General features: G+C 37.6%; 108 protein-coding genes (2 of these 108 cut by a window edge). 44 read left to right on the plus strand and 64 right to left on the minus strand.

The genetic code is table 11. The features are described 5' to 3' along the window. The 6 genes from WKT11_RS07160 to WKT11_RS07185 all read right to left on the minus strand — a co-directional run. A protein-coding gene (locus tag WKT11_RS07160) for a dihydroxyacetone kinase subunit DhaK (RefSeq protein WP_340283472.1) crosses the window boundary here: on the minus strand, positions 1 to 868 show its 5' portion. Its footprint begins 125 nt before the window's first position; only the first 868 of its 993 coding nucleotides appear in the window; it begins with the start codon at positions 866 to 868; its stop codon lies beyond the left edge, outside the window. Between the two features lie 23 nt (positions 869 to 891). Then, the gene (locus WKT11_RS07165; protein ID WP_340283474.1) at positions 892 to 1,866 is read right to left on the minus strand and encodes an ABC transporter permease; all 975 of its coding nucleotides are present in this window, start codon (positions 1,864 to 1,866) and stop codon (positions 892 to 894) included. Position 1,867: 1 nt separating this feature from the next. Beyond that, on the minus strand, positions 1,868 to 2,884 hold the full coding sequence (locus WKT11_RS07170) for an ABC transporter permease (protein ID WP_340283476.1): 1,017 nt from the start codon (positions 2,882 to 2,884) through the stop codon (positions 1,868 to 1,870). A gap of 41 nt (positions 2,885 to 2,925) precedes the next feature. Continuing rightward, on the minus strand, positions 2,926 to 4,389 hold the full coding sequence (locus WKT11_RS07175) for a sugar ABC transporter ATP-binding protein (protein WP_340283478.1): 1,464 nt from the start codon (positions 4,387 to 4,389) through the stop codon (positions 2,926 to 2,928). Between the two features lie 102 nt (positions 4,390 to 4,491). Beyond that, positions 4,492 to 5,484, minus strand: coding sequence for a substrate-binding domain-containing protein (locus tag WKT11_RS07180; RefSeq protein ID WP_340283480.1), 993 nt, complete (start codon positions 5,482 to 5,484; stop codon positions 4,492 to 4,494). A 267-nt stretch (positions 5,485 to 5,751) separates the two neighbouring features. Continuing rightward, positions 5,752 to 6,762, minus strand: a complete 1,011-nt coding sequence (locus WKT11_RS07185; RefSeq protein ID WP_340283482.1) for a LacI family DNA-binding transcriptional regulator — start codon at positions 6,760 to 6,762, stop codon at positions 5,752 to 5,754. Positions 6,763 to 6,960: 198 nt separating this feature from the next. Between WKT11_RS07185 and WKT11_RS07190 the strand changes: the two genes are divergently transcribed. Beyond that, positions 6,961 to 8,193 carry a 6-phosphofructokinase gene (locus WKT11_RS07190; RefSeq protein WP_118247732.1) on the plus strand — a complete coding sequence of 411 codons (1,233 nt, stop codon included), beginning with the start codon at positions 6,961 to 6,963 and terminating at the stop codon, positions 8,191 to 8,193. A 241-nt stretch (positions 8,194 to 8,434) separates the two neighbouring features. Here WKT11_RS07190 and WKT11_RS07195 read toward each other — a convergent pair whose 3' ends face one another. From WKT11_RS07195 to WKT11_RS07215, 5 genes are all read right to left on the minus strand, one after another. Beyond that, complete coding sequence (locus WKT11_RS07195) at positions 8,435 to 9,826, minus strand: uracil-xanthine permease family protein (RefSeq protein ID WP_117843984.1); 1,392 nt, start codon at positions 9,824 to 9,826, stop codon at positions 8,435 to 8,437. A gap of 579 nt (positions 9,827 to 10,405) precedes the next feature. Then, on the minus strand, positions 10,406 to 12,151 hold the full coding sequence (locus WKT11_RS07200) for a S8 family peptidase (protein WP_118247731.1): 1,746 nt from the start codon (positions 12,149 to 12,151) through the stop codon (positions 10,406 to 10,408). Between the two features lie 43 nt (positions 12,152 to 12,194). Next, a complete protein-coding gene (locus WKT11_RS07205; RefSeq protein ID WP_117843982.1) occupies positions 12,195 to 12,968 on the minus strand; it encodes a prolipoprotein diacylglyceryl transferase in 774 nt (257 codons plus the stop codon). Between the two features lie 162 nt (positions 12,969 to 13,130). Next, positions 13,131 to 13,901: an arginase family protein gene (locus WKT11_RS07210; protein WP_117677101.1), complete on the minus strand. Its 771-nt coding sequence runs from the start codon at positions 13,899 to 13,901 to the stop codon at positions 13,131 to 13,133. 7 nt (positions 13,902 to 13,908) lie between these two features. Next, positions 13,909 to 14,880 carry an HdeD family acid-resistance protein gene (locus WKT11_RS07215; RefSeq protein WP_178761849.1) on the minus strand — a complete coding sequence of 324 codons (972 nt, stop codon included), beginning with the start codon at positions 14,878 to 14,880 and terminating at the stop codon, positions 13,909 to 13,911. A 252-nt stretch (positions 14,881 to 15,132) separates the two neighbouring features. Here WKT11_RS07215 and WKT11_RS07220 point away from each other — a divergent pair, with 252 nt between their 5' ends. The 4 genes from WKT11_RS07220 to WKT11_RS07235 are packed head-to-tail and all read left to right on the plus strand — an operon-like array spanning position 15,133 to position 19,178. Beyond that, complete coding sequence (locus WKT11_RS07220; protein ID WP_118247730.1) at positions 15,133 to 15,930, plus strand: GDSL-type esterase/lipase family protein; 798 nt, start codon at positions 15,133 to 15,135, stop codon at positions 15,928 to 15,930. Next, complete coding sequence (locus WKT11_RS07225; protein ID WP_117843980.1) at positions 15,927 to 16,403, plus strand: DUF4358 domain-containing protein; 477 nt, start codon at positions 15,927 to 15,929, stop codon at positions 16,401 to 16,403. The genes WKT11_RS07220 and WKT11_RS07225 overlap by 4 nt, the downstream gene beginning before the upstream one ends. A gap of 24 nt (positions 16,404 to 16,427) precedes the next feature. Continuing rightward, positions 16,428 to 17,816: an MBOAT family O-acyltransferase gene (locus WKT11_RS07230; RefSeq protein ID WP_118247729.1), complete on the plus strand. Its 1,389-nt coding sequence runs from the start codon at positions 16,428 to 16,430 to the stop codon at positions 17,814 to 17,816. A 12-nt stretch (positions 17,817 to 17,828) separates the two neighbouring features. Continuing rightward, positions 17,829 to 19,178, plus strand: coding sequence for a DHHW family protein (locus WKT11_RS07235; RefSeq protein ID WP_243098873.1), 1,350 nt, complete (start codon positions 17,829 to 17,831; stop codon positions 19,176 to 19,178). 352 nt (positions 19,179 to 19,530) lie between these two features. Here WKT11_RS07235 and WKT11_RS07240 read toward each other — a convergent pair whose 3' ends face one another. Beyond that, on the minus strand, positions 19,531 to 20,250 hold the full coding sequence (locus WKT11_RS07240; RefSeq protein ID WP_117677106.1) for a LytR/AlgR family response regulator transcription factor: 720 nt from the start codon (positions 20,248 to 20,250) through the stop codon (positions 19,531 to 19,533). Between the two features lie 466 nt (positions 20,251 to 20,716). Here WKT11_RS07240 and WKT11_RS07245 point away from each other — a divergent pair, with 466 nt between their 5' ends. The 4 genes from WKT11_RS07245 to WKT11_RS07260 all read left to right on the plus strand — a co-directional run bounded on the left by WKT11_RS07245 (position 20,717) and on the right by WKT11_RS07260 (position 24,377). Next, positions 20,717 to 20,947 (plus strand): hypothetical protein, encoded by a 231-nt coding sequence (locus WKT11_RS07245; RefSeq protein WP_117677107.1) that lies wholly within the window; start codon positions 20,717 to 20,719, stop codon positions 20,945 to 20,947. A gap of 507 nt (positions 20,948 to 21,454) precedes the next feature. Further along, a complete protein-coding gene (locus tag WKT11_RS07250; protein ID WP_117843978.1) occupies positions 21,455 to 22,027 on the plus strand; it encodes a GNAT family N-acetyltransferase in 573 nt (190 codons plus the stop codon). Positions 22,028 to 22,626: 599 nt separating this feature from the next. Then, on the plus strand, positions 22,627 to 23,844 hold the full coding sequence (locus WKT11_RS07255) for a MarR family transcriptional regulator (protein ID WP_055154206.1): 1,218 nt from the start codon (positions 22,627 to 22,629) through the stop codon (positions 23,842 to 23,844). Continuing rightward, positions 23,844 to 24,377, plus strand: a complete 534-nt coding sequence (locus WKT11_RS07260) for a hypothetical protein (RefSeq protein ID WP_015526878.1) — start codon at positions 23,844 to 23,846, stop codon at positions 24,375 to 24,377. Before WKT11_RS07255 ends, WKT11_RS07260 begins: the two co-directional genes overlap by 1 nt. A 315-nt stretch (positions 24,378 to 24,692) precedes the next feature. Here WKT11_RS07260 and WKT11_RS07265 read toward each other — a convergent pair whose 3' ends face one another. The 7 genes from WKT11_RS07265 to WKT11_RS07295 all read right to left on the minus strand — a co-directional run bounded on the left by WKT11_RS07265 (position 24,693) and on the right by WKT11_RS07295 (position 31,020). After that, positions 24,693 to 25,211, minus strand: a complete 519-nt coding sequence (locus WKT11_RS07265; protein ID WP_054338129.1) for a ClbS/DfsB family four-helix bundle protein — start codon at positions 25,209 to 25,211, stop codon at positions 24,693 to 24,695. A 53-nt stretch (positions 25,212 to 25,264) separates the two neighbouring features. Continuing rightward, positions 25,265 to 25,681, minus strand: a complete 417-nt coding sequence (locus WKT11_RS07270) for a DUF3788 domain-containing protein (protein WP_054338130.1) — start codon at positions 25,679 to 25,681, stop codon at positions 25,265 to 25,267. Between the two features lie 50 nt (positions 25,682 to 25,731). Further along, on the minus strand, positions 25,732 to 26,061 hold the full coding sequence (locus WKT11_RS07275; protein WP_054338147.1) for a DUF1648 domain-containing protein: 330 nt from the start codon (positions 26,059 to 26,061) through the stop codon (positions 25,732 to 25,734). 181 nt (positions 26,062 to 26,242) lie between these two features. After that, positions 26,243 to 27,010, minus strand: a complete 768-nt coding sequence (locus WKT11_RS07280) for a hypothetical protein (protein ID WP_114002467.1) — start codon at positions 27,008 to 27,010, stop codon at positions 26,243 to 26,245. A gap of 148 nt (positions 27,011 to 27,158) precedes the next feature. Continuing rightward, positions 27,159 to 27,701, minus strand: coding sequence for a hypothetical protein (locus tag WKT11_RS07285; protein WP_054338131.1), 543 nt, complete (start codon positions 27,699 to 27,701; stop codon positions 27,159 to 27,161). Continuing rightward, positions 27,682 to 30,792: a type 2 lanthipeptide synthetase LanM family protein gene (locus WKT11_RS07290; RefSeq protein ID WP_118062079.1), complete on the minus strand. Its 3,111-nt coding sequence runs from the start codon at positions 30,790 to 30,792 to the stop codon at positions 27,682 to 27,684. The genes WKT11_RS07285 and WKT11_RS07290 overlap by 20 nt, the downstream gene beginning before the upstream one ends. 54 nt (positions 30,793 to 30,846) lie before the next feature. Further along, complete coding sequence (locus tag WKT11_RS07295) at positions 30,847 to 31,020, minus strand: plantaricin C family lantibiotic (RefSeq protein WP_114002469.1); 174 nt, start codon at positions 31,018 to 31,020, stop codon at positions 30,847 to 30,849. A gap of 400 nt (positions 31,021 to 31,420) precedes the next feature. Here WKT11_RS07295 and WKT11_RS07300 point away from each other — a divergent pair, with 400 nt between their 5' ends. From WKT11_RS07300 to WKT11_RS07320, 5 genes are all read left to right on the plus strand, one after another. Then, positions 31,421 to 31,951 carry a DUF5697 family protein gene (locus WKT11_RS07300; protein WP_054338136.1) on the plus strand — a complete coding sequence of 177 codons (531 nt, stop codon included), beginning with the start codon at positions 31,421 to 31,423 and terminating at the stop codon, positions 31,949 to 31,951. 7 nt (positions 31,952 to 31,958) lie between these two features. Then, on the plus strand, positions 31,959 to 32,624 hold the full coding sequence (locus WKT11_RS07305) for a DUF6100 family protein (RefSeq protein WP_025579351.1): 666 nt from the start codon (positions 31,959 to 31,961) through the stop codon (positions 32,622 to 32,624). Between the two features lie 253 nt (positions 32,625 to 32,877). Next, positions 32,878 to 33,870, plus strand: a complete 993-nt coding sequence (locus tag WKT11_RS07310) for a hypothetical protein (protein ID WP_226824572.1) — start codon at positions 32,878 to 32,880, stop codon at positions 33,868 to 33,870. Next, the gene (locus tag WKT11_RS07315; RefSeq protein ID WP_118062078.1) at positions 33,860 to 35,866 is read left to right on the plus strand and encodes a VirD4-like conjugal transfer protein, CD1115 family; all 2,007 of its coding nucleotides are present in this window, start codon (positions 33,860 to 33,862) and stop codon (positions 35,864 to 35,866) included. Before WKT11_RS07310 ends, WKT11_RS07315 begins: the two co-directional genes overlap by 11 nt. A gap of 25 nt (positions 35,867 to 35,891) precedes the next feature. Beyond that, the gene (locus WKT11_RS07320; RefSeq protein ID WP_117942325.1) at positions 35,892 to 36,821 is read left to right on the plus strand and encodes an RNA-binding protein; all 930 of its coding nucleotides are present in this window, start codon (positions 35,892 to 35,894) and stop codon (positions 36,819 to 36,821) included. A 424-nt stretch (positions 36,822 to 37,245) separates the two neighbouring features. On the opposite strand, the gene WKT11_RS07325 is transcribed toward WKT11_RS07320, so the two are convergent. The 7 genes from WKT11_RS07325 to WKT11_RS07355 form a co-directional block, all read right to left on the minus strand. Beyond that, positions 37,246 to 38,625, minus strand: coding sequence for a B12-binding domain-containing radical SAM protein (locus WKT11_RS07325; RefSeq protein ID WP_118064627.1), 1,380 nt, complete (start codon positions 38,623 to 38,625; stop codon positions 37,246 to 37,248). Positions 38,626 to 38,641: 16 nt separating this feature from the next. Next, on the minus strand, positions 38,642 to 40,054 hold the full coding sequence (locus tag WKT11_RS07330; RefSeq protein ID WP_173819807.1) for a methyltransferase: 1,413 nt from the start codon (positions 40,052 to 40,054) through the stop codon (positions 38,642 to 38,644). Between the two features lie 151 nt (positions 40,055 to 40,205). Further along, complete coding sequence (locus tag WKT11_RS07335; RefSeq protein WP_117942321.1) at positions 40,206 to 40,544, minus strand: SdpI family protein; 339 nt, start codon at positions 40,542 to 40,544, stop codon at positions 40,206 to 40,208. 87 nt (positions 40,545 to 40,631) lie between these two features. Next, a complete protein-coding gene (locus WKT11_RS07340) occupies positions 40,632 to 40,826 on the minus strand; it encodes a hypothetical protein (RefSeq protein ID WP_117942320.1) in 195 nt (64 codons plus the stop codon). A gap of 96 nt (positions 40,827 to 40,922) precedes the next feature. Then, positions 40,923 to 41,762, minus strand: coding sequence for a PqqD family protein (locus tag WKT11_RS07345; RefSeq protein ID WP_117942319.1), 840 nt, complete (start codon positions 41,760 to 41,762; stop codon positions 40,923 to 40,925). A 9-nt stretch (positions 41,763 to 41,771) separates the two neighbouring features. After that, a complete protein-coding gene (locus WKT11_RS07350) occupies positions 41,772 to 42,872 on the minus strand; it encodes a radical SAM/SPASM domain-containing protein (RefSeq protein ID WP_117942318.1) in 1,101 nt (366 codons plus the stop codon). A gap of 137 nt (positions 42,873 to 43,009) precedes the next feature. Beyond that, positions 43,010 to 44,632, minus strand: coding sequence for an ATP-binding cassette domain-containing protein (locus tag WKT11_RS07355; RefSeq protein WP_117942317.1), 1,623 nt, complete (start codon positions 44,630 to 44,632; stop codon positions 43,010 to 43,012). Positions 44,633 to 45,643: 1,011 nt separating this feature from the next. On the opposite strand from WKT11_RS07355, the gene WKT11_RS07360 reads away from it, so the two are divergent. The 11 genes from WKT11_RS07360 to WKT11_RS07410 all read left to right on the plus strand — a co-directional run bounded on the left by WKT11_RS07360 (position 45,644) and on the right by WKT11_RS07410 (position 60,389). Beyond that, positions 45,644 to 46,024: a fimbrial protein gene (locus WKT11_RS07360; protein WP_330415505.1), complete on the plus strand. Its 381-nt coding sequence runs from the start codon at positions 45,644 to 45,646 to the stop codon at positions 46,022 to 46,024. Positions 46,025 to 46,048: 24 nt separating this feature from the next. After that, complete coding sequence (locus tag WKT11_RS07365; RefSeq protein ID WP_004223652.1) at positions 46,049 to 46,759, plus strand: conjugal transfer protein TrbL family protein; 711 nt, start codon at positions 46,049 to 46,051, stop codon at positions 46,757 to 46,759. A 13-nt stretch (positions 46,760 to 46,772) separates the two neighbouring features. After that, positions 46,773 to 47,696, plus strand: coding sequence for a hypothetical protein (locus tag WKT11_RS07370; protein WP_025580265.1), 924 nt, complete (start codon positions 46,773 to 46,775; stop codon positions 47,694 to 47,696). A gap of 2 nt (positions 47,697 to 47,698) precedes the next feature. Continuing rightward, positions 47,699 to 49,522, plus strand: coding sequence for a lysozyme family protein (locus WKT11_RS07375; protein WP_340283526.1), 1,824 nt, complete (start codon positions 47,699 to 47,701; stop codon positions 49,520 to 49,522). Positions 49,523 to 49,533: 11 nt separating this feature from the next. Continuing rightward, positions 49,534 to 50,157, plus strand: a complete 624-nt coding sequence (locus tag WKT11_RS07380) for a DUF5038 domain-containing protein (RefSeq protein WP_118064631.1) — start codon at positions 49,534 to 49,536, stop codon at positions 50,155 to 50,157. Beyond that, complete coding sequence (locus tag WKT11_RS07385) at positions 50,154 to 53,333, plus strand: TraG/VirB4 family ATPase (RefSeq protein ID WP_138270784.1); 3,180 nt, start codon at positions 50,154 to 50,156, stop codon at positions 53,331 to 53,333. Before WKT11_RS07380 ends, WKT11_RS07385 begins: the two co-directional genes overlap by 4 nt. A gap of 54 nt (positions 53,334 to 53,387) precedes the next feature. After that, on the plus strand, positions 53,388 to 57,371 hold the full coding sequence (locus WKT11_RS07390) for a VaFE repeat-containing surface-anchored protein (RefSeq protein WP_118064635.1): 3,984 nt from the start codon (positions 53,388 to 53,390) through the stop codon (positions 57,369 to 57,371). Between the two features lie 869 nt (positions 57,372 to 58,240). Next, positions 58,241 to 58,651 carry a zinc-finger-containing protein gene (locus tag WKT11_RS07395; RefSeq protein ID WP_004223692.1) on the plus strand — a complete coding sequence of 137 codons (411 nt, stop codon included), beginning with the start codon at positions 58,241 to 58,243 and terminating at the stop codon, positions 58,649 to 58,651. Positions 58,652 to 58,677: 26 nt separating this feature from the next. Beyond that, positions 58,678 to 59,235, plus strand: coding sequence for a sigma-70 family RNA polymerase sigma factor (locus tag WKT11_RS07400; RefSeq protein ID WP_226824570.1), 558 nt, complete (start codon positions 58,678 to 58,680; stop codon positions 59,233 to 59,235). A 13-nt stretch (positions 59,236 to 59,248) separates the two neighbouring features. Next, a complete protein-coding gene (locus WKT11_RS07405) occupies positions 59,249 to 59,935 on the plus strand; it encodes a hypothetical protein (protein WP_004223695.1) in 687 nt (228 codons plus the stop codon). Between the two features lie 13 nt (positions 59,936 to 59,948). Further along, positions 59,949 to 60,389, plus strand: a complete 441-nt coding sequence (locus tag WKT11_RS07410) for a hypothetical protein (RefSeq protein ID WP_025580278.1) — start codon at positions 59,949 to 59,951, stop codon at positions 60,387 to 60,389. A 277-nt stretch (positions 60,390 to 60,666) separates the two neighbouring features. Here WKT11_RS07410 and WKT11_RS07415 read toward each other — a convergent pair whose 3' ends face one another. The 5 genes from WKT11_RS07415 to WKT11_RS07435 all read right to left on the minus strand — a co-directional run bounded on the left by WKT11_RS07415 (position 60,667) and on the right by WKT11_RS07435 (position 66,439). Then, positions 60,667 to 61,548, minus strand: coding sequence for a sensor histidine kinase (locus WKT11_RS07415; RefSeq protein WP_227190351.1), 882 nt, complete (start codon positions 61,546 to 61,548; stop codon positions 60,667 to 60,669). A gap of 13 nt (positions 61,549 to 61,561) precedes the next feature. Then, complete coding sequence (locus tag WKT11_RS07420) at positions 61,562 to 63,163, minus strand: ATP-binding cassette domain-containing protein (protein WP_117457428.1); 1,602 nt, start codon at positions 63,161 to 63,163, stop codon at positions 61,562 to 61,564. Positions 63,164 to 63,182: 19 nt separating this feature from the next. Next, positions 63,183 to 64,433 carry a radical SAM/SPASM domain-containing protein gene (locus WKT11_RS07425; RefSeq protein WP_025580532.1) on the minus strand — a complete coding sequence of 417 codons (1,251 nt, stop codon included), beginning with the start codon at positions 64,431 to 64,433 and terminating at the stop codon, positions 63,183 to 63,185. Positions 64,434 to 64,713: 280 nt separating this feature from the next. Beyond that, positions 64,714 to 65,523 (minus strand): ABC transporter permease subunit, encoded by an 810-nt coding sequence (locus WKT11_RS07430; RefSeq protein ID WP_054337552.1) that lies wholly within the window; start codon positions 65,521 to 65,523, stop codon positions 64,714 to 64,716. After that, complete coding sequence (locus WKT11_RS07435; RefSeq protein WP_015526838.1) at positions 65,510 to 66,439, minus strand: ABC transporter ATP-binding protein; 930 nt, start codon at positions 66,437 to 66,439, stop codon at positions 65,510 to 65,512. Before WKT11_RS07435 ends, WKT11_RS07430 begins: the two co-directional genes overlap by 14 nt. Before the next feature lie 221 nt (positions 66,440 to 66,660). Here WKT11_RS07435 and WKT11_RS07440 point away from each other — a divergent pair, with 221 nt between their 5' ends. After that, positions 66,661 to 67,335: a response regulator transcription factor gene (locus WKT11_RS07440; protein WP_243003948.1), complete on the plus strand. Its 675-nt coding sequence runs from the start codon at positions 66,661 to 66,663 to the stop codon at positions 67,333 to 67,335. A gap of 374 nt (positions 67,336 to 67,709) precedes the next feature. On the opposite strand, the gene WKT11_RS07445 is transcribed toward WKT11_RS07440, so the two are convergent. Beyond that, entirely contained in the window at positions 67,710 to 67,949 is a 240-nt protein-coding gene (locus tag WKT11_RS07445) for a flagellar export protein FliJ (RefSeq protein ID WP_118064356.1), read from the minus strand. 390 nt (positions 67,950 to 68,339) lie between these two features. Between WKT11_RS07445 and WKT11_RS07450 the strand changes: the two genes are divergently transcribed. The 10 genes from WKT11_RS07450 (at position 68,340) to WKT11_RS07495 (ending at position 77,363) form a co-directional block, all read left to right on the plus strand. Continuing rightward, positions 68,340 to 68,978 (plus strand): single-stranded DNA-binding protein, encoded by a 639-nt coding sequence (locus tag WKT11_RS07450; RefSeq protein WP_054337550.1) that lies wholly within the window; start codon positions 68,340 to 68,342, stop codon positions 68,976 to 68,978. Between the two features lie 99 nt (positions 68,979 to 69,077). Continuing rightward, positions 69,078 to 69,863 (plus strand): hypothetical protein, encoded by a 786-nt coding sequence (locus tag WKT11_RS07455; RefSeq protein ID WP_055151549.1) that lies wholly within the window; start codon positions 69,078 to 69,080, stop codon positions 69,861 to 69,863. Between the two features lie 13 nt (positions 69,864 to 69,876). Beyond that, entirely contained in the window at positions 69,877 to 71,694 is a 1,818-nt protein-coding gene (locus WKT11_RS07460) for an AAA family ATPase (RefSeq protein WP_118064354.1), read from the plus strand. Then, entirely contained in the window at positions 71,582 to 71,959 is a 378-nt protein-coding gene (locus WKT11_RS07465; RefSeq protein ID WP_225084396.1) for a helix-turn-helix domain-containing protein, read from the plus strand. The genes WKT11_RS07460 and WKT11_RS07465 overlap by 113 nt, the downstream gene beginning before the upstream one ends. Then, positions 71,956 to 74,085, plus strand: coding sequence for a vWA domain-containing protein (locus WKT11_RS07470; RefSeq protein WP_118064352.1), 2,130 nt, complete (start codon positions 71,956 to 71,958; stop codon positions 74,083 to 74,085). Before WKT11_RS07465 ends, WKT11_RS07470 begins: the two co-directional genes overlap by 4 nt. A gap of 17 nt (positions 74,086 to 74,102) precedes the next feature. After that, the gene (locus tag WKT11_RS07475; RefSeq protein WP_054337547.1) at positions 74,103 to 74,840 is read left to right on the plus strand and encodes a hypothetical protein; all 738 of its coding nucleotides are present in this window, start codon (positions 74,103 to 74,105) and stop codon (positions 74,838 to 74,840) included. 62 nt (positions 74,841 to 74,902) lie between these two features. Continuing rightward, a complete protein-coding gene (locus tag WKT11_RS07480) occupies positions 74,903 to 75,451 on the plus strand; it encodes an AbrB/MazE/SpoVT family DNA-binding domain-containing protein (protein WP_055151554.1) in 549 nt (182 codons plus the stop codon). Position 75,452: 1 nt separating this feature from the next. Beyond that, positions 75,453 to 76,508: an SAM-dependent methyltransferase gene (locus tag WKT11_RS07485; RefSeq protein ID WP_118064350.1), complete on the plus strand. Its 1,056-nt coding sequence runs from the start codon at positions 75,453 to 75,455 to the stop codon at positions 76,506 to 76,508. Positions 76,509 to 76,563: 55 nt separating this feature from the next. Further along, positions 76,564 to 76,806, plus strand: coding sequence for a hypothetical protein (locus tag WKT11_RS07490; protein WP_054337546.1), 243 nt, complete (start codon positions 76,564 to 76,566; stop codon positions 76,804 to 76,806). Then, on the plus strand, positions 76,797 to 77,363 hold the full coding sequence (locus WKT11_RS07495; RefSeq protein WP_225084398.1) for a hypothetical protein: 567 nt from the start codon (positions 76,797 to 76,799) through the stop codon (positions 77,361 to 77,363). Before WKT11_RS07490 ends, WKT11_RS07495 begins: the two co-directional genes overlap by 10 nt. Before the next feature lie 49 nt (positions 77,364 to 77,412). On the opposite strand, the gene WKT11_RS07500 is transcribed toward WKT11_RS07495, so the two are convergent. Genes WKT11_RS07500 through WKT11_RS07510 form a run of 3 tightly spaced genes read right to left on the minus strand, consistent with a single transcriptional unit; the run spans position 77,413 to position 79,639 of the window. Further along, the gene (locus WKT11_RS07500) at positions 77,413 to 78,000 is read right to left on the minus strand and encodes an SOS response-associated peptidase (RefSeq protein WP_054337544.1); all 588 of its coding nucleotides are present in this window, start codon (positions 77,998 to 78,000) and stop codon (positions 77,413 to 77,415) included. A gap of 42 nt (positions 78,001 to 78,042) precedes the next feature. Further along, on the minus strand, positions 78,043 to 78,351 hold the full coding sequence (locus WKT11_RS07505) for a hypothetical protein (RefSeq protein WP_054337543.1): 309 nt from the start codon (positions 78,349 to 78,351) through the stop codon (positions 78,043 to 78,045). Between the two features lie 19 nt (positions 78,352 to 78,370). Beyond that, on the minus strand, positions 78,371 to 79,639 hold the full coding sequence (locus tag WKT11_RS07510) for a Y-family DNA polymerase (protein WP_118064348.1): 1,269 nt from the start codon (positions 79,637 to 79,639) through the stop codon (positions 78,371 to 78,373). 421 nt (positions 79,640 to 80,060) lie between these two features. On the opposite strand from WKT11_RS07510, the gene ligA reads away from it, so the two are divergent. The 7 genes from ligA to WKT11_RS07545 all read left to right on the plus strand — a co-directional run bounded on the left by ligA (position 80,061) and on the right by WKT11_RS07545 (position 86,338). Beyond that, positions 80,061 to 82,079 (plus strand): NAD-dependent DNA ligase LigA, encoded by a 2,019-nt coding sequence (ligA, locus tag WKT11_RS07515; protein WP_118064346.1) that lies wholly within the window; start codon positions 80,061 to 80,063, stop codon positions 82,077 to 82,079. Between the two features lie 10 nt (positions 82,080 to 82,089). Continuing rightward, positions 82,090 to 82,506 (plus strand): hypothetical protein, encoded by a 417-nt coding sequence (locus tag WKT11_RS07520; RefSeq protein ID WP_118064344.1) that lies wholly within the window; start codon positions 82,090 to 82,092, stop codon positions 82,504 to 82,506. A 119-nt stretch (positions 82,507 to 82,625) separates the two neighbouring features. Further along, the gene (locus WKT11_RS07525; protein WP_118064342.1) at positions 82,626 to 83,312 is read left to right on the plus strand and encodes a DUF3990 domain-containing protein; all 687 of its coding nucleotides are present in this window, start codon (positions 82,626 to 82,628) and stop codon (positions 83,310 to 83,312) included. Between the two features lie 3 nt (positions 83,313 to 83,315). Continuing rightward, on the plus strand, positions 83,316 to 83,561 hold the full coding sequence (locus WKT11_RS07530; RefSeq protein WP_054350800.1) for a hypothetical protein: 246 nt from the start codon (positions 83,316 to 83,318) through the stop codon (positions 83,559 to 83,561). 76 nt (positions 83,562 to 83,637) lie between these two features. Continuing rightward, positions 83,638 to 84,099: an NADAR family protein gene (locus tag WKT11_RS07535; protein WP_117851406.1), complete on the plus strand. Its 462-nt coding sequence runs from the start codon at positions 83,638 to 83,640 to the stop codon at positions 84,097 to 84,099. 86 nt (positions 84,100 to 84,185) lie between these two features. After that, on the plus strand, positions 84,186 to 85,544 hold the full coding sequence (locus WKT11_RS07540; protein ID WP_117851403.1) for an ATP-binding protein: 1,359 nt from the start codon (positions 84,186 to 84,188) through the stop codon (positions 85,542 to 85,544). Between the two features lie 62 nt (positions 85,545 to 85,606). Continuing rightward, complete coding sequence (locus WKT11_RS07545; protein WP_118064340.1) at positions 85,607 to 86,338, plus strand: YkgJ family cysteine cluster protein; 732 nt, start codon at positions 85,607 to 85,609, stop codon at positions 86,336 to 86,338. A 164-nt stretch (positions 86,339 to 86,502) separates the two neighbouring features. On the opposite strand, the gene WKT11_RS07550 is transcribed toward WKT11_RS07545, so the two are convergent. From WKT11_RS07550 to WKT11_RS07615, 14 genes are all read right to left on the minus strand, one after another. Further along, positions 86,503 to 89,100: an ABC transporter permease gene (locus WKT11_RS07550; protein WP_117851398.1), complete on the minus strand. Its 2,598-nt coding sequence runs from the start codon at positions 89,098 to 89,100 to the stop codon at positions 86,503 to 86,505. A 42-nt stretch (positions 89,101 to 89,142) separates the two neighbouring features. After that, on the minus strand, positions 89,143 to 89,802 hold the full coding sequence (locus WKT11_RS07555; protein WP_117851396.1) for a hypothetical protein: 660 nt from the start codon (positions 89,800 to 89,802) through the stop codon (positions 89,143 to 89,145). Next, positions 89,803 to 91,983, minus strand: a complete 2,181-nt coding sequence (locus WKT11_RS07560; protein ID WP_117851393.1) for a peptidase domain-containing ABC transporter — start codon at positions 91,981 to 91,983, stop codon at positions 89,803 to 89,805. It abuts the gene before it with no gap. A 73-nt stretch (positions 91,984 to 92,056) separates the two neighbouring features. Further along, complete coding sequence (locus tag WKT11_RS07565) at positions 92,057 to 92,257, minus strand: hypothetical protein (RefSeq protein ID WP_117851391.1); 201 nt, start codon at positions 92,255 to 92,257, stop codon at positions 92,057 to 92,059. A 132-nt stretch (positions 92,258 to 92,389) separates the two neighbouring features. Continuing rightward, positions 92,390 to 93,085 carry a hypothetical protein gene (locus tag WKT11_RS07570; RefSeq protein ID WP_118064338.1) on the minus strand — a complete coding sequence of 232 codons (696 nt, stop codon included), beginning with the start codon at positions 93,083 to 93,085 and terminating at the stop codon, positions 92,390 to 92,392. Then, complete coding sequence (locus WKT11_RS07575; RefSeq protein WP_117942296.1) at positions 93,075 to 93,368, minus strand: hypothetical protein; 294 nt, start codon at positions 93,366 to 93,368, stop codon at positions 93,075 to 93,077. The genes WKT11_RS07570 and WKT11_RS07575 overlap by 11 nt, the downstream gene beginning before the upstream one ends. Positions 93,369 to 93,385: 17 nt before the next feature. Beyond that, complete coding sequence (locus WKT11_RS07580) at positions 93,386 to 93,607, minus strand: DUF5348 domain-containing protein (protein ID WP_025579070.1); 222 nt, start codon at positions 93,605 to 93,607, stop codon at positions 93,386 to 93,388. A gap of 48 nt (positions 93,608 to 93,655) precedes the next feature. Further along, positions 93,656 to 94,312, minus strand: coding sequence for a recombinase family protein (locus WKT11_RS07585; RefSeq protein WP_005340281.1), 657 nt, complete (start codon positions 94,310 to 94,312; stop codon positions 93,656 to 93,658). Between the two features lie 222 nt (positions 94,313 to 94,534). Beyond that, positions 94,535 to 94,936, minus strand: a complete 402-nt coding sequence (locus WKT11_RS07590) for a winged helix-turn-helix domain-containing protein (protein WP_025579072.1) — start codon at positions 94,934 to 94,936, stop codon at positions 94,535 to 94,537. Between the two features lie 55 nt (positions 94,937 to 94,991). Continuing rightward, complete coding sequence (locus WKT11_RS07595) at positions 94,992 to 96,011, minus strand: alpha/beta fold hydrolase (protein WP_117942295.1); 1,020 nt, start codon at positions 96,009 to 96,011, stop codon at positions 94,992 to 94,994. 18 nt (positions 96,012 to 96,029) lie between these two features. Continuing rightward, positions 96,030 to 97,220, minus strand: a complete 1,191-nt coding sequence (gene metK / locus WKT11_RS07600; RefSeq protein WP_117942294.1) for a methionine adenosyltransferase — start codon at positions 97,218 to 97,220, stop codon at positions 96,030 to 96,032. A gap of 134 nt (positions 97,221 to 97,354) precedes the next feature. Next, positions 97,355 to 98,128, minus strand: coding sequence for a response regulator (locus tag WKT11_RS07605; protein WP_118064336.1), 774 nt, complete (start codon positions 98,126 to 98,128; stop codon positions 97,355 to 97,357). A gap of 220 nt (positions 98,129 to 98,348) precedes the next feature. After that, on the minus strand, positions 98,349 to 98,762 hold the full coding sequence (locus WKT11_RS07610; protein WP_117942292.1) for a hypothetical protein: 414 nt from the start codon (positions 98,760 to 98,762) through the stop codon (positions 98,349 to 98,351). 72 nt (positions 98,763 to 98,834) lie between these two features. Next, positions 98,835 to 99,191, minus strand: coding sequence for a helix-turn-helix domain-containing protein (locus WKT11_RS07615; protein ID WP_118064334.1), 357 nt, complete (start codon positions 99,189 to 99,191; stop codon positions 98,835 to 98,837). 212 nt (positions 99,192 to 99,403) lie between these two features. Here WKT11_RS07615 and WKT11_RS07620 point away from each other — a divergent pair, with 212 nt between their 5' ends. Then, a complete protein-coding gene (locus tag WKT11_RS07620; RefSeq protein ID WP_161209528.1) occupies positions 99,404 to 100,078 on the plus strand; it encodes a winged helix-turn-helix transcriptional regulator in 675 nt (224 codons plus the stop codon). A 135-nt stretch (positions 100,079 to 100,213) separates the two neighbouring features. Here WKT11_RS07620 and WKT11_RS07625 read toward each other — a convergent pair whose 3' ends face one another. The 15 genes from WKT11_RS07625 to WKT11_RS07695 form a co-directional block, all read right to left on the minus strand. Then, a complete protein-coding gene (locus WKT11_RS07625; protein ID WP_117942289.1) occupies positions 100,214 to 101,788 on the minus strand; it encodes an IS1182 family transposase in 1,575 nt (524 codons plus the stop codon). Between the two features lie 106 nt (positions 101,789 to 101,894). After that, positions 101,895 to 102,035 carry a hypothetical protein gene (locus WKT11_RS07630; protein ID WP_173903473.1) on the minus strand — a complete coding sequence of 47 codons (141 nt, stop codon included), beginning with the start codon at positions 102,033 to 102,035 and terminating at the stop codon, positions 101,895 to 101,897. A 244-nt stretch (positions 102,036 to 102,279) separates the two neighbouring features. Next, complete coding sequence (locus WKT11_RS07635) at positions 102,280 to 102,411, minus strand: hypothetical protein (protein WP_255647044.1); 132 nt, start codon at positions 102,409 to 102,411, stop codon at positions 102,280 to 102,282. A gap of 57 nt (positions 102,412 to 102,468) precedes the next feature. Continuing rightward, positions 102,469 to 102,609 (minus strand): hypothetical protein, encoded by a 141-nt coding sequence (locus tag WKT11_RS07640; protein ID WP_171026670.1) that lies wholly within the window; start codon positions 102,607 to 102,609, stop codon positions 102,469 to 102,471. Between the two features lie 367 nt (positions 102,610 to 102,976). Beyond that, on the minus strand, positions 102,977 to 105,361 hold the full coding sequence (locus WKT11_RS07645) for an ABC transporter permease (RefSeq protein WP_117942288.1): 2,385 nt from the start codon (positions 105,359 to 105,361) through the stop codon (positions 102,977 to 102,979). A gap of 14 nt (positions 105,362 to 105,375) precedes the next feature. Then, complete coding sequence (locus WKT11_RS07650) at positions 105,376 to 106,041, minus strand: ABC transporter ATP-binding protein (protein ID WP_117942287.1); 666 nt, start codon at positions 106,039 to 106,041, stop codon at positions 105,376 to 105,378. 114 nt (positions 106,042 to 106,155) lie between these two features. Next, positions 106,156 to 106,281 (minus strand): hypothetical protein, encoded by a 126-nt coding sequence (locus tag WKT11_RS07655; RefSeq protein ID WP_255647045.1) that lies wholly within the window; start codon positions 106,279 to 106,281, stop codon positions 106,156 to 106,158. A gap of 106 nt (positions 106,282 to 106,387) precedes the next feature. Next, entirely contained in the window at positions 106,388 to 107,656 is a 1,269-nt protein-coding gene (locus WKT11_RS07660) for a radical SAM/SPASM domain-containing protein (RefSeq protein WP_227164643.1), read from the minus strand. After that, positions 107,646 to 108,752 carry a radical SAM protein gene (locus tag WKT11_RS07665; protein ID WP_117942285.1) on the minus strand — a complete coding sequence of 369 codons (1,107 nt, stop codon included), beginning with the start codon at positions 108,750 to 108,752 and terminating at the stop codon, positions 107,646 to 107,648. The genes WKT11_RS07660 and WKT11_RS07665 overlap by 11 nt, the downstream gene beginning before the upstream one ends. An 11-nt stretch (positions 108,753 to 108,763) precedes the next feature. Continuing rightward, positions 108,764 to 109,765, minus strand: a complete 1,002-nt coding sequence (locus WKT11_RS07670; RefSeq protein ID WP_117942284.1) for a S8 family serine peptidase — start codon at positions 109,763 to 109,765, stop codon at positions 108,764 to 108,766. A gap of 11 nt (positions 109,766 to 109,776) precedes the next feature. Further along, positions 109,777 to 111,444 (minus strand): ABC transporter ATP-binding protein, encoded by a 1,668-nt coding sequence (locus tag WKT11_RS07675; RefSeq protein ID WP_117942283.1) that lies wholly within the window; start codon positions 111,442 to 111,444, stop codon positions 109,777 to 109,779. Beyond that, positions 111,434 to 112,597 carry a radical SAM/SPASM domain-containing protein gene (locus WKT11_RS07680; protein WP_117942282.1) on the minus strand — a complete coding sequence of 388 codons (1,164 nt, stop codon included), beginning with the start codon at positions 112,595 to 112,597 and terminating at the stop codon, positions 111,434 to 111,436. Before WKT11_RS07680 ends, WKT11_RS07675 begins: the two co-directional genes overlap by 11 nt. A 151-nt stretch (positions 112,598 to 112,748) precedes the next feature. Beyond that, on the minus strand, positions 112,749 to 113,591 hold the full coding sequence (locus WKT11_RS07685; RefSeq protein WP_227190898.1) for a zinc dependent phospholipase C family protein: 843 nt from the start codon (positions 113,589 to 113,591) through the stop codon (positions 112,749 to 112,751). A gap of 139 nt (positions 113,592 to 113,730) precedes the next feature. Further along, the gene (locus tag WKT11_RS07690) at positions 113,731 to 115,068 is read right to left on the minus strand and encodes a sensor histidine kinase (RefSeq protein WP_118064330.1); all 1,338 of its coding nucleotides are present in this window, start codon (positions 115,066 to 115,068) and stop codon (positions 113,731 to 113,733) included. Position 115,069: 1 nt separating this feature from the next. Then, positions 115,070 to 115,343: the final stretch of a LytR/AlgR family response regulator transcription factor gene (locus WKT11_RS07695; RefSeq protein WP_117942280.1), read on the minus strand. It continues 437 nt past the right edge of the window; only the last 274 of its 711 coding nucleotides appear in the window; its start codon lies beyond the right edge, outside the window; the stop codon is at positions 115,070 to 115,072.

Consider the following 115,343-nt stretch of genomic DNA (forward strand, 5'->3'; position numbering starts at 1 on the left):
CAAAAGTTCTGAAAACTTTAATTTTTTTCTTATCAAGAATCTCACGTACATTTCCTGAAAGAATATATAACTCTTCAAGGCTTGTTGCTCCCAGGCCATTAATCAGAACGCAAACTTCTTCTCCCTCTTCCACCGGCATATCTTTGAAAATGGTATTCAGAGATTCTTCTGCCAGTTCAGCGGCTGTCTTAATTGGACCATTCCAGATTCCAGGTTCACCATGAATACCCATACCCATAGCCATCTCATTCTCGCCAAGTGTGAAGTTCGAATGTCCGATTTCAGGAATAATACACGGTGTAAGTGCAAATCCTACAGTACGTGTATTATCTTTTGCTTTCTGCGCTGCTGCAAGAACTTCATCCAGAGTTCCCATTTTGGCAGCTTTTGCGCCGGCACATTTATACATAAAGAAGATACCTGCCACACCTCTTCTGGTATCCGGATCTGCATTTGAGTTTACATCATCAGCACCAACAATGCTGCGGGTTTCAATGTCATCCATCTCCAGCATCTCTGCTGCCATATCAAAATTCATGATATCGCCTGTATAGTTACCGTATAAGAAAAGGACACCTGCCCCTGCATCCACTTCTTTTGCTACATTATAAATCTGTTCAGAAGACGGAGACTGAAAAACGCCGCCAACTCCGCATCCATCAAGAAGACCGTCACCTACATATCCAAGGAATAATGGTAAATGACCAGTTCCTCCACCTGTAATAATTGCAACTTTTCCCGGTTTCTTCTCAGCCACACAATAACAGCGCAGATCATCTTCTACATATTTAACCATCGGATTGGCAGAATAAATGCCACGAAGCATATCGTCTGTGTAATTTTCAGGAGCATTAATAATTTTTTTCATGATAGATCAATTCCTTTCTGTCTTTAACTTCTTCTTGCTTTTCTTGTAACAGTAACCTTATCAATGATGAGTGCTAATACCAAAAGACATCCGTTCACCAGTGTTCTTGTTGTATCCGGAGCTCTCATAATAGTAAAAGCATTTGCAACCAGCTGCAATAATACAATAGATAAAAGCACACCACCAACTTTACCTTCTCCACCATCCGGATTAATTCCTCCAAGCACTGCAATCAGCAGACTTAATGTTGTATAGGAAGAACCATTGGACGATTTTGCTGAATTCAAATGGGAAGTGATGACTATACCGGCAATACTTCCCAGAATACCGGAACACATATAAGTCAGAATCGTAACTTTAAGATTATTGATTCCTGAGTATTTAGAAGCCTGTGCGTTTGTTCCAAGATAGTAAATCTCATGCCCAAACACTGTGCACTTCATAATAAATGTAACAATAAGCAAAACAGCAATAAATATGAATATTACAATCGGAATAGCTCCAACAGAGCCGTTAGCGATATTTTTAAATGCATCCGGAAGGCTGTTTATCGCAGGACCTCCTGTAATTGCCAGCGCAAGTCCCGAATAAAGTTCCAACCCACAGAGAGTAACCAGCATTGCCGGAATATTCAGACTTCCGATGATAAATCCATTAAATGCTCCACATGCAGCACCAACTATAAGAGCGGCAATAATTCCGATAAGAATGGAGACTGTACTGCCCCCCATATTTTTGATAATCAGGGCGCAGACGACACCTGCCAGATTCATAATTCCAACCAAAGACAGATCAATTCCTCCTGCGATCATACACATCATCATACCAAAGGTAAGAATTCCATATTCAGGAAACTGGAAAAACATAGACCTTAAGTTAGGGATTGTGAAGTAGGTATCACCTTTAAGAATTGCCATCAAAATAAGTACAAATGCCATCATACCAAGCAAAGCTTTAATATGAGGATCTATCTGTATTTTTTTCTTGCTTGTGCTCATCTTATATTCCCTCCCTCTTTGCAATTTCGTACGAACGTTTCGTCTGCCATGATGTAAGGATTGTTCCGATCAGGATTACAAGACCTACTACAAAGCGCTGCCATGATGTGGAAATCCCCATCATGTTCAGTGAGTTCTGTACCAATGTAATCAGAACAACTCCAATAACAACTCCAGAAACATCTCCATATCCTCCAGTGATACGGACACCGCCGATAACACAGGCTGCAATTACGATCATTTCATCACCCATAAGCGCTGATGTTGTCGCTGAATGCATCAGAACTGTATACATCATTGCCGTAATACCTGCAAAACATCCGGCAAAAACATATGCGAAGAATTGCAATTTACGTACATTAAATCCGGCCACTCTTGCAGCATTTTTATCACCGCCAATTGCATAAAGTCCCCGTCCAAGCATTGTCTTTTTCAACATATATGCAATCAGGATACATGCAATAACCGGAACCAGTATCAAAACATTCAGCGGATAAGAAAATCCTGTGCTTGGTGCAGTATATGTAATAATATTAAAATTATAGATTGCCTGCAGACTGTCCGGAAGTGTTGTGAATTCTCTTGTTCCAAGAAGTGTCACTACGCCTCCTGCCGCAATAGAACTGGTTGCCAGCGTAGCGATCAGCGGCGGAAGTTCAAGAATACTTACCAATACAGCATTAAATAATCCGAATAATAATCCAATCAGCATTGCAAACACAAATGCAAATAATGCATTATCTATCTTCCATACACGATTCATCACATACATCGGCACATACATAGCGACGCATCCAATGGCTGGGAACGATACATCGATACCGCCAGCTATAATGACGATCATCTCGCATAATGCAAAACACATTGTAAAAATTCCTGCGCGGCAAAGTGTAATCAGTGTTGCCGGACTGAAAAATGCCGGCTGTCGAAGACTGACTATAATGCAGTACGCTATGATGATATAAATCAGGATCATCTTTGTGCTGGTCAGCCGCATTTTTTTATTTTTAGCCTTCATAATCTTTCTCCTTGTTTTAAATACGGTCACAGTTTTATAGTTTAAAGTTTAATATTATCAATATTATTATCTGTGATACCGCTGGCTTTTCCATTTTTCATGACCATGATTTTGTTGCAATTAGTAATCAATTCCGATAAATCATCAGAAATGATCACAATTGCCATACCCTGGGCGGCCAGTTTCCTGAGCAATTCATGAATTTCTGTCTTTGCACCAATATCAACTCCAACAGTAGGTCCATTAAGAATAAAGAGTTTTGGATGGGTATTCAGCCATTTTGCAATTACAACCTTCTGAGCATTTCCTCCTGAAAGCGTACGAACAGGAACCTGTGAAGATGGTGTTACAACTCCTAATTCTTTCACAAGATCGTCAGAAGCTTCTCTCATTGCCTTCTCATCCAGTTTCATACCTTTGAAATACTTTCTCAAAGAACTTGCCATCATATTCTTTTCAATGGATTTTTCGATAAATAATCCCTCTGTCAGACGATCTTCAGGCACATATGCAATCTTATTTTCGATAGCATCAGCAACTGAATGAATCGTAACATTTTTTCCATTAAGAATGATTTTTCCACTGTCCGGAGGTGTAATTCCAAAAATCGCCTCTCCTATTTCACTTCGTCCAGAACCAAGAAGACCGGTAATTCCAAAAATATCTCCTTTTTTCATTGAAAAACTAACATCTTCAAAAGCACCCTTTAATGTAAGATTCTCAACCCTGAGAACTTCCTCATTACTCTCTGCAGGGGTATATTTTTCGGAACTTACTTCATGTCCTGTCATATCTCTGGTAAATCTTGCACTGTCATATTCATCAATCGTACCGGTAGAAACAAATGCACCGTTTCTGAGAATTGTCAGTCTGTCGGCAATTTCATAAATCTCATCCAGCTTATGATTAACAATCATAACTGCAATTCCTTTTGCTTTCAGACCACGCACTACATTCCACAACTTCTCTACTTCTCTTGCAGTCAGTGCGGTTGTCGGTTCATCCAGAATCAGAAGCTTCGCATCATTAATAATAGCTCTGCATATAGCAACCATCTGCTTACCTGCAACAGGAAGTAATTCTACCGGCATATCCAGATCCATATTTGCGCCAACCTGCTCCATTGCTTTAGTCGCAAGTTCATGAATCTCTTTCCAGTTTACCGTTTTCTTTCCATTTTTTACTTCACAGTTTAATGCAATGTTCTCTGCAACTGTCAGATTTGGAAAAACTGCGAAGTCCTGATAAATAACCTGAATACCTTTATTGATGGCATCAATTGGTTTAAATTTCCCCATCTTCTCGCCATCAATCCAGATAGCACCTTCATCGATCTCATGAACACCGGATATAGATTTGATCAAAGTCGATTTACCGCAACCATTTTCTCCGGCCAGACAATGAATTTCCCCTTTACGGATTTCCAGATCTACGCCTTTCAGCGCATGAACACCGCCAAAAGACTTTTTGATGCCTTCCAATTTCAAAAATATTTCGTTTGCCATAATCTCGTTCCCCATTCAAATAGTCCAGCCGGTAAAAAAGAGAAAATCCATACAGTTTGGCAGCTATATGAATTTTCTCTTTAGATCAGCTTTTACTTATAATTAAAAATCATAATCGTCCATATTGTCTTTTGTTACATCAATACGGGCATCTCCGTAATAAATGCCATCCTGCTCAGAAATTTTTTCATATCCAGGTACATTCAGATTCATTCCGTCTTCTACTGTTCCATCAAGAGCTGCCTTAGCCATTTCAATCATTGCTTTACCCGCGTCTGCCGGATCCCATACAGAGAAAGAAGCAATTGTTCCATCTTCAACATACTGTCTTGCGATGGATGTCATGGATGTTCCGACAATCTGAACTTTGCCTGCAAGACCAAGTTCTTCAACTGCCTGGGCAGCACCTACAACATCTGTAGAAGCAGAACCCTCAATAGCTGTGATATCCGGATTAGCTGTCAGAAGCTCTTTTGTCTGATTGTAAGATGATGTAGTATCATCACCGGTCTCATAACGTCCAAGTTTTTCCATATCAGGGAATTTCTCTTCTGCAACTTTATCAGCTGCATCACACCATTCATTATGAGAAACAGATGTAAGAGAACCTACAAACTGAACATATTTACCTTTGCCTCCGGTAAGATCTCCCAGCTGTTCCATAAAGTTTGCGCCATAATCTGCATTCTGGAATGCTTCAATATCATAGTCACGAACACTTGCATCCATAGAAGCTGCTTCATGAGTAATTACTTTGATTCCCTGTTCTTTAGCTTTCTCAAGTACAGGTGCAAGAGATTCCGAATCAAACGGAACTACACAGATTGCATCCCAGTCCTCTGCCAGAAGAGATTCTACATATGAAGCCTGGTCCGCACCTTCTGCTGAGCCGCCATAGAAAACATCCGTTCCGTTTTCATCGTTGTACTCGTTTACGCCATCTTCCATTCTCTGGAACCATGCGATGTTTGTCATTTTAGGTACAACTGCAATCTTGTAATCCTTTCCGTCCGCCGCCATTACACTGGCGCATGTACCAAGAGATGCAATTGTTGCCGCCGCTGTACAGATACAAATAACTTTCTTTAAATTCATAATTAAATCCTCCTTTTTTGTTTAGTGTACAATATTATTTGTTTTCCTTCTTGTTGAGTTAATTGTATACTAATCACTTTTCATTGTCAATACTCTTTTACGTTTTCGTCATATTTAAACACTTTTACAAATATTTTTTGTGCATTATTTTCCAACACTTCTACTTTTAGTCAAAAGAAAGCGCACTAAACACATTTCATTGTTTAGTGCGCTTTTCCTTTTATTGTTTTTCAATATTTAGTTTTTTTCATTTACTACTATATATCTCTATCTATATTTTTTCATGGAAGTACGTACGACCAGATTTCCGGAGATTTTAGTTTTAACCTTTTTGTACTGTTCATCCAGCAACCGCTCAGACATCTGTCTTGCAGCAACTCTTCCTATCAGTTGTCTTGAAACCTGAACTGTCGTCAGGCTTGGCGAGCATATCGCCGAATAAGGAATATCATCAAATCCTACGATTGCCACGTCTGCCGGTATTTCATAATTTCTATGCCTGAATGCTTTCATAGCTCCTAATGCAATAATATCATTATCAGCAAAAAAACAAGGGGGAATTTCTTCTTTTTCATGACTGTCAAGATATATCTTCATTTCTTCAAATGCCTTCATCATAGAGCTGGTCAGCGCAATTTCATCCTCTTTTTTTACTTCCAGATGATACATTTCAGCAAAACGATAAAAAGCCCGGGTTCGTTCCTCAAAATTCTGCGCATCATAACTACTCTTAAGGTATCCTATTCTTTTATATCCACACTCTGCCGCATACTCCAGGGCAATACGTACATTCTCCTCATTATCAATTCCAACACAGCTGTATTCCATTCCAGGCATCATATTATCTACACATACAAAAGGAACCGGGATTTTTTCCAACATTTTAAACTGTTTCTCCTGAATTTCTGTTGCAATCACGATTACACCTTCATATTTTTCAAATTCAATATGATCCAGCATACCTTCTGTATCCAGTTGCACCCTCATAAGGGTGGGCGAATATCCTTTTTCTGTCAATGTCTGCATACAGGCGTCAATAATCATACCCACAAAGCCCTGATTCTCCTCTGTAAGTAATCCCTCACCCAACACGCACTTCAACATCAGAATCTGATGTATCGCTTTCTTTTTTCTGATAGCAGGCGCATACCCGGATTTATCTATTGCATCTTTAATTCTTTTTCTGGTTTCTTCACTGACACCAGGTCTATCATTCAGAACAATAGATACTGTTGCAGGTGACACACCAATTTCAGCAGCCAGTTCTCTTATATTCATTTCCTCATCCCCCCATAACTTTTATAATGATCCGATCAATTAAACATTTAAAAACATTATCACATGTTTAGTATCGTTTAGTCAATACTTTATCTTATATTTTTCGCTTTTCTTATCCTGATATGAACTGTTCCTTTTATTCGTCTGTATTTTATGTTATAATCTCACCAGATTATCAATAAGGAGGTTATTACTCTTATGTCCAGAAAGAACCTTATCGTCGGTCAGTCCGGCGGTCCCACCACTGTTATCAACAGCAGCCTCTACGGAGTTGTATCCGAGGGAAGACGCCATCCGGAAACCATAGACCGCATCTATGGAATGATAAATGGAATCGAAGGATTTTTAAACAATACCATTCTTGATTTCTCAGAAGCACTTCCGGGAGAAAAACTAGATGGATTGAAATTTACTCCTGGAGCCTACCTTGGTTCCTGTCGTTATAAACTGCCTGAATCACTCGAAGACCCGGTTTATCCAAAATTGTTCGAAAAATTCAATGAAATGAATATCGGCTGGTTTTTCTATATTGGCGGAAATGATTCTATGGATACTGTAAGCAAGCTTTCACGCTATGCGGCGCAGATTGGCAGCGATATCCGCATTATCGGAGAGCCAAAGACTATCGATAACGATCTGGTTCATACTGATCACACTCCAGGTTACGGAAGTGCTTCCAGATATGTAGCTTCCACTGTCCGTGAAATCACTACTGATGCCAATGTTTATGAAAAAAAATCTGTAACCATCGTAGAAATCATGGGACGCCACGCCGGATGGCTCACTGCTGCATCAGCTCTTGCACGCAAATATGTAAATGACAATCCTCTTCTTATCTATCTTCCGGAAACTGCATTTGATCAGGAAGCTTTCCTTCATGCTGTAGAGAAATCCTTTGAGAAGAACTGCAATGTTGTTGTTTGTGTATCCGAAGGTATCCATGACGCATCCGGTACCTTTATCTGCGAATACGACAGTTCCGTAGGCACTGACACTTTTGGCCATAAAATGCTTGCAGGATGCGGTAAATATCTTGAAAATCTTGTTCGCAGCCGCCTTGGTGTCAAAGCACGTTCCGTAGAACTTAATGTCTGCCAGCGCTGCTCGGTTTCCATGATGTCTGCTATTGACCAAAAGGAGGCAATTTCTGCAGGTACTTTCGGTGTACAGGCAGCTTTAAACGGAGAAACAGGAAAAATGGTTTCGTTTATCCGTTTAAAAACCGCTGACGGCTCCTATTCAATGGAATGTAGCCTGGAGGATGTAAACGAAATCTGTAATGAGGAAAAAACTGTTCCTCAGGAATGGATCTGTAAAGATGGTTCCGATGTTACCGAAGACTTCATAAATTATGCTCGTCCACTGATCCAGGGTGCTGTAGATATCCCTTATGGAGAAGACGGACTTCCTGATTTTGTATATCGCAAATAGCATCTCGTATCAAATATTTATAGATTTATACAATAGAAAACAGTGCAGGATTATTTTCTGTTATACAAAAAAGTGTGCTTCCACATTTCCCTTGTGAACGCACACTTTTTTCTCTTATTTTCTCTTATAAGTCAAGCGGATATTCGCAATCCGCTTCGCTACTTATTGCTTTGCGCAACCCCTGCAAGGGACTTAGTTGATTCGGTTAAATTTTCTAAAAATATATACCGTTTTTCATTCTTTATTCCTCAAATTCCTTATGATCTTCTTCCAGCTTATGCTCGATTTCAACTTTTTTTTTCTCTTCCTCTTTCTTCTCATCCCGTGTTTTTGGAAGAATCACATTCAGTAATACAGCAATGATAGTTGCAAGAACAACCGGGGATTTGCCAAAGATAGTTGTTACCCATGTCGGGAAGCTTGCCAAAGCTGCCGTTGCCTGGGATACACCCATTCCCAGTGCCGCTGCAAGTCCTACGATAGATGAGTTACGGTAATCCATCTCCGCAGAGGCAACCAGCTTCATACCAGTCATTGCGATAGAGGCAAATACCGACACCGTCGCGCCACCCAGTACACACTGAGGAATCGTTGTCAGAATTGCTGAAAACTTCGGTACAAGACCAGCCACTCCAAGGATTGCAGCTGCCAGACCAAGCACCCATCGGTTGATAACTTTTGTGGTAGTGACAATACCTACATTCTGGCTATATGTAGCAGTTGGAAGTCCGCCAAGAAGTGCACCTACGACATTGGAAATACCATATCCTACAATTCCTCTCTGCAGTTCTTCATCTTTAGGAGTTCTGTCCATGGCCCCGATTGTAGTTGCGGAATAGTCACCGATTGCCTGAATAGAGTTGATTGCAAACAAGATTCCCAGTGCCACACAGGAAGACGGCTCAAACTGTACTCCGAAATGCATCAGAGATGGAAGCTGACAGACACCTGCCTCTCCGATACTTGAGAAATCAACCATTCCAAACATAATAGAAACCAGATATCCCACAATAATACCGATCAGAATAGAAGCCAATTTCCAGATTCCTTTTCCAAAATGATTCAAAGCTGTAACCACGATCAGTGTAAAGAACGCAATTGCCCAGTTCTGCCAGGAACCATAATTCGGATTACTGGTACCGCCGGCCATATAATTGATGGCTGTCGGATACAGAGAAAGACCAATGGTAAATACAACCGTTCCGGTAATCAGTGGCGGGAAAAATATACGAATCTTCTTAACCAGCAAGCCCATGATAACTGCAACAATACCACCAACGATCTCCGCTCCCATGATAGCCGCAATCCCATACGATTCTGCTATCGCCTGCATACTCGGCACATAGGCAAAGCTGACACCCATGATAATTGGCAGACCGGAACCAATCGCAAATTTCGCCTTCCCGCCGATTGGAAACAGCTGAAGCAAAGTTGATAATGCTGCAATAACCAGTGCTGACTGAATCAGAATCACCTGATCTTCCCTGGAGAGTCCACCCGGAACTGCTCCAGAAACAATGATCGCCGGCGTCACACATCCTACGATCATAGCTACAACATGCTGCATGGCAAGCGGTAAAGCCTCACTCATGCGGGGGATTCCGTCAGTTTCAAAAATACTGCCTCTCTTCATAATAGCCTCCCAAATTCTTTTTTATATCTTAACACTTTTAGGCCTAAAAAACAATTAGATTGCCTAACTATTTTTGGTCAAAAACTATACAAGATTTGTCTCGAGAATTTGGTTATTATTTTTTATCTTGTAGAACAAAAAATTCTCTGCCAGTGTGCCGAGACTATAGCAATCCTCGTAAATAATGCATTTAAGACAGTTCAGCAGAGTTCGAAAGACAAGGAAGATATCTGCAGGCGTGCTGACGCACGGCAAAGATATCTGACGCAGGATTTCACACTCTGATGGGCTGGATTAAGATGCATTATTTTAGAGGATTGCTATAATGTGGCTGTATCACTATCTATCATAATCCATTTCTTTTCGACGTTAAAATGTTATCGCAAGAGAAACCGGTGTCTGCCTCCACCACAGTAATACAGTCAATCGGATATTCGCAATCCGCTTTCGCTACTTGCTCATAACCGAATAACTGCTCCGCAGTTTATCAGGAGGGGCTTGTACCCCTCCTGATACAAGCAAGTCCCACCCACTGCTTATTGCTTCTCGCAATTGAAGCAGGGGACTTACTTGATTCGGTTAATTAATAACCTCAAACGTATGATGCAAATCCAGTCTGCCATATCCCCACCCCGGATTAGGATACTCCATCTGTGTGTCTCGCTCAGCCCCTTTTTGCAGATAAAATTTCACACTGTTCCCTGAAGCATAAGGAATATTTTTCCTCACGATCGCCCACTCCAGCACTAGTGCTGCCGCCCCTGCGGTAATCGCAGCCGCCAGACTGCTCCCAGAAGCCTTTCCATAAGCCCCTCCCGGAAGCGGAATGATCAGTTCTACCCCCGGTGCAGCCAGATCCGGTGTCACCTGATTATTCGGCGTAAATCCTCTCCCTGCCTGAAAATACAGGCTATTATCCCGGTACTGATAAGCCGTTGCCGTAATGCTTCTGGTTGAGTCCCCCGGTGTAGTAACTGTATTATAGGGAGTAGATTCCAGAAAATACGTATCCTCTGAGATCAATCCCTGCACCGGAAGCCACATATGAAATCGGCTTGCTGCCCCCTTTTTCTTACTGACATTCATTTTCCATATCCCCGCCGCCGGATGGAAGAACCGAAAATAAATCAACTGCTTTCCCGTCTGTCGTTCCATTCCCACATAATTTACCAACACCTTCGTCTCCACAAAAACAAAACTCAATTCCTGCGTCCCCGCGCCAAGAGAACTGCTCACATACAGGTTTTCTCCTGCCGGTGACTGGATCGACACTGCATAATCGTCCGGAGGATTTCCCCAGAATTCCATAGTAAATCCCTGTTCCCCTTCTGAAATACGCAGTTCTGCCGTATCCTGATTTCGTACATCGTTTAGTTCTGCTGTATAATGATGCTGCGCAGCTCCTTCATTTCCTGCTGCCACAGAAACTGATACTTGCGAATCTTCATTGATATAATCCAGATATCTGCTCAGTTCACTGTCCCCGGTGTGTGCGCCCTGACTGCTGCCAAGCCCCAGACAGATGGAAACAGGCATTCCCATCTCCTTAGCCATCCTGACCGCAAAAGAAATCCCAATCATAATATCGTTCTCCTGATATACCTGTGCCTGAGGCGGATACTGATAAAACTCTCTCAGATAAGATTTTGCTTCTTTTAATTTCACCACTATGATCGTTGCTTTCGGTGCAGCCCCTGAGAAATTCTCTGCCGGAACAAAGTTTCCTGCCGCCAGCCCTGCGATTGCTGTGCCATGCCCGTTCTCATCCACTGACGGCACGATTTCCCTGGGATTTTCAGACATTATCGCCCTGCTGATTTCCTCCCCTGTAAAAACTTTTCCATAAGGAACTCTTTCATCTTCATTTCCCAGGATCGTCTGATCCCAGATATAGGCAATTCTGCTTATATCCCCACTTCGAAAAATCGGATTCTCATAATCAATTCCTGAATCGATTACTGCAATAACCGTTCCCTCTCCCTGCAATTCCAGATACGGATGATTATGCAGCCGCGTAATCCCGGATGCATTCAGCGCATCCACGTCCATCAATGCATAACATTTCGGCAGTGACACATATGTATAAGAATTAATTTCCAGAGGGCCGATTTCATTTAACGGAACATATAGAATTCCAAATGTCTCATTGACCGGGAGAAATTCCGAATCTGGTCTGTTCGCATAATCTCCCCCGATATTCTGTCCCTGTCTCACAATAAAATCCCCGTACTGTTCATCCTGTGCCGGTGGTATTGACAGTTCAGGCTGAATGCCGGGGATCTCTTCCTGTTGTATCTGCATTTCAAAATCATCAGGTCCTAACATTTTTATCCTCCTGAGATTTTTTTATACATGATATGTGTGATATTTATTTTTTATGATAATTTCTGCTGTCTTTTTTATTTACTGTAGCAACGAACAGCACTATAATTCCAGCTATAGCCGTAAAAATACTGATAAACTGTGACGTAGAAAAACTTCCAACACTTCCTCTCTCGATATCTCCTCTGAAGAATTCAATGATAAACCTTCCTATACTATAGAAGATCAGATAACATGCCGCCACCTGTCCATCCGCTTTCTTATGTTTCGCCACATAAAGAAGAAGCAGAAAATGCACAAAATCCAGAATACTGGAATAAATCTGTGTCGGAATCAGTGGAATATTATTGGGTGCAAAATCCGAGCTGGTAAAAGTAACCGCCAGCGGACCGGAAGTTTCTTTTCCATAGCAGCATCCGGCAAGAAAACATCCGATCCTTCCAAACCCCTGCGCCAGTGCAATTGATGGCATCATCAGGTCAAAATATGCCAGAAATTTCAACTTCTTAATCCTGCAATACAGCCATCCTGCAAAAATTCCTCCGATGATTCCTCCGTAAACCACAAATCCATCTGAGCCGATAATCTGTCGTGGATTCTGGATAAATTCCTGCCAGTTTGTGATCCAGAACAGAATTTTTGCAGAAGCAAATCCTCCAATCGCACACCACACTACCAAATAAAAAATATGTTCATATGCAAGTTTCAGCCTGCGTGCTCTCTGTTCCGCAACAAACCATGCTGCCAGAACACCTATTGCAATCATAAAGCCATAACCATAAACTGTCAGCGGGCCTATATGCAGTAACTCATTATGCATGCTTCAATTCCTTTCTCTCTTTATTCTCTCAATAATTCCGTGAATATAATTCTCCGTCAATATATCAATTAGCATAATCAGAAAACGATCCTATTCTTAAGACTCACTCGATTCGAGTCAATCGGATATTCGCAATCCGCTTTCGCTACTTGCTCGATTCGATTAAAAATAAGTGTTCAAAATCTCCAATAACTTCTCATTCGCCAGATCGTTAGCTTCATTTTCATGTGCCGCCTCCACATCAGCTTCTCCGCAGATATCCACACCAACAATCTCTCCGCCGGTCTTTTTTGCACATTCCAGCACTGTCTTTACACCAGAAAGTAAGGTTGTCAGCTTCATATCTCCCTGACTCCAGGTTGTCTGTGCATCATCCGGGCAAAGTACATCCTTATCAATCGAAATGTACAATGGCAGTGTTTCACAAAGTACTTCTGTCAGAAACCTGCTTATTTCCGCATCATTCATTTCCTGCAGTTTCTCTCGTGAAAGAAATATTACTTTTTCTTTCAGTTCCTCTTCTACCTGTTCATAGGCAGCTTCATCCGGTCCTATAAGAATCACATGCTCCAGATTCTTTAGTTCCTCAAGTGACGCCGCAATCCATCCTCCACAGGATAAAATCCCGCCAAAAGCCGGAGGCTGCATATCCGTATGATTATCATAGACCAGCAATGCAAAAGGCTTCTTTATCTTTGTCAGCCACAGCTTTGTCATATAGTGATAATTGCCGGAATCGATAAAATGAATTCCGGCAAACGAATGGTTTTCTGTTCTTTTATTGATTTCTGCGATTGCCTCATCATCGCAATAGCAGTTCGTTCCGCAGATATCCTTAGCATCAATCCAGGACACCTGCCTCTCTTTCCAGAATCTCTCTTCCTCATAGATTCCGGAAAAGTTCATCAGTACAATAGATGTCTGCTCTTTCATGTCCTACTCAGTCCTTCCATTCTTCCAGTGGTTCATCATGGTTTTTCAACATTTCCCTGATTTCTCTATTTGGACTTTCCACATCTGCATCCGCACTATACACTTTTTTATCCAGAATTACCTTCGCATCTGCTTCATCTGCGGTTTCTTCTGTTTCCAATTCCAGATTCGTTTCCGGTTCCTGACACTTCGCGTTATTTTCTGTCTGGTCTGAACCTTCCGTCTGAGCTGAGTCTTCTGCCTGATATGAGTCTTCTATTGAGTTTTCTGTTGAGTCTTCTGTCTGATACACTGTATTTATGTCTGATTCTGATGAATTCTCACTATTTCCTGTATATTCAGGATAAGATTCTGTATTACTTTCCTCACTGTCTGTTTCAACCGGCTCTGGTTTCTCCTGTTTCTTATCTTCTTTCGGTTTCTCATTACGAAGCTTCTCAGTTTTTCTCATTCCCAGTCGAAGCATAACAAGAAATACGATATCCACCGCTCCATCTGCTGTCAGAATAATTCCTGAGAATAAAATCATCTTTGTCACTGACATAAAAGAATAAAACAGCATGGAAATTCCCAGCGCGATGAAAATCAGACATCCGATAAAAAGAATCTTCCAGCGTCCTCTCTCCGCCTTTTTCAGCCTGTAGCTACCTTTTATTTTCCAGATACTGTCAACCAGCACAAATGCTCCCAGTAAATATGGAAGGATTCTGATAACGATCTGCGGTGTAAAGAAGAGAAAAATTCCAAGCACTGTAACGATTACTCCCGTAAACAGATCTAATATGGTTGCCTTCTCTTTCTCAGCCGCATAAATAGCAATATGATAAACACCAGCTGCGATCATTACCAGTCCAAATACAATCTTACAAATGATATTTACTGTCTGATCCGGAATCAGAATCAGACACAGACCAAAAGCCAGATAAAAAACTGATGAGACAATCTCACCTTTCAAAAAATTTGAAATCTTTTTTCCCACGCCTATTTCCTCCTTACTGTAAAATTGTTACCGTTTACCACTTCATTCACAGCAACACAAAATTTGTATATTGTTCAGTATACCCTCTTTCTGCCCCTTCGTCCACAGACAAGTGAACGACTTTGTGTGAAATTTGTGAATTTTTCCTTGAAGTTTTTTGGGGGCGTATTATAATGGATTCGAACTATGTCGTAAAATGGGGAATTTCTCCATAAGAGCCCTTAAATTTCAAGGCTCTGGGAAGGATTTATTTTGAAAAAACAACCAACAAAAAAAATTTTATTTCTAATCCCTGCCGGTATCATACTAGCCGGTGCTGTCGTCTTTTTATGCACCAGCAACCAGGGGGATGATTCTGTCTGCAAAGAAAATGTGGCGCGGCTTCAGACACTGGAGACCGCAGATATCTCTCAGACAGAACAACAGCTTCAGGACTTAAAACAGGCAACCGGCAGTTCTTCAGGTTCTGATACCACTGCAGATGGTTCTACTGGCACCGTATTAAGCGATGTGGAAATCCGTCAGGTATTTGCAGGCAGTGTCATCATCGGTGACTCTATCACTGAATCAATTGTTGAATATGGATATCTCGATACTGATGTCGTGGTAGGCAAACGTGGCTTAAACGTACAGGCTGCCGATGATCAGATCAATACCGCGATCAACCTGAACCCGACTCATGTATTCATGGCTTTCGGTTCTAATGACCTCGAAATATATGGTTCTGATTCGTCCGGATTTATCGATGCCTACAGAACACAGATAAAGAAAATTCAGGCTGCACTACCAGATGTTCCTGTTTATATCAACTGTATTCTGCCTATCACAGATGAGGCAATCGCAGCAAACCCGAGTCTTGGCTATTACTCCGATTATAATGATGGACTTGTAAATCTCTGCCAGGAACTGGGATGTACCTTTATCGACAACACTTCCATTGTGGAAAACAGTTCGGAGAATCTGTATGAGCCGGATGGTGAACACGTAATTCAAACCTATTATCCTAAATGGCTGACTCATATGGCACAGATTGCGGGGTTACAGGCATGAAAAATTATTTACATATTTTTATCAAGGGCGGACTTGTACTCTTCCTTATTGTATATCTGACTATTCTCTACACTTCCGATAGCGCAAAGAATATACCAATGGACCAGATTGCACAGACTATGGAGCAGGATTCAGCCATTGTCTCACTGAATCAGGAGACTCGTGCAGATCTCAAACACTATTATCAGACGGATGACCGCGATATTGACGGTTACTTTTTCTACAAGGCAGCTTCACCTATGGCTGTCGAGGAAATCTGTATTATGAAGGCAAACGATAACGATCAGGCCGCTGCTCTGCTCGAAAGTGCTAATTCTCATCTTTCCAGCCAGAAACAGGTATTTGAAGGCTATGGCACAGACCAGATGGCACTTTTAAACAATGCAGTTGTCGGCAAAAAGGGAAATTATGTCTACTATATGTGTGGCGCAGATGCACAGAACTGGCGCCTGACATTTCTTTCCCTGATATAACATCCAGATTGGAGAAATTTTCATATGGTATTTAACAGTATCTTTTTTATATTCTGCTTTCTTCCGGTTTTTATGCTGATCTATTATCTGGTCCCGGGAAAGCTTCGCAATCTGCTGCTTTTTTTAGGCAGCCTGATCTTTTATGCATGGGGTGAGCCTGTATATGTGATCCTTATGTTGTTTTCCAGTGTCTTTAACTATTATATGGGAGCAGAACTGGAACGTTTATATTATGATGACAGGAAGCAAAAGATTAATCTGATTTTTTCTATCATTGTAAACCTGGGAATCCTGGTATTTTTTAAATATTATGGATTTCTGCTTAACACCATCGGAGGAATCACCGGTATCCATATTCCTCACCCGGAACTCTCGCTGCCGATAGGACTTTCTTTTTACACATTCCGTAACCTGTCCTATCTCTTTGATATTTATTTAAGCAAAGTCAATGCACAGCGAAACTTCCTGACTTTTGCAGTATACAGTACTATGTTTCCTTATACTTCTGCAGGTCCTATCGTGCGATATGCAGATATTGAGGAGCAGTTAGATAAACGCACTATTAATATTTCCAAATTTGGTATCGGTGCCGAGCTTTTTGTGAAAGGCCTTGCCAAGAAAGTTATCCTGGCAGACAATCTCTCCGCTTTGTACGCAGGAATCTGCAGTCATTCCCAGATGTCTGTATTCACTGCCTGGATTGGTATCCTTGCTTATACCATGCAGCTTTATTTTGACTTCAGCGGTTATTCAGATATGGCTATCGGTCTTGGAAAAATGTTAGGATTTGATTTTAACAAAAACTTTGATTACCCGTATATTTCAACCAGTGTATCCGAATTCTGGCGCCATTGGCATATTTCTCTTGGAAGCTGGTTCCGGGATTATATTTATATTCCACTCGGGGGTAACCGTGTCTCCACATTGAAACATATCCGCAACATCCTTGTGGTATGGGCGCTTACCGGTCTGTGGCATGGTGCAAGCTGGAACTTTGTACTGTGGGGCGTATATTATGGACTCTTTCTTTTACTTGAAAAGTTTGTCCTTCAGAAATTCCTGGACAGAATGCCTTCATGGCTTCGCACTGTATACACCATGCTCGTAGTCATGATCGGATGGGTATTCTTCAGCCAGACTGATTTTGGTGCACTTGGACATTACCTTGGAACTATGTTCGGAATCGGAGCCGCAGGTTTTATCGACCGCACTGCTCTTTATTATCTCAAGACAGGCTTTATCCTTCTTCTGATCAGTATTCTTGCATGCCGTCCGACTCCTTACCAGCATTTTAAACGTCTGGTCAGACGCAGACCTACTGCAGCGGTAGTTATAAATCTTGTTTTATTTGCATTGTCCATTGCTTACATGGTTTATAACTCATACACACCATTTTTATATGCAAAATTTTAGAAGGAAAACAATATGAAAAAATCACTAAGAAATCATCGAATATTTTTCCATAGAATGGGGCTTTTGTTTCTGTTCATTCCTCTGGTCGTACTAATCATAAGTATCGTACTTCCTGACAGGGGCTTTTCCGAAAAAGAAAACCGCGTACTTTCCTCCCGGCCTCATTTAAACGGCAGTCAGATTGCTTCCGGTGGATTCGAGAAACAATTCGAAACTTATGAAAATGATCAGTTTCCGCTTCGCGATCTCTGGATTACTTTGAAAGCCGGAACTGACCGTTTAATGGGAAAAGTGGAAGCGAATGGTGTATATCTGGGAAAATCCGGATATCTTATGGAAGAGTTCAAAGCACCTGAACAGACACAGTATGATTCTACTGTAAAAGCAATGACGGACTTTGCCAAACGTCATTCTGATATGAAACAGTATGCACTTATCGCTCCAAACTCTGTAAACATTTTAAGCAATAAGCTTCCTGCTTTTGCTCCTGTGGAGGATCAGAATACCTGGCTGGACAGTCTGTCTGATTCTCTGACACAGGCCGGCATAACTTTCATCGATGTCCGAAATACTTTTAAAGACCACAAAATGGAAGATCTTTATTACCATACAGATCATCACTGGACCACCCAGGGTGCTTATTATGCCTATCTTCAGGCCGCTAAAGATATGGCAATCGATACTTCTTCTGACACCTACGATAAAGCACCGGTTACTCGTTCTTTCCAGGGAACATTATCTGCCAAAAGCGGTTTCCGCTCCGGTGAAAAAGATGAGATCGATGTATTTTTTCCGACAGGGGATAATGCACTTTCATCTGTCATCAATTATGTTGATGAACAGAAAAAAAGTGCCAGCTTCTATGATACATCGAAGCTTGACACCAGAGATAAATATGCTTTATTTTTTGGCGGTAATCACGCCCAGGTAAAAATCAGCACTTCTACGGAGACTGATAATACATTGCTGGTTCTCAAGGATTCCTATGCTAACAGCTTTGTCCCATTCCTTGCACAGCATTACCGCAAGATCGTAATGGTCGACCCTCGTTATTATTTCGGAAATCTGGAGCAGCTGATCCAGGTAGAAAATGTTCAGGAAATCTTGTATCTGTATAATGCAAATACATTCTTTGCAGATACCTCCCTGGAACTTGCATTATCTAACGATGCCACAGACCAGAACACAGACAATACTACTTCAGCTTCTGATGAAGGCACCTCTGTTTCCGGTGAACAGGCATCTGGACAAGACACGAATACATCTGACAATCAGACGTCTGTGCAAGACACAGATAACTCTGATGACCAATCATCTTCGGATTCAAGTACAGATACTTCTGACGATCAATCTGAAGAATAACATAAATCAATTTTATATTCAATGTAACACAAAATCCCCACTGGAATCACAATGCCGAGGAAACCTTGGATTCCAGTGGGGGTTTTTCACATTTACACACACTTTAAACACACACTTTTCACACATTTTGATAATAGGTCGGGTATATCAGCTGATCAGGCAGATAACGCTGTCTGTTGCATTCCCCGTTCCCAACTTATCTGTTTTTTACATCAGCTGTACCTTGATATGTATTATATCAGCTTTTATGCTAATTTGTGGTTTTGTGCAAATTCTTCAATTTATTTTGCAAAAGCGTCAATTATCTTTCAGCCCACTCTCTCCGAGAGTGTTTTTCCAGACATACGCCAGACTACAGATCAGTAAAATGGTCTATAAAGTAGTTATAATATGCATCCAGCATCTCTTTTCGTCCCCGAACACGAATTGGAACAATGCTGCCATCTTTCATTATAAAATTATCCTGCACATCCGCAACGTAATCCATATTCACCAGATAACTCTGATGGCAGTGCAGAAAACGTTTTTCATTGATCCTTTTCTCAATTTCTACCAGTTTATCTACTGTCACGATTTCTGAACCATCCGAGAGATGTAATGTAACATTGTGCTTATCACTGTCAATATATACGATATCATCTGTGTACGGATAGCGATACTGTCTCCTATTCTTAATCGCAACTCGTCTCTTCATATCTGTTTTAAGGATCATATTCAGAAGCTTCATCAGTTTTTCCTCTGAAAATGGCTTCAATAAATATCCTGAAGCCTGTACTTCATAACTCTCTATTGCATAATCAGGAGAAGCTGTCAGAAAAATGATCGGAACTTTGCACTGTAGCTGTCGCAGCTTTCTGGCAGTTTCCATTCCATTAAGCTTCTTCATATAAATATCAAGAAATAAAAGTTCCATATCAAGATAGCCCTCTTCCACATCAGCTACCAACGTCTCTCCAGAACCATATTCTATAATAGAAACTTCTTCATTTATTTCCTCAAAATACTGACACAAAATTTCTTTTAAAAGAAGTCTTTCAATCTCAACATCATCACAAATGACAATTGTCCGCATGTAATCCCTCCTTCCTGTATCAATATAAAAAGATAAAAATAAATGTCAGACTTCTGTTACACCTTAGAAATTCTGACATTTATATGTAAACAGTATAATTCAATTTTATTATATATGCAGAATCCTACGTATTCAAGTACTTTTTTAATTTATTTTTAAATTATCATCACTATTATTATATTGCTGTTCACATACTACTTGTTGTTTCTTATTTTTGTGCTATACTATATTCCACACATAGATTGATAGCATTTTAACCGAATCAAGTAAGTCCCCTGCTTCAATCGCGAAAAGAATAAGCAGTGGGTGGGGACTTACTTGTATCAGGAGGAGTGCAAGCTCCTTCTGATAAACTGCGAAGCAGTTATTCGGTTATGAGCAAGCAGCGAAGCGGATTGCGAATATCCGCTTGATCTGATGACCTTCGCATCATTATAAATATATTTCAACAGAAAGAGGTAATTATATGCGTCAGGAAAAATTTAAAATGGAACGTCAGGGATTGATAGAGATTGGTGATGAGATAGAAATTTCCGAATATCAGTCCTTTATGAATTACAGTTACATCATCGAACCAGCCGTAGCCATGTCCGGCTGCTATCCAAATGCTCAGCGCATCAAATCCCGCAAGGGAATCGTAAAAAATATTGAACATACACCAAGAGGTTTTATTGTCACTGCTGAATTTGACGAATGATATTTTTATATGTGATACCAAAAATCCCCCTGAAACTGTTGTATCCTTAATGAACAAATGGATACTGTTGTGCTATCAGAAATGCAGTAAACCGTAACACTATAGTCTCAGGAGGACTCTTACTTATTCAGCCTCTTGTTGCTGTTTTTCAAATTCTTTTGCAACATCCTCAAATCCGGCTGCGAAACGGAGTGCATAACTTACGCTCTGTCATGGAAAGAAATTCCAAAATGTCTGATTTTTCCTTCCTCTTTTAACTGAAGTGCTGTCTCATAGGCATGACTTTTCTTTATTCTGTCCACTGTTTTTCCTCCTGACTTTTTTACTGATTCATTACTTATTATATTGACTCTTTTTTTCCCCCGTTATATACTGTCCGTAAATTCGAATCGAAAGATTCATTTTTCATCGATGTATACGTTTCCCGTTTTTATCATACAGCATAAACTTAACTTTAAGTCAAGCAAAAAAATTCTTTCAAAAAATAAAAAAAGAGGACTAGCTTTTATGGATATCAAAGATTCTGTTACTATCCGCACTGCCACAACAGCAGATGCACAGGCACTTTTAAATATTTATGCTCCTTATGTAGAGCATACCGCAATTACCTTTGAATATGACGTTCCTTCTGCAGAAGAATTTGCTTCCCGAATTGAATATACTTTGCAAAAATACCCTTATCTCGTAGCCGAGGAAAACAAAAGGCTGCTTGGTTACGCCTACGCCAGTCCTTTTCATGCCAGACCAGCATACGACTGGGCAGTAGAAACCTCCATTTATGTTAATCAGAATGTCAAACATCGAGGCATCGGCCGCAAACTGCATGATGCACTTGAAAATGCTTTACGTGAACAGGGAATTTTAAATATGTATGCCTGTATCGCTTATCCTCCTAAGGAAGATGAATATCTGGATAAAAACAGCGTCGAGTTTCATCATCACATGGGCTACCGTCTTGTTGGAGAATTTTATAAGTGTGGCTACAAGTTCCACCGTTGGTATAATATGGTCTGGATGGAAAAGTTGATTGGAGAACATCTTCCCAATCAAAAAACACCAAATTGGCCAAACGCTTTATAATCAAAAATCAGGCATTGGACTCGTATTCTTTCCATGCCTGATTTCTAATTTATTTTCTTCTTTTTTTAACCGAATCAAGTAAGTCCCCTGCTTCAATTGCGAAGAGCAATAAGCAGTGGGTGGGGACTTACTTGTATCAGGAGGGGTACAAGCCCCTCCTGATAAACTGCGAAGCAGTTATTCGGTTATGAGCAAGTAGCGAAAGCGGATTGCGAATATCCGATTGACTATGTATCTCAGGAATCGCTACATTTTCATAAGTGATCGGCTCATTGCTCCGCTCATCTTTTCTATTACATAAAAAAACTCAGATAATTTTTGTTATCTGAGACTTAATAGAGGTGCCACCCGGATTTGAACCGGGGATAGAGGTGTTGCAGACCCCGGAAAAAAACCTCGGAACCCTCTAAAACTCTAAGGTTTTCCAAACTGTCCACCTTATATCCACCCTAATTTTCATGTTGCTTTCATGCCATATCAGGTATTTTACTGTGCCAAATCTATGCCACTTAGCACCCCTATGGGCATATTATATACATTTTAGTATCTTTCGTCTACAATTATTTTACTACAACTACAATATTATATGGAGGTTTATCGTGAATTATCAATTAGAATTAAAACAAATTGTGGATTTTCCACGCTGCCGGATTTACCGGGAATTTATACAAACCCTTATGAAAGACAGAAGCATCCGTACCAACGGAGGTTCCTGTCTTTTTTATTTTCTCATTTTATGTTCTTATGCAAATTACAGCTCCTCTTATCGGAACATCGAACACCTTACTTACAAAGTTGTTCCTGGCGAATGGATCTGTTCTCTTAAAGAACTACAGATTCACTTCCGCCAAAAATTCCAGCACCAGGTCATATCCATACTGGATACCCTGGTTGAGCAAAACCTTTTAACCTACTCACTGCACGAAAAAAATAAGATTATCCAATACAAGATCAAAGACTGGCCAAAAGATAATACTGCCCTTTCCTATAATTACCCATGCAAAAAAGACATCGGGTTTTTCTTTTTTCCAATCGCAGATGTTCATAAACTAATCGGACTGGGAAAATGTTCAGAAATGGATGCTCTTTTGGATCTTTGGATTCATGCAGTCTATAATGATCCATCTGTGCAAGGCTCTGATGCCGGTCCAGTAGTATATTTTCGCAATCAGACTGGAAATCCCTTGTTCAGTTATCAGGAACTTGCCAGACGTTGGAAACAGTCGAAATCTTCTGTATCCCGTCTGCTTAAAAAACTTGAAGATACCGACATGATCACACTGATTTCCTATTCCGGGAAACATGGTAGCATGGTATATCTGCGTAATTATCTGTCCGTTATGTTTAATATCAGTGATGTCATGATTGATAAGGAGGAAATTGCCATGAAAATGCAACTGCCAATACATATAACCGAAGATACCTTGCCTGACAAAAACAATTCTGAATGCGTTTCAGAATCTATTACTGACGAACAAATCATCGTTTCACAGGAAGGCTCCTGCGTTCCAGAATCGCACATCAAAGTCATTGTTCGCAAAGTCGCTGAAATACTGGAAATACAAGGCATTTCTTGTTGTAGATGCCCCAAAACAAAGTATATATTATCTCCTTTATCAGCCTGCAAGGATAGTATATATCTATATTCACTACGTATTATCTGCCCCTGGGGGAAAGCAGCCTATCAGTTTGAATTAAAACTAAAACCGGAAAATCACGCCGTCACCAACGTCCCAGGGCATACTCCGCCTCTGCAGCATACCTTACCTGCCTTCGCTGAAATCCCAGAAGTTCTGTTGAAAGGAGGGGTTGTATAATGGCAAAGAAAAATCACCACCCTGTTTCTGCTGAAGTAGAAAATAATCCGTTGTACCATGATACCTATAAGCTGCTCCGTTGTTACCGGGATTCTACTTATAGCCTGATGGTTGCTGTCCGGCAGGTGGAAATTCAATTCCAACTGGAATACAACACCAGTGTAGACGAATTTCTAGATTCCATCTATGCTGCAGGAGCAGATCTGGGAGACAGCCAGATTGAAGAATGGGCAAAAAGCATTGCCCGCAGTAACAAAATGATAAAGCTGCTTCTCTCTTCTGTGGATCTGCTCCGGAAAAATCATAAGCATGGGGAAGAATATTACTGGATATTATATTACGCCTTTCTGTCTCCCCATGAACTGAAAAATACAGAGGAAATCCTGGAAGAGTTGGAAAAGCACGTTCCCAGTATCTCCTACCGGACGTACTACCGAAGGAGGCAGGCTGCTATTAACGCTCTTAGCAGCATACTATGGGGATTTTCTGCAAAGGGGACACTGGAAACTTTAAATAAGTTTTTCCCAAAATAAAATCGACATTTTCCATATAGGCACTCATAATTGAAAAAAACAAAGGAGGGTGCCTATTATGGATCAATTATCAAATTTTATATCCGAATATCTCAAAACATGTGAAACCATAAAAAAGTTAAATTCCAAAACCATTAAAGCATACCGTATAGATTTATCACAATTTCTTACCCTTTGAATCTGAATAATGTTTGTCTCTTTTATTTTATTAAAAAAGTGCATATCCTGAAACTGAATATGCACTCCAAATAGCATTATATATTTATTTTCTTTTGCACAAAAAAGCACGATATTTTCTAAAACTCTATCTGTGTGTCAAAGTAAAAGCTTCTTCCACTTCCTAATCTTTGTCCGAAATGTTCCAAAAGGGGCTACTGTATTTACATGAATAAACTTATAAACTTCCCATACTGCTGTTTTGGTAGCTTCATCTGCCCACTTTCTTTTATGTGGTAAAAATAGCTCCTCTTCCGTCATAGAATCAATCATTGTAAAAATTTTCTGTATATTATCATCCAGCATGCCCATTAGTTCTTTTAGAGATAAATGGGCATAGGTATCGGTAAACCACTGATACAATTCCCCCAATTGATTCCACTTAAAACCATCCGATGGTGTTTTCACTGGAAGTCCAGCCTGTTCATCATTTTCCCATTTCAATACTAATGCGGTCCACCCAACCTGATATGCAAGATTTTCTGCAGGTGTTCGATCTACCTCCATACATTGTTTGTCCTTCAAGGATTCCGGGATATCCTTAAACTCTGCAATATATTTGTCGTAAGCCCTCTTGATTTCTGCCTTTAGTTCCTCTTTATTTTCATACGTCTTCATCGTTTACCTCGCAGTCTTCCGTCTTTACTCCTTGTTCCACACTCCAAAATTGATTATCCCCTGCGAATTTCAATAAGCTGAAGTACATCCGCAAACATTTCTCCTTGATCTTCTAAATCAATCATAAGCCATTTTTGTCCATTTCCCCATCTTGTTTTTTCATAAAGTTCTCTTAATTCTGGGGCACAGTCGCATAAAATATTCTCAACTGCTTCTTTTACTTTTGAACCAATCACAACCAGCACTGTGAAATACCCTTCTCTTGGATATATCGTACACAGGCTTTTCCCAGACTTTTTAAATTTTACATTCCAACCACGTTCTAAACTACAACGGCTAAATTCTATTTTTTCATGGCACCTGTACTTCTTTTTAATCTCGGAACAAAATTTCATAAATACTGGATTTCTAATATATGCCGCAAAATCCTCTAAGATCGGAATTTCCTCTTGATTCTGCATATCAATCATGACCATTCTCCTTTGCTCTTTATAGAAACTGGAATTTTTTGTTGAAACACTTAAACAAATGAAGCATAAATAACATAAATTTCTGCAATCAAAACAATTCCGAGAACGCCATCTATCATCAAATTATACTGTATATCTGTCAAAAATGTTTTTGAATGTGTCAGGAAATATTTAATGTTTTCTTTTCCAGTCAAAAGTGTAATTATGATTAACAAAATAGGAAATAAAAAAATCTCTACCTTATTTCCAAAATCATCTGCTATCCCATTTGCAAAATGAACAGGAATAATCTGAGGTAAGAAAAACACGCTTACTATTGCTAATAAAACACCAATACTGCAAATTCCCCATGTTAATTTTCTGCTTCCTACAAGTTTCATAAAAATGCCTTCTTTCTGCAAAATTTAATTTTATATTTTTTCTCTTGGCTATCCCTATTTCTCCACAAATCTAATAATATGGACTTCAGTATATCATATCATTTATATCGCATCAACATCCAATCTTGTGAGGTACATTTGAAATAATTCCGGCTAAATACTCCTTGCTGTCTTGCCCCTTCTACTCTGTATCGGATTTCTCTTGATCTGCGTCTTCTCTTTTATTCCTCCTTTTCGTTAACCTGTTTTTCACTTCAACCAACCCTACAAAGGCAACAACCACTGTAGCCATCCCCATTCCTATCCCTGAAGCAATATCATTGATGATATTTTGAGCAGGAGATAACGCCCCTACCAGTAAAACGCCATATACCATCGCAAATAGTAGAGCAGAAAGAATGTCTTTGACCTTACGTTCACGAAATGTCTTCTTATACTTTTCCTCCCATTCTTCTTTCATACTTTGCAATTCTACTTTCCCTTTTTTCCCATCCTCTAATAATAATGTAAAAGGTACATAAGCTCCGATCAAAACGCTAATTGTTATATTTGGAATTTCTAAAGCCATTTTCGAAGCATCACGACTTGCAATAATAAATCCCGATATGCAGGCTCCCACATACGCCATAAAAATATAGCGTTTTTTTTCACTTATCCCCAAATCATTTTTTTTAAAACATAAAGAAAACAGATAGTCCATAGCCCAAATCAAAAGAAGTAATAGCACCGCACATATCACAGCATTAAAATCAGCCTTTATGAGTAACGAAAAGCATATATAGGCATACGATGATAGGAGCATAAGAAAAACATAAACAAGTTGCTGTATCGGCTTCTTTATTCTGTTTACAAATTCAAAAACCCAATATTTCTCTCTATAAATACAATAAATAAAGCCTGCCGTAAGTATCATACTGATAATATAAGATATTATTAAAACTCTCTCCATGTATTTCTCCTTTGTAAAATCTGTTTGATATAACCTATTTCTTATTTAGATAGATTCGTTAACTATGGAGGGACAAAACATTGCAGCTAAATATATTTTCTACCCTATATATCTCAAGGAATATGAAAAATCATATTCCCCAATTATTCTACCATCCAACACACCTACCACTTAGGTCGTAACTGTGCATTGGTAATTTCATCAATGATTCTTCACCATGTTCTGAGAACACAACCACTGCTCCTCTTAGTGAAAATTCAACTAAAATTTCCTCTATAGTATGATTCCAAACATTTTCAAACATTTCATGCAAAATAATAATGTCTGCTTCTTGAAGAAATGCCACTAATATTTCTAAGCAGTATCTCTTAGATATATCCAATCTGCTAACCATTTCGTCTTTACAATCGGACAACTTCCCCATTCCCAGAAAGCCTTCAATCACATAATCTTTGTTTATAATTGAACCTACATTTCTCTCTATATACCGAGATACTGTAACATTATCCTCTGGCTTCATGTTTTTCAGTTCAACTTCTTTTATGCTTTTTGTTGTTCCATAGCATTTTATAATGTCTGTTATCTTACGCTCTTGTTTACTACTACAATTATAAAATCCAACTATGTCTCTCGAACTTATGCGGAACAACCCATCTTCTTCATCATTTTTACTAAACTTCATTTCTATCATATATTCCCTCAACTCCTATAAGCAATGGTAATTTGGGCATCTTATATTTTAACAAAGCATAAGCGATTCCTGATAAACCAGTCATAAAACCTGGATTGTATAATTCTGTTGGTAATATATTTTCCTCATTAAGGAATTCCAAAATCTGTTCAAATCGAGAATCACAAATGCTTCTTACGTGCTTATCATCAAAAATTTCTGCATATCTTTTTAAAATCAATAAATTTCCCATGTTTCCATGGCATAGGCAGAAACCTGCATGTAACCCGTCTTCAATTAATTTATTTTTAGCAAGGCTTATATCTTTAATAGCTTGCTGAAGCAATGCAGTTTCTCCTAAATTCTTGATGGCATTATATAAGGTTAATCTGGATAACAGAATACCCGCAGCTCCATGGCACCACGCTATTGGTTGACTCTTATGCTGATCAACCTCTGAAAACTTTCTTAAATCAATCCAATTATTATCCTTTTCTGAGTATAAAGAATTTTCATATTCTACTAAACTTGAAAGGATATCTAAATATTTTGTTTGTGGATATACCTCATATAATCTTGAAAATAGTTCTATAAAACCACTGTTTCCATGTGCAAATCCCGCCAATACTTCAGGAACCACCTCTGATTTCCAACCAACTTTTCCATTTTCAGTAATCATATTCTCTATCAATTGTTCTGCTATTTGTATAGCTTTTTGTAGATAAATAGGCTTTTTTGTTTTTCTATACATATTAATCAGAACCAAAACTATTCCCGAATTTCCCGAAATCATATCGAACAAACGATCTTCTAAGATAAGTGTTTCCATACAATTTAGCCACTTATCGAAATATTCCTTATACTTGATATCATCATATATTTCATATAAAATACCCAACGTATATAAAATCGAACCTTCGCCGCTAAAGATTCCTGTATTAAAGTCTTCGATATTCTGTTCCCCTTCACTTATAGTATCAATATACCTCAACAAACGATTATCTAAAACCTCACAAATCTTATGATATTTTCTGTCATGGTATATCCATTCATATAAATGGAATACCAAATTAATCCCAACCGTACCATCATATAATGTATTCGGTAATGCCTGGATCATCCACTGATTTTCTTTTATACCAAATAATTTTACGCCAATCCAATTAACGTCTGCTCCATCTTCGCTATAAATCGCATTTGTTCCTATTTTATCTAGCAGCTCTTTTGCCAATTCTTCTGCCGTTTTGGCCATATTACTATAAAGATCTAGTTTTAACCTTTTATTCTTTATTTTCCTTGTTCCTGCATTCTCCATATTAAAAGTAATTTTAATATATTGCGTCTGTTGTTCTAAATTCTTATAGGACAAATTCTGTATATTTTCCTCAATTTGCTGCAAAGCTGGCTTACTAAAGAAATCCTTTACTTCTCTGCCATCCCAAGTATAAATGTTTTTTTTACTTCCACGAAAATAAAAATACGGTATATCACCACTTAATAAATCTTCAATTTCATACTCAATAAGAGATCTACTCCTTTGATTTTGAAGATTTCCATTTGCCAATGAATAAAAAAATAAATTTCGTGCTCCTCCATCCACTAATAATTCAGGATGATATGAACTACTCAACACAATTGCATACTGTTGTGTATTTCTAATCAGATATCTCACCTCTAATTCACCATATTGTTGTATGATTCTTAATAGTGTTTCTGTATTTTCCATTGCACCTAAGTATGCACTTTCAAATCCCTGGATAATTTTATCTGCAAATTCGGAGGGTTGAATAAACCTTCCTTTTAGCATTGCCAAATTGTGATTTCCTTTCGATACTGGATAATCATAGACAACCCTCATGTTAACCGACTTCGGATTGATAATAAAGGGGATTTTTATCGGGAATTTTTGTCCTTCTTCTCCACTAATGGCACTCATATTGATTCCTGTATCTCCTGCGTTATTCCATGAATAAAAGGGGAGTATTCCTGAATACAACACCGATTTTCTTAAAAGACTAGCCACTTTTTCTGCTGCACTTTTCCCATTATTCTCTTCTATATTTCCTATAAATGTTTCCGCATCAATAATAACTGGATATTCATTGCATGCAATGAGATTTTCAAAATGAATATCTCCTCCTTCCAAAAGATAATTTATAAACAAAATAATCCCTATTCTTTGATAATATCTTGAAAGTTCTTCTATAGACTTACAATCTCTTTGTATTACAATTTCGCACCAACCATACATTTCTTTATCAAGTATAGAATACTCATAACTTCCCAAATTACATATTCTATAGAAATAATTTGTAATCTCTTGTAGCTTAATCTCATTTTGCAAACTTCGTGGTTTATATAAAATTTTATCTCCCGATACAAATTCCACACAAAATACTCTTCTCCCTTTTTTATGCGAATCAGAAAAATCTGTCGAAAGATGGTTTACGACAAATCCTTTTTCAGTGATATTAAATTTTTTCATTAAAACATCTGCATCTTTCTCAATGCGCTCTATCACTTCTTTGTAAATATCTATCGCATTTTGTATAATTTCATTTATCCTTCTTTCTAACACTGGATAAAGCGAAAATAAATCATTCAAATATTGTTTATCCTTTAAAAAATGGTCGATATAATATTGATACTGTTCAGATTCATTTCCCCTTAACACGCCTTCTTGTCCACATATATGCATTTCATAAATTAAAGTTCGGATACAAAGATTATTAAGCGAATTAAACAAAAATTGCTGAAAATCAAATAGAATCGATTCATTGATATATCGTCTTTGTATAACTATTTCTCTAAGCTGTCTATTTGCCTCTTGCACAAAAGGATCATAAAATGCTCCGAAAACCATTTTCTCACCCTCATGCCTAAACGCCTTTTTGTTCAAAGACAATTTCACAAAATTTCGTGGTTGACTCTTCTCGTGGCTACTAAAAGCACAATTATTTATAAAACCAAAAAAATACTCAAGGTGGTTTTTCTTTACATATTGTAATCCTTCCTCCTTCAGTATTTTCTTCCAATACTCTAAAGACTCCATATTTATTTCAGACGGAATAGCATCATACACTCTTTCAGATAAATAACTAGATTTTTTCATGTTATCTCCCTTTCTCTTAATCCAGGCCCTAGTTCTAAAATCATCTTTGGTTAATTAGCAACAAGCAAGTGTAAAAATACTTCCGCATTCAACAGAAATTGTGCAAACCACACCTGATGAAGCTAAACTATCAACTTTGTTACTTGTCAAATCTGCTGCTTCTAATTCTGTCAAAAGATCTCCAGCCGGGTTGTTATATTTCATATTTGTTCTGTCAAATTTTCTCATAATATCCACCATTCCTTTCTTCAGAACTAGGGCCTTTTGATACCTAAGTATCTTGATTTTTATTATATCCTATCTCCGAATTTCGTCTTTATTTTTGGTATAGATTGACATTTTTTCTTCCTAATTGGTTTTCAACTGTCTTTATCATTTCCTAAATATGCCACAACTTGGCACACTTCTGCGATTGAAGGGTAATTTTACCCATGTTACAATAGGTATTGCTTATAGTATTCCTATTTTCCCCAGCACCTTAATCGGTGCTTTTTTTGTACCCGTAAACCTTTCGCTGACAGTAGCCAATACTTACACAGTACGTACAGCGTACTTCCCCTAAAATAAAACGTATTCTGTGCGTACAGTGTAAGTAAAACTTCCTATTATATAATGAAGGGAGATTACCATGAAAACAAGAAATGAAATCTATCAAGGGGAAGGTGCCCAACTGCTCCGGTTCATTACAACTTACCATTCGTTGCAATATGAACAGGTCTTACGGCTCTTTTCCAAAAACAGAGAGTCTATCAAATCTCTGATCACAAGTCTGGTAAAACAAAAACGCATTATCTATGATAAGGAGAACGGGCTTCTCTTCGACAGCCAGGAATCTGCAAACAATCCTGATTATGGCATGATTGCATCCTTTTGGGTGCTTTTGGACTTCAAAACAGCCATTGTGTACCATACTGACGGTGAATTTCCTGTGAAACTGAACTTTTTCTCTAAAGATGAGTGGTATGAAGTCCTCTATGTCCCCCAGGAACAAGAATATCTTATCAATCATGTCATGGAAAGCCAGACAAAAAGCGATGCGAAACGGCTGGTTGTATTAGAAACAGAAGAACAGGCTGCAAAAATTCATATCACAGGCGTGATTGCCTTTTGCCTTGTAGACTCCTCTACCGGATCTGTCAGCTATTATGCAAAGAAATGAGGTATGTATGAACACCAAAACTGTTTTTGACCGTTTACAGAGCATTGATGATGAAGTCCAAAAACTTCACAACACTATTTTTGCATTGAAAACAACAGATATTCAAGCGTATGCCGACAAATACGAAGAGCTGAGTATCAGTGCTGCCCTACGTTCTGAAAGGATTGCCTGCCAGCTCAGAAATCTGGTATATACCACAACTGACACTGGAAAGAAAGACTATCTGAAACAGGCTGCGGCTGTGCAGGGAATCAAAATCTCTTTTTCAAATAGTGTTCTTTCCATTACCATGCCAGGACTACTGCCCAAACGTAAATTGCGAACCAACACCGCTTTTCTACATGAGCCATTAAACCTTGCCTTGCAGACTTATGTGACAGAACATTCTATTCCGTTATATAAAAGATGTGTGGTCTGTTTTAGTCAAATTTATGACCAGAGCCTTTCTTTACAACGGATACGTGATTACGATAATTTGGAGTTCAAACAGATTTTAGATACTATCGCTTCCTATGTTCTGGTTGATGATACGGGACTCTTTTGCGACTCCTATCACACTACGGAACTGGGGAATTACGATCACACCGTTATCTTTGTAATGGAACCGGAAATCTTTCCTGGCTGGCTGAAAGATAGAAAAGAGTCTATCAAAACCATATCGGAAATTTCCTGATATTTTTCTTTCTTTTTCCGATATGGGTAATTTTTCTGCAAAGAAGCCATATTCTTTGCATTTTTTATGCTTAATACCGCCCTTACTTTACCCAAGTATAGGCTGTCATAGGTAAAAATCGAACTGAGGTGATGCTTATTTGATAAAAACCGATTCTATAAAATATCAGCTTTTGGAAATGGTTGGGCTATGTGGGGAATTCCCTTCCGGACAGCTTAACAGATTGATTGAGAGTGATTCCTATGCAGAGAAGGTGGTTACAGATTTAAAGCAGAGTAAGCTTATAAGAACACACTATAAAGATGGCCTACGAGGTTATCGCCTTACCAAACGGGCAAAAGAACTGCTGCTTTCGCAAAATCCCTGTCGTTTTCAAAACTATTTAACCGGAAATGCAGAAACCAACCTCATACGTAGTGAATTACCAAGACGGCTGCGACTTCATCAAAAAGCAGAAACCTATTTAACGCTTTCACATGCCGGAATCCCATTCTTTCCAGATGAAAAGCCGCTGCTTTTTTCTGAATCCAGCGAAGCGGCTACGTTTCCTGTGCGAAGCCTTCCTCTGTTTTACTCTTCCAGAGAAATAAAAAATCTTGGAGCATCCACTACAAAAATCAAAAATTCCCGTTGTATAGGAATCCTGATGGCTCCTCACTGTGTCTATGCTGTTTATAATACCGGAAATACACTTCTAAAATGGGAATACAAAACGGAAGTCCGACTCAATGCTTTTTTGCAGCACTATCTTCAGGGACTTCCTTACCATGGGCCACCTACCGTTTATGCCATCATGACTGGCAGTGATATGGATATGGCTTTCCGGCTCCTTACCAGTACCGGTGGATACAAAAAAACACTGTTCATGCTGGATACTTCGTATGAACACTTCTATTTCCTGCCCAATAACAGCTACGGAGAATACCTGCTCCGTTTATTGGTACAACCCCAGCGTATGATGCAGCTCAATCAGCTACTACTGTCCGACTGTTTTCCCCAGCGTGAGGATCTGCCAATTGAACATGATGGAATAGACAGCCAGGAAAATCCTATTTTGCTTGCGTATGATTTTGACATGCAGCGTATCAACCGCTTCAATACTGGATTAAATGTATATGGGCTATCCGGGAACCTGATTTGCTTTGACTTTCAGCTTCCCTGCCTGAAAAAATACCTAACTGCAGATATACACTTCTCCAGCATTGATTTTCAAAAGTTTAAAAGGAGGTTTTTCAATGAACCGTAAATGGTGGAAGTTCCTGTTTTTGCTTCCCATAAGCGTCTGCACTCTGTATGCCGGAGGATACGCAGCACAATTTATTAAAAACTATCAGGAATGGACTTCTGCCGGAAACTTTGCCGGCAACGGAACCTATCCGCAAGCAGCTTCTTTACACCCATTGGTCTGCTTTCATACCGCCCTTACCGATTTCCCATACAATTTGTATGGGATTTTTCTTTGCCTGGTTCTCTTTGGGCTTCTTACTTTTTTACTTATGCGTATGGGATATGACAGAAACGGGGAAATTAGTGACCATGACCGGAACTTAAATTACTCTACAAAAGGAACCTACGGTACATCCGGATTCATGACTCCAGATGAAATGATGAAAGTTTTGGAACTGACCGGAGATGTCAAGAAAAATAAAGGAACCATTTTAGGAAAATTAAATGGCAAAGCCGTATGTCTTCCATATCAAACACGAATGAATAAAAATATCGCCGTGTATGGTGCCAGCGGTTCCATGAAATCCAGGGCATTTGCCAGGAATATGATTTTCCAGTGTGTCGCCAGAGGGCAGGAAGGCAACAACGCTTCCGGGGAAAGTTTAATCATTACCGATCCCAAAAGCGAACTCTATGAAAGCATGTCTGCTTATCTGGAAAATGAGGGCTATGTAGTAAAAGCATTTAATCTGGTCAATCCGGAAAACTCGGATAGTTGGAATTGTCTGGGTGAAATCAATGGACAAGAAACGATGGCTCAGGTATTTGCAGATGTCATTATCCAGAATACAGGTTCCGGAAAAGGAGATCATTTCTGGGATAATGCGGAGATGAACCTGCTAAAAGCCCTGGTTCTCTATGTAGATCAGGGCTTTCCGCCGGAAGCCAGAAATATTGGACAGGTTTATAAGCTGCTGACCATGAGTTCCGAAAAGGAGCTGAACAGTCTTTTTGATCTGCTCCCAGTGTCCCATCCAGCAAAAGTTCCTTACTGCATCTACAAACAAGCCAGTGATACCGTGCGAAGCGGAGTTATTATCGGATTGGGTGCCAGACTTCAGGTATTTCAGAATAAACTCATTCGGCAGATTACCTCTTATGATGAGATTGATCTGACACTTCCAGGGAAACAGAAATGTGCTTACTTTTGCATTACCTCAGACCAGGACAGCACCTTCGATTTTTTATCTTCCCTGTTTATGACCTTCATCTTCATCAAACTGGTCCGTTATGCAGATAAGTATGGAGAAGAAGGAAAACTTCCTGTTGCTGTACATATACTGGCTGATGAGCTTGCCAACACCGGAGCTATCCTGGAACTGAATAAGAAAATCAGTGTAATCCGAAGCCGGAATCTCAGCATTTCCTGCATCTTTCAGAATTTGCCCCAGATGCAGAACCGCTATCCTTATAACCAATGGCAGGAAATCATTGGCAACTGTGATACCCAGCTCTTTTTGGGCTGCACAGATGAAGTTACTGCTACCTTTATCAGCAACCGCAGCGGCGATGTGACCGTAGGGGTAAGCAGCGAAGCCAAGCAGCTCAATAGCTGGCGGGTATCCGACTATACACCGGAATACCGGCAGACAAAATCTATCGGCAAACGAAAACTCTTAACACCAGATGAAATCTTGCGGCTCCCGCTTGATACTGCTTTGGTTATCCTACGTGGGCAAAAAGTCCTAAAAGTAGAAAAGTACGATTATACCCTGCATCCAGATGCCAAAAAGCTGACACCAAGAAAAGCATCGGAACACATACCTGAATGGCGCAAAAATGGGTCTTCGGAAGAAACAGAGTATCGACCACAGCCCTCACCCGGATCAGCCAAAAGGAAACGCCGTTCATCTTCTGCGTCAATAGCAAAACAGAAACCACATTTTACATCCGAACCCGTTTATCAGGAACCTACTCCCGATGATTTTATGGAGGATTTCTTTCAGGAAAATTTTATAGAAGATTCCCCCGAATCTGGCATGGTTCCTTTAGATAAAGATTCCATCATGTCATAACACATTTTGAAAGGAGATAACATTTATGGCAAACGAAACAATGAACCTGAACACCCCTATTTTAACCCTTGACTCCGATACTGTATTAGAAACTGCTCAATCAAAAGCGGATTTAATCTGGCATGACATCCAAAATGCCTATCGTACCCGGAAAATTCTCACCGGCATTCTGGGCGGTATTGAAAAGACCGAAGCCGGCAGCTTAATAGCAATTATTTACTATAAGGATTACCGGGCTGTCATCCCTATCTCGGAAATGATGATCAATCTGGTCCAAGATGAAGCCCATGACTACGGTGACATTTCCCTCCGCCAGAATAAGGTTCTGAATAATATGCTTGGCTGCGAAATTGATTTCATTATCAAAGGTCTGGATACCAAATCCAGAAGCATCGTTGCCAGCCGGAAAGATGCTATGCTGAAAAAACGTCAGATTTTCTATTTTGATCAGGACTCTTCCGGGCAGACTAAAATCCATGAAGACCGTATTGTACAGGCCAGGGTCATTGCCGTTGCTGAAAAAGTAGTCCGGGCAGAAATCTTTGGTGTAGAAACTTCCATCCTTGCAAGAGATCTGTCTTTTGACTGGCTGGGTGATGCCAGGGAGCGATTCCAGGTAGGGGAACACATTTTGGTACGTATTCTGAACGTAGATGGAGATTCCCCTGAAACGCTCTCCATCCATGCAGATGTAAAAAGCGTGGAAGGCAACACCAGCAAAGAAAATCTGAAAAATTGTCGGGTACAGGGAAAATATGCCGGAACGGTGGAAGACATCCACAAAGGAACTGTTTTTGTCCGGTTAGAATTGGGCGTCAACGCCATTGCTCATAGTTGCTACGACAGCCGCACCGTTGGAAAGAAAGATAAGGTGTCCTTTGTTGTGACACATATTGATGAAGAACGGAATGTTGCAGTTGGAATTATCACTCGGATTATTAAACAGAATATTTAACATCAAGATGGAGTAAAAAACTATTTTCTATCATTATGAACGATAAAAGGATAAAATTGGAAGTTACTCAAAATTAAGCACCTACGTCTCAAACTAAAATAAAGTAAAACGCTTGCATCTATCATTTTAGGTGCAAGCGTAATTAAGGAGAGTATGGGCTTTATCCTGTTTCAGGCATCTGCTATGCAGGTGGAAACAACGGGTTATTCACCCTGAAAAACCCAAAGCCTTAACTGACTGAATTTTCACCAAAAGTTATCAAACAAGCTCTGGAAAGTTGCCAACATTTCTCTTATACTCTTCTCGTTTTAGACTTCCCCAACTTTTCGCACATTATAAAATATTTTCTTGTCCCTATTATATAACCTCAACTACAACTCATAAGAAGTATAGATTAAATCTCTATTAAAAAATCATTTGAATATTACTCTAAATCAAACAATACTCCAGTATATGCTAATCGTATCCCTTTATTTGCATAATATTTTATCAATTCTTCAACAGCTCTAATATCCTTTATTTCAATATTAGGATGTGTTTCCATAAAATATTCTCTATTAATAAACCATAATGGATCATCAAATATACTTTCGTTAACCTCTATTCCATAGTTTTGTCTTTCATCCCACAAGTCAGAAGGCATTAACCACAACCAATTAATATTTGCTAAAATTTTAAAATTATCATATAAATAGGCTGCTGTAAAAATTGTACTTTTTATTTCCGTAATTGTTTCCCAAGGAAATCCTATAATAAAAGAAAAAAAAGCTTTGTCTTGTAGATCCAACTCATATAAATGTTCCGCACATTCCTCTAACTGTGCTATAGTAATCCCTTTTCTAACTTTTTTAAGCCCTTCATTGTAACCAGCTTCTACACCAATTTGAATATTATCTATAATTTTCTCGGGAATATTTTCCAAAAATCCAACCTGCATTAAATCAGTTACCCTAGCCTCAAATGATATTCTTAGATCCAAACTCTTTTTTGAAAGTAAATTCAAAATATTCTTAGCTCTTTTAACATCTGCCGTAAAACAGTCATCGACAAAGTATATTTTCGCATAATTACTTTTTGTTTTTTCTTTTATAGTTTCTACTTGAGACATAATATTATTTACAACATATTGCTCCGTCAATCCTCTCCATATATGTTTGTACAAAACAGAACAAAAAACGCATCTAAATCTGCAGCCTCTAGAAGTTTCTAACCCTATACACCCATAACTATTTTTAGGTACTTTAGAATAGTCAACGTTTTTAATTTCCTGCAACTCCTTGATTTCCATTAATTCATTTTTTACAGTTTCTACTACTTGTTCCCCATCATAAAACACAATGTTGGGAATTTTTTTTAACTCATTATAATTCTTTACATTTTGTATTACACTTACAATATTCTTTTCTCCTTCTCCTTTCAAGGCTATTAAATACGGCATACCTGTAATTATATATCTTGCAAAATAAGATACATGAATCCCTCCTACACAAATAGGTATATTGGGAAACTCTTCATGTATTTGTTGTATCATTTCTTTGGTTACACCCCAATTCCCCGTTGTAGCAGAAAACAAAATAGCATCATACTCTTTATTGTCAAATAAATTTCCAATAAATTTTTTAGCTTCTACATTCGTATCAAAATATTGTGACCTAGAAATTATGGACGGATCCACAATATCCACCTCAATTCCATTATCTTCTAAAATGGTAGCTAAATAATAAAGTGCCAGTGGTGGCATTGAGCGCATTCCAATTGTATTACATTTTGGATGAACCGGCAAAAATAAATATAATACTTTCATATATTCCTACTCTCCGCTAATTTCTATTGCATTTTTCAATAATGTTTCTTGCTTTTAAAGTTCCACACGCTTCCGCTAAGCTTTCTATTGCTTCTACTCTTGGCAAATAGTTTGCTACATTCTTATTTTCTTCGCAAAGTTTTTGATATATTTCTTCTATTGTCAATTTACCATCTATCTTTTTTATAAATGTTAATGTTGCATCATCTAACTGCGCAATTATTTTTCCGTTTCTACAAATGGCATAATATTGGGGAAACTTTTGGATTTGAAAGTCTTTATTATTTTTTAAAACTGGAACATCATCTTTTGACCATGTGGTTGTCATATTGATGACTTCTATGCTTCCCTGTGCCGGCTGCGTTCTTTCTACTTTTAAATAATAGTTATACACAGAAGTCGCATTAACTTTTTTTATCCAGTCTTTATATTTTTCAAACAATTCATCAGCATTTTTACCATTCATTTTACCCATATTTATAGCAACATAAGATGATCTTCTTAAATGTGCCTCAATTGAGAATTTAAAATCTAAAATCACCGTTATTTTAAAATCATTGCCTAATTCTGTACGTAACTCATCTATTAAAAACGGTTCTTTTTCTGTCCCTATTGCTTCTCCTACCATATATGCTCGCCCATTGATATTTAAATGCCTTTTATACCCCCGTATAATATTCAATGTAATTTCTAAACCATTTTCTCCCCCATTTCCTGCTATTGGAAAATTCCAGTCTTGTGGCACAGCAATAAAAGGTGGATTTACATATATTTCATCAAATGTTGTATTACCAAGATTTTCATATAAAGATCCTTCTTTCACTCTTACCTTATCCTCAACATTATTTAAAACAATGTTAAATTTTGTAAAGGGAATTGTTTTATGATTAATTTCTACCAAGGTAACACTATTAGCCTTATTAGCAGCACAAATTCCTTGAATTCCACTTCCGGCACATAGGTCTAAAACTTTATCTACTCGTTTAGATGTTATATTCTCTGTTAATCTATATGTATCCATGCCTATATAAACAGATGGATCCTTTATCCTGCAATTAGGATTATTATAAGGTAATCCCACTAAAAAATATTTATCCAAAAAGGAAATTATAATATAACTGTCCGTCTGAACATAACCATCACTTTTTATAACAATCCCTAATTCAATCAATAAATTCAGGAACTCGGTACCAATTGTATTTTCAATCTCATTTAATTCAATCTTATCTCCTAGCAATAATAATTTCAACAATACTCTTTTGTCTTTTTTTAGCTTTAACAATTCTAATTGAATATTATCATATTCATTTGGTAAGGGATTAAAAAAATAATTCTGATGCTGCCTGATTTTTTGGTTTAATGTGTCATAGCAAGTATCATCTAAATAATTTCTTAATTTTTTAATTTTTTCTATATTTATTCTTATCATTGTTTTCTCCTTGTCAATCATGTTTAACAGAATCTCTTAAGCAAAATAGTCCTATATATTCTAAACTCATTTTAAAGAATAAGACCTTTGATTTACTTTTCTCTGCATTACAATTTATCTTATAATTATTTATACATGCTTATAAAACACTTCAAAACTTTCTAATTTTTCTTTCGATTTTTCTAATCATTAAAACACACATAATTATTTGTGCCATACAAACCCATGGAGTAATAAATGAACCTATGCTTTCATATCTTAATATAATATCAATTATACTTGTTAATATTAAAATTACAAATCCATATCTAAACATAATTTTACCAGCATATATATTGGCTTTCTTAAAAATGGTTTCATTTTTCATTGCCGCAGGTGTCCTCCAACCAATCCACCTATTTTTTTTTGGCGTCTTTGTTTTCATCCCCATTCCTAATCCAACAAGCAGAATTGGAATGCAAAGTGTGAAGAATATTTCTAAATTACTCATAATTATCTCCTTTTCTACTCAGAGAGAGTTAGAAGAACCTCATTTCAATAATAATATTCTGTCTAAACTCTCTCCACTAGCTCACCATCATTTCACTGTAAATACAGCTCCAACAACTGCTAATACTACTACTGCAACACCTGCCAATGTTGCAACAGCCGCATTTGCATATCCTATAGCATTGGCTACGCCCTCAGCGTTTCCTACCCAATTTGTATTGGCTGCTACAGATCCTCTCTGTCCATCTTGAGCCAAACTGTACATTTCCGGACTTTCATACATACGTATCACCTCCTACTGAAAAGTATTTATGGTTAATATTCCTCACAATCAGTAAGGTATTACCATACTATCGTTTAATTCGTCCAAGGAACAGACTTAATAAAAATAATCGTATATTAGTACATCTTGTCCAATTGTCAGTTCATCTTTTAATTCTGCTACTTTAATAAAAGATAATTCTATTAAGCTCTGAATAAGCTCTTTATATATCTCTGTATCTTTATTTTCAAAACTAATACGTATCTTTTTACTATCCTTTTTCACCTCATTTTTATAATTGATTAAAACACTGCCAATAAAATCTTTTAAAACTTGCTGGTTGAAACTCTTCGTTAAAACTATCTTTCCTATAAATGATGTTTGATTTATGTAAACTTTTCCATTTACAATACTAATAACTCCATAGATTTCATCCTCTTTTCTAAGTAAATAATAATCTTCCACATACATAAATACTTTTGCACGAATACTGATTGCATTATACAATTCTTCAGGTGTATTATAATCTCTCATATCTAAAATAGTATCTTGATCGTTTAAAATTTTATAAATTAACTTTAAATCACCTTCACTACATCTATATATTTCAAAATCATTTATTCTTTTTATGTCGTGTCCTTTATACATTTTTTCTACTCCTCTCACTTTAATAATTTCTCGCCTTTCTCCCTCATATAAAAAAGAATACACATCGTTCTCTACCACGTCCTTTTCTACCTCTGGATATTTTTGTATCATTAAATTTATTATTTCTTCTACTGTTCTCTTATTATTTATAAATTCTAAGATTTCCTTTCCTTGCTCATTAATAATAATAGCATCATCGTATGTTTTACCATTTTGAATTATCAATTCACTGTTTTTTAGTTCTTCTCTAACAAAAGCATTTTTAATCCTTTTCAAAACTATGCAATCTTTACATTTTCTATCAAACATCTTTCTCTCCTATTTATATAATTTTTCAAGTGTAAATTCTTCAAGATGATGCATTATATCATCATCTACTAAATCTATTTCAATATTATCTTCATAAAAAATTTTCGGCAGCTCTTGTAAATCGTATTTCATATCTTCTATACAAACCACAAACTCCGCAAGTTCTCTAATTACAGGAATATCCCAAACTTTTCCTAATCCTGCTTTCCAATAATCTTTTAGAGAATGTCTTTTTAGATTTCCCACTGTTACTGGAATATAAGCTGAAGCTGTAAGATTGCCATCTGACTTTATCTCTGAAAATATATTATTTTTAAAATTTAATGTAGTAAATCTTCTGAGATGATCTAAAGGATCACTCCAATCTATTCTAAACTTGTTATTATAATCTCTCTTAGCGTTAAATCTTTCGATATATGCAACTAATTCTCTATATTCCTCTTCCGATGCAAATAATTCACTTTTTCCTTCAACCGCTTTTCCCAATGGCATCAAAGGCTGAACTTTAATTTCCCTTAGATTTTCAAATTTTTGAAGCAATTCAACTACCTCTGGAAATTGCTTGATATTAAATTGTGTCGGACTAAAAGCAACTGCCGAGGAAATTCCTGCATCATCAATAAAATTTAAAGCATCCAATACTTTTTCATAAATTCCATTAATCCCTCTCATACGTTCATGCGTTTTTGCATCTTTTCCGTCCAGACTAAGTTGTATATGTGTAAGACCAGCATTTCGTAAACTTATTACTCTATCTTTAGTTAAAAACCAACCATTTGTAACCATTGCTATATTCGGGACTCCACCATTTTTTAAGACTTCTGTTGCTCGCAAAACTAAATCATATTTCATCATTGGTTCGCCTCCACAAAAGCATGTAGAAAATGGTTTTATCACTGCTATTTCTTTAAATATTTCTAACATTTCTCTGTCTGAAATCTCGTTACGCAACAATCCGTTCCCACTCCTATTAAAACAATGCAAACATTTTGCATTACATTTATTAGTAATATCTATCGCTATGTGTAATGGTCCTGATAAAATATCACTTTTATCAAATTCCTGGAACCTATTTTCTTCTAAATTTTTATATTTATAATATTTACCCATCTCCCATTATACAGATGCACAATACATCTTTCTCCTTTCCACTACTTTAGTGTTCTAAATTTTATATAATATTGAATTATTCATAAAGCCTTGCAAATGTTTCACTTTTCTACACAATACTAAATGCTGCAATATTTCTACGTTTTCATTATTTTCACCTTCTCTACTAAATTTTTAGATATTTTTATTTTCATATCAGCTTTATTAATAACCATTTCGTCATGGCTTATTATTAAGACTATTTTTTTCTTCTTTATTTCCAATAAAAAATCTAAAAATAAATTAGCAATTTCTATACTAAGATTTGTGGTAGGTTCATCCAACAAATATATATCTGCTTTTTTCAAAATAGTTCTCAAACATAAAACTATTTGTCTTTCTCCATCTGAAATCTGCTGCAAATTTTTCTTTCTTAGCTCTTCTAAGTGAATTTTATTTAATAATTCTCCTCCACCTATTTGTATTATTTCGTCTTTAATTTTCTTTAAAGAATTCTTATCCAAAAATTTACATAAATATTCTTCGACATTCATATATGGAACTTTTTCATTCTGTAGCATAACTGATATATTATTTTTCCTTAAATAGAATTTATCTATTTTCCCTAAATTTTCATCTGAATAATAAACATTCCCTGTATATTCATTAAATAATCCCAACATTCCTTTTAAAAATGTTGTTTTACCTATCCCATTTTCTCCAGTAACAACATACATATTATTCACTTCTAGCTTTTCGTTAAAGCAAAAAAGATTTCTTATACAAAAATTCTTTATATCTATTTCTTTTATTTTTTCCAGACAGACTGTCCCATTATTTTCAAGCGGAATACTAAAAATTTCATTTATACGGTCAATAGAACTTTTCACGTCTTGATATTCTTTTCCCAATCCGAAAAAGTATTTAATCAGCGTTAAAAGATTTAAAAAATATATATTAATTATTGTATATTGGCCAATTGATAATTGACCTTTCAAAACTAATGCCCCTCCCAATATTAGGGTTATTGCTTGGAAACACACACAAACAATTTGATCCAATGTTTGAAATAGAAGTCCAACTTGATATGCTTTATATGCATGCCAAAAAAAACTCTTATAACTGCTATTTAAAACTTTTCCAAATATATTAAAAATAGAATGCACTTTAATTTCTTCACGTAATACTAATTGCTCATTCAACGTATTAAAAAAATCACTTTGATTTTCCTTAAATTTGTAATTTCTTTCATAAATTTCCCCTTTTAAAAGCAAATAAATAAAAATATATATAAGAATAAATACTCCTGTAACCCCAAAAATCGGTTTACTTAAATAAAATAACAAACTTATCAGAAAAAACATTACGAATAAATTAATAGTAGCAGTAATAATTTTATCAAAAAAGAAATCAACCACTATTCTACTATCCGAATTTAAGCGTTGCGTCATATATGTAGGTTCATATTCAATCTCTAAAGGAATTTTCTGCAGATGGAGTATGCCCCGACTATTTATTTCAAATGAAATATTATTCTTAACCTTCATTATTTTTAAGTTATATATATATGACAAAAATAGTGAAATAATCCCCACCCCAGCAATAGTTATTGCGTATTTTATGACCTCTTCAACATTCTTTATGTCTATAAGCATATCAACAAACATTCCGTTCATATACGGTAATAAAGTAGATAATATAACCGATATGAATTGTATTACTAAAATTGTTACTAGAAGGTATCTTCTTATTTTTAAACTATCCTTTAATAATTTATACAATGTTTTATCTCCTCATTAATTTTTATAAAATTAAAAATCAAGTCAGCATAGCCACATAAAAAATTTATTATCTAAATATGCTATGTACTTATCATTTCGTTTAAAATTTCTATTTAATATTTTTAAAAATAATGATAATAGAATTTTATTATTATGGTATTCATAGTACCAAGTAATACAAATAAAGTTTGATATCTGCTTTATATCTATTATGATCTTGTTTTTACGTTTACTTGATAAAGCAATAAATAGAAAAAGATAATAATTAATTTTGTAGAAGCATTTTTGTTCTACAATCCCTTCTGGTATCTCTGTCAAACTTTTATTTTCATCAAGTCGAATTACTATACGTTTTTTTATAATAGATTCCATGGAAATATACTCTATTAGTTTTTTAACACTTATCATATTTATTTTCACCATTCCAATATAATTATTAGCACATTTTAATACTTTTCCTAAACCATAAAGTCAACCTTTAAGATCCACTATTCTGTAAAATAGAACCTGCCTCCCGATTGATAATTTTGTTCTACCAGTTCCAAGATTAGTGAATTCATAACTCTACCACACATAATAATCAACACTATATATTCTAATTAGACTCTTATTGAGAAAATTGATTATTTTTTGTTTTTCCCACATTACAATATTTTCTATATTTTGCCCATATTTTTTGTCTAAATCGAACTTTTTTCTTCCTATATGGCATATTTATTTCTTATGTTTTGTCCCAACTTGGCACACTTCTGCGATTTACAGGGAAATCTACCCATGTTAAAATGATACTGTCAAAATTGTATGTAGCGAAAACGCAGCTTTCCAGGGAATGCCTCTTCTCTGGTGCAAGCTGCGTTTTTTCGTGCATGGAAAGGAGTATTACAACTAAATATAGAATAAGCGTTCCTCCGTATTGACCGGACGGAAGCTTCTATGAGGCAGGAAAACTATAAGCCAGGGCAAAGTGAAAGATCTCACTTTGCCCTCTTTTTATGAAGGAGGTTCATTTACTTGAAAAACCATACTCACAAAGAAGCACCACCGGGCATGAAACATCATTGGAACTATGGCAAATATCTCTATACTGCCTTCCTTGTCTTTACTCTGATTGCCTGTAATGTACAACCCGTTATGGCTGCTACCATCTGGGACAAAGCTTCAGAAATCATGAAAGACGTATATAACCAGATTATTCTGATTTCCACCATTGCGGCTGTTGTAACTGCATCGGTTGCTTTGCTCTTGATGAATTTTTCCAAATCTGGAAAAACCGTGGATGAATCCAGGGCATGGCTCAAACGAATCATCATTACATGGGCGATTCTCAATGGTCTGGGATTTATCATGGCTTACATTACACCGTTCTTTGCCGGCGGGCAGTGGAATGGATAATGCAGATAAGGAGGTGGCTCTGTCATGGGAATACTTGACGGAATTGTAGAATGGATTGCCGAACAGGTCATGAACATTCTGGATTTGATTACTACTTCTGTTCTGGGTGCACTGGGATGTTCCATGGATACTTTTCTCCGTTATTTTCCAGCAGCGGAAACAATGTACCAGATTTTTCTGGCACTGGCTATCGGACTCATCCTTTTAAACTGGGTTTGGCAGCTTTTTAAGAATTATTTTATGGGGACAGGGATTGATGCTGAAGATCCAATCAAATTATCACTGCGGACATTTATGTTCCTTTTCCTGACATTCTATGCCAAGGACATCGTGGATCTTCTATTGAATATTGCAGGAACCCCGTATAGCTGGATTCTGACTGAAGATCTTCCACCACTGGAATTTGCCAAATTCAATTCTGTGATCACAGTAATCCTGGGGGTATGTGCCAATGGTGCTGTTGCCATTGTTGCCCTCATACTGGTACTGATCCTTGCCTGGAATTACATCAAGCTGCTTTTTGAAGCTGCGGAACGTTACATACTACTTGGAGTTCTGGTCTACACCGCACCTGTTGCGTTTTCCACGGGTGCTTCCCAGGCTACCGGAAATGTTTTTAAGAGCTGGTGCCGTATGCTCGGCGGACAGTTCTTTTTGCTTTTAATGAACGCCTGGTGTTTGCGGCTGTTTACTTCCATGGTCGGAACATTCCTTGCAAACCCTTTATCACTCTAGGAAGGAGGAGATTATGAAACATAAGAAAACACTGCTCTGCAGCCTGCTATTGATTTCTTGTCTGATTCTTGTAACTTCCATGCCGGTCTTTGCCGCTGAACTTACAGAAGCAGAGGTGCAGCAAGCTGTAGATGCACAGGGAAAAGAAACGGTCACCGGTAATGTCTTTATCTGGTTTCTGTGTGCCATTGCTTTTTTGAAGGTTTCTCAAAAGATTGACAGCTTTATGGCAAGTCTGGGAGTCAATGTTGGAAATACTGGTGGAAATATGATGGCTGAACTTTTAATCGCCGGAAGAGGTCTTGCAAGTTCCTTTCGAGGGCATGGAGGTGGAAGCCATAGTAGTTCCCATTCTTCCTCTCCCGGAAGTGCTGCAGTACAAAGTTCTTTCCTTTCCGGAGGATTAGCCGGAGCCGTTGGAAGGCAGACAGAGCGTTCTGCGGTAAATGCAGCCACCGGATATACCGAAGGACCAAGTATCGGAAATGCACTCTATCAGTCTTCCCTTGAAAAGGGCGGAGATTTTGCCAATAACGTTATCAGCAATATTGCTCAGGGAAACTATGGTCAAGTTGGCTCGATCAAAGGTGATGGGGCTGTTTCTGCATTTCAATCCTACATGGGAATTCAAAATGAAGATAAAACAGATCATTCCTATACCAATGTTGAAATTGGCGGCGGCAGGATAACAGGAGTTGAGTCCGGTTCCAATGGAGACAGCCGGGAATTTGCTATGTACCATGCCGATCAATATACGGCTCCTACCCATGGAACCTATGAAACTGTTCAATCTGTAGACGGAGCTACCTGGTACAAACAGTATGCTGAAAATACGGTATCCAAAATTCCTTATGATGCTGGCGATGGAAAGATAGCCTACAACGAATCCATTGTCCAAAAGCTTCCTCCTACTCCTCCAAGAAAGGATCGGATTTAGTGATGGATACAGAACGCTCTGGACTTGACGAAGCAATGGATGTAGGCTCCAGTACCATTTCTCACCTAAAGTCCTTAAAAACAGCAGCCACTTTCTCCAAAGCAGGATATGGTGCAGCCCTTGGCGGGCCTTTTTCAGCAGCGATTGGAGCAGTCATAGCCAACCGGAATCAGTTCGCTAAAATTCTCCTTGTTATTCTCGCCATACTGCTGCTTCCGGTTTTATTTATTGTGATGCTCCCTGGTCTGATCTTTGGAAGTCTGACCGAACAAAGCGATGTACTGAACAGCAACTCTATGATCAGTGAAAACATCCGTGCTTCCCGTGAAGCCATCGTTGAAGTGTTAGAAGAAAGCCATGAAGACATTCTGGCAGAGATCCATGCAGCAATTTCCCGTCTTCCACAAGGTGATACTGCATCCATCAATGACCCCTATACATACAGCATCTCCGTCAATGCCAATCTGCTGATTTCACAATTTTGTGCCAGCCAGGATGACTATAAAAACATCAACCTAAACCAATTAAAGAAACTCATCCGTGAAAACAAAGAAGGACTTTTTTCTTATGATGTAGCAACCGAGACAGTTACCATGGAAGTTACCGTTGATGGCGATGCAGAAGGAGAAGCCGGCACAGAACAGGGGCAGGCACAAACACAGACGGTTACTTTTACGAAACACACCTATACCGTTGTTTATGCTGGAGATTCCTATTTTGCAGACCATGTATTCCATCTTACAGACAAGCAGAAAGAACTTGCCAAAAACTATGCCGAAAACCTGACTGCTTTCTTTGGTACTGCTTCTTCCGGCATAGTAGCTGCTATCAATCTTAGCGATGAGGTATTGTCCTACCGCCCTGCTGTAGAAAGAGCTGCTGCGAAATATGGTATGAGTGATTATGTGGATTTAATTCTGGCAGTCATGATGCAGGAATCTGGCGGACGAGGGCTGGATGTTATGCAAGCAGCGGAAGGTGGATTTAATACCCGCTATCCCCATGTGCCAAATGGGATTACAGATCCTGAATACTCCATTGAATGTGGAGTACAGGAATTAAAATATGCCCTCGACAAAGCCGGCTGTACCGGACCTACGGACTTAGACCGGATTAAACTGGCTCTTCAGGGTTACAACTACGGTTCTGCATACATTGACTGGGCAATGGAGCGTGACGGTGGTTATACCAAGGAAAATGCGATTGCCTACTCTGATATGATGTGTGCAAGACCAAGCTGGCCTTATGACCTGTATGGTGATAAAGAATATGTGGATCATGTCCTTCGGTATTACCAAATTACTGCCAGTGGTGGCAGCTATCCCGCAAACGGTATGCAGATTCCACACTATCTCCAGACAGACTATGGAAACATTCCATACGGCGGGGGTTCCATCGCCAGCAGCGGATGCGGTCCGACAAGCTTTGCTATGATTGCCAGTTATCTTACAGGCACTACCATTACACCTATTGATGCAATATCCTGGTGCGGAAATTCCTATTACAAACCAGGAGTCGGCACTTACTGGTCTTATTTCCAGGCAGCGTCCGATCATTTTGGGTGTGGAACTGTCACACAGACCAGTGATCCCAACCAGGTACTTCAGGCTTTATCTGAAGGTCATCCGGTCATCAGTTCCCAAAGAGCTGGGCTTTTTACCAGTGGCGGACATTTTATTGTCCTTCGTGGTGTAACGGCTGGAGGTAAAGTATTAGTCAATGATCCCAATGACAGTTCCTCCAAAAACTACATCAACCGTGAATTCGATATGATGACGGAAGTGCATGCAACCGCAAATGCCTATTGGATCTTCGCTAAAAAATAAAGGAGACACTTATGAACAGAAAAAAAGTAATTCTGGCTATCTTTATGATGGCCTTTTTAATTATCATCGGATTTGTCTTTCCCTCCATCTGGAAATCCCAAAAAGGAAACAAAAAATCCGAGACAGAAAATACTCAACACGATAATAATGAAAATACCGAGACAGAACAAGCAGAAAATAACGAATCCATAAGCTTTCAGGATTTTGAAGCTTTGGAATACTTTTTCTCCAAGGAACAGGTGAAACTTTTTCAGGAAGAACTGACCTCCTATCTTAAAAACGTAAAACAGATGTCTCTAACTTCCATCCGTTTCCTTGCTGATGATACTACCTATCCCAATGCTTCTGATATTAATTTTTTGTTCCAGCTTCCGGATAAGTCCGTTCTTCCTGTGTACTACACTTCCCCTACTGGAAGATTCTTTTTCGGTGAGGAACGTACCCCTGATTCTGGAAAAGAAATCATCTATGAACGTCCGACAGATGACAAACTTCCTTCCATCACAACAGAGGAAATTGAACAGTTGCAAGAAGGAGGTTATGACGATACCTCCGTGAATTCGGAAAAAGCTGCCCCTGTCACAGAAGTTCCTGAAACTCCTTCCATGGAAGAACCAAAGGAGGTGCAGCCATGAACAATACTGAAGAACAACATCCTGTCTTCATCCCTCGCAATTTTATAGAAAAAGGGACCTTTATGGGCGGAATGTTTAAAATCCGTAATGCCATCGAAGGCGGTGTCCTGGCAATCCTGATCACCATTCCTGTTATCAATCTGCCTCTGACACTCACTGTCAGGATTATTATTCTCTGTATGACTGCTCTGCCTGCAGCTATGATTTCTCTAATTGGAATCGGTGGAGAAAGCATTACTGCGTTTTTAATGAACGCTCTGCGTTTTCTGAAAAACCGCCGGGTTATTTACCGTATGGATGTACATCCGGAGCCGAAAAAAAAGTACCGGATAAAAAAGCCCCGCAACAAAGAACCAAAAACCAAGAAACGCAAACGGCATCCAAAACAACCTGCAGAATCTTCTTCTGAAAAGAACTGCTCACAGATGTCTTCCGAAGAGGAGACAAAAGAATCCTCTGCTATTAAAAAAAAAGAACGCCGGCAGTTTGACACTTCTACAAAACGTGGAATACGCAAACAGGCTCGTGAAGACATCCGGATTCTTAAATATGAGTCCCGACAATTAAAAAAAGAACAAACCGCTGCACGTAAAAGTGCGAAAAGGCAGGCAAAACTTGAAAAACAACAGATAAAGCAGCAACTTTCGGAGGAACGAAAAAAAGAAAGAACTGCGAATAAAGCTTCCAACCAGCCTCCTGCTTCCGGGAAAAGCAAAAAGAAAAAGCGAAAAGAAATCACCTTGGAAGATTATCTTCCTATTGATAAGATTGCCAATGGTGTTATCTACACGACAGACCATCGTTATGTAAAAATCCTGGAGATTGAACCGATCAATTTTCTCTTACGCAGTGCCAGGGAACAACAGGGGATCATTTTCAGCTTCATCTCCTACCTAAAAATCAGTCCTGTGAAACTGCAGATTAAGATGATCTCCAAAAAAGCGGATATCAACAAACATCTGGAACAGTCCCGTTTGGAAATGGAACGGGAATCAGATCCTAACTGCCGGCAGTTACAAAAAGACTATATCCAATTTGTCCGGCAGTTAAGTTCCAGAGAAGCGGTTTCCAGACGTTTTTTCCTAATCTTTGAATACGAACCTTTCAATGTGAATCGGAAGGTGGAGGAAAAGGAAATCCTGGCAGCTTTGGAAACTGCTGCACAGACCGCAAAAACCTTTCTATATCAATGCGGCAACGATGTGCTGGTTCATGACAATGAAGATGAGTTTACAACCGATGTACTCTACACTTTACTGAACCGTACCAAATGTACCGAAACACCTTTGCCAAAACGGATTAACCAGGTACTTACCCGCTATATGGAATCTGGTCGTGAGCAGGAAGTGGATAACATCCATATCAATGAATTCATTGCACCAGAGTCTTTGGACTTTAAACACAGCAACTATGTGCTGGTAAATGGCATCTACCATTCTTACCTGCTGGTGCCGTGCGATGGTTACAAAGCAAAAGTAATGCCAGGTTGGCTGTCCCTGCTTATCAATGCTGGCGAAGGAATTGACATTGACTTTTTTCTGTATAAACAGCCCAAAGATAAGATCCAGCAACGTCTTGGACAGCAAATCAGGATCAACCGTTCAAAGATCAAAGATGCCTCTGATACCAATGCGGATTTTGATGATCTGGATTCTGCCATCCGTTCCGGCTATTTCCTCAAACAGGGACTTGCTAATAATGAAGATTTCTATTACATGAATCTTTTGATTACAATTACGGCAGGTGATCTGGAAGAACTGCAATGGCGGATTCAGGAGATGAAAAAACTTCTCATCTCACAGGATATGGATCTGCGGTCTTGTCACTTCCTGCAAGAACAGGGATTTTTATCTTCCCTTCCTCTTGTAAACCTGGATAAAAAACTCTATGAACTCTCAAAACGAAATGTCTTAACCACCGGAGCTGCCAGTTGCTATCCTTTCGTCAGCTACAGCATTTGCGATGACAACGGCATCCTATTTGGAGTAAATAAGCATAACAACTCTTTAGTGATTGCTGATATTTTTGACTCCAAACAATATAAAAACTCCAATATTGCGATTCTTGGCACTTCTGGATCCGGAAAAACCTTTACCATGCAGACTATGGCACTTCGTATGCGGCGTAAAGGAATCCAGGTATTTATCATCGCACCGTTAAAAGGTCATGAGTTTTATCGGGCTGCCAGAAATGTAGGAGGAACCTTTATCCAGATTTCTCCTGCCAGCCAAAACTGCATCAATGTCATGGAAATCCGAAAAGTAGATAACTCTGTCAATGAGCTGCTGGACGGTCCAACTTTAGACGCATCTGCCTTAGCCAGTAAGATTCAACGTCTGCACGTTTTCTTTTCTCTGCTCATTCCAGATATGAGCCATGAGGAAAAACAGCTTTTGGACGAAGCACTGATTAAAACCTATGCAAGAAAGGGAATCACCCATAAGAATGAATCCCTCATTGATCCCAAACACCCGGATCATTATAAAGCGATGCCAATTCTTGGAGATGTATATGATGTTTTGATGGAAACTGAAGATACCAAACGGCTGGCTCACATCCTGAACCGTCTTGTCCATGGCTCTGCTTCCTCTTTTAACCAGCAGACCAATGTAGATCTGACCAATAAATATACCGTTTTGGACATTTCAGAGCTGACTGGCTCCAGTGATCTCTTAACGGTAGGGATGTTTGTTGCTCTGGACTATGTATGGGATAAAGCCAAAGAAAACCGTACCGAAGAAAAAGCCATTTTCGTAGATGAAGTATGGCAGCTCATCGGTGCCTCCAGTAACCGCCTGGCCGCTGAATTCGTTTTGGAGATTGCCAAGATCATCCGGGCATACTCTGGTGCCGGTATTTTTGCAACCCAAGACCTTAATGACTTTTTTGCTCTGGATGACGGAAAATATGGAAAAGGCATTATCAATAACTGTAAAACCAAAATTATTCTTAACATGGAAGATGAAGAGGCACAACGTGTAAAAACCATTCTTCGTCTTTCCGAAACCGAAGTTATGAATATCACCCATTTCCAACGTGGAAACGGACTGATTTCAACAAACAACAATAATATCACTGTGGAATTTAAAGCTTCCAACCTGGAAAAAGAATTAATTACCACAGACCGACAGGAACTCCTGGAAATCTTGAAACGCCAGGATAAAAAAGTCGGTTAATGTTACCTGCAGCCCGAATATGGCTGCTTTTCTTTTTAACAAAGGAGGAGATTTATGTTAAAACCAGCAAAACAACCTCATATCCGGCTAACCGCCCTTTTTCTTTGTGTCACGATGTTTCTTAGCACACTCTTTTTCAATGCCCATACCGCTTATGCTGCAGATGGAACCATTGATTATACGGCAGGAGCCAAAATTCCATACGGGGACTATTATACTTCCCGCATGAGTTTTGATGGTAATAATACGGCTTATTGCGTTGAACCATTAAAGAAAACACCTGCTTCCGGACAATATCCTTATAATCTTTTAGGAAAGGATTCCCCACTTAGAAAAGCACTCTACTATGTCAATGGTGGATACGGCTACGAAAAGCTCATAAAAGATCAATATTTCCAAGGATGGTCCGATGACAACTCTTATGTCATTGGTCATCTGGTCGTTTCCTATATCCACGCTGGAAATAACGGGGACACCGGTGCCTTCCATGGCGCACCTCAAAATTATATTGACAAAGCATTGGAAGTTGCCAACGCCATTGAAGGGCTTCCTGCCCCACCAGAATCCTTCCGTGCTTTTATCGTTCCTGGCGATGCTTCCCAAACTTTTGCAGGAAGCTGGTATCAGGTTCCAAACGGCTTTATCGAACTGCAGAAATCCTCTGCCAATACCGATATTTCCGATAAAAATGGCAATTACTCTTTAGAAGGAGCCAAATACGGAATCTACAAAGGGGAAGAACTGGTAGAAACTCTTGTTACCGATAAAAAAGGATATGCAAAATCCAAAGAACTGGCAGAAGGAAGTTACACCGTTAAAGAAATCAGTGCCCCAGAAGGATTTGCTATAGATACTTCCGCCCATAATGTTACGGTAAAAGCAGAAGGAACATCTACCGTAAAAGTAAAGGATATTCCTCAAAATAATCCCGTAAAACTGCTCCTTAAAAAGCTGGATGCTGACACACAGCAAAATTCTGCACAGGGAACCGGCTCTCTCGCCAATGCCGAATTTACAATAAAATTCTATACAGAGCAGTCAGCTACCGATCCCGGAGCAAATGGTAAGAAACCGGTTCGCACCTGGATATTGAAAACAGATGCCTCTGGAGAAATCCATTTTACAAAAGATTATTTGGTATCCGGGGATGAATTTTTCTATGCCAGTGATGGAAAGACCGTCTGCTTCCCACTGGGTACAGTAACCGTACAGGAAACCAAAGCCCCTGCCGGCTATCTTCCAAACGAATCTGTTTTCGTGCAGCAAATCACCAGTACCGGTACGGAAGAAACTATCTCTATTTATAACGCTTCTTCTGTCGAAGAACAGGTCTTCCGAGGCGGCGTCAAAATTCAGAAGCGGGATCTGGAAACTCAGGGAACACAAGCACAAGGAACCGCATCTCTTGCAGATGCCGAATTTACCATTACCACTCTGAACAAACAGCCAGTATGGGTAGGTGGAAAGCTCTATGAAAATGGTCAGGCAGTGCTTACAATCAAATCGGATACACATGGTATTGCTGCAAGTGCCGCTGATGCCCTGCCCCTTGGACATTACCGGATAGAAGAAACCAAAGCGCCTTCCGGATACCTAACCGATGGTGCAAAGGCTCTTGAATTTGACATCACCCAAAATGGAGAAATCGTAGATTTAACAACAGAAGAGACTTCTGTTTCTAACCAGATTATCCGTGGCGGTGTCAAAATCCAAAAACGGGATCTGGAAACAGGAGAAGCCAAACCACAGGGAAATGCTTCTTTAAAGGATGCAGAATTTACAATCACCAATCTTGGTCCAAATCCTGTTCTTGTGGATGGAACCCTTTACGAAAAAGATCAAGTAGTTCTCACTTTGAAGACAGATGAAAAGGGGCTTGCTTCCACCAAAAAAGATACGCTCCCTTATGGTCATTACCGGGTTGATGAGACAAAAGCACCGGAAGGTTATTTGAACGAGGGCAAACTCTCTCAGGAGTTTCATATCACAGAAAATGGGAAAATTTTGGATTTAACTGCAAAAGAAACAGCGATTTCCAATCAGGTAATCCGTGGCGATTTAGAATTCGTAAAGGTCTCTGACGGAGATTTAAACCGGCTGGCAAATGTCCCATTTTCCATTACCTCCAAAACTACAGGAGAAAGTCATACCATTGTAACAGACAAAAATGGCTATGCCAGTACTTCCTCAGAATGGAATAAGCACACTACAAATACCAATCGTGGGGAAACTTCTGAAGACGGAATCTGGTTTGGCGCTTCTAAACCTGATGATGCCAAAGGAGCCCTGATTTATGATACCTATATTTTGGAAGAACAACGCTGCGATTCCAATGAAGGTATGAACCTCTTAAAAATTGAGGTCTCTGTATACAAAAATCACGTAGTCGTGGATATGGGAACTTTAACGGATGATCAGATTACCATTGGAACTACTGCCCTTGACAAAGACAGCAACTCCCACTTTGCCAAACCAGAAGAAAAAATCACTCTGGTTGATACCGTAGAATACGAAGGCTTAAAGAAGGGACAGTCTTATAAGCTCATCGGTACACTGATGGATCAGGAATCCGGAAAGCCAATTGAAATAGATGGAAAACCTGTCACAGCAGAAACCACCTTCAAACCAAAAAAATCTTCTGGTTCTGCAAAAGTGACCTTTACGTTCAATGCCTCTTCTCTGAAGGGCAAAACAATCGTAGTATTTGAGGAACTGTACCAGGAGGATTTAAAACTGGCTGTTCATGCGGACATTACAGATCAGGATCAGACTATCTATTTCCCAGAAATCGGGACCACTGCAAAAGATAAGGAAACAGATATGAATCTTTCCCAAGCAGATAAAGAAGTTACCCTTGTAGATACGGTAGCTTACAAAAATCTTCTGCCCGGCGAAGAATATGTTATGACTGGAACCCTTATGGATAAAGAAACCGGAAAACCTGTCGAAATAGATAAGAAAGAGGTTACTGCCGAAACCACATTTACTCCTAAAGAATCCTCTGGAACGGTAGATGTGATTTTTTCTTTTGATGGGACCTCCCTTGCCGGAAAAACCGTAGTTGTTTTTGAATCTGCTACTTATGACGGCAAAGAATTTGCAACACACGCAGATCTTGAAGATAATGGGCAGACCATCTACTTCCCAGAAATCGCTACTACTGCAAAAGATAAAGCAGACGGAGATCATTTTACCAAAACCGATAAAGAGATTACCATCGTTGACACGGTTAAATATAGTAACCTAATTCCAGGAAAAGAGTATGCACTTACCGGTATCTTGATGGACAAAGAGACAAAAGAGCCTCTTCAGGCAGATGGTAAACCGATTACTGCCACTACGACCTTTACTCCTGAAGATGCCTCTGGCAGTATTGAACTTACCTTTACATTTGATGGCAGCATCCTGTCCGGCAAAACAATTGTTGTCTTTGAGTCTTTAACGTATCAGGAAAAAGAGATTGCTGTTCACGCCGATATAGAAGACCATGAACAGTCTATCTACTTCCCAGGAATTGGAACTACTGCGAAGGACAAAGCGGATGGGGATCAGGAAGCCGTTGCTACGAAAGAAGTAACCATCATTGACACCGTATCCTACCAAAATCTGATTCCGGATACTCCATACAAACTGGTCGGCACACTGATGGACAAAACAACCCAAAAGGAAGTTATGATTGATGGAAAACCTGTCACGGCAGAAACAGAATTTACACCAAAGGATTCCAATGGTTCTGTCGAAGTCATCTTCACTTTTGATGGAAGCACATTGGCTGGACATGATGTAGTCGTTTTTGAAAAACTTTTTTCCCTTGAAGGAGAAACAGCACTTGAAATTGCTTCCCATGAGGATCTGGACGATAAAGGACAGACGATAAAACTTACGGAAGCTCCAAAAGACACACCTGAACCTTCCAAACCAGTCAAGACCGGAGATGAAACAACCGTTCTTCCTTATCTTTTACTGGCAGGTGCCGCACTCCTCTTTGCTGCAGGATTTGGTATCTTATATATCCGTAAGCGGAAAAAAGATAAGTAACTATCAATAGATATGCTCACAGGCAGCTTATTACGGCTGCCTGCTATAAAGGTGATGAATATGGAACAATCTCGTTGTAATGCCGATGCCAAACACATCCGGCATTTTTTAGATATTTGTGATGGAAATTGGCATTCCTGTATTTATGTTCGCTGTGTTTCCTGTAAAACCCCAGGTTATTGTAATGGCCCACACTTCTTATATCATCCAGATGAAAACGGCAGTCCATGTGTCCTGCCCATGGCAGATGCCCGTATGCTCTTCTCCCGCATACCGGAACCAACGGAATGTCTATCCGCCATAACACTGGAACAATTTCAGTCTTTATATGGACTCTACTTTGCAAAAGAAGCATTGACCGATAAGCCATGTCCTTGTTTTGCTTTACTGCGGCACCAGGAAGCATCTCATTATCACTGGTAAAAGGTTGCACTTTTGGCACTTTCTGCGTACAGGATAAGAAAGGAGGCGATTTTATGTTGAATTTCACTGCTATGATTCAAGGAATCGATACAATATTTACGAACTTTATTTTTATTCCTGCACTTTTAATCCTGTACTTGAAGTTTCGTCCGAGAAAGCCCTGGAACAAACGCACCAGAAATCTGTATCGGCTATGTATAGCTCTGATTTCTGTTTATGTCATCCGGATTTTCTGTGCAGGGTTCATCTTTACACCAGTAAATTACTCACGTTTTGCAGACAGCGGTTTCTTTCCGCTTATCAAGGCACTGTTCTATTCTTAGATTTTCTGCCATTTTGTGCCATTTAGTCCGAATCTGGGAGTAGTTTCTATGCCCATCCTATGGGAATTCATCACCTGCTTTCTTACAATATACGTATAAAACACGTAAGCGAGGTGAATCTTTATGAAACAGAAACAAATCCGCTGCCCATACTGCGGCAGCATCGCAATTTTAAGGGATGCGTCCTATGTATATGGAAATAAAGCGAAAGATGGAAAACTCTATGTGTGCAGTCACTTCCCACAGTGTAATTCTTATGTAGGAGTTCATCCTGGCACTACCAATGCCAAAGGAAAACTGGCAAACAAAGAGCTTCGGCAAAAAAGGATCCAAGCACACCGGGTGTTTGACCAGATATGGCTAAACCACATCTTTACGAAATCGGAGGCTTACCGCTGGATTGCTGATAAATTCTGTCTGACTGCCAAGGAAGCACACATCGGAGAATTTAGCACTTATATGTGTGATCAACTAATTCTGGAATCCATGAAGATTCTGGAGAATAACCATATCCCTCTCAGGGCCATTGGTTGAAAGGGGGGATATGTATGATCATCCCGATGACAGATGATGAACGCCGATTGACAGAGGAGTACTTATATTTGGTACCTGAAATGGTAAAAAAATTGACTACTCGTTGTGCTTATGTCTCATACGATGAGCAGCAAGACCTTCTGCAAGCCGGAAACTTAGCTTTATGCAAAGCCGCCATGAACTATGACAACACCCGTCCCTTTGCAGTTTACGCCAGAGTTGCCATACGAAATGCCATTTACAGTTATTGGAGAAAACTGCAAAAAGAACGAAAATACACCTGTTCCATGTATGCATCTTCCGAATTTGACATGGAACCCCTGCTTGTAGACCAAAAAACCGAACTATGGCAGGAACAATGTATGAACCAGGAACCCATTTATAAGCACCTGCAGTCCTTAGAAGCGAGAAGCTGCAATACACTAAGAAAAGGAATACATGCCCTGCTCCTGCAGCAAAAAGGATATACCAACCAAGAAATTTCCAAACATTATGGTGTCCCAATGAATCATGTCCGGGCATGGCAAAGCAAAGCCCGGAAATACTTACAGCAGGATACCAAATTATATACTCTTTTATCTTGAAGGGAGAACGATTATGCTGACACTTTATACTGCAGTCGGAATCCTACGATTCCAGGATTCCATAAAGGAACATAAAACACCGACTGTTATCAATAACCGGCAGGAATACGGACTGACAGAAGAAGAATTCTTTCTGTGGAGCAGCCTCGCATTTCAAATCCGACAGATCCATGAATTGCAGTCTGCTTTTTCCGAACGCTTGAAAAAACATCACCGTTCGGAAAATATCCCCATTGAACCTTACCTGAATCGGCTGCTGCTTCGAGGACTGGTTGTAAAAGGGGATGGTTTAACTGGTGTGGATGCCCTGTACCGCCTCTTAGGAGAACTTTATATCAGCCCATTGCAGGACAGTTTTTCAGTACGGCTTTTTACCTGCATCTATCTCTGCATGAAGAAAAAACTGCACACAAAGGAACTGATCCATTATCTAAAAAAGCCGGCACGGACTGCTATAGAGGACACGGTACTCCAAATAGCAAAAAAAGTACAGATTTCTACGGCAGAGCTTGTAACCTGTGTAGAACAGGGCATCCATCCACAAAATACAGAGCAACTTTTGACGCAGCTCTATGAAACCTCGGATGCAACATTCCGTACCCTGGCACAGGATATCCAATTCACCCATGCCGGTTATCCTGTACTGGAAGCCATCAGTAATTTGTACCTCAATAAACAGATTGCATTTGAAAAATTATAGGAAGGAGCAAATTATGCCAAAACCATTTCTTAATAAGCTGATTGTCCATGGGGCAATCGGCTTTTTCTGTGTCCTATTTGGATGTATTTACGGATTTATAACAGACGACCAGATATTTCTCCTTATGAGTCTTTGCATCGGTGTTGGAACTGCCATACGAATTGTGAGTCTGCTACATACCATCAAGATGCATGACTATACCGAATTAACTGGAACCTGTACAAAACGTGAAGTCAGCCCACTTACCAAGAAACAGAAAATTATTTTCCGTTCCACTGACCAGAAAGAATATCACTTTACATTCGATAAAAATATCCGCCTTTTATCTGGACATTATTATCGCCTATATTTCCGGAATGTAGCAAACCTTTCGGGTGAAGAAAAGGTTACTCCAGATTTACTTGCGTATGAGGAATTATCCCTAAATGAAGATGTTTCCCCGAAGAACTCTTAGATTTCTTCTCTAAATACAATAGAAGTGGATATGCCACTTTCACATACCCACTTCTATTATGCTTTATAAGTTTTCCTTCTGCCGTCCCAGTGAAATGACAAAAACCACTCCGAACTACCACGTATTCTGTCTCAAGGATGACAGCATAACAGCAATCGCAGGGAATAATAATCTATTGTATTCCAGAAGACTCTTCAAAAAATGGACAGTGCTTTCACTTTCAGGGTTTCAAAATGCAGTAACAATATCTTTTATTTTTCTACTGTGACCAATTTTTTCATATTAAGGGCAACTTTATACTGACAGTGAAAATTCCCGCTTCATAATTCACTTGAATATCACCACTTATTTGTATTACTAGCTTTCTAGTAGCATACAATCCGATACCACTGCTTTTTATCCTTGCTTCATCTTTTGTGTAAAACAAATCAAATATAGATTTTAATTCTTCATCACTAATATAATCAGAAGGATTGCTTATTTGTATATGACAATACTCGGATTCTCCCCACATGTAAAACATTATATCACCAGTACTATACTTTAAAGCATTATCTATTAAATTACATAAAATTCTAATTAATATTTTCTCTTGAGCAAGTATCCAAATGTTTCCATGTGGCAGTCTAATATCTAATTGTTCTGAGGCACGTTTTGAATTTTGAATATATTCCTTTAACAAAGAAGTGACTACCTCTGTAATATTGACTGATTTCATATCAACTTCGCTCTCTATTGCTTCACTCCAAAACAATAAATATAAATCGTCTACTAATTTTTTTAAATAATCCGCCTTTTTTTCAATATGTTCTATATAGCTATTAACAGGTTCATTCACATTTTTTTCTAATCTAATTAACTGCAAGTAACCAATAATAACAGTTAATGGAGTACGTAAATCGTGTGATAAATTTGCTACCATCTTTTTAAAATTTTTATCCTGTTTTTTTAGCTGATGTTCTTTTCGTTCATCTTCTTTAATTCGCTTGTTGATACTAAGTGCAAGGTTCTCAATATCTTTATCAAATACATTGACCGAGTAGATATGCTCATTATGTTCTATCCATTCTATAATTCTTCTAATTTCCCTCTTCAGATGAAAAATGTATAATATGCCTAATAATATAAACACTCCTGTTATTAAAAAGACAACTAGCAAACTTCATATCTCCTTATAATATTAGAATCTCATCACATGTATTCAAGATTGCATTATCATGTGAAACAATAATAATTATTTTATGATTTTTAATTTGATCGATCAACTGTAAAAATTGTTTTTTTCCACTCTCATCCATAGCTGAGGTAGGCTCATCAAAAATCATTACCTGACCGTCTTGCACTACTTGGCGAATAATTGCAATTTTTTGCTTTTCTCCACCGGAAATATTACTTGACTTTTCATTAATTTGCAAATCCCAATTATCTCTTTTCAAAATACTATCACCAAAGCAATCAACGGCTCTCTGTATACATTTTACATCAAGCTTTCGATATAAAGCAATATTATTATATATTGTATCTGCTATTAAAGTCGGCTCCTGTTCTGTTACACTGATTACATGTTCTCTTATATAATCCATATCTAAATTTCTCATTTCTGTATCGTTCCATATTATATTCCCTTGATATTCATCTACATACATACCCATTAAAATTTTAATAAGTGTACTTTTCCCACATCCGTTTTCTCCTTTCAATCCATAAACTTTCCCCTTTTTTAAGTTTGTAGAAAAACTTTTTATGGTTTCTTTCTGGTCATATGCAAAATTCAAATCCTGAATTCTAATTTGTTTGATTTCATTAAGTCTTATACACCCCTTAGACTGCTCCTTAATTTCTAAAATAGATTTTATACGTTCAAAGGATACATAAGCCTCTTGGTATTCTTGACCGTATGCCACTATTTCTTTTCCATATTCCAAAATCATATTAAAATATACTGAAATCATATAGAAATATCCTATTTGCATATCTCCAGTAAGTATCTTTTTTCCTCCAATCCAAAGTAAAATGCATACAGATATTGCCCCTACAATCCCTTCAAGATTTGCAAATGCCTGGATAGTCGCTTGTTGTTTAAATATAGATCGATATAATTTTTGATATGATGCTACTAACCTATTTGAAAAAAATGAATCCATACTATGTATTTTTATAAACTCTATTTTTTCTAATTGTTCCTGCAGTCTGGAGAAGAAATTGGATTTCTCCTCTTTCATTCCATAACTGCAATTATAAATACGCTTTTTGAAGCCAATATATATAAAAAAATAAAGTGCTAATAAAAACATTGTAACTATAAAAGCAATCGAATCCATTTTCCAAATCATAAATAAGATTATACCCGCTGAAAAAACTGAAAATATCAATTCAGTCAAGGAGCTGATGAAAAAAATAAGTACATCATTCGCATCATTGTTTATCCTTTGAGATAAGTACGATAAATCAGTTCTGCCAATTACGAGTGGCGAAACTTTTTTTAAATGATTTACAATTTCGAAATTTAATGAAAATGCTGCATTAGTCTGTATCCTTATATAAAGTATTTTATTGACATAGCAGACAATTTCCTTACCAACATACAATAACAGTAATAAAAATATGAATTTTAACATTGCTGAATATGTTGTTTCCACATTAAACATATTAATAAATTGTCCCATAGCAGCCGGTATAAATGTATTTAACCCGCACAGTATAATACCCAACAAAAAATATATCCCATATTCTATTTTATATTGAAAAACATATTTACTGCAAAATTTTATCATTCCAATTCTCCCTGCTATTTCATTGAGCCATTTCTTTCATCAGCTCCAACATCTCTTCTGCATTCCATTTTACTGAAGAACAAATCTTATTTTTATAAGCAGCACACCCACCATAACATACTGGAAAAAATGAACAATCTTTACATTCTTGATCCTTTACGACATCATAGGAAAGCCATTCTACAAATTTATTTGTAAGTTTGATTCCTTTTTCCAAATTACCGATACTTCGTTCACTATATCCAATATCATTCCAACATTTATACAACGCTCCATCTGGACCTATCACAAATGAATTTAAGCTAATTGCTCCACATACACCATAATTGCTCGGCTTAACACCTTGGTACATAAAGCCTCTCTTAATCCCTTCTTTATAAAACGCAATCTCTTCTTTTGCGTACTGTGGTCGTTCCATACATATATGATTATTACATACTCCATTAATATCATCTACTGGTGCTAAATAATAACCAACTCTACCTTTTAAACCATATCTTTCTAGCCAATCAAATATTTCTGTTGCTTCGTTTATATTTGTCTTGTCAACATTAATTCTTATCGAAATATTCAAAATATCCGCACATTCTCTTATATTGTCCAATATATGTTCGAAGGTAGGCTGATGATTATGGAGAATCCTTCTACTATCATGGGCTTGTTTTGAACCATCTAAAGTAACTTGAATATAGTGGATGTCCATGTCTTTTAATTTTTCAGCTACTCTTCTAGTCAATTTATAACCATTTGTGACCATATCCGCATTATATTTGCAACCAAGTGGCAAAACAGACTTTATCTTTTTGGTTAATTTTTCAATAGTTTCAATTGCCAATAATGGCTCCCCTCCATACCAAGATACCGTTAATTCATGTATATGCTGATATTTTTCTTTGAGCTGCGATGTTAATTGATCCTGAACAGTCTCAGACATAGTAATATATTCTCTCCCTTTTTCATAGCAATAGGGACAACAAAAATTACATGCCATAGTTGGGGCAATAGTTAATGTAAGATTTGAATCCGCAAACCTTTCTATTTTATTTCTTATAAGCAATTCTGCAAATTCATCTTTATCATCTTCAACTAGCATACCACCCTCTAATAATGCTGACTCTAAATCAGGCTTTGAACATTTTTTCCCTTCTTTCATTTCATAATATGATTTTTCATAATCAGTATCTAATTCCAGTATTGCAGATGTGACCGTATTGTAAATCAAACAACTTTTATCTTCTTTTTTCTCTATATTGTATCTTGATAATTTCATTATTATATCCTCTTTTCTTAATCTCTTGTTTTCACAGTGTTCTTTGCAATAATGAAAATGTGCCCAGCATATTGCTGAGCACATTTTCCTTTACTGACTACAAATATCTTTAGTAACGAATTACACATGTAGCCTTTTTAGATCCACAACCTTTATCATTGTAAACCCAGCAGATTCTTGTACTTTTGTCCTCTGATGCTTTGTTAATCCACTTCATTGCAATATCCTCCTGTAAAATATTTATTTATTTCAAAGTAGTAAGAGCTACTTGAAACACAAATTAAAGTTCTTGACGTTTCAATGCAAAATGCATTAAAACTATCCCCACCAGGCACGCACCCATACCATACATAATAGTTCCAACAACAATCCCATTTGTCATCCGATATCCACAAATATTATACATATAAGTGGTCGGGTTCATAACACAAAATGCTTTAAGAAGCACTGATTGATTTTGAAAATTCTCATATACCATAGGATAAGTAATCGCACCTGCAAAGAAATATACACATGATAAAGCTGCCACAATTCCTGTATTCTTTACTAAAACCGTAATCAAAACCGCCACAGCTTCCATTCCAATCATAGCTATCATATTTAAGGTAACCATTCCGATAAAAATCAAAAATTCCTCACCTTTATAATGAAAACCATACTTCCATGCTAATCCTAAGCCTAATGCAGTTTCCACAATATAATAGAGAATAAAAAAGTGAACATTTATCACCAGTAATTTACTTAAAAATAATTTGGTTCGATTTATCCCATATACGACAGAAGCTCTTATTGTTCCTTGATGAAATTCTGCAGATACCATTGTCGTAATATAGACAATTAATCCAATCCAAGAAAAAAAATTAATTGATAATGCAAATCTTGCGATTTCTGCAGCTTTTACATTATTCATGTCGTCTATGTAGCAAATCCAACCAATGCTATCTATATTTCTATAATCACCAAAAGTCATAAACAATGTATCATTTCCCACAACGAACGGTATAAAAAAAATAAATGCCATAAATACTAAAACCCACTTCGAGGCTCGCGAATATTTCATTTTATAGTACTCTGCTTTAAGCTGTCTCATTCGATTTCACCTCCGATAATAGATTTGTGTAATACTCTTCTAAGTCTTCTCCTTCATATCCTATTTTTTCTACACCAACTCCTCCATATACTAATTCTTTTGTTATATCAGAAATATTTTTATTATAACCAAATACCTTAATCACATTTCTTAAATAAACTTTTATTTGACTTTCTGGATACCTCTCATCTAAAATACAACTAGCCTTTTCCACATTGTCTACTTCGATATGAACATGACGACGACATTTCTCATCTAATTCTTTATCTGTAATCTGTTGTAACATTTTTCCATGATGTATAAATCCATATACAGTTGCAAGTTGATGTAACTCTGGCAAAATATGACTGGATATAAGTATCGTTGTACCATCTTCTTCATTCATATTCTTTAAGACTTCTCGCACATATTTAATTTTGGTTGGATCTAAGCCATTTATTGGTTCATCTAAAATTAGCAACTGTGGGCGACCAAGCAATGCAATTGCAATTCCTAATCGCTGTTTCATCCCTAAAGAAAAAGCCTTCACTCTTTTATTTCCAGCGTCCTTTAAATCCATTATTTCCAGAACTTCATCAATACTACTTTTTCCTGGAATTCCTCGTTGAGTACGCTGGATTTCCAAATTTTGGCGTGCTGTCATGTCCATATACAAAGCTGGATTTTCAATTAAACATCCTATCTTATTTCTTTCATCTTCAAGATTTTTTTTACCAAATAAACTTATCTCACCTGAAGTCGGCTTTGTTAGTCCTGTAATAACTTTCATCAGGCTACTTTTTCCTGCACCATTTTCTCCAACCAGTCCATATATCTCGCCCGCTTTTATCGTAAGATTTACCTGATTAAGTACCATATTTTTTCCGTATGCTTTACAAATATCTTTTGCTTCCAATATTTTTTCGGGTTCTTTCATTCTAATCACTTCCCTCGTTTCTTAAATCCTATAATGATAATGATAATGTCTAATTCTAACATTTCTCTTAAATCAGTTCTTAAATTTCCATAAAATTATAAATTTATCTTTATATTTTCCCACTCGCCTATGAAACCTTCAAATTATTTAAAACAGTAACTTGTATGAAATTACAAATCATGTTAGTATTTTTACCATACCTATTACCAAAGGAGTTTATTATGATTGATATATTATTAGTAGAAGATGATAAAGAAATTTGCTTTATTCTTACAGAATTATTAAAAAGAAACCATTACAATGTTTCAGCATATCACAATGGGATAGAAGCAATTGAAGCTCTTTCCTCTAAAAAATATGATTTAATGTTATTAGATTTGATGCTTCCCGATTTGCCTGGTGAAAAAATACTATTTCACCTAAAAAAACACAACAATTCTATTCCAGTTATTGTTATATCTGCCAAAAATCAGCCTGAGATTCGTATAAACCTTCTCCGATCCGGTGCAGATGATTATATAACTAAACCTTTTTATCATGAAGAAGTTCTCGCACGAATAGAAAGTGTTTTGCGCCGTTGCAGCGAAAGTCCCCAAACGGAATATTCCTTTAAAGATATTCGCATAAATGTGGATGATCACAAAGTACTTGTAAATAACACAGAGCTTACTCTGACTACTACCGAATATAACCTCTTACAGCTACTAATCAAACATCCAAAACAGACTTTTACAAAGGAATCTTTATATCAACTTATTTGGGGAAAAGATTATATTTCAGATGATAATACTCTCAATGTCCATATAAGCAACCTAAGAAAAAAACTAGAGCATATAGGAAACCAAGCCCCTTATATCGATACTGTATGGGGAATAGGTTATAAATTACACCATTAGAATAAATTCACGCAAAAAATACCATTACAAAGATTAATCTGTAACGGTATTTTTTACCCTATTCACTTTTTTCATACTTTCAAACAACTAGGTATACCCTCAACAATTTTTTCAGGCACAAACACTTCATTAACTATCACATACGTCCAAGCACCATCTGAGTTATCCGTAGTTTTAGACACTACAATGGCTTAACTTCCACGCAGTATATATTAAATCTACGAATTACAAATGCAAAGACACAACTTCGAACCACTACATATTCCTTTCCAAGGTAACGGTGATTGTGGTCTATGAAAATCATTTGTATTTCAGCTGACCATAAAAAACACCGTTGCAGATTCACTCCCCCACAACGGCATCTTTCATTTTTTTTATTCGATTTTATCTTCTCCTGTTGCCTTTATAAATCTCATAACCTCATCAATGGTTTTCCCAGATGCTACCAAAGCCTTAAACAGATCATCTTTCTGCTTCTCTTCTATCTCTTTTTGAATCTCTTTTGCTTTATGACGCAGTTCCTTTAAATCGGACTCTTTTGTACGAATCTCCTGTTCCACATACTCCAGTTGCTCTTCCAAACATGTGTTTTCCAGTTTTTTTCGTCTTGCCATAATGCATCCTCCTAATAATTTTTCCTCATTCTACCACATTTTATCTACTCTGAAAAGGTAGTAGTGTTTTATGAAAATTTTATATCTATTTGGGATTATCCTCATAAAATACTACACTTCCAAGCATTTTGACACAAAAATTATTATTTCGAATCGCAAAATACTATATATGGTATTTTATCATTGACCTTCGCTATATCTTGTGTTACTATGATATTGTATTTAAGTTTTGTGTTATCCCTTTATAGGGTGTCTGGATACTATCTCCAGTACACATGCAGTTTAAGTTGGAAAATCGTGTCATTATAATGCCGTTTTATACGGTGCTATAATGGCACTTTTTTTATTTATCACTATTTTATCGCCCAAAGGGCAGAAAGGAGAATTTTTATGTCATCTATTATCATTGTAACAGGAAGGGTAACTGCCGATCCGGTTATGCAACAAGCAAAGAACTCCGGAACTGAATACATCAGTCTGGGGCTTGCTACCAACCAGAGAGGTCAAAACGGAAAGGAAGAACCCATCTTCTATCAGTGTTACTGCAACAAGTTTCTTGCAGATCGACTGATAAAAGCCGGTGTCAAAAAATCAACGTGTCTCATGGTCTACGGAGATTTAGAACTCCATCCGTATATTCACCAGAAAGGCAATAATGCAGGTCAAGCAGCTATCACGCCGCAAATTATGGTAAAGGACTGGCAGTTCTTACCTGCGAATCGTAATGATACCAATGCAGCAACACCTGTACCGGGGAATCCAATGGTCGGAAATCCGAATGTTCCACCAGTACCAGCAAACGGTGCTACTTATAATGGAAACCCGGGAATGAATCCTTCCGGTACCGTGCCTACTGGCGCAATGCCAGTCAATAACAATATGATGCCACAGGCCGCACAACAGATGTCTTATGCTCCGGCAGGGGGATCGGCTTATGCACCACAGGGATTTACGGCTGGCAATGTATCTGGTGATGGATTTACCAATATTCCGGAAAATACACCACCACAGCAGCTTCCATTCCCGTAAATTATCAAAGATCCCTAAAATGAAGGAATTGCGACTTTCCAGTATCTACTGGTCTGCTGCAATTCCTTTTTCTATTGAAACAAACATGGAGGAAATGAAGTGAATACACAAAAGAAATTTCTTAAAGTTCTAAGTATGCTCACAATAATTTTGTTAATTGCAACTATATTCATACCAGGAAATGGAAATCGTAATGCAGTCGCAAGTATCGGAATCCTTGGCATCCTGCTGCTATTTCTTTCCACACTTCTTCCTAAAATCTATAAACTGACTCTAAACCTACTCAAGAACCAGGGCAAAACAAGCCCTTGGTCTTCTTTGAAATCATCTGAGCCAGTTTCCGAAACAGAAGAATTGCTTTGGAGACAAATCAGCTATCAGATTACCGACAAACTACAGGCTGCATTTCCAAATGCAACATGGGAATTCCAGAAGCCGCCATCCATGAAGCAGCTTCTTTGCGGAAATCCCATACGTCTGAGAACCTTTCATACGGAGGACTACAACTTTGCGGAAGCACGTATGAACCAATACGGATATCTGGAACTTCAAATGCTGACCATTGCCAGCCTCAAAAAGACTGTCACAGTTACCGATGAGGACGATGTTCCTTTTGCTGATCCGGAATCCTGGTATTCCTTAATTGGCAAGAAAAAACTGGAGAACCTTATCGGACAGCTCCATGCGAAAGGACACCATAAACTCTATATTAATGAAAACGGGCAAATTTACATCCAAAATGGTGATACAGCGGAAATCAAGGATTGTTTTGATTATTTCCCGCCACGAAACTATTGGGATATTCTCATTTCCATCTTCCAAAAAGATGAATTGACCGCAAAAGAAAAGGACCAGGCACTAGAATTATCCTGGATAAAAGAATAAAGGAGGAAATACTATGCCAAATACAAACTTTGTCCCTAACTGGACTTTTGAAAGAACGCTACCATCTCCATTTGACAGCTATTCCGGGAAAAGTGCAGTGATGAAAGACATCGCTTCCAAATACTGTAATCAGCCTAAAAAACGGGCTACTCTCCATTCTGCTACTTTGCAGGCAGTTTTTTCTTATATGAATTTGGAAAATCCACCTGCTGGAAAAGCAGAGGAAGAACTCGGAGCCATTGGAAGCCAGGCAAACAATTTTACAATCGCAGAATATCCAAGCCGTACCGGGTTGCTGCATGTAGTGGTCTACAACCGTATGACTGGGAAATTTATAGCCGGAAAGTATGAAAAACCTTTGGATCTGGACAGTAAACCAGAGCCATATCAGTTTAAAAAAGATGAAGATTCCGGAAGTGCTCTTTATTTTGCTTTAATGCCTACTTTCCTTTCAGATGACGAATTCAATGAAAAATATCAGGAATTAAAGCAACACCGTGATGACGGTTTTCCTGACCTGCCCAAAGCTGCAGAAACGGCTGCGGTTCTTTGTGATAACGTGTACCGCAGGATCCGTTATGGTGATTCCCTTCCTATCGGGAACATCAAAGTTGACACTCCTGCAAATGGCGTGCTCCAAAGACTTACACCACTGAATATCCAAAAAGGTGTTTATGCACCAACGGAAATTATCCAGGGTACCTTTCAGGTATTAAAAGGTGGACATCACTATACTGCTTCCGCCGTTTCAATTCCCAAAGAAGATTTTGTCGATAAATACATCCTGTCCAATTCTCGGACATTAACTCCCCAAGAAGAATCAACCGTTCCTATTCTCGAAGATTGGTATGTAATCCCAAAAGAAATCCAAAGAATATGCGAACATGCCAAATTAACAACTGACAGCAAGCAGCCTATGAGGAATTTTATGCTCCGTGGGCCTGCTGGAACGGGAAAGACCGAAGGTGCCAAAGCCATTGCTGCAGGACTTCACCTGCCTTACCGATGCATCACCTGCTCGGCAAATACAGAAATTTTTGACCTTCTTGGACAGATTTTACCTGATGTAGATGAAAAACAGCTTTCTTTGGTAGGGGAACTGCCCTCTTTTCAAGACATTACCCTCGATCCGGCTACTGCCTATGAAAAATTAACGGGTACTTATGATGAAAAGGTATCAGAAAATACAGTTTATGAAGAATTGATCCATCATATATCTGAGGAAATGAAGCAGAAACAAGCTGCTACCTCCAGCAGCCAACAGTTCCGCTATGTGGATACACCACTGGTTGAAGCCATCCGAAACGGCTATCTGGTAGAAATACAGGAGCCTACGGTGATTGCCAATCCTGGTGTACTGGTAGGACTTAATTCCCTATTGGACCGTTGTAACAGCGTATTTCTGCCAAACGGGGAAGTCATCCATCGGCATCCGGATACTACCATTGTAGTCACAACTAATCATGACTATGCCGGCTGTCGTCCCATGAACCAGTCTGTCATTTCAAGGATGAATATGGTCATAGATATGGATGAACCGGATGAAGAGACCATGGTAGAGCGTGTTCTTGCTATTACCGGATGTTCCGATAAAAAATCAGTACGTACCATGACACAGATTGTACGTTCCATCGCACAGTATTGTCAGGATAACCTGATAACAGATGGCTGCTGTGGAGTCCGGGAATTAATTGCCTGGGTTCAGTCTTTTATGGTATGTGGCGATATACAGGAAGCTGCTCATTATACCATTTTATCTTCCGTCACTGCCGATTCTGAAAGCCGTATCGAAATTGAAGGTTCTTGCTTGGATACAGTTCTTGCATCATAACACACTATTGAGGAACACCTTTTATACCGAAGCCGAACTACGCAAAACTCTGGCAGAAAATCTCGTTTATTTAAGAAAATCCAAGCAGACGAAACTCTCTCAGAAAGCCGTAGCAAGACTTCTGCATCTACCGGAAAAAACAATTATGAACTATGAAAATGGGCATACGCTTCCATCTGCTTACGCCGTCTTTCGGTTAGCCCAGTATTACGGCTGTACAATGGAAGATCTCCTAACCCAAAATATGAAAAAGAAAGAAAGGTGAAAAAATTGAATAACACTCAAAAAGCTTTAAAAAGAATGATCCGGGATACGGAGTCAAAAATCACTGATGAAGAACTCTTTCTTTCATCGGCTTTCCAAAAATACCAAACATCTCTGGCGAAAGCGGCTACTGGCCGTTCTCGCTATGGACTTCAGGTGCTTATGGAATGGGACAGTTCTGAAAATGCAGACATCGCTTATACAGATAATTATAGAATTCACTGTAACGCCGCAAACTCGATAACCCAAAGCTTTCCTTCCCGATTTCTGCGGTCACAAAGCCTGACTGGTCTAACTGGACATGAAATCGGACATCTGCGTTACTCTGATTTTGCATCACTACAGCTTTATCTGACCAATATGGAAAATGGTTCCTTCTATCCAGAAGCACCAGACAATCTGCCTTCTGGATACAAGGCAAATCTGCAGGACATCTTAGATGCCATGGAAGAAAAAGATAACGCAACGTGTCTGACGCTATCCCGCTGTGCTGCACAGTTTAATAATATACTGGAGGACATCTACATTGAAGCCCGGATGTGTGAAGAATATCCCGGAACTTTTAAGCAGGGAATACAGATCAATAATCTGCGGATGTCTGAATTGATTCCTTCTATACAGGAACAAATTGACTGTGGCTATCAGCCGTTTTCCATTATGAGCAATTTAATTTTGTCTTATTGCCGGACTGGTAATATAAATAACCGCACGAATTATTCTGGAGAATACACAGACACCCTTTCAGACTGCATGGATTATATTGACGATGCTTTAATTGCCACACAGGGGAAAGAACGCTTACGTGCTTCCAACTATCTTTTAGTACTTTGCTGGAACTATATTCAGCCTATGGTAGAGTTAACCAGAGAGTCTTTAAAAAAGCAGGATAGTACCCAAGTTGGCGATGCTCTGGAGGATCTGCTGCGGAAAGAATCAGGTAGCGGATCTCCTCTTCCAACTGGTAAAAACGGAGGAATCCCTAAAAACATTCCAGGTCCTACAGTAAAATCAAAAACTCCTATAACCTGTGACTTATCTGGTCTTGATCCAAATTACAGGCAAGATGCAATCAACCAGGCAGAAAAGGTACTGCAGGAAGAAGGAGGAAGAATTGAACTTGCTAAAACTACAGCAGTATTAGATGGAAATAATCCAGGAATCACATACGCATCACAGTATGCCGGTTCCGGTTATGAAAATGCAGCGAATGATCTTGCACGCATCCTAAATGATGTTGCTACGGAAAAAGCCCAAAATGATTATGAACAGGAATTAACAGAAGACTTGCAAAAATCGGCGGATGAAATACATTACGGAAATGCCCATGCAGGCATCCATGTAACAATCCACCGCATCAATCCAGTTTCCGACTTTTTTATCAAATCTTATCAAACAGTTGTTTCCCCTCTTTTGCGGACCTCCAAAAGGCTGCAAAGTTCCATTCTTCCTTTATTAAAAGAAGAGGCAGAAGGCGGGAAACAAAAAAACCTGTTATTTGGTAAAAGGCTGGATATGCGGGCTTTACACCGAAAGGACGGCGGTATCTTTACCAGAACCAGGCTTCCGGATGAAGAACAAAAACTTTCCGTGGGACTTTTGGTTGATGAAAGTGGTTCTATGGGCTGGGGAGATCGTATTACCCATGCCCGGAAAACTGCAATCGTGCTGTATGATTTCTGTATGAGCCTGGGAATTCCTATTACCATTTATGGGCATTCTACAGATTCTAAGGGGGTTGCTTTGTATTCCTATGCTGAATTTGATTCTCTGGATGACTCTGACCGTTACCGGCTGATGGATATGTCTGCCCGTAATGGCAACCGGGATGGAGCTGCACTTCGTTATGTTGCGGAACACCTGGCAAAGCGTCCGGAATCACAAAAACTCCTCATCATAATCTCTGACGGACAGCCCGCAGATTGTGGGTACAGTGGTACGGAAGCAGAAGCAGATCTTCGTGGTATCAAGAATGAATATCGTAAACGTGGCATTGTGATCTTTGCTGCAGCAATTGGTGATGACAAAGAAAACATCCGCAGAATCTATCAGGATGGTTTTTTAGATATTACCAAATTAGAAGATTTGCCCAAAAATATGACACAGCTTGTAAAACAATATTTGAAATAGAAAGAAGGAAAACATACATGAGTGAAAATTATCAAAACTCAATTACAGATCAGATATGCAAAGTACAGACCAGTAAAAAATTAATTGCACTGTATGACCGTCTCCGCTACACAAGTTATAACAGCTATGCACAGCTTCATGCAAAAGGAGAATTTGAAGAAAATGGTCATAAAGTTCACTCCCTTATTGGAATCTCCATACAGGATTACTCTAGTGGTACCGGTGATAAAAATATTATCACCCGTTTTCATCTGGCACCCGAACAAATTCAATTTCTGCTGTCCAGAGTTACCGCTGGCTTTCCTGAATTTGAATGGTCGCAAAGCAAAATATTTGGTGTGCCGGATGGCAATGGCTATTCTACTGCACAACAGTTTTTTATTTCCCGCCACGTATATAACAACCAGCAGGAAATACTGACCAGCCCATGGAGAATTCAAATTAATAACGGAAAAGGTATCAAGAAAAAGAATCATAACGGCGGCACTTATATGCAGGCTCAAAGTTTTATCTCTGAAAAAAGTGCTTTTATCCAATTGACAGATATGGATTTTTATATGCTGTTAAAACGTGCTGATTCCTATATCGTAAATTGGGAAAACTACGTTGCATCCTTCCTGATTCAAAACGGCAAACAACAATTTAAAAAACAACAGGACGCACGAATGGCACAAAATATACAGCCACATGAAATGTCTTCCTATATGCAAGAACAACCACAAGAACAATATCTGAATGGTATGTATGTCGCTTAAAGAATTTCAACAAAGAAGCAGCCGAAAAGACTGCTTCTTTTTATAAAGGAAAGGAGATTTCTATGGATTATGCCACAACACTAAATATTGACCAACAAGGGCGGATCATTATTCCTGCCAAAGTAAGAAAAGCCCTACAGCTTCATACAGGCGATGTATTGATGCTGGAAGCTGACACACGCAACATCTGTCTTCGTAAATGCGACTCCCATATCCCTATGGATATCCGGTTAGACAGTTTTCTGGATATTTTACATAGTAATGTCCCTTGCCGGATCCTGTTATGTAATGATTCCAAAATCATTGCTTCCAAGAATTATCATACAGCACTTAATATGCCTGTAACAGAAAGTATTCAAAGGCTTCTGCAACAGGGAAAGATGAAATTATTCTCTGAAAAGGAACGCATATACCCTACTATGACAGGAAAATATCCCATATCAGTCTTTTTCCCTATTTCTAAAAAAGACGAATTTGGTGAAACGTTGGGTCTTTTACTATGTGCAAAAAACCAACAGCCTTTCAGCGAAATGGATTTAGGCTGTGCCAAAATGACTGCGGCGGCGATTTCCCGCTACATCCAACAAAATTATGAAAGGAAGGTGACATAAAATGAATGACTTAATGCTGCATCGGGCAGCACAATTATTAGAAGCTGAATTTGGTCCCCAATGGCGTACTGTCGCTGACATGCTTGGAACGGAAGGATTGCGAAAACGTGTAGGAAAGGAACTGACTTCTTTCATGGCATACCCAGAACGTGGAGAAGGCGGTAACAGCCAGTGGCGTGGTAACTGCTCCCCCGAAGTGGTTGCAGCACTTCTACGCTATTGCTTGGACGATAAGCGATATTACGGAAAAGATACCAGCACCTTTACCCTCTTAGATCCTATGAGTGGCTCTGGGACTTCAAACGCGGCTGCTGACCGTTATCAGGTACGCTCCCTGCTCTATGATCTAAATCCGGCACCTGCGTATGGAAAAGGTAACTGGAATGCTCTAAAAGATGAAGTAGAGGATTCCGCTGATCTCATCTTTTTCCATCCACCCTACCATAATATGATCCAGTATTCCGGAAATATCTGGGGAACCCCTCACCCGGACGACCTATCCCGCTGTGAAAACTATTCGGATTTTCTTGAAAAACTAAATCACTGTATCCGGAAATTTTTCCTGGCACTTCGGAAAGGTGGGAGGCTTGCCATACTGGTAGGCGATATGCGGCTCCATGGTAAGTTCTATAGTATGCAGAATGATTTAATGCGGATGGGTAATTTTGAATCCTTTCTGGTAAAGGGCCAGTTTAATTGTGTTTCTGACAATCGGACGTACAAAAAGCCTTTCATTCCCATTGTGACAGAATATGCTCTGTTGCTGAAAAAAACAGATTCTTTCATTATCCCCTTCAGCATCCGGCAAGAAGGTGTGTTTTCTGTACAAAATACAGATATTCTTGCACTGACTTGGCATCATCTAATCCGGATGACAATGGAGAGTATTGGAGGAAGAGGGGCTTTAAAAGACCTGTACGATTTATTAAAGGAACACCCAAAAGCGAAAAAGAATCCGCATTATCAGGAACGTATCCGTGCCACCTTATATGAACACCCAGACGAATATATACCTGTATCGAAAGGATATTTTCGTTTGAGTTACCCTGTTACATAAAAACGAGCCATGAAAAACAGATTTTCTATGACGCTACAAAAGGAGTGTGAACACTATGACAAATCGAAAGCACCATGTGAAAGATAAACAAATAACGACACTCTCAGGATGGTTTCATTCTTCGCTACGGGTTGGGGAACGTGCTATTATTTCTGGAGTCAATGGTTTCTCTATTCTGACATCTCCTATCCTAACGATTTTGGAAGTATCAAATGACAGTATCGTTTTCGAAACAGAAAATACCATTTACCATTTGGTTCATACACCAGAGACCGTATCGGAAGTGATGTGTGCTTGAATAACATATATGAATTGGGAAGCAGGCTTTGTGAATTGCTTTCAACTTTGAAGAAAAACCGAGAATACGTTCCACTTGAAATTTTACAAACACAGTATCGGATTCCTTATGAAAGCCTAAAAAAGCAAATTGGTGATACAGCAACAGCTTTTGTAAAAGAAATTACATTATCAAAGCTTATGATAAATCCAGATGTATCTCTGGAAGAGCAGATTTCTGTTATCCAACAGGCAATTACAACATCCGGGATGCTCAAAGAAATGAGCTATACCTTATCAAAACTGTATGATGTGGAACTACTGCACAGGCAGGCATTAAAATTAAGGACATATATTGAAGATGCTCTATATCCATATATTGCCCTTCAGGATTGCCTTGTCGTTGATATGGAACGTATAGAGGATACGCCAATTATCTACAATACAATTACCCAAAAGGTTTATGAGAATGGGCAATGGAGTAAACAGGATTTGGATCTGCATGGGAAACTATTAATCTATGTAAAATCTAGTCCTCCTATGCCTGCAGCAACAGAACAAATAAACAATGGATTCTAAATTCAAAAATTTTTATGTCAAGAAGGGAAACTTTTATGGGTTTCCCTTCTTATGAAAATAATTTCAGTTGTTCATATTCTGCTGTCCGATTCAACAGTATGGGCTTCTTAGCAAGAATAAATTCTACCGCTGCATCCTCCATAATCCAATCTTCCAGTTCTTGTCGTTCCAAAAGCAATGGCATCCGTTCATGCACTGGTGCTACGGAAGCATTTGCCTGCGTAGTCAGAATTACAAAACGATTTTGACCATTATAGATTTGATAACACCCTGCCATAAATAATGTGGCATCCTGCTTTGGACTTTGAAAAGTATATTTTTCTTTGTTTTTACTCCATTCGTAAAAGTGATGGGCAGGAATCACACATCTTCGATGCAGCACACTGTCCCGAAAGGTCTTCTTGTCCAGTATCGCCTCTGCCCTTGCATTGATAAGCAGTCCCTTTCCCTGGAACCCCGGAAAGCCCCACTGCATCTGCCTCGCAGCCACTTCCTTACACTCCTTTGTAAGAATGACTGCAGATTCAGACGGGTGGATGTCCTGTCCATGCTCTATCTTTAAACGCTGGTCCAGTTTCCTTACAATCTTTTCAATTTCCCGTGAAGTTTCATCATCCACATAATATCTTCCGCACATTTTCTGTCCTCCTTTTTCCTATTTTACTTCATCCCTGGTATCTTATACAACCAGTTTCCATGCACAATCCTCCGGACAAAAGAGAAGCACAAAATTGATTTGTTTTCCCAAAAGTACCGCCTGACATCTATACTTCCAGTTCAAAATTCCCGCATACCACTGCTTTTCTACAGTCAGAACCTGGATATGATTGATTTGAATAATCTCTTCATCCTCCCCTTTTACCTTCAGCATCAATGGCAGAGATTTTCCGGTAGCTGTGAACCAGCACTGGACTGCCACCTCATGATAGGTTCCGGATAAAGGCTCCTGCTCTGTATGCTCTGTATTTATTCCGATTCCAAATGCCACCTTTCCTTCCCCCTTCCCGCTATTCTGTCTTTAATTTCTCATAGTCCACAGAACGTTTTTCCCGTGAAATGCCACCACTCATGTGATCAATACACCCACCTAAAAAAGCCGCACGTATTACCGAATCATTCCCATACCGTTTTCTGATCTGATCTATCGTTTCATCCATTTTTTCCAGTTTCTCATAATCATTCGTATCAAACAGATTTAGTTGTCTCATATTCACCTGATCCTTGATGCGGCTGGTATGGATTCCCAGATGCCGGATGGGTGTCCCATCCCAGAGCTGGTCAAATAACTGGCAAGCACACTGATGAATCTCTATCGTAATATTGGTTGCATTCTGAAGCGTCATCTGGTGACTGGCATAACTGAGATCATAATTCTTGATCCCTACTGCAATCACTTCTGCCCTGACTCCTGCTCCACGAAGTCTGCTTCCTACTGTCTCTGCCAAAGCCAACAGCACCAATTTTGCTGTAGATGCATCTGTCACATCAAAAGGAATCGTTGTAGAATTGCCGTATCCCTTATTAGCAGGCGGGGCCGACTGGACTACAGACACATCAATCCCATTTGCAACCCCCCAGACAACTTCCCCATGTTTCTTCAAATGTTGTTTTAAGTAACTCGGATCACTCTTTGCCAAATCTCCTATGGTCCGAATTCCCAACTTGAAAAGTGTCTTTGTTGTTGCCCGTCCTACAAAAAACAAGTCGCTTACCGGCAATGGCCACATCTTTTTCTGTAACTCAGACTTCCATAGTGTGTGCACTCTGTCGGGCTTCTGAAAATCACTTGCCATCTTAGCTAACAGTTTATTCTCTGAAATACCGATATTCACTGTAAATCCAAGCCGTTCCTTAATCTGTCTCCGCATCTTCTCCGCCGCTTCCACTGGTGTCCCCCAAAGCAATTCCGTTCCAGTCATATCTACAAACGCCTCATCTATCGAGTATTGTTCCACTGTGGGAGAATACTCTTGCAAAATTCCCATAAAAGCTTTGGAACACCTCTCATACAATCCATAATTCGGAGGCACTAAGATAAGATTTGGACATTTCTGTTTTGCTTCCAAGATTGATTCACCTGTCTGTATCCGATATTTCTTTGCTGGAATGGATTTTGCCAAAATGATTCCATGACGCATCGCCATATCCCCACCTACCGCTGACACCTGTTCTCTTAAATCGCCTTTCCATCCCAAATGATGCAGCCGATATACCGCTTCCCAGGACAAAAAGGCAGAATTTACATCTATATGAAAAATCACTTTTTCCAAACTCACGTTCCCCTCCTTTATATCTCATTATATAGAACATACGTTCTGAAATCAAGAGATAATATTTTCCATATTCAAGCCATATTCATGCATCCTCTATATATAGTAATTTTCTTCTCATGATAAACAATATATAGTGCTTTTATATTGACACATACTACATATAGTGTTACACTTACTATGTAATTATTATTTGTGTCATCCGGAAAGGATATACGCACGCAGTTTAGGTTTGTAAAAGTGTCAGAAGTATACCACGCTACCAGCAGGGACTTCTGGCTTTTTTATTTTGCAGGAAACTGCACGCATTAGAGAATGAACATCCGTGTCATTCTCTTTTTTTATGCCTGAACGCAAAGAAAGGAGGAAGAAAAACCGGAACAAATAAAAATTACAACTATACCATAGAAAAGGAGACAAGAATAAAATGAACCACTCTAATGAATTATCAAACGTGGAAAAAATCAAACAACTGGTGGACTATCTGAATTTACAGCGTAACGCTTATTATAATGAGAACAGTCCGAATATCAGTGATGCGGAATATGACCGAATCTTCGATGAATTAGTGGAATTAGAAAAGCAGACAGGCTTTGTCTTATCCAATTCACCGACACAAACCGTAGGTTATACTCCCATCAGTGAACTTCCCAAAGTAAAGCATCCGGTCCCTTTGCTCTCTTTAGATAAGACAAAGCAGGTACAGGACTTGATAAGTTTTGCCGGTAAGCAGCCAGTTCTGTTTATGCTGAAGTTGGACGGATTAACGACTAAATTAGTCTACGAAAATGGAACACTTGTAGAGGCTTCCACGCGTGGAGATGGGGAGATCGGAGAAATTATCACCCACAACATACCTGCATACGTGGATGTTCCTCTTTCAATCCCTTATCAGGAAAGACTGGTAATTGTAGGCGAATCCTTTATTCCTACCAATGACTTTGAACGTTTAAAAGAAACATTGCGGGATGGAAAAGGAGAACCTTATAAAAACGGACGTAACCTGGCCGCCGGCTCTGTACGAAGTCTTGATCCGGCAAATTGTGCGGGGCGCTGCCTGCACTTTATGCCATTTAATGTCCTAGAAGGTCTAGACGATTCTTCCTTTCCATTTCCAGACAGCAGAGCTATGAAGGTTTCCAGTCTATTTGACTATGGCTTTCAGCCTTGTCCTTATATTGCTACTGACCAGCCCTTGAACACGGCTCTTATAAATCAGTATATTGAAAAACTGACTGCACTAGCAGATAACAAACATCTGCCTATTGACGGAATTGTAATGATTTTCGACAGTCTGGACTATTCCCAAAAATGCGGGCGTACCGGACATCATTATAAAGATGGACTGGCTTTTAAGTTTGAAGATGAAACTTACGAAACCACTCTTCGCAATATAGAATGGACACCCACCCGTTTCGGAGAAATTGCACCTGTGGGAGTTTTTGACTCTGTGGAAATTGACGGATGCTCTGTTTCCAGAGCAACCCTTCACAATCTGACCTTTATCAAAGAATTAGAATTGGTGCCAGGTTGTAGAATTTCTGTATCGAAACGTAATATGATCATTCCTCATATTGAAGAAAATCTGGAACGTGGTCATTACGTAGATGCAGTTCCCCCAGTATGTCCATGCTGTGGTTCTCAGACTCGTATCTATCAAAGAAAAGGAAATGATGGGCGTCTCATTGAAACAGTGCATTGTGACAATCCCAACTGTGATAGCCAGATCCGAAAACGCTTTACACATTTCGTTGGAAAAAAAGCAATGAACATCGAGGGACTCTCCGAAACTACCTTGGAAAAATTCCTGACTTTGGGTTATCTCCAGACATTTCCGGATATTTACCATCTAAATGAACATCAGGAAGAAATCTTACAGTTGGAAGGTTTCGGTAAAAAATCCTTTGAAAGATTATGGAATTCCATTACTTCCAGCCGTAATACTACCTTTGTCCGATTCCTGGTTTCCATGGATATTCCTATGGTCGGACGAACCAAAAGCAGGATTTTGGATACAGTATTCCACGGCAGTCTGCAGGAATTTTTTGACGCTGCCTCTGGTGACTATGATTTCACCCAGTTAGATGACTTTGGTGATACTCTGAATCAGAATATCCATGACTGGTTCTCTGATGAAAACAATCTAATTCTCTGGCACGAACTCCAAAAAGAACTTATATTTGAAGAAAGAAAGGAAATGAACACTATGATGAAAGAAAATGTATTTACAGGATGTACTATCGTTGCAACAGGAAAACTTGCTCATTTTACAAGGGATGAAATCAACTCCAAGATCATTGAGCTTGGAGCAAAAGCCGGCAGTTCTGTCACAAAAAAGACAGATTATCTGATTTGTGGGGAAAAAGCCGGAAGTAAATTGACAAAAGCTCAGGCTCTCGGTATTAAGATATTGTCTGAAGATGAGTTTCTTGAGATGATTGCGTAAGGAGAACTCTATGAGTATCATTACATCCGTTTTTCATATCTATGGATTTCTTATTACAGAAGAGGCTGCTAATCTTATCCTTCGATATACAGAGAAAGTTTTTCCTGATTTATACAAAGAGTTCTCTGATCCAGAACCACTCTTAGCCTTTCAGGAATATCTTTGTGAGAAACTTGATGGCTGTCGTTATGGCACTGCCGAGTCTATGACGGTATGGAGGATCAAAGATCGGGAAGAACTGGACTTAAATCCAGGAGAAGAATTTTATATCATTGAACTTAAAAATTCTTCCCACTTATTTTCACAGACGTATTCTTCTTATACGGAAGTTATCCAAGAAATTCAAGAAACGTTTGGTGAATTACTTCCTCCGGATTTTCCATTAGATGATTTTCTTGTGGAAATCATGGGTGAAGTCTGGGGATAGTGAAATGGGGTGACGCCCCATTTCAAACATCTTTTGCAACTTTACATTTATAATTATTTTACCGTTGGAAAGCACCTTCTTTTTTGATATAATGAAAGCAAATGGAGGGATAACGTATTATGAGTATTCAATCAGATATAGAGATGCTATCAATTGAAGCACTGGAATATTATGCTAAAAAGCACCAACTATCGGAAGACGATGCCTTTAATATTTTCTACAAACATCAAGTATTTGAAAAAATACTGGTACAACACGAAACGTTGCACCAATTAGATATTCATGATACTTTTCAATACGTAGAAGATATTATAGAAGAAGATACGCCCACGCTTGTTCTTTTCCATGGCTCCAATATTGCATTTGATAAAATCGATTTGAACAAATCACATAACCGTCGTGATTTTGGTCGTGGATTTTATTGCACAGTTCTCGAACAGCAGGCAAATGAATGGGCGAACCGCCTGTACTTGCGTACTCATACTGGCGGCAAATATGTGTATCGGTATATCTTCCAACAATCCGAGGAACTAAAAATCAAACATTTTGCCACCTTGGACAAGGAATGGTTGGAGTTTGTCAAACTCAACCGTACTGTCGGCGATATCCAGCATCACTATGATGTTGTAATTGGACCTGTTGCGGATGATAATACCATGGAAACTGTACAACTTTATTTGTCCGATATCTTGAGCGTGGATGAAGCGGTTACAAGGCTTCGGTATAATAAGGTTAATAATCAGGTTTCCTTTCACACCCCACTTGCTCTTGAACATCTGATATTGGAATCTCGAAAGGATGTGTAAAACATGGAAGGTAAATATTTTTTTAACGGGAAAGATATTTCAATGAATCTGTATATTCAGATCCGGGATGTTGTCGATATTATTATGGAAAAGAGCCATCTTTCCTTTCCGGATGCCATGGGCAAATTTTATCACTCAAAAACTTACAAAGCCCTGCAAAATACAGAAAATACTCTTTGGGCGGAATCTGCTGGCTATATTGCAGACCGCTATTACGAAGAACAAGAAGAAGCACAAATAAGCAAATGACAAACGAAAAAATATGTTTAAGAAGGAACTGCTTGCCATAAGCGGTTCCTTTTTTGTATAAGAAAGAAGGGATTACATGTTTATTAATACCTATTCGAATCATTACCAGCAAACAATTGACCACTTTCATGGAGCATACGCTTTTCTTAGTAACTTCTATCCTTCCCGGATATATTACCGGGGCTACTGGTATGCAAATAATGAGGCTGCTTTCCAGGCACAAAAGACCCTTTCACCTAAAGAACAGCTTCAATTTACCAAATTAAGGAATCCAAAAGATGCCAAAAAACTGGGAAGAGAAGTACAGCTCCGTTCAGACTGGGAACGTGTAAAGCTTATGTACATGTATGAAATTTGTATGTGCAAATTCATGCAGAATCCTACCCTATGTAAAGCATTACTTGCTACTGGGAATTGTCACCTTGTTGAAGGAAACAACTGGGGAGATTATTTTTGGGGTTCTGTAAATGGTCATGGCGAAAATCATTTAGGTGAAATTCTTATGGACATACGTGCAAAGCTTCAATTTGAACGTTAAAATAATCATTTACCCATTTTGCACTGTATGAACTGCAAATATTTTGCTATAATGAAAGATAGATTTTAAAGAAAGGATTTGTGCTTATGTATCTGAAGCGTTTTGTCTATGACCGCCTTCTGGATTGGAAAAATGAAGGAGGGCATAGTACCCTGGAAGTCGGCGGAGCCCGTCAGGTTGGAAAAACCTACCTGATACAAAAATTCGCTGACGAAAACTACAAACACAAAATTTATATTAACCTGTTTGAATTAAGCGGCAGACAGTTTATGGAATGTTATAAACAGGCAACAGCTTGGACACCCGGAACAAAACGGCAGGAGCATCCTCTCCATGATGCCTTCCAGTTGTATGAACCGGACTTTATTGATTCTGAAGATACCGTCATTATTATTGACGAAATCCAGGAATCTTCCGAGATTTATAACCGTATCCGGGAGTTTACTCGTCATTTTAAAGCCCATTTTATCATCACAGGAAGCTATCTTGGGCGGATTTATGATCCAGAATTTCGTTATTCCAGCGGAGATGTCACAAAGCTTACTATCTACACACTTTCTTTTGAGGAATTTTTGATGGCCTATGACCAAATCCTGTATGAAGATTATAAAAAAATACCTTTTGTTCCTTCTAGGTCAGAGGTCTATGATCGCTTAAAGGAAACCTATGAGCTGTACTGCCAGATTGGTGGCTATCCCAAAGTGGTCGAAAACTATCTGGAGAACCGGAACATCGTAAAAGCTCAAGGCGAACTCGTAAAAATCATTGATACCTTCACCAATGAATCCATTCGCTATTTTACGGATATTTTGGATACCAAAGTGTTTACCCATATTTTCTTTTCCATCTGCCGTATTTTAAATCGTGAAAAGAAAGGATTTTCAGAAGACAGCATTAGCGAAGAATTGCAAAAACTGGTAACCAAAGACTACTCCAGCAATATTTCAAAGGCTACCTGCAACCGTGCTATTAGCTGGCTGTACTTTTCCGGAATCATTGGATTCTGTGCAAAAATAACAGAAATGGATATTCTGGATTTTAAGTCCGCAAGCCGCTGCTATTTCATGGATATGGGACTGGCAAACTATTATCTGACACGTACCGGAACCGATTCCCGTGTACTTGCAGGCACATTAAATGAAAATTATGTCTATATCAATCTGAAGAAACGCCAGGATTTTCCACAGGAAATTTCCTTTGAAACCCCTGCTTTTGCTACTTACCGTGGCGGAGAAATTGATTTTGTGGCACAAAGCCTATCTTCTTCCACCCGATATTTGATAGAAGTCAAAGCTGGAAAAGGTACTGCTTCCACTGCCCAGAAAGCCCTGGCACAAGGAAAAGCAGATAAGCTTCTTTATTTAAAAGGAGCAACCAAAGGTGGTATAGACGGTAAAACAGAAACACTGCCTATTTATTTACTGGAACAATACAAATTTAATTAAGTTTATGTTTACGAAGAGACTACTTTCCAAGTGGTCTCTTTTTTATTTAGGAGGACAATAATATGAATTCAATAAAAGAATTAAAAGAACAATTAGGATATGAAGAAATCGGTCTCGATGATATATTTGTATTTCATTGTACTCAATGCGGAAAATGTTGCATCCACCGGGAGGATATTCTCTTGTCCCCGAAAGATTTATTTCATATAGCGAAGAAATTAAAAATCACACCAGAAGTTGCCTTGGCACAATATTGTGAAACTTATCTTGGACGTAATTCTCATATCCCTGTAGTACGCTTAAAACCACAAGGAAGTGTCAAACGCTGCCCGTTATTAAAAAATCAAAAATGTTTGGTACACGATGTAAAACCCGCAGTCTGTTCTATGTTTCCGATTGGCCGGTACCTTGCCCTTCCCTCCGATGGTATTTTTCCGGAAAATCCGGAAGAATTGTCTGTTGGATACGTCTTTAATGATCCGGAGTGTGGAGATAGATCAGAAACACATACCGTTCGGGAATGGTTTCATAAATTTAACATTCCACTAAAAGATGACTATTTCTTTGCATGGACGAAAACGAAAGCAACACTTAGCAAACATCTACGCTTTCTAGAAGGACGTCTATCTGAAAAGACCATGGTTTCAATATGGAATGCTACATTGATAACTCTGTACCTAAACTATGAGGTTACAGAAGATTTTCAAACACAATTTCAGAAAAACTCAGATATGCTCCTATCCTTAATTGAAAAACTGAGAACTGCTGACGCTCCTATGCCTAAGAAAATATAAACATATAGAAATACTTCGAGCCGTCCAAATTTGACGGCTCTTTTCATGTCATTATGACACTCTTTACATTTCTACTGTTTCTTCATACAACAATTTATTCAACACATATTTTCGACCAGCTTATTGTAGCATTTTCTTGAAGCTCAAATTCATATTTTCGTATATCACCTTTCTTTCTTAATTCTTTCAATTAAGCTATTTCTTTCCATTTTATGTAAGAATATATTAGGGATTATCACACACAAAAAAGACATAATACATATAATACATAAAAGTCCTTCAAATGGATATTGAAAAACAAAATATTCTATGTTTTGTTTTAAAATATAAACTACTATTCCCATAACTATACTTCCTATAATCAATAATAGCCCAAGAACACCTCCTACGTATATTATCCCCTCATATATAAGCATTTTCCTAAGCATACCTTGTGTCATGCCGATACTCCGCATAATGGAAAACTCACGCTGCCTAATAATTATATTTGTAGATGTAGTACTGAAATAATTTAGCAGTCCCATAAATATTAAAATGCCACTAATAGTATACATGATTATCTGACTTGTTCTAATATACAAAGACTGTTTTGCAATTTCATCACTATTACACTTTATCACATACAAAAGTTGATTTTCGTTGCCTGTAGTAGATTGAAACTTGAGATTTGCCTCTTGAACCCATGCTTTTAATTTCTGTTTACAAATAGCCTCTTTATTTGCTTTTACATTAATCTGTACTTCCAAGTTTCTAACTGTTAAAACATCCTTTAATTTGCTGAAAGTTTTATCTGAAACAATCAGATAAACTTTATCATTTCCTCTCCATGATAAATCCAAAGTTGGACAATCTGACTGTGAAATGTTTATATATCCACAATTTCTAAGTTTAACTGCGGACATTTCCTGCATTGCTGTTCCAACGGGCACCAAATCATACAGTTCTATTATTTTTCCAATACATTCCGTTTCTATATCTTCGTATGTTTGTGGTATTAAATTTTCATGTAATATTAACACGCCACCTTTCTCGTTAAATGTTTTTTGATCAACTGGTATATTATTCTCCTCTACATATTTCACTAACTTTTTCATACTTTTATCGTCTAATGTTTGCATTACAGGTAATGAATCATGCTCTACAATTTTTAAGCTATCTGTTTCTGCTGCATTTTTTATAATAGGCAGAAAACCTTGTACTATTTTCAGATTCTCAGTATAAGAAGTAAGCGTATTTTTGATATCCACGATATTATCATCTGTTATTAATTCCACCTCATCTTTTCCATTTTCCACTAAATACGTTACAGTATCCATTGGCACTTCAATAGTAAAATCTGGATTCTTCTGTAATCTATTCATTTGATTTGTCCCCTTGGTGACCACAATCCCTAATAGCCCTATTTCACAACCAAATGCCAAAAATATTATAATGAACATAAATTTTTTCTTATAACGTAATATGTTACGAAAAGCCATTCCAAAAATAATTCCAGTTCTTTTTATAATGAACATTTTCCCAAACTGATAATCTGATTGTTGTTCTCCCACTACTTCCTCATATTTTGCAGCCTCTATAGGAGTAATCATAGTCAATTTATATACTGCCAAAAGAGTTGCCCCAAATAGAGTTATAGCAACTAAAACAAGGACCACGATATATGCACTTAAATTAAATAATTTTAATTGACTATTTGCTTTATACTCCCCTAAATAAAGATTTTTAACCACATTGTTTAAAACACAATATTGTAGAACTATGCTGATTATTACACCACATAAGCAACTTTTCAAATAAATATCCCCTATTTGCATACATACTAATTTTTTTATCTGTCTATTAGTTGCACCTATTGTACGCAATAATCCATACTGTTTAATATCACTTCCCAGTGATATATATACAACATTATAAATCACTAAAAACAAACAAAAAAACACAGCCAAGACAAACATATACGCAAGCAAATAATTTCCAACCGTCCCTTCAATTGCTCTGTATTCTGCAGAATCATAGCTTATAATTCTTTGCTTATCATTGAGATTAATATCATTTTTTAATCTATTCTCTACTTGTCTTCCGCTTAGTCCCCAATCTTTTACATCAACCCATAATCGACATGGATATTGTGAAATACCAGCCTGTTTTATTCTATTCTTGCAAATATATGCGATTGAACTATCGGATAATTCATTATTATAACTATCATAATATCCAGATAAAACAAATTCTTGTTTACCTGTCATTTTTGTCGTGAAAATATCATTCCAATAAAAGTCTAACGTAATCTTCATTCCTATTTTGGGACTGCTAATCCCCAAATAGTCCAAAGTTTTTTTTGACATCATTATTTCATCAGTTTGTTCCGGATAATTGCCATAGAAATGTACAAAAGTAGGCTTTACCATATCTTCGTAAGCTGTTTCATCTAAAACAACACATTTGCTATATGAATACCTACCATTCATCAACCTTCCGCTCTCTTTTTCCTCTCCTACACTATTCACATAGGAAAGATCTTGTAGCTGTCGTTTTATTGTATCTGTTCCTTCTTCAATAAATGTTGAAATTGTTTTTCCATCTTGATATTGATTTTTCAACTTATCCGCTTGAAATTTTCCATGTATTAAAGAAATGATAACTAATGATACTACTACAACGCTCACTACGATACATTGTAAAATAATATTTCTTTCCCTGTTTTTTTTCTTATAAGCTCTTATCAGAGTATTTAGAGATTTTCTTACTCTACCATTATTCATTAGTAACCTCTCCTTTATTGCATATCTTTATAACTTATAAAATCAGTCAAGATTCCAATATTTATCTAGTGGTTGAGTATCGCTTTCCAAAAAGTCTATAATTTCTTTATCATCAAAATAAAAGTTTATCACTTTATGATTTTCAAACTCTACCAACGTAGGTACTCCCCCCAGCACAAATTTCTTTTCGGATAACTCCTCTTTTTTTATATTTGGATGAGTAGAAATAGCATACACTTTACCAGCTTCTTTTCCCTCATGTAGTGCTGCATAATTCTCATTTGCCCAAATGATTTTATAGTGGATTGGAGGATATTTTTCTTTTATCAAATTCTCATCTAATCCATCGTAAAATACAATTTTTCTGGTACTGTCTTTTTCTCCAATTTCGACATCGTATTTCTTTTCATGGGAATCCCAATCATAATTCCTAGTTCCTTTACATGCTTCTGCATCAATCTCATAAACCGCATTCTCTTTTTTAAATTGTTTTATATCATCCTCTATATTATCGCAATATGGACACTCTTTTCTATTGAAATATACATAAAAATGTCCTTCCTTTTCAAACAAGTCTTCTATAGAAGTAGAATATGCTATAGTTTCTTCTTTTACTTTTGGAAATAAAATGATTGCAGCTCCCACGCATATTATGAAAAATATACTGCACGCTATAGAAATTATAATATTTTTCTTTTTCATCTATTTCTCCTCCTCACCATATAATTGACGATACAATTTGCATTGTTCCTTTAATTGTTTGTCTGTCCCACGTGCTACTATATTACCTTTTTGAAGTACATAAATACAATCACTATCTGCAATGACATTTATTCTATGTGAAATTAAAATAAGTGTTATATCCCGAATTCCCTTAATATAATTCAAGATTTCCCTTTCACTTATAGAATCCATATTACTGGTAGCCTCATCTAAAATTAAAATTTTAGGATGACGTAATATGGCTCTAGTTAGTGACAATTTCTGTCTTTGCCCCTTCGAAAGGTTCTTTCCGCGCTCTTCAAGGACACTATCATACGCTCTTTCCATTTTACTTACAAATTGATGCACACCCATCTTACGTGAAATCTCAATCATTTCCTCATCTGATATCTCTTCATTACCCATTTTTAAATTTTCTCTAACACTTGCAGTAAACAGAAAATCTTCTTGTGATACATATACAACTGCTTTTCGAATTTCTTGAACCTCGAAATTTTGAAGTTCTGCACCATCAACATATATATGTCCTTTATCTGGAGAATAAAATTCCATAAACAATTTTGCTAAAGATGTTTTCCCAGATCCTGTTTCCCCAATAATAGCTACATTATCGCCTTTTCTTATTTTAATATTAATATTGTTCAGTATATTTTTCCCAGAAACAAAATGAAAATCAACATCTTTCAGTTCTATTTCTTCATCAAATTCAAATGGCTCTATACCTTCCTTTGTTTTCTCTACTTTAATACGTAACACACTTTCTAGACGTTCCATAGCAACATGGGCAGAATGGTATAATGGCTGTAAATTTACAATATCTTTAACCGGCGTTAATAAATATCCAATTAGAATATTATACGTAACTAATTCCCCTATAGATAAATTATTACCAATGATTTCAAGTGCTCCAATGCACAGTACAATAATCTCCCCCATACCACCTATTAAAACTTTTATAGCTGACTGTAAGTTTTCTGTACTTCCTAAGTTAAGAATCGTATCTTGCCATCTTTCTATTTTCTTTTTCCCATTATTGAAAATTGTCTTATTATACGTATACGCTTTAACCGTCAAAATCCCCTCAATAGAATCAATCAAATGTGAAGTCACACGTGCCTCTCTTGACATTTCCTCCGAATTTAAGACACTATAATATTTCCTAAATCCCACCATAACCAGAGTATATAAAAAGCACATCACAACTACCACAGCAAAGATTTTAATATTCAATACACACAAAATGATACTTACCGCAATTATAAACAACGCATCAATTGGTAAAACCAATATGCTGCTTACCAGTGCTTCTTGAACTCTAATAACATCCTGAAATCGTGAAATAAACTCACCATTTTTACGTTTTTCAATAGACATCACCTGCAAGTCCAATAAATGTTTATAATATTTCAGACTAAGTTCTAAGTTAAAAGATTTTGAAATATCCAATGATAACTTTGCTCTTCCCCAGTCTACAATAGTCTTAATCAATAGCATTAAAATAACCATTAGTGTCATAAATATTAGACTATAAATCAATCTATTGGGAATAACTGTGTCTATCAACGTCCCAAAATAGAAAGATGAAACAATTGATATTGCCATTGATATTGCTGAAAATAATATAATATATATAGTTCTTTTCCATTCCTTCTTTACTAATTCTATAAATTTATTCTCTGCAATCCGCATGCCTTCCTTTTTTTTATAAAATTCTTCCGTTGTCTGAAATAAGATAATAACTCCAGTCCAAAAATATGGCGAATCTTCTCCATATTCCGAATTAAAAAATTTTTTTCTGTCTACCTCTATAATACCGACAGCTGGATCTGCAATAACTACGCTATTCTTTTTTATTTTATAAATTATAATGAAATGTGCCAATCCATCTTCTTGATATACATGAGCCACACACGGCACTTCCAGCTCTTTTTCTTTAAAGTCTATGTTTTTTTTATATGCTGATGCAAATAATCCCAGTTTTTCAGAAATCCTACATACATCCCAAACACTCGTTCCTTCTTTGCTGGTTTCTAAAGCTTCACTTATCTCCAGTATAGGTATCTTTTTTCCATAATACCACGCTATACTTGCTAAACAAGCTGCAGCACAATCCATAGAATCATATTGTTTTATACATCTGTATTTCATACTGTCATCCATCCCCCTAATAAATAAAGAGGCGATGCAAGCTCGCCCCTTTGTTTTCTGCTTTAATATTTAATCTGCTGCTATTTTAGTATCCACAAACTTCATAGCAAAACTGAATGTATCTGCTTGCTTTATCTTTCTGTCCAGAATTCATTAGATTTTTAATTGTGGCTACCATATCATCAGCATTTGCTGGGCAACAGAAAAAATATCCATAATCAGAATTGCATTTTCCTCCTGTTACCATTTCCATTTCTTTTTTTGTCATTTTTTCCATTCCGTTCATATTCGCTTCCTCCTTAAAAATATATTTGATACTTAATTATTACTCCATAAAATAAAATTTTTCTACATTTTTTGCGTAGATTGCACTTTTTTATGTCTAGTTGGAATTTGATTAAATATTTGAGCTTTTTTACTATACTGGTATCACTTTTGGCACCTGAATTCCTATTGTAATCCCCATTTCCAATTTCCTTCTGTAATACCGGAAACTATGAAAAGAAAATTCTCCTGTTCCCCAAAATCGTCTAATTCTATGGATATAATATTCTTTTGACTTTGTAAATATCATCTTTTGCTTCCTATATAATAGATGTATAATTCGTAAAGAACACCTTGAAATTTGGGGATAATTTCCATTTACTTTCCTATATATATTTCCTGTTTTTCCTTCTGGCAAAACTACATTTCTTCCATGTATGCAGGACCATTCTATATATGGAATGTCTATACTTCTTATCCCTGTTTCCATTGCAATTCGCAAAAATAAGGCAGTTTCAAAATCCTTTTTATATAGAAATTCGTCTGCTATCATTTTATAATGATCAACAAAATAAATTGCTCCTATCTTTCTTTCCAGTTCCAACAGCGAAACATCATCCAACCATTCCAATTTTCCTCTGTATTTTTCAATAAATATCATTCCATGTTCAGTTTCTAAAGATTGCCTCAAATCACGGATAGCCTCTGTCCAATATTTTCTTTGTTCAGGTAACAAGAAGCATACCATTTTCTGTAAAAACTTTCCTTCGCTATCTGGATGCCACTGTATTAAACGCTTTAGTTCTTCATAGGCTTGATTTACTTTATATTCCATTGTACTATTTCTCATCTTCAGATTCTCCTTCGTATTGCTCTAAAATCTTTGAAGCCCTCTCCACAAACATCCTGTCTGCCCCTGAAATCTCATATTCTTTCCAAAGTGTCTTATGTATCTGTTCCTCTGTTAAATCCCTACACTTTTCCTGCAGCATACGGACAAATGGATATATCATAGTCGCATGAATATTTTTCCCGGACCGTACCATATCTCCTTCCATTTGATATGCTTCCTGTAAGCATTCCAGTATAATGCGAACATCCGTAACACTTTCTCTCATTGTGCTTCCCCTCATCAGGCTTATCCTCCTATTTACATACGTACTCTCAGTCCATCTAATCTCGACACGTTCAGTCCAACCAGATACCAGTCATCTCCCATTTCAATTCGGACCGGAATCCAAATATCTTTCACCTTTACATCGAAACATTCCCCGCAATGTAGTCCTCCATAAAAAGATTCCAAATCAAAACGTATATCATACCTCCCTGTTTCAGTATCATAAAACAATGTTCCTTCTCTGTGTTCACTCATAACATCTGCCTCCTTAAATTTTTCTTTTACTTAGTAATTACCTCATCTCTATACAGATTGAAGAAATTCCGGAAAAATTTCATAAAAGTTTTTCCGATACCGATAATAGGTAGAAGAAGTTAACCCCAACTCCCGCTGCAGTTGTGTCGGTGTTACCTTCTTTTGTACCACCCTCATAAATTCCTGGTTAAACTTTTCCTGTTCTATAGCCCGTGGTCTTCCTACTTCATCCCATTCACCCCGAAGCCTTTTTGCCTCCATACCTTCCTTTTGTCGCTTCTCCTTTTTCTCCATCTCTGCCTGTGCCATGGATGCATAGAGTTCAATCATCATATTATTGATTGTTTCTATCATCATCTTTGCCAGATTATTTTCCATCTGAGACAGGTCAAACAACGTGGTAGGAAGTTCCAATACCATTACCCGAACCCCTTTTTCTTCTAAAAAACGTAGCTGCTTTAAAATCTCCTGCTTGTTCCTGCCAAGTCTGTCCAGCTCTGTAATAATCAGGGTATCCCCTACCCGTAAAACATCTTCCACAAGAACGGTATAACGTGGTCTGTCAAAATTTTTACCGGTTATCTTATCTGTAAAAATACTTTCCAGTTTAATTTTCTGATTTTCACAGAACCTCTTTATTTCTATAATACCTCGGTCCAAGTGTTGTTCCTTAGTACTGATTCTGTGATACCCATAATATGCCATACGTATCCCCCTTTATACATTCCCAAAAAGTCTTAAAATATTTTGGCATATCTCAAAACTTTCTTATATACTTTTTGGAAATAAAAAAATAGCCTATTACATCTCCCATCAAAAAGCATACTTTTTGGTAGGTGACTTTCACTACTTCTGTACGCAAGATGGCATAAAAAAGCAACAAAAAAAGACAGAGGTTTTAAAAAATTTCCTCTGTCTTCAGATCAACTATTCTGGAAAGATGTCCATCTTTTTTCCTTCAAACTTATATCCTACACCTCTCACTGTTTTAATATAGCGGCACTGCTTTAGCTCCGGTTCAATTTTCTTTCTCATACTGGATACCAGACAGTACACAATATTATCAATGCTTTCCGGCAATTCCTCGTTATAAAGAATCTCAAAAATTTTTTCTTTGGTAAATATCACACCTGGTCTCCCTGACAAAAGCATAAACAATTCATACTCTGCTTTCGTTAAGACGATCTCCGTCTGTCCTCTATAAATCTTATGATAATCCGGATAAATCCTAAAATCGGAATTTTCTTCATCCTCTCCCCGGATGTTTTTTATATTTTCCACTACATATTCTTTGTATCCCAATACAGTTGAAATAGTTACTTTCCCCAAGCTACACTTCCCTTCTGTTTTCTCTTATTTAGAAATCTCATCACACAGATTCCTTTTAAAAATGATTCTCTATTCTCCATTCATCGATAAGCTGTACAACCTGCGTTAAATTGGTATACCAGATATAATGTCCTCCATTTACAATATATAACTGGTGATTACCAGATTCTAAATCCAATTGATTTCTATGAGCAGTCTCCCATGCCGGAACATTTTGTACATTCTCTGAAGAAATCATGGTTAATACAGGAAGTGCCGATGGGAATTTTTTATTCTTTATAGAGAGTAATGATTGATCCATCCCGTTCACTTCATTTCTAATCGTATCGTTGCTGCTTAAAGAATATGCCTGAATGTATTCCTCCCTATCACTCTCCGTATAAGTGTACCCGGAAACCTGTGGTAATGCTGCCCCATATTTATCTGGATCTGTTTTCAGTGCCATCTGGAATTCTTCCAAAGAAGAAAAAGAATTCTTGATTTTCTGAAATTCATCAATTCCCTGCAGCATATATTTCTTTTCCATTTCCATAGCCTCTGCCAGTTCTTCATCATATACCGTATTATCAACAGCAATGAAACCTTTTACTTTTTCGGGATAATTCTGTACAAAGTTGAGTCCATATACTCCAGAAATCGAATGTACCAGCAATACACACTGCTTAATTCCCATGGTGTCCAGTGCAGCATTCAATTCACTATTGATATTATCTACAGTTCGATCCATTGCTGCAACATCACTAAGCCCATATCCAAACGGCTCTACAATCACTATGTTAAAACTCTCATCTAAAGATTGTGCCAGAGGTTTGAAGTAGATATGCGGTGATGGAACTCCCAGAGCCGGCATCATCACCAATGTGGTTTTTCCTTCATCTGCAAATGTTTCTCCACTTGCATCCAATTTTCCATACAAAGCAAGATGCATATTATTTCCTTTCACTGTGATATATTTACTCGCATATCCAACTTGTGTTGCTCCCATAGCATATACCATATTAGAATTTCCTACCAGAAATGTAAACAGCATCGCAATCGTCACAATTCTTGAGATTCGCTTTTTGTATCTTCCCATACGTTTCCTCCTAATAAATTATTTCAAATATTTTTTCAGTTCTTCTACCTTATCTAATCTTTCCCATGGAAGGTTGAGATCGTTTCTTCCAAAATGTCCATAGGCTGCCGTCTGTTTATAGATCGGACGGCGGAGATCCAACATCTGAATGATTCCTGCTGGTCGCAGATCGAATTCTCTTCTTATCATCTCTACCAGACTCTCATCTGAAATTTTCCCACTTCCAAAGGTGTCTACCATAATAGAGGTCGGATGAGCCACCCCAATTGCGTAAGACAACTGAATTTCACATTTATTTGCCAGACCTGCAGCCACAATATTCTTCGCAACATAACGAGCAGCATAAGATGCAGAACGATCTACTTTCGTACAGTCTTTTCCAGAAAAAGCTCCGCCGCCATGCCGTGCCATACCACCATAGGTATCTACAATAATCTTGCGTCCTGTTACACCACTATCGCCGTGAGGACCGCCTATGACAAAACGCCCTGTTGGATTGATGAAAAATTTTGTATTCTCATCTACCAGTTCTGTTGGAATAATCGGTTCCAATACATATTTTTTTATATCAGCGTGGATCTGCTCCTGTGTCACATCTGGATCATGCTGTGTTGACAGAACCACTGCATCCAGCCGGTGCGGAATACCTGCTTCATCATATTCTACAGTAACCTGACTCTTACCGTCCGGTCTTAAATAATTCAACAAACCATCTTTACGGACCTGAGTAAGCTGCCGAGTCAATTTGTGTGCCAGTGAAATTGGATATGGCATAAATTCATTCGTTTCGTCACATGCGTAACCAAACATCATACCCTGATCCCCAGCACCAATTGCATCAAGCTCTTCTTCTGACATTTTGTGTTCTTTTGCTTCCAATGCCTTATTCACGCCCAAAGCAATATCTGCTGACTGCTCATCAATTGCCGTTAAAACAGCACAGGTATGTGCATCAAATCCATAATCTCCATTGTCATAACCAATTTCTTTGATTGTTTCTCTTACCACCTGCTGCATATCTATATACGCATTGGTCGTGATTTCTCCCATCACTAATACCATACCCGTTGTAATTGCAGTCTCACAGGCCACTCTGCTCATCGGATCCTTCTCCATAAGAGCATCCAATATGGCGTCTGATATGGCATCACACATTTTGTCCGGATGCCCTTCTGTTACTGATTCTGAGGTAAATAATCTTTTCTCCATAGTAAATTCTCCTTTGTATCAATATTTCATATTTGTCAATAACATAAAATATCTTTACTATGATTACTATATTTTTTGTCTACATTGTACTTTTTTCTGTCCGGTTGGTTTTGCCTTCAAATCAAATAACTTTTCTATTCTTCTACGAAATAACATATCCGTCTGATTAATTCTGGAATATTAACAGGACTGGTTATATAATCGCTTACACCTTCATGGCGATATTGATATTCTAAAGATAAATCTTTATTATCAGTGAATATAAAAAACGGCAACTCTCTGAATATTGGCTCCTTCGTGTTTTGATATATTCCAGCAAGCTTTTTCATAGAATGAAAAAAATCCATAGCAATTCCATCTTGTAAAAACAAATCACACAGAATCAATTCAATATCTTGATATTCTAATAGTTTATCCTCTGCTTCCCATATAGTTTCTACCATAATCATATATATCCCTTTTTTAAGAAGCTCTGTTTGTATAATAGACGTGATTTCCGAATTCTTTTTTACAAGAAGTATCTTATGAAAAGTAGCTCCCTCTCCATTGGATTCTTTATAAGCATATTCCAATAATGTTTCCTTCACTAAATCGAATTGTAATTTATTCATACATATCTTAGCTCCCTTTTCCAATGCTTCTTTCTCATAATATTTTTTGTCATAGCATGTAAAGAAAAGGAATGGAATTTTGTATGTTTTCTCCCTCAAGTATTCTAGCAGCTCCATTCCACTCCCATCTGACAATTTCAAATCCGAGCCTATAATGAGTATTTGTTCCTTTTCTATAAGCTCTTTTCCTTGTGATACTGTAAATGCAACTAATACATGATATCCTTTTCGCTGTAGAAAGTTTTTTATATGCCAAATGTAATTACTATCGTCCTCTATTAACAATATCTTTTTCATTTCTTATCTCCATTAAAAAATAATAGCAATGAGAAGTTACCTCTATTTTATTTGTATCTAAGGCACCATACCAATTTCATCATAAACCACTTTAAGCAAGTACGGTATATCTAATGTATATTTTGATTTTTTCTTTGCCTATTTTAATCTTATATATTTTTAGCATACATCATTCTCCCCATAAAAAAAGCAGTGTCATCCACTGCCTTTTCTCCATCACTTAATCTGTTATTTCCACAAATGAGTATCTTTCTTCTTTCTTTTGCACAATTGCAGAACCCGTTTGTTCTTGTATCGTTTTTAACAATTCTTCTACATATTTTTGAGCTTCATGCACTTCAATATTCATGGCGTATGCAATTTCTCTAATTGAAAAACTCAACTCTGAATCGCTCATCAACAGTTGTAAAATCTCCCATTGCATATCAGTAATTACAATTTCTGCACCATCATAAATCATCCTTTTCTTGTCAAATTCAATATCCCATTTTCCGAAATGAATTCTTTCTTCTTCTAATATATTTTGCATATCTAATCGCATAACTACAAAAGACACTTCCGGCCAACATTTCTTTAATAATTCCTCTGCTTTTTTTCTTTCCTCACAATTCTTAAAGTATAATAATTCTCCCATCCTCTATCTCCTCATATCATTTATCATTATACTTTAAGTTTACATCCGAATTATTGCAGAAATCTTATTAAATTATTCCTTTAGCCTTTTTTCTACGATACTATCTTCATTGTATTTGTGTAACTGACCGCCCAATAAACGCTTTCCTATAATAATCCAAGTATCTCTATTGTACTGATCCATATCCCTATACAATTCCATAATTTCTCTTTTATTATCCTGCTCTCTCTGCTGTTCCTCTTCATTTTTTCTCAATATATAATCAACTGGGACCTTAAAGAATTTGGATAATGCAAGCAACATATCACCAGAAATATTCTCGTCTACATTTTCATACTTACTAATTGTCTGCTGACTGACTCCTATTTCTTCCCCTAATCTCGTCTGAGTCAGGCCTAATTTTTTTCTTAATTCAGATATTCGATTCACAAGCGTACACCTCCCGATACACTCATTTTACACTTAAATACACCTGTGTTTTACTTCTTTTAAGAGTATTACTACTATGTATCGCGGTATATCGTAGTATTACTATCATCATTTCCTTACATCTATACCGAAAAAAAGTCAATCTATACAAACAATATTACAATTTCTTTTCTTTTAAATATACTAGTGCTTATAGGGGAGGAGAAATGCTTATGAAAAAACTATTATTGATTGGCAACCCGTCCGTCTTGGGGAAAAATCTGGAGAATATCTTAAAGCAAAATTATGATACCGATTTTATTTCCACCGTACCAAAACAAATCGGCAGCATACCATTTAACTCTTATAATGCTTTGCTCTTGGATTTCACACTTTTACATAACTACAGTCTTACCATAAGTAAAACTGCAAAACAATGCTATCCAAACATCATTGTTCTGTTTTTATGCCCTACCAATATTCCAGAACAAATTATTTTGGATTTGTATGAATCCGGTGCTGATGACCATTTATATATTTCTCTTTCATCACCAGCACTTTTGCTGAAAAAATTGGATATCTTATTTACCAACTATCATCTAGCCACAAAGTATGAAGACAGCCACATAACTTTAAATTTTGACTCCTTGACCGCAGTGATTGAAGGTACTGCTACTTCTTTTACTCCATTGGAATTTAAACTACTCAAACTGCTTTCTTTAAATCCAAACACCGTTTTAACCAGACAATATCTTTTATATTCTCTATGGGATCGAAATGGAAATTACGTAGAAGAAACTTCTCTGAATAGTATGATCTGCCGTATACGGCATAGAATTGATACCGAAAATCATCATTATATTAAGACAATATATGGAATTGGATATATGTGGACTTTTCCATCTTAAAATAAATTGGGGATGTGAAAAAACTCGATTGAGTTTTTTCGCATCCCTCTTTTTGCTTTTGTTGTGTATAAATTGCTAGAATCCTACGCTGAAAAGGCACACTCCCCCTACCCCATAGAGATTCTCTTTTTGAATCTATGCGGCAGTTCTATTTCTCATCTTTTTGTTCTGATATTTGTATAGATTATGTCCTATTGCCACAAGTAAAACTTCTAGTTTAACCGAATTAATACCTCTTCGGACAATTCTCTTGTACCAACGGTCATTTTTCATGATTCCGAAAGTGCCTTCTGCTTGTATCGAACGGTTCATTCGTAACAGCGCACCATGAATACTTTCTAAGTTTTCGATTACTTCCTGATGCATTGCAGTGAGTTCCTGATTGATCCGAACAGTTCGATTTTTAGCTGTTTTCTTACATTTCTCTGCATATGGACATCCACTGCAATCTTCACATTCATACAGTTCTTCCTTGCGTCCGTATTGATTTCCCCTCACACTTCTTCTGTATAAAAGATGAAATGCTTTATCGTTAGGACATCTCATGACACCTTGTTCATCAATTCTAAAATTAACTGCACGAAAGGGATCTTCATGATACTTTCGTTCCTTGGTTTCCTTTTTAAACATTGGAAACTTCATATACTTTTCCATTCCGTTCTGTTCGCAAAAAATATAGTTGTTATATGATCCGTAGCCAGCATCTGCCACAGGATACTTGGGATAGAAGCCATACGTTTGTTTGAAGTGCTTCATCAAAGGAATGAAACAGTCCATATCGGAACGATAATGGTTCACGTCAACAACTGCGATATATTCATCTGCTACACCAATCTGTACATTGTATGCCGGCAGAAGCTGATCATTGCCCATGTAATCCGTTTTAATGCGCATAAAGGTAGCTGATTTATCTGTTTTAGAATAGCTGTTACGATCAGGACCGCAAATGTCAATTCTTTCTATATATTCCTGAAGTTTCTGACAGAAACCAGTCAAATGTTCATAATGACGCTGCTCTTTGGATTTTCTCTTTCCGCTTCCGTAAACAAAGGTACTGATATCTAGATCCCATAAAAGCTTTAGCTGATCAATGATTTCATTCAGATAATCTGGTACATACTCAGAATTCGTTGAAATCTGTACTCCACTCCATGCGATTTCTTTGTTGATTTCCTCAATCTCCCCAGTGATTTTTTCATAAAGCTTGTAACGGAACTTTTCGGTAGCCTTCTTCCAAACCCAGGTATATTTGTTGGCGTTTGCTTCAAACTTGGAACCATCGATGTAGATATGTTGCAAATCCACATGCTCCTCGTTGAAGATCGCTTGATTGATATCGTTAAAAATGTTTTCAATCTTATCCTGAAGGACTTCGTTGATGAAATATCCAAAGGTTCGGTATGATGGAGTCTGGTGATCCATGAGATACATGAATCTGATATTGACTTTGCAGTTATCTTCCAGTTCTCTCAGGGAGCAGTAGCTGCTGATCATAAATCCGAAAAGTACTGTTTTTAACATGTTGACCGGATTATATCTGAGCCGTCCAGTTGTGTACTCCGGAATATCTGTCAGATACTTATTTAAATCGATTCCTCCCATCAATCTGTCAAATGTTAAAACAGGATCCAGCATATCCAAACAATCTGAAAGAAACAGTGGTAAATATCCTTGTTTTGGATTATTATAATTTATAGTTGAAATTTTCATCGCAAGTTAATTTTAACATAAAAGAGGACCTTTCGTTCATTTTGAACGAAAGGTCCTCTTTTTCCGTAGAGACTGTTATTTCACAGCCCCTGTTAACATTTCGACATTACTGTACACAAGTAAGCAAACAATCCATTGTCATAATGCAGTCATGCATGCATCTATATCTCGTATTTCCACAGTCTACAGTATACACATTAATTTCCTCCACAGTCAGTTCTGCTGGATTCGTTCTTTTTTCTTCCATTCATAACACCTCTCGTACTTTTATACATATAATACTTGTTCCTAATCATTTTCGTCACATATCTTGCTTATTTTATTATTTTTCCTAGTTGGATACCACTTTCTTATTTTTCATCTTTTCTTCTAAAATTAAGGAGACTATTGACTATGCACGGAATAGTCTCCTTATCTTCACTATTAACTATGTTATGCCATATTTTATCTTGCCGTAGTATTTAAGGTGATTTCTATTCTCACCTACAACATTAATACTCTTCTGAAATCCATGGTGAATTAATTGGACAATCATTCATACAATGAACCTTAATATCACCACAATCCTTGATATATACATTTACTTCTTCAGTTGTAAGTTCTTTTGTTTTACGTTCTTCCATGGTTATACCTCCCTAACAAATTTAATTTTACTCCAAACTCTGCGACTGTAAAAATTTTTAATGATCTTCAGTCATCCACGGCGTTGAAAACGGACAATCAGTAACACATTTTAACTGTACTTTTCCGCATCCATAGTCTATGTCACCGTAAACATTAACTTCTTCTTCAGACAAGTTATTTACATTGTTTTCTGTCATAAATAAGCCTCCTCTCTAGGCAAAACATAATTAATAACTACATTGAACGCAAATTTCTTTGCTATCCTTTGTTTGTCTATCGTATCGCACTTATATATTTATTTCCATATTTCTTGTATAAATCGCACTTTTTATTTACTAATTGGACATTGCCTTTCAATATCCCTTATTCTTCTACTACCACCTGTTCAATTAATGTTTTTTAGATTATGTATCCTGAATATTAAAATTCCAATAAATATCCGAGGTGGCTTTAATTTCAACAGAAAAACAGACTGAATTATCACAACGCTCAGACATTTCAAAAATTTCTTTGAGAAATGGCGAAAAAAAGCGGGGTAGCACACGCCGCCCCGCCGATCCTATCTCATTCCATCGTCCTGATTTGCTCAACAAGAGATTGCTTTTTCAAATTTCCAATTGTGTAAGAAATCAAGATAAACTGCACCACCAATAGAATAGCCAAATATATCAATACGATTAGCCACGGAAATGAATAATAAAAGTATGGATTCATCGTTTTCACAACTACCTGTACGGACAGAAAACCCAGTCCAATTCCCAAAACCAATGTTACAAGCGTAGCAAAAACTGAATAAATCACCCCCTCATAACACAGCATTTTGATAAGTTGCTTTTTACTCAAACCAATCGCTTGTAACATTCCAATTTCCTGTCTCCGGGACAGGAAATTGGTGATTGTCGTATTGACAAGGTTGATTAAAGAAAAGCACACAACAATAACAGCCACTATCAACAACACCCCAAAAGAAAGTTGTTGAAGTCCACTATAATAAGTGATACTTTCTTTTATGGTTTCCATAACCAAATCGCTATTTCTGTCTATCAGTTGATTTAATGCAGCTTCAACCATATCGAATTTTTCCGTGTCCGTAATTACGGAAATAGTACCTGTACAATCTATCCCGGTCGCTTCATTCATAAGCTGCTCTGGAAGCGTAAAGCATTTTGAAAAGCCAGAATACGAATATTCTTTCACAATGCCCATGACTGTATAGGTTTTTGTACGAATTTGGCCAGATTCGGTTTTATAGTTCACTTCGACGGTATCACCCAATGCAGCCTCAATATCATAGAGATCGGCACGCTCTTGAAGCAAGACAATTCCATTGCCTGCCACCAGTTCATCATAATCAATCGTGCCTGCAATTCGTTCTTTCTCCAAATTCTGCTGCTCATCCCGACAAAAGCCCTGAATCCAATTTCCAGAATTACCATTTACACGATATTCTGCGTCCGTGTAATACCAGCGTTTGATTCCCGTAACGCCGTCAATAGATTCTACTGCATTTACAAAATCGGCATTTAGAAAATTCTTTTGCTGTAATCCAGACAAAGAAATATCGGCGGTGTCCCACGATTGATTTGCGTTGAGCTGGATGTTAAATTCACCGACAGGGAAAGCCCTGCCTCGTGCTTCTGCAACGCCATCATAGGAAGCTAACATTGTCGAAATCAATACAACCAATACTCCGCCGAGTGAGAGAGAAAATATTGTTAAAGTAGACTTTGCCTTTTGTCTGGACAGATTCATTTTAGCAAGTGAAGCAGGCGTTATTTTACGGTGCAGCACGGAACTTTCTTTCATTTTCCCCTGATAATTGGAATATCGCAATGCTTCCAGCGGAGATACTGCCGCAGCTTTTTTTACAGGAGTATGAATAGCAATCATCACAATAATAAATGCAAAAAGACCAACCCCCACCGTCACACATAAAGTAGTCAGCCAGTACCAACCGGCAGGAACCAGAAAGTACCCAATCACATTTCCAATAACCAGACCAATCGGGATAGCAATGGCAGCAAGTAATTTTCCCTCGCGGTAAACCATCTTTTTAATCTGTCGTTTTGTTGTTCCGATTGTGCGAAGCTGTCCATAGTTACGGATACTGCTTGCTACTGAAATATAAAAAATCGAATAGATCACAATGCCGGAACCAATGAAAGTTATAAAACCAATCAAGAAATAGAACAGCATATCACTTCCACTATTTTCGTCCTTTAAGTTGAAATAAGTAGAACGGACAATCACATTATCATCGGAAATTTTTAATTGCTGTGCCAGAGTGTTTGCATAGTTGGCGGCTTCTTCCTCGCTCATATTTTGAGCACCATTCAGCCCAATGTAATAATCAATCATGCCCTCGTCGCCATACTGTTGTCTTATTAATTCTTTCGATATAATAGCTGTATAGCGCCCAATATCGCCAGTTTTCACATCTAAGATTCCCGTCAATTTGAAATCATGGGTAGTGCCGTCAGAAAAGGGGATTTGAATTGTCTGTCCCAATTCATTTGAATAGCCCAAACTATCCAAAAAGGATTCCTGTACTACAATTTCATCCTCCGAAGCTGGTAAATCTCCCGAATAGGGCATACTTTGGGATGTTAGCATATCCGCATTTGCATAAGTAAAATTCACGGTTGAATGGTTTACCTGTTCAGAAAATGCGTTAAAAAATTCCCCAACCCACGCAATTTCTTCTTGCTTGTATAGTTCCTGTCCCTGTTGTTCAGAAATCGCATGATACATAATCTGTGCTGTTTTTTGGTTGCGGTTCTGCGTTTCCTGCATAACCCCAAAACCATAGAGAACAATAGCAGATAGCAATGCGCTTGCAAGTGCAATCGTCAAAACAATAAAGATATTTCTTTTTCGATTCGCCGATATACTTCGATTTGATATGCGCTTTACTATGGTGCTGCTATCATTCTTAAAAGGCCCTGTCATAACCTGTCACCTCCTTATTGCACAATCCTGCCGTCCTCAATGTGGATAATCCGATCTGCAAGGCGGGCAATGTCGTTGTTGTGGGTAATCATGACTACGGTCTGGTGGAACTCCGAACTTGTACGCTTGATTAACTCTAGCACCTCAGCACTGGTCTTGCTGTCAAGGTTGCCAGTCGGCTCATCGGCCAGCACAATAGCCGGTTTGCTAATCAGAGCACGTGCAATCGCCACACGCTGTTGCTGTCCGCCGGAAAGATTGTTCGGCATATTTTTCAGTTTATCTTCCAGCCCCAGCAGATGAACGATTTCGTCCAAAAACTTCTGATCCACCGTGTCCCCGTCCAGTTCCACTGGCAGGACAATATTCTCATACACATTCAGGATGGGAACGAGGTTATAGTTCTGGAAGATAAAGCCGATATTGCGGCGGCGGAAGATGGTAAGCTGTTCATCGTTCATTTTCGACAGCTCTTTGTCCCGAACAATCACGGTTCCGCTGGTTGGAGTGTCCAGCCCCCCCATCATGTGAAGCAGGGTGGACTTACCAGATCCAGAAGTTCCTACCACCGCTACAAACTCTCCCTCTTCTACTGAAAAATCGACCCCATCCAATGCACGGGTAACATTTGGTTCTTGACCGTAATATTTTTTTAATTTAATTGTCTCTAAAATCTTCATTCCATTTATATCCTTTCCTTCAAATAATATGTATTTTCATAATTTGTCTTTTAATTAAAGCCTTCTAATTTTTCAATCAGAAGGCTTTAGTTTCACTAATTTCCCATATAATAATCAAGATTCAATACTTAACCAAGCACTTCCGTCTATACAATCCTGTAGGCAAAATTCTTGTATCTTACCACATTCAGCAGTGTAAACATTAACTTCCTCTTCCTTTAGTTCATATCTTTCTTCCATAATGTTCACCTCCCACACATTGTTATATTTTCTTTCAGAATATTATTTTTAATAATTGTTTTCCATATTTTATGTTTATTTTGCACTTTTTTTACCTATGTGGATTTTACTCTTTTTTTTCTTGATTTATAATCTCTTTTACTTGTTCTAAATATTGTTTATAATGTTCCAATTGTTTTCTTTTATCTTCTTTGGCGTTGTAATAGAATAATACATATTTCAACATTGATTTTATAAAAATACAACGATAATCATATGGTTCATCAGAAGCTAAACACCTACCACCACATATATATCTATAGTCGCATTCTCTACAGATTTCCTTATAAGTTACACAAAATGTCTTCTTTATCTCTTCTGTATTCATCATTTCTTCCAACCTGACCAAAATCTTCTGAGGAGTATCTTTGATAATATTTCCCATTTTGAATTGGCATTTTTCCATACACTGGCACATATAAATATCCCCTTCAGGGTAAATTGCCATAACTTTTCCATATCCTCCACAAGAATCTCTTACCTGAATTCTCTGGTGGAAACCTCTAGCAATCTTTTTGTTCTCATACCCCTTCCCAAGCATATAATTTAATATTTTCAGATTCATATCGATACGTTCCGTATCTGTCAGTATTTCAGAATTATCCTTTGCCCGTCCTACCGGGGAAACAATATTGAAAAGAACATCTGTATCATATTTCGCAGCAATGTCAATCAATTTATACATATCAGCTTCATTCGTTTTTTCGTAAATGAAACTAAGCACTACCTTAATCCCTGCCTGCTGGCACATCTCTATGTGTTCAACTAACTGTTTCTCCTTTTCAGGTGTTCCGAACATGTGCATTGTACTAAAATCTATTTCATCTATATACCCTTTCAACTGTTCTGTTAATTCCAGAGTAAGGGCAAGACCATTACTCTGCAACGTGATTGGACAAGACAATCCATTTCTTAATGCTTTTGCAATTTCCACAATCTGAACTTTAATCAATGGTTCTCCACCTGTAATAATCATTTTATGTGGTTTGTTTTCCTGAAAGAATGGAATCACCTTATTCTGTATATCCTCTAGCTTAAATTCATTTTCTGGATGCAATTTGTCGTTTGCACTGATTGCACAAAATTCACAATTCATATTACATTTTCTAGTTACCATCAAATATACAGTATTGATTTTCTCATGATTATTTTCTATTTTTTTTATAAATTCAGTTTGCTGCTTCCATACAGGATATAGCTTTTCCTGGAACTCTGGTTTATCCAAATTATCTGCAAATCTTTTACTTACCCCCAGGCAGACTTTTCCTATCGGATCAATTAAAGCCACTTTTTCTCCTTCTGTAATCTTAATAAAATCATTCATTTTATTTTCCATGGCGAATATATCTCCTTTCATATTCTTCTTTCATATTATTTAGTTGCTTTTCGGATAAGTTTTCTTTTATCAAATTATACATCCATTTTGTCACTTTGCAGTTGACCTCTATTGGTCTATATACATCCTTATTAACTTCATAATTAGAAGTCTGGCATCCTCTTGTTTTACAATGATTTATGTATTCACATCCTTCACACATCGAATCGACCTTATCATTCAAATAAACAATTTCTCTAATTCTTGGTACATCTAATCCTGCCTTTACTGTACCAATTTTAAATTCTGGTAACTCGCTACAAGTATAAATCCCCCCATCGGTCGTTACATAACAAGTTGCCAACCCTGCTTTACAAGCATAAAACATACACGGAAATAAGTACGATTTTACATGCTGTTCCCATAAATTCCAAAAAAGCATTTGTCTAGTTTGAATAATATAATTCTTATATAAATAAAATACCTGTTCCAATTGTTCTTTCAAACCATGCAAGTCATTTTCATTCCACATGCAATAATGGTCAATTCCTGATTCTAGTTTTCTTATACCTAAGTCAAGCAAGAATTGGAAACTCTCTGCATAATATTGATAGTTATTACTTGTTACGACACTGGCTATAGAAATCTGATTTCCTGTAGCCTGTTCATATTTTCTCAATAATGGAAGGTTCTTCATAATTTTTTCAAAACTTCCATTTCCTGCATAATCTCTCCTATTCAAATTCTGGACATACTCAGGACCATCTAAACTCACTTTCACCTCAAATGTATTTTCCACAAAAAAGTCAATTATCTCATCTGTAACCAACGTTCCATTTATCGTAGTACTGAACTTGCATATTAAGTTTGTTTCCTGGCATTTTTTCTTCGTATAACCTACCGCATCTTTCATCAGATTAAATGCCATAAGAGGTTCCCCTCCAATAAAATAAACCATAAGGGTCCGATCATACTGCTTATTTGCTTCATGGACCGCAATATCGATTGCCTTTTGAGCCGTTTCTAAACTCATGTATGTATTTTTCTTTTCGCCCAGATAGCAGTAAGTACAATTCAAATTGCACTTATTTATTATCTCTAATGACAGTGTATACATTTTCTCGCCTCCTAAACTGTAAATTGGTCCAGATTTCTATTTGTTTTCTTCTGGAAATCCAATCTTTCCACCATATTAAATAAGGGATATCGCAAAACAATTTCTGTCTTCGGATGTTCCATGGCATATATCCTGATTCTATCTTTATACTCACATATTTCCTGATAATTGTTGTGATCAATAAATAGCACCGGATACTGCTCTGCTGTTTTTATATTTCTCAATTTTTCCATTCCACTTTCAAAAGTATCGCATCTCTCTGTTCTCGTAACTTCCCGTATGAAACGCTGCTCTAAAGGTTCTTCTATACGGTTCGTTAGAAAATAGCACTGTTTTTGCTTCAATGTATGATATGGATAATATCCATTTAAAGTGCTATGAACAAACTGTAAAATTGCCTGTTCATATTCATCCTCATAATTGCTTAGATACCCTGTTATTACAGCACACCCAAAGCTATTGCCCTGATAAAATTTAGGGATGCCCACATGATAAAGAGAAAAAAATTTAGAGGAAAAAATCACATCCGTTCCTGTACCATCATATTGGAGAACCTGTAAAGGATTCTCTATATCCAGGCATCTTACTCCCATTACAAAAGGGAAGGAAGCCGGATAGGTTGCTTCTACTTGCTGATTAGAGTATGCTGCCACAATCAAAATCCCCTTTTCTGTAGCTGCTCTACATACTTCCTCTATTTCTTTGTGATATTTGTACTCATCTCCTATACTCATATTAATTATGTCTACCTGTTCCTCTATCAGTAATTCAATACCTTCTATCATATCCAGAACCGTACTCTTTTTGTTCTTCCTTACAATAGGTACCAAAATAATTTCAGCTTCTGGGTTTTCCTTTAAAATAAAAGAACAGACATATTCCGCATGGGTAAATCCAAAGGCATCTTTAGTGTATTCCTGGTCTTTCCATTTGCAGTCTATTTTTACAATTTTCTTATCCTGAAAAAAAGGATTATCAAAGGATCCATTGGAATCCAACACACCTATCCTCACTTTTTACTCACCTACCTTATATGTAACTTCTCCAAATCCACAATAATATCTGCTTCTCGCAATTCTTCCAGATTGTGCGTAGAAAAAATAATAATTTTATCCCCTGATAGCTCATGTAATAATTGATAAAAACGTCCTCTTCGTTTTTCATCGATATTTGCAGTGGCTTCATCAAAAATCAGAATTTGTGAATTTTTCAAAATATTCCTCATAATATCCAAACGTCGCATTTGTCCCTCTGAGAAATTGCATGGTTCTAACTTTATCTCGGTATCCCATACCATTTCTAAAGTATGGATTTCATCATACAAATCCAAGCACTTTGCCACTGTATCCATTTCTTCCTCCGAAACAATATGTAGTAATCCCATATTCCGTCTTACCGTATCATTGAAGAACTGTGTACGCTGCATAACATATCCTGTATTTTTCCAATAGCTGTTAATATCTAATTCCTGCAAATCTGTGTTATTCACAACTACTTTTCCTTCTGTCGGTTGATACACACCTGTTATAATTTTGAACAGAGTGCTTTTGCCTTGTCCACTTTTTCCATGAACTCCGTAAAGAGTGCCTTTTTCGAACTTCAAATTGAGCCGGTCAAATACCTTCTTATTCGACTCTGTATAAGAAAAGCTCATCTCTTCTAAGGAAATGTTGTTAACTGTTGTTACTTTCTCTCCATCTCCTTGTTTCTGATCCGGATACTGAAGCAAACCATTGATATCCTTTAAGGAAACTACGGCTGTATGATACTCGTTAGCAAACTGTGCGATTCCAATAATAGGATTCATAATAATTGTCTGGTAATTCATCAAGGCCATAATGGTACCTATGGTCATATTTCCTTTAAATACTTCTTGTGCACCGACTACCCAAATTATGACTGTTCCCATAAACTGAATTACAAGTATCGTAGATGTATTCAATATGTACAACAAATTCTGACTGTTCGTCTCTTTTTTATATTTCTGATTTTTCTCAAAATACAGATCATGTACATATTGCCCACATTGAAAGAGTCTTGTAATAAACCAATTATCATAGGTGTTTGTCAGAACACTGGTAATACTGTTATATCCTTCCAGAACTTGACCACTGGTTTCCTGTATCAATTTCCCCAGGATTCTACTAATAAAAGGAACGCTGACAAGTAAGATAATATTGGATACGGCAATTCCCTTATGGATAGAAAACATATATGGAGGAACAACCACCAGGATAACCATATTGGAAACCAATGTGATAATACTTGTAATTCCACATTGTTTCACTGCTGAAACATCTTTATCTACTTTCAGCAAAATGTCACTTAGCTTTATCTTCTCAAAAAAATTCACGCTTACTGTTGATAATTTATCTTCTACCTTTTGTCGCATATCTGCAGCTATCTCCTCCGATATGACAGCCACAACATAACGCTGTACATAATTCATAAGGTAGTTCAGTAGCAACATTCCCAAGAACACAGCTAGAAGGAACATAAACGCAGATAAACTGGTACTATGCGGATTCCCCAAATCATCTATCACTTTTCCCTGCAGCTCCGGACGCACCAAAGAAACCCCCGCTGTTAACACAATTATCGCTATCGTTAAAATATAGGAAGGTAGTAGCTTTTTCCTAAAAGCATACTCTTTTAAAAATCCAAGGTATGGGCGACTTTGTTTACCTTTCATCACCTAACCTCTTGGCAATCTTCTCTCCGAACTCACTGAATTTTAAATCTTCCTCCTGGATATAGTCTATATACACTCCTAATTTTTCTCTAACTATTTCAATCGGCTGCTGTAAATAATATTCAAGAATCTGCACCATTGCCTTATAAAAGATATGTTCAAAAATACACTCTGCATCCGATGGTACATTAATCTTCCCTGTATTGATAAAATTCATATATCCGCATTTCATACCATGACAAAAATCTCGGATTGTGCATCCCTTGCACTTCGGATCGGTTTTATCAAAGTTCGACATTGCTATTAATTTTGCCTTTCTTATATCAACACCTTCCTTGATATTGCCTATACAATATTTTTCATTACTTGTAAGAAATCCGCATGGGTATATCTGACCGTTCGGAAAGATCTTGAAATTTCCAATTCCAGCATCGCACATGCCAAAGCAGTTTCCAAAGTTACACAACATATTAAACATTTTTCCATCAAATTGATCTATAGTAAAAACTCTGCCCGCTGCTGCCTCAGCCAAATAGTATTGCAAAATTTGTCCCACCTGTTTTTCAAATTCTGCCTTCAGTTCATCAGATATTTTTAAATATACATCCATAATCATACAGATGTTATCCAAGCCATGCTCATGCAGGTAACAGATGTTTTCGAACATATACGGAATGGTATTTTCTGTGACCGTCATTCTTACAGAAAAATTCAATCCACTATCCTTTACCTTCATGATATTCTCAAAAATTTTGTCATAGCAAGAAACTTCATCTTTCGCAACTCTGTTCAAATCATGGGTTTCCTTATTCCCATCAAAACTAAGGCGTACTGTAAAACGATTTTCTTTCATAAATGCAATGAACCGATCATCCATCAGGGAACAATTGGTAGTAATATAATACTTTACTTCCCTTTCCGGATAATTATCTTTGATATAGGCTACTGCCTGGTAAATTAACTCTTTCTTCAGCAAAGGCTCACCGCCCAAAAAATCAATCAAGACTTTCCCTCTATCCCCATAATTCATCATAAACTCCAAAGAGTCCACAAGTGTTTTTTCATTCAACTGATAATGGTTATGGTAGTCTTCATAACAATACTGGCATTTAAAATTACAATCTGTTGTCATATATAATGTGAAATTATACATATCTGTCTACTCCTTTCTTAAATATACTAAAAACAATTTTAATCAAATTCTCCTATTTCGCCATATATTTTGATTATTTTGCGTATTTTAGTGTCTAAATGGCATAAAAACAGGTCTTGATATTCTTAATACCAAGACCTGAAAAATCTTATTAATAGATTCCTACCTCTTTACCAAATTTATACATATATTGGGTTACCGTCTGTATGGCATGCTGAACAGATCGCCTGCCTGCACTATCATAGGTACTTTCATTTTGAGCATTCGCCGCAAGCCCTTTCGCATGCTTTGCTGCTGAATACATCAAGTCTCCCGTTGATGTATTTAATGCAGTTGTATATACGGAAGAATTAAACGAATTCCCTGCTATTGTGTAAGATTTACGGTTTTTATCTACATATTTTTCAAAAGCAGAATGATTGCTGTTTACTGCTGTTAGGTTCGATGCATGGTGTGGTTCATTTAAGTCTGACACATAATGTGTGCCTTTTCCTAAATTTGACATAGCCAATTGTACGTCCCCTGCACGATACGCATTTACTGCTTCCTGAAAATATGACTCTGCTCTTGTCCTAGCTGTCGGGGATGTTTGCCCCAACCAGTTTTTTCCAGAATCAGGATCATAAAAGTGTCCGGCAAAAGTTCCTGCATCCGTTTCATTTCCGAGTTTATCCGGCCAGTCAGTTGCTTCCATAAGAATAGATGAATTCAATTCGCCATTAAATGCACTATTGCCCTGATCATTACTCAGAATTTTAAGTGCATTTGCGACTATATACTGATGTGTGTGATCTACTCCACCGGACGAAAATCTTTCATCTGGATTTGCGCCATGCTCAATCGGAACCCCTTCTCCATAGAGGTCATCAGAACCATTTGCAATATCCTGCACTTTCGTTGGAAGTTCCGGCTGTTCCGCTGCCATAACTGGTATAGTTCCCAATAAGACCCCCACTGATACCATGGCAATAAATAGTTTCATTTTTTTTCGCATACTCATGCCTCCTCTTCTTTTTTTCTTTATTTTATATCCTACTTCAAGAAAAAACATAAAATTTGTTTAGTTTGTATTTTTTATGCCTTATCTGGACTAAAAAAATGGCACTTATTTTCCATAAGCACCATCTTTTCCACTATATTTCTATCGGAATAATCACAGAAACAGAAAACATATCATCTAAAACATTAAATGATACTTCTCCCCCATAATCCTTCACGACACTTTTAATATTTTTAACACCAAAACCGTGATTTTTCTTATCTTCTTTTGATGTTTCCATTGTTGTATTGTATCGCAAATAACATACTTGTGATTCTCTTAGGCTATTTTCGCATAAAATTGACAAGAAACCTTTTACTTTTTTAGCCTTTAGTTGTACCAAACACTCTACCGTAGGATTTTCTTCTTTCATTAACCGGCATTCTCTTAATGCATTATCTATTGTATTAGAAATTATGACGCATAAATCCTCGTTCCTTACCTGCTTAAACTCTGTAAAATCGACAAACGCCTTAAATTCAATTCCCTTTTCGATGGCCTCTAATCGTTTCGTATGAAGTAGATTATCAATAAATGTATTCCCTGATTTATAGTAGCTTTGATACTTATTTAGCTTACGCTCAATACCATTAATGTACTCTATTTTTTGATCTGGCTCTACATTTTCTTTCAAGCCTTCCAAATGGTTTTTTATATCATGAGAAAGTCTACGGATATTTTCCATATCTTTCGATTGCCTCATATAATAATCATACTGTAGACTCATCTCGCTTATTTGAAGTTTCTTTTCATTCTCGATTTTTTTTACATTTAAGTAGTTCTCCAAAATTACTATATTACAGACAGTTCCTAAAAGCATAACGATAGGTAATATTAATATCGTAATAACCGACCATACATTACCGATAATTACCTCTTTATCGTTATATAGGTTATCGATACATACCGCCATAACTATAATGTTAAGAAATAGCGGGATAAGAATTGTAATCACATTAATGCTTGATAGGAACGGTGGAATTCTTTCTATAATTCTTTTTAATGCCAAACTTCCGGCAATAATAACACCTTCCGCAATTACCATCATACCCACTTGGTAGATTCCTGGCAATTCAGCTAATATCCTATCTCCACTATATGGATACAGAAAAATGCAGCTTAATAATTGCCCTAATAACGAAATGGATAAGTAAATGCAACCTATCAAAATACAATACTTCATATTACGCTGAAATAAAAAATGTCCTATAAACATAGCAATTATCACTATGGTAATATAATTATAAGCAATATGTATGGATACTCCATTTTCCATTACTCGCACCAAAAATATACTTCCAATACACAAAACATAGGAATACCAATTTTTCTTTCTGTAACTTTGACTGTTTTTTCTATCAATTAACAAATATGTAATCAACAAAATATTAATTATTGAAAAAATATTCTTTATAATACTCTGTCCATACACACTACACACTTCCTCCCCGTTCTGCCATTTTTTTCATTAGGTTTTGTTTTCTGGATCGTGTAATATAAATCTTATCTCCGGAATAAAGCGTGACGGTAAGATCATGTAATGATTCAATACAGTCAACATTTACAATGATACCATTATGACAGCGTACAAAATAGTATTTTTCCAAACGTTCTTCCAAATCTCTCATTTTAAAATATCCATCTTCCTGATTCCCGTTTCTTAAATGAAATAACACTTTTCGTTTTACCGTTTCAATGTATTCTATA

Source organism: Blautia sp. HCN-1074 (assembly GCF_037890165.1).
Classification (GTDB): Bacteria; Bacillota; Clostridia; order Lachnospirales; family Lachnospiraceae; genus Blautia_A.

Excerpts from the sequence above, each read along its gene's own strand:
- WKT11_RS07165 (WP_340283474.1), bottom strand. The coding sequence starts at position 1,866 with ATGAGCACAAGCAAGAAAAAAATACAGATAGATCCTCATATTAAAGCT.
- WKT11_RS07170 (WP_340283476.1), bottom strand. The coding sequence starts at position 2,884 with ATGAAGGCTAAAAATAAAAAAATGCGGCTGACCAGCACAAAGATGATC.
- WKT11_RS07175 (WP_340283478.1), bottom strand. The coding sequence starts at position 4,389 with ATGGCAAACGAAATATTTTTGAAATTGGAAGGCATCAAAAAGTCTTTT.
- WKT11_RS07180 (WP_340283480.1), bottom strand. The coding sequence starts at position 5,484 with ATGAATTTAAAGAAAGTTATTTGTATCTGTACAGCGGCGGCAACAATT.
- WKT11_RS07185 (WP_340283482.1), bottom strand. The coding sequence starts at position 6,762 with ATGAATATAAGAGAACTGGCTGCTGAAATTGGTGTGTCACCTGCAACA.
- WKT11_RS07190 (WP_118247732.1), top strand. The coding sequence starts at position 6,961 with ATGTCCAGAAAGAACCTTATCGTCGGTCAGTCCGGCGGTCCCACCACT.
- WKT11_RS07195 (WP_117843984.1), bottom strand. The coding sequence starts at position 9,826 with ATGAAGAGAGGCAGTATTTTTGAAACTGACGGAATCCCCCGCATGAGT.
- WKT11_RS07200 (WP_118247731.1), bottom strand. The coding sequence starts at position 12,151 with ATGTTAGGACCTGATGATTTTGAAATGCAGATACAACAGGAAGAGATC.
- WKT11_RS07205 (WP_117843982.1), bottom strand. The coding sequence starts at position 12,968 with ATGCATAATGAGTTACTGCATATAGGCCCGCTGACAGTTTATGGTTAT.
- WKT11_RS07210 (WP_117677101.1), bottom strand. The coding sequence starts at position 13,901 with ATGAAAGAGCAGACATCTATTGTACTGATGAACTTTTCCGGAATCTAT.
- WKT11_RS07225 (WP_117843980.1), top strand. The coding sequence starts at position 15,927 with ATGAAAAATTATTTACATATTTTTATCAAGGGCGGACTTGTACTCTTC.
- WKT11_RS07230 (WP_118247729.1), top strand. The coding sequence starts at position 16,428 with ATGGTATTTAACAGTATCTTTTTTATATTCTGCTTTCTTCCGGTTTTT.
- WKT11_RS07235 (WP_243098873.1), top strand. The coding sequence starts at position 17,829 with ATGAAAAAATCACTAAGAAATCATCGAATATTTTTCCATAGAATGGGG.
- WKT11_RS07240 (WP_117677106.1), bottom strand. The coding sequence starts at position 20,250 with ATGCGGACAATTGTCATTTGTGATGATGTTGAGATTGAAAGACTTCTT.
- WKT11_RS07245 (WP_117677107.1), top strand. The coding sequence starts at position 20,717 with ATGCGTCAGGAAAAATTTAAAATGGAACGTCAGGGATTGATAGAGATT.
- WKT11_RS07250 (WP_117843978.1), top strand. The coding sequence starts at position 21,455 with ATGGATATCAAAGATTCTGTTACTATCCGCACTGCCACAACAGCAGAT.
- WKT11_RS07260 (WP_015526878.1), top strand. The coding sequence starts at position 23,844 with ATGGCAAAGAAAAATCACCACCCTGTTTCTGCTGAAGTAGAAAATAAT.
- WKT11_RS07265 (WP_054338129.1), bottom strand. The coding sequence starts at position 25,211 with ATGAAGACGTATGAAAATAAAGAGGAACTAAAGGCAGAAATCAAGAGG.
- WKT11_RS07270 (WP_054338130.1), bottom strand. The coding sequence starts at position 25,681 with ATGATTGATATGCAGAATCAAGAGGAAATTCCGATCTTAGAGGATTTT.
- WKT11_RS07275 (WP_054338147.1), bottom strand. The coding sequence starts at position 26,061 with ATGAAACTTGTAGGAAGCAGAAAATTAACATGGGGAATTTGCAGTATT.
- WKT11_RS07280 (WP_114002467.1), bottom strand. The coding sequence starts at position 27,010 with ATGGAGAGAGTTTTAATAATATCTTATATTATCAGTATGATACTTACG.
- WKT11_RS07285 (WP_054338131.1), bottom strand. The coding sequence starts at position 27,701 with ATGATAGAAATGAAGTTTAGTAAAAATGATGAAGAAGATGGGTTGTTC.
- WKT11_RS07290 (WP_118062079.1), bottom strand. The coding sequence starts at position 30,792 with ATGAAAAAATCTAGTTATTTATCTGAAAGAGTGTATGATGCTATTCCG.
- WKT11_RS07295 (WP_114002469.1), bottom strand. The coding sequence starts at position 31,020 with ATGAGAAAATTTGACAGAACAAATATGAAATATAACAACCCGGCTGGA.
- WKT11_RS07300 (WP_054338136.1), top strand. The coding sequence starts at position 31,421 with ATGAAAACAAGAAATGAAATCTATCAAGGGGAAGGTGCCCAACTGCTC.
- WKT11_RS07305 (WP_025579351.1), top strand. The coding sequence starts at position 31,959 with ATGAACACCAAAACTGTTTTTGACCGTTTACAGAGCATTGATGATGAA.
- WKT11_RS07315 (WP_118062078.1), top strand. The coding sequence starts at position 33,860 with ATGAACCGTAAATGGTGGAAGTTCCTGTTTTTGCTTCCCATAAGCGTC.
- WKT11_RS07320 (WP_117942325.1), top strand. The coding sequence starts at position 35,892 with ATGGCAAACGAAACAATGAACCTGAACACCCCTATTTTAACCCTTGAC.
- WKT11_RS07325 (WP_118064627.1), bottom strand. The coding sequence starts at position 38,625 with ATGAAAGTATTATATTTATTTTTGCCGGTTCATCCAAAATGTAATACA.
- WKT11_RS07330 (WP_173819807.1), bottom strand. The coding sequence starts at position 40,054 with ATGATAAGAATAAATATAGAAAAAATTAAAAAATTAAGAAATTATTTA.
- WKT11_RS07335 (WP_117942321.1), bottom strand. The coding sequence starts at position 40,544 with ATGAGTAATTTAGAAATATTCTTCACACTTTGCATTCCAATTCTGCTT.
- WKT11_RS07340 (WP_117942320.1), bottom strand. The coding sequence starts at position 40,826 with ATGTATGAAAGTCCGGAAATGTACAGTTTGGCTCAAGATGGACAGAGA.
- WKT11_RS07345 (WP_117942319.1), bottom strand. The coding sequence starts at position 41,762 with ATGTTTGATAGAAAATGTAAAGATTGCATAGTTTTGAAAAGGATTAAA.
- WKT11_RS07350 (WP_117942318.1), bottom strand. The coding sequence starts at position 42,872 with ATGGGTAAATATTATAAATATAAAAATTTAGAAGAAAATAGGTTCCAG.
- WKT11_RS07365 (WP_004223652.1), top strand. The coding sequence starts at position 46,049 with ATGGGAATACTTGACGGAATTGTAGAATGGATTGCCGAACAGGTCATG.
- WKT11_RS07370 (WP_025580265.1), top strand. The coding sequence starts at position 46,773 with ATGAAACATAAGAAAACACTGCTCTGCAGCCTGCTATTGATTTCTTGT.
- WKT11_RS07375 (WP_340283526.1), top strand. The coding sequence starts at position 47,699 with ATGGATACAGAACGCTCTGGACTTGACGAAGCAATGGATGTAGGCTCC.
- WKT11_RS07380 (WP_118064631.1), top strand. The coding sequence starts at position 49,534 with ATGAACAGAAAAAAAGTAATTCTGGCTATCTTTATGATGGCCTTTTTA.
- WKT11_RS07385 (WP_138270784.1), top strand. The coding sequence starts at position 50,154 with ATGAACAATACTGAAGAACAACATCCTGTCTTCATCCCTCGCAATTTT.
- WKT11_RS07390 (WP_118064635.1), top strand. The coding sequence starts at position 53,388 with ATGTTAAAACCAGCAAAACAACCTCATATCCGGCTAACCGCCCTTTTT.
- WKT11_RS07395 (WP_004223692.1), top strand. The coding sequence starts at position 58,241 with ATGAAACAGAAACAAATCCGCTGCCCATACTGCGGCAGCATCGCAATT.
- WKT11_RS07400 (WP_226824570.1), top strand. The coding sequence starts at position 58,678 with ATGACAGATGATGAACGCCGATTGACAGAGGAGTACTTATATTTGGTA.
- WKT11_RS07405 (WP_004223695.1), top strand. The coding sequence starts at position 59,249 with ATGCTGACACTTTATACTGCAGTCGGAATCCTACGATTCCAGGATTCC.
- WKT11_RS07410 (WP_025580278.1), top strand. The coding sequence starts at position 59,949 with ATGCCAAAACCATTTCTTAATAAGCTGATTGTCCATGGGGCAATCGGC.
- WKT11_RS07420 (WP_117457428.1), bottom strand. The coding sequence starts at position 63,163 with ATGATAAAATTTTGCAGTAAATATGTTTTTCAATATAAAATAGAATAT.
- WKT11_RS07425 (WP_025580532.1), bottom strand. The coding sequence starts at position 64,433 with ATGAAATTATCAAGATACAATATAGAGAAAAAAGAAGATAAAAGTTGT.
- WKT11_RS07430 (WP_054337552.1), bottom strand. The coding sequence starts at position 65,523 with ATGAGACAGCTTAAAGCAGAGTACTATAAAATGAAATATTCGCGAGCC.
- WKT11_RS07435 (WP_015526838.1), bottom strand. The coding sequence starts at position 66,439 with ATGAAAGAACCCGAAAAAATATTGGAAGCAAAAGATATTTGTAAAGCA.
- WKT11_RS07440 (WP_243003948.1), top strand. The coding sequence starts at position 66,661 with ATGATTGATATATTATTAGTAGAAGATGATAAAGAAATTTGCTTTATT.
- WKT11_RS07445 (WP_118064356.1), bottom strand. The coding sequence starts at position 67,949 with ATGGCAAGACGAAAAAAACTGGAAAACACATGTTTGGAAGAGCAACTG.
- WKT11_RS07450 (WP_054337550.1), top strand. The coding sequence starts at position 68,340 with ATGTCATCTATTATCATTGTAACAGGAAGGGTAACTGCCGATCCGGTT.
- WKT11_RS07460 (WP_118064354.1), top strand. The coding sequence starts at position 69,877 with ATGCCAAATACAAACTTTGTCCCTAACTGGACTTTTGAAAGAACGCTA.
- WKT11_RS07475 (WP_054337547.1), top strand. The coding sequence starts at position 74,103 with ATGAGTGAAAATTATCAAAACTCAATTACAGATCAGATATGCAAAGTA.
- WKT11_RS07480 (WP_055151554.1), top strand. The coding sequence starts at position 74,903 with ATGGATTATGCCACAACACTAAATATTGACCAACAAGGGCGGATCATT.
- WKT11_RS07485 (WP_118064350.1), top strand. The coding sequence starts at position 75,453 with ATGAATGACTTAATGCTGCATCGGGCAGCACAATTATTAGAAGCTGAA.
- WKT11_RS07490 (WP_054337546.1), top strand. The coding sequence starts at position 76,564 with ATGACAAATCGAAAGCACCATGTGAAAGATAAACAAATAACGACACTC.
- WKT11_RS07500 (WP_054337544.1), bottom strand. The coding sequence starts at position 78,000 with ATGTGCGGAAGATATTATGTGGATGATGAAACTTCACGGGAAATTGAA.
- ligA (WP_118064346.1), top strand. The coding sequence starts at position 80,061 with ATGAACCACTCTAATGAATTATCAAACGTGGAAAAAATCAAACAACTG.
- WKT11_RS07520 (WP_118064344.1), top strand. The coding sequence starts at position 82,090 with ATGAGTATCATTACATCCGTTTTTCATATCTATGGATTTCTTATTACA.
- WKT11_RS07525 (WP_118064342.1), top strand. The coding sequence starts at position 82,626 with ATGAGTATTCAATCAGATATAGAGATGCTATCAATTGAAGCACTGGAA.
- WKT11_RS07530 (WP_054350800.1), top strand. The coding sequence starts at position 83,316 with ATGGAAGGTAAATATTTTTTTAACGGGAAAGATATTTCAATGAATCTG.
- WKT11_RS07535 (WP_117851406.1), top strand. The coding sequence starts at position 83,638 with ATGTTTATTAATACCTATTCGAATCATTACCAGCAAACAATTGACCAC.
- WKT11_RS07540 (WP_117851403.1), top strand. The coding sequence starts at position 84,186 with ATGTATCTGAAGCGTTTTGTCTATGACCGCCTTCTGGATTGGAAAAAT.
- WKT11_RS07545 (WP_118064340.1), top strand. The coding sequence starts at position 85,607 with ATGAATTCAATAAAAGAATTAAAAGAACAATTAGGATATGAAGAAATC.
- WKT11_RS07550 (WP_117851398.1), bottom strand. The coding sequence starts at position 89,100 with ATGAATAATGGTAGAGTAAGAAAATCTCTAAATACTCTGATAAGAGCT.
- WKT11_RS07555 (WP_117851396.1), bottom strand. The coding sequence starts at position 89,802 with ATGAAAAAGAAAAATATTATAATTTCTATAGCGTGCAGTATATTTTTC.
- WKT11_RS07560 (WP_117851393.1), bottom strand. The coding sequence starts at position 91,983 with ATGGATGACAGTATGAAATACAGATGTATAAAACAATATGATTCTATG.
- WKT11_RS07565 (WP_117851391.1), bottom strand. The coding sequence starts at position 92,257 with ATGAACGGAATGGAAAAAATGACAAAAAAAGAAATGGAAATGGTAACA.
- WKT11_RS07570 (WP_118064338.1), bottom strand. The coding sequence starts at position 93,085 with ATGAGAAATAGTACAATGGAATATAAAGTAAATCAAGCCTATGAAGAA.
- WKT11_RS07575 (WP_117942296.1), bottom strand. The coding sequence starts at position 93,368 with ATGAGGGGAAGCACAATGAGAGAAAGTGTTACGGATGTTCGCATTATA.
- WKT11_RS07580 (WP_025579070.1), bottom strand. The coding sequence starts at position 93,607 with ATGAGTGAACACAGAGAAGGAACATTGTTTTATGATACTGAAACAGGG.
- WKT11_RS07585 (WP_005340281.1), bottom strand. The coding sequence starts at position 94,312 with ATGGCATATTATGGGTATCACAGAATCAGTACTAAGGAACAACACTTG.
- WKT11_RS07595 (WP_117942295.1), bottom strand. The coding sequence starts at position 96,011 with ATGGGAAGATACAAAAAGCGAATCTCAAGAATTGTGACGATTGCGATG.
- metK (WP_117942294.1), bottom strand. The coding sequence starts at position 97,220 with ATGGAGAAAAGATTATTTACCTCAGAATCAGTAACAGAAGGGCATCCG.
- WKT11_RS07605 (WP_118064336.1), bottom strand. The coding sequence starts at position 98,128 with ATGAAAAAGATATTGTTAATAGAGGACGATAGTAATTACATTTGGCAT.
- WKT11_RS07610 (WP_117942292.1), bottom strand. The coding sequence starts at position 98,762 with ATGGGAGAATTATTATACTTTAAGAATTGTGAGGAAAGAAAAAAAGCA.
- WKT11_RS07620 (WP_161209528.1), top strand. The coding sequence starts at position 99,404 with ATGAAAAAACTATTATTGATTGGCAACCCGTCCGTCTTGGGGAAAAAT.
- WKT11_RS07625 (WP_117942289.1), bottom strand. The coding sequence starts at position 101,788 with ATGAAAATTTCAACTATAAATTATAATAATCCAAAACAAGGATATTTA.
- WKT11_RS07630 (WP_173903473.1), bottom strand. The coding sequence starts at position 102,035 with ATGGAAGAAAAAAGAACGAATCCAGCAGAACTGACTGTGGAGGAAATT.
- WKT11_RS07635 (WP_255647044.1), bottom strand. The coding sequence starts at position 102,411 with ATGGAAGAACGTAAAACAAAAGAACTTACAACTGAAGAAGTAAATGTA.
- WKT11_RS07640 (WP_171026670.1), bottom strand. The coding sequence starts at position 102,609 with ATGACAGAAAACAATGTAAATAACTTGTCTGAAGAAGAAGTTAATGTT.
- WKT11_RS07645 (WP_117942288.1), bottom strand. The coding sequence starts at position 105,361 with ATGACAGGGCCTTTTAAGAATGATAGCAGCACCATAGTAAAGCGCATA.
- WKT11_RS07650 (WP_117942287.1), bottom strand. The coding sequence starts at position 106,041 with ATGAAGATTTTAGAGACAATTAAATTAAAAAAATATTACGGTCAAGAA.
- WKT11_RS07655 (WP_255647045.1), bottom strand. The coding sequence starts at position 106,281 with ATGGAAGAAAGATATGAACTAAAGGAAGAGGAAGTTAATGTTTACACT.
- WKT11_RS07660 (WP_227164643.1), bottom strand. The coding sequence starts at position 107,656 with ATGGAAAATAAAATGAATGATTTTATTAAGATTACAGAAGGAGAAAAA.
- WKT11_RS07665 (WP_117942285.1), bottom strand. The coding sequence starts at position 108,752 with ATGTATACACTGTCATTAGAGATAATAAATAAGTGCAATTTGAATTGT.
- WKT11_RS07675 (WP_117942283.1), bottom strand. The coding sequence starts at position 111,444 with ATGAAAGGTAAACAAAGTCGCCCATACCTTGGATTTTTAAAAGAGTAT.
- WKT11_RS07680 (WP_117942282.1), bottom strand. The coding sequence starts at position 112,597 with ATGTATAATTTCACATTATATATGACAACAGATTGTAATTTTAAATGC.
- WKT11_RS07685 (WP_227190898.1), bottom strand. The coding sequence starts at position 113,591 with ATGCGAAAAAAAATGAAACTATTTATTGCCATGGTATCAGTGGGGGTC.